A 112,958-nucleotide genomic window follows, 5' to 3' on the forward strand; every position below is an offset into this window, starting at 1 on the left:
CGGTCAGTTCATTTGTCGAGGTGCTGCTGGCGTTGCCGCTGGACAGCATCACGCCCACGCTGCTGCCCGAATCGTGACGCCACAGATCGGCACCGACGGTCAGTGCCTGGCTGTTGCCACGGATGTCGAGCTGGCGGCTGATGGCATCGAAACCGGTGCGCGAGCCATCCACGCGGGCCCAGGCGCGGTCGGCATTCTGGCCGGCGTTGCGGTCGTGGTAGCCCAGACGGAACATCGTCTGCGCGGCCTGCAGGTTGGCCAGGTAGGCGCCGGGTTCGGGACGCAGTACTGGCTCCGGATCGACCGGATGGACCGGATCCACAGGATCCACAGGGTCGACCGGCGGACATTGCGGCAAGCCGGGGTTGGCCTCGCAGGGATCAGGCACGGTCGGCAGCTGCGAACGCAGGTACCAGTTGCCGTCGGCGCCCGTGCCCTTGTGCAGGAAGTACTCGTACTGACCGCCCACCGCGCGGCCGGAGAGGTTGAACTGGCCGTTGGAGGCGCCACCGACATGGATCAGCTCGATGCCCTTGTCGGTCTGCGCACCGGCGCCGCCGACGTTGTTGACACGCACGTTGGCGCTGCCGCTGGTGTCACCGCCGATGATCAGCTTGTCGGTGGCGGCGTCGTCGCCGGCCAAGACGGTGTTGAAGATGATCATGCCATCGGCGCCGCTGAAGTTGCCGGCCACGTTGAGGGTGTGGAAGGCGGAGCCGTCGCCGAGGGCGACCGTGCCGTTGCCGAGGCTGAGCGTGCCGACCGAGGAGTTGCCGGTCAGGTTCCAGGTAGAGGAATCCAGCGCCACGCGGGTGACGTTGCTCATGGTGCCGGTGATGCTGGCGCCGTTGGACAGCGCCACATTCACCGTGCTGCCGCCGGCGTTGACAATGTTGCCGTTCATCCGCGAGTTCTCGACATTCAAGTCGATGTCCGCATCGGTTGCGTCAACGCGCAACAGGTTGCCGTCACCGCCGACCAGTTCGGCACCATTACGGAAGTTGAAACGGGCAACGACTGCAGCGTCAGCAGGATCGAATTTCTCCTCGATGTAGATACCGGACCCCGTGCGGCCCTCCACCCGGGAAGCGTCGATGTCTACAGTGACTGCTTCACCTGCAACCGGGGTGAAATCATACTGGGCCCAGATGCCGTTGCCATCGCCGGTGATCGTGCTTCCGTTACGGGCGACGATCTGCCCGGTGCCCACCAGGAACAGGCCGGTGCCGCTGTACACGCCGGTGGCTGCCTGCGCATGCCCCTCCAGATGCGTTGCATCCAGAACCAGGTCTCCACCCAACTGTACGCTGGCTCCGATTCCGCTGCCCGAAAGCGTGCTGCGCGTGAGGGTAGCGGAGGAACCCGGGAGCGCACTACCGATCTGCCCCGTCAATGCCAGCGCTCGGCCCGTCGTATTGACCACAGTGGAATCGTTCATCGTCATGGCGCTGTTGCCAAGGCGGATACCAATGGCGCTCGACGCATTGATCGCCGCGCTGTCAAAGGTCACTGTGGAGCCGTCGGAGGCATCAACAGCCTGCGTAGCGCCGCCGGCCGCGACCACAAGGGAGGCATTGTCGAGTGACCAGGACTCAACGGGGTCTCCGGCGTTGACGGTTGCGCTTTCACCCGGGTTGAGGACGCCGGCCTGGCTGGGACCGGCAACGGCAAGGCCGGCGGCAATGGCCAGCGCAAGGGGACGGCGAACAGCGATCTTCATGGTGTACTCCTGTTGGAATCAGAACCTCAGGAAAGGGGACCCCGTTCACTTCGTCGGCGTTAATGAAGCGCCGAGATGTTGTGAAGCTTGGGTGATACCCGTGCCTTTTTCCGGCCCGCACGATGCAAACTGAGCGGGAGATCACACAACGGCAGGAGATGTCGTCACTCACTTTGCCGCGCCGTTTTGGGCACGGGGACAGTCTGGTGAGGGGGGAAGGATCGATCCATGCAACTTATTGCAGTATTCACTCGCCATAGGCTGTGTGATTGGAACCGTTCAGCCGCACCGCAACATGCGATGCCAGAACACGGGTGCTAGGATCTGACCATCATCTGAATCGATCCAAATGCCGATGCCCATGCTGGACCGTCGTCTCCTGATCGCTTTCGCTGCGACCGCCGTGCTTGCGTCTGGGGCGGCGCTGGCAGCCCCGTCGAAATCCGCTGCCGAACGCGCCTATGCCTCGGTCGACCCGTTCATCGGCACCGGTGGCGAGGGCCATACCTACCCGGGTGCGACGGTGCCGTTCGGCATGGTCCAGCTCAGCCCGGACACGCGTATCCAGCCGCGTGAAAAGGCCTATGGCTGGGCGGCGGGCTACCGCTACGACGACAGCAGCATCGTCGGCTTCTCACACACGCATTTTTCCGGTACCGGTCACTCCGATCTGGGCGACATTCTGGTGATGCCGTTCACTGGCAATCCCGGCCTGGAGCGCGGTGATCCGGAAAAACCGCGCAGCGGCTATGCCTCACGCTTCCGCCACGCTGACGAGAGGGCCGAGCCGGGCTACTACGCGGTCACCCTGGACGACTACAAGGTGCGCGCCGAACTGACCACCAGTGCGCGCGTGGGCGTGCACCGCTATGCCTTCCCCAAGGGCACCGACGCCAAGGTGCTGCTGGACATGCGTACCAGCATGTACGACTACCCGGGCAAGGTGCTGTGGTCGCGGGTGCGGGTGCGCGCCGACGGTACGGTGACCGGCTTCCGCGAGACGCGCGGCTGGGCGCCGGGCCGCCAGCTGTACTTCGCGATGCGTTTCTCGCGCCCGCTGGCCGGACATGAGCTGCACAACACCGAGCAGGACATCGTCTACAAGGGCTTCCCGCCGCCGGGTGAGAAGGATCCCGCGCAGCGTGCGCAGATCGAAGGCCGGCAGCTGGTCGGCACGTTTGCATTCGGCAAGCTGGATGCACCGCTGGTGGTGAAGGTGGCGATCTCGCCGGTCAGTGAAGCCGGCGCCATCGCCAACCTCGACGCGGAAGTGGCCGACTTCGATTTCGACCGCGTGCGTGCACAGGCGAAGCAGGAGTGGGCGCAGGCACTGTCCGTGCTGGACATTGACGCGCCGGGACATGCGCGGCGCAGTGCCTATACCGCGCTGTACCACACGATGCTGGGGCCGACGCTGTTCATGGATGCCGATGGCCAGTACCGCGGTTCGGACAACGCGGTGCACAAGGTCGACGGTTTCACGAACTATTCCACGTTCTCGCTGTGGGACACCTACCGTGCGCTGCACCCGTTGCTGACGCTGGTGCAGCCGGAGAAGCGCAACAGCGACTTCGTCAATTCGATGCTGGCCCACCATGAGCACAGCCCGTACGGCATGCTGCCGGTATGGTCGTTCCATGGCCTGGAAGACTGGTGCATGATCGGCTACCACGCCGTGCCGGTGATCGCCGATGCCTACGTGAAGGGCATCCGTGGCTTCGACGCCGACAAGGCATTGAAGGCGATGGTCGAGACCGCCAATTACGGCCCTTACGACGGCATCGCGCAGTACCGTGAGCTGGGCTATGTGCCGATCGACGAGGAAGGTGAAGCGGCCAGCAAGACGCTGGAGTACGCCTTCGACGACTGGACCATCGCACGCATGGCGCAGGCCATGGGCAAGGCCGATATCGCGGCGACCTTCGACAAGCGCGCTGGCAACTGGCGCAACGCGTTCGACAAGGACACCGGCTTCATGCGCGCGCGCAAGCGCGATGGCAGCTTCCGCACGCCGTTCGACCCCAGCGCCAGCGGCTACGGCACCGACTATACCGAAGGCAACGCATGGCAGTACTCGTGGTACGTGCCGCAGGACGTCGCCGGCCTGGCGGCAGCGCACGGTGGCAGCGACAAGCTGCTCGCGCGCCTGGACGAGGTATTCAACGCCAAGGTGGATCCATCGATCTTCGAGCACATGGAAGACATCACCGGCCTGATCGGCTGGTACGCGCATGGCAACGAGCCCAGCCACCACGTGGCCTACCTGTATTCGTACGCCGGCCAGCCGTGGCGCACCCAGGCGCGGCTGAAGCAGATCATGGATACCCAGTATGCCGACCGTCCCGATGGCCTGGCTGGCAATGATGACGTCGGCCAGATGTCGGCGTGGTATGTGTTCACTGCGTTGGGGTTCTATCCGGTCGCGCCGGGCTCGGGCGAGTACATTCTTGGCCGTCCATTCCTGCCCAGGACCGCGATGCGTCTGCCGAACGGCAAGACGTTCACCATCGTGGCTGATGGGCTGGATGACAAGCACACGTATGTTGGCAACGTGAGCCTCAACGGCAAGCCGCTGCAGCGCACCTTCCTGCGCCATGACGAGATCCTGGCAGGTGGCGAGCTGCGTTTCACCATGCAGGCCGAGCCGAACAAGGACTGGCCGGGGCAGGGCGCGCAGGCGCCGTATTCGATGAGCCGATGACGCGCACTCGGTAGGTGCCGACCTTGGTCGGCACGCTTCACGGGTGACCAGGAACCTGTGGAGCCGAGCCCATGCTCGGCTCAGGCATCGTGCCAGGAGCGGCCGAGCATGGGCTCGGCTCTACAAGGGCGGTTCAACAGCGCTCATCGGAACCGCAACCCCACCCGCGCACCGCCGATCGGGGCGGTATCAATCATCAAGGTCGCGCCATGCCGTTGCGCGATCTCGGCCACGATCGCCAGTCCGAGCCCGCAGCCGTCGCCCTCGCTGCTGGCCCGGTAGAAGCGTTCTGTGACGCGCGCGCGTTCGGCTTCGGCGATGCCGGCGCCGTCATCGTCCACCCATACCTGCACGCCGTCGGTTCCCTGCCGAACGCCGAGGGTGATGACTCCGGGCGTGGCGCCGTAGCGCAGCGCGTTGTCCAGCAGGTTGCCCAGCGCCTCGCGCAGCAACTGCGGATCGCCCTGTAGCTGCACGCCGTCGTCGGGTCCGTCGTAACCCAGGTCCACGCCGGCCGCCAACGCACGGTCGGCGTAGCGCTCGACCACGCCCCGCGCCAGCGCGGCCAGGTCCAGCGGCTGCAGCGGCAGTACGCTGCCATGGAGATCTTCCGAACGGCTGAGCATCAGCAGTTGGTTGACCAGGTGCTGCAGCCGCGCCAGCCCGGCCAGCGTGCCGGACAGCGCCAGCTGCTGGGTCTGCGGATCCTGTTGCCGCAATGAACTCTCCAGCTCCACCTGCATCGCCGCCAGCGGCGTGCGCAGCTGGTGCGCGGCGTTGCTGACGAAGCGCCGTTGCGCGGCCTGCATGGCGTCCAGTCGCTGAAGCAGGGCGTTGTAGGCCTCCACCGCCGGCCACAGCTCGCGTGGCGCCTCCTGTGCGGGTTCCAGGGGCGCCAGCGGGTCCGGGCGGGGGCTGGCCAAGCGCCGCGCCACCTGGTTGGCATGGCGTGCGGCCGCGCCGGTCCCGGACCAGGCCAGCCACGCGGCCAGCGTGAGGATCGCAGCCTGGAACGGGATGCTGGTCAGCAGCAGCTTGCGCTCCAGCCGGTGGCGCTTGCGCAGCGTCTCGGCTACGCGCAGCCGGATATCGTGGCCCGGTCCGGCACTGACGAGGACTTCGACCATGCGCACCGGCTGCCCGCGCAGGCGCGCATCGTAATAAACCGCGTCGTCGCTTGAGGCGGCGGTGGCCGGGCGCGGCAGCGCTTCGGCCAAGTCGCCATACAAGCGTCCACCCGCAGCATCGACCACTTCGCCATGCACTTCGTCGGCGGTGTCCCAGGTGAACATGCGCGAGACTGCAGGGGTGATTTCGATCGAGGCGCGCCCCTCCTGCACCGTCACCAGCTCGGACAGGGACATTGCCGAGTCCAGCAGCCAGCGGTCGTAGACCTGGCCGGCATAGAAACGGGCCAGCGTGAAAGAACCCACCGCGCTGCACAGCAGCAGCACCAGCAGCGGCAGCCACAGGCGGCGCAGCAGCAGGCCCCGCAGGCTGTGCACGCGCTCAGTCACCCACGGCCTCCAACCGGTAGCCGAGGCCACGCAGCATGCGGATGCCGACGCCGGCACGCGCCTGTTCCAGCTTGCGGCGCAGGCGACTGACATGCACTTCGATCACCGACAGGTTGGCGTCGTGGTCCCAGCTGTACAAAGCGTCGAACAGGCGCTGCTTGGTGACGGTGCGGCCGGGATGCTGCATCAGTGCCTCGACCAGTGACAACTCGCGGGCGGTCAGTTCGATGCGCTGGCCGTCCACCTGCGCCTCATTGCGGATGCTGTCGAAGCACAGACGGCCCAATCGCTTCTGCGCCGGTGCGTCACTGCGGCGGCGCGACAGCGCACGCAGGCGCGCTTCCAGCTCGCCCAGTGCGAACGGTTTGGCGAGATAGTCGTCGCCACCCCGGTCGAGGCCGAGGATGCGGTCCTCCACGCCGTCGCGCGCCGTCAGGATCAGCACCGGCAGGATCACACCGTCGTTGCGCAGGCGCGAGAGCAGGTCGAGGCCATCGACGTCGGGCAATGAAAGGTCGAGCACCATCACGTCATATGGCGCGCTGGCCAGTGCAGCGGGTGCATGCAGCCCGCGCGAGAGGTGGTCGCACAGATGACCCGCGCCCTGCAGGGCACGGATCAGTCCATCGGCCAGGGCGGCGTCGTCTTCGATCAACAGGATTCGCATTGCAAGCTTCGTGCAAGGTTGGGGCAAGATTGGCGCAAGTGCGTCACCTTACCGTGACGCGCATGAATTTCTCCCCTTGCCTTGCGGCTGTGTTGGCCGCCCTCCTGTGCGCACCTGCGGCGTCGGCACTTTCCCTGCAGGAGGCGCAGCGCGCCATGGAAGCACACAACCCGGACCTGCGTGTGGCGGCACTGGCGCTGCGTGGCGTGCAGGGCGACGCGCAGACGGCGGCGCTGCGTCCAGCGACCGAGCTGTCGATCGGCACCAGCAAGCTCAGCCCCAGGCACGGCGTCGGCCCCGGACGCTGGCAGGACAAGCGGATGGACAGCACCGTGGGCCTGGGCTGGACCTGGGAACGCGGTGGCAAGCGCGCGTTGCGTATCCGCCAGGCCGATGCGCTGCTGGAGGTGGCCGGACTGGACATGCTCGACACCCGGCGGCGCCAGCAGGTGGCGCTGCACGAAGCCTACTTCGGCCTGAAGCGCGCGCAGGAGCGGGCGCAGATTGCCGAGGCCAACCGCCAGAGCTCGACCGAGCAGATGGCGGCGGCGGCCAAGCAGGTTGCTACCGGGGCGATGGCGCCGGTGGATCGCGCGCGGCTTGCGGTGGACGACCTGGCCGTCGCCGACGCGGCGCGCGAGGCGGCCCTGGATCTGCGCGATGCGCGGCATGCGCTGGGCCTGCTGCTCGGCAGCGACGACAACCACGACCTCACTGCCGATGACCCCTGGCCGGATGCCAACAGCGTGGCCGATGTGCGCGCGTTCGACCCGCAGCAGCGTGCCGATCTGCGCGCAGCGCGTTCGCGCCTGGCCGCGGCCGATGCCGGTGTAGCACTGGCGCGCAGCGAGCGCCATCGCGATGTCCAGCTGGGTGTGGAAGCCGAACGCGAGCCGACCGACATCAGCGGTGTGACCTGGGGCGTGTCGTTGACCATCCCACTCGGTGGCCCATCGCGTGCACGCGGCGCGATGCAGCGTGCCGAGGCCGACCGTGATAGTGCGGCGCTGGAACTGCAGGTGCTGCAGCGCGAAGCGCGCGCCGAACTTGACCTGCTGCAGGCCAGTGCGCAGTCCGCCGCGCAGCGCCGCAGCGACTACGAAGGACTGCAGTCCGACGCCGCGCGCAAGGCGGTGCAGGGCATCGAACTGGCCTACCGGCGCGGCGCCGCCAGCCTGACCGATCTGCTGGATGCGCGCCGCAGCTGGCGCGAATTCGAGGCCGCGTTGATCGAAGCGCGTGCCGACCATGCCATTGCCCTGGCGCGCTGGGAAGCGGCCACATCCGTTGTTGAAGGAGCGTCCCGATGAAGTCCACCGTCGCCCGTCGCCTGCGTGCGCGACATGCCGTGCTGCCGGCCCTGCTGGCGCTGGCCCTGCTGGGCGGCTGCGGCCGCGAACCGGCGTCATATACCGAGGACGCGCCGCAGGTCAGTGCCGGCCAGATCCAGTTTCCAGCCGGCAGCCGCCAGCTGGACGTGCTGCGCAGCGAGGCGGCGACCGCCGGCGCCAGCGCCAGCCTGCAGCTGCCGGGCCGGGTGGCCTGGGACGCGGCACGCTCCAGTGCACTGCGCACGCCGTTGCCGGGTCAGGTGGCGCGCATCGAGGCGCAGCCGGGGCAGAGAGTGAAGGCAGGGCAGGTCATCGCCTGGATCACCTCGCCGGAGTTCGGCCAGGCCCAGGCCGAGGGCGCGCGTGGCCGTGCCGAACTGCAGCAGGCACGCAAGGAGCTGGAGCGCACCCGCGAGCTGCACGCCGCGGGAGTGGCGTCGGGCCGCGAACTGGATGAAGCCGAAGCGAGCTTTGCCGGCAGCCAGGCCGATCATGCGCGCGCGACTGCATTCGCCCGGGCCTATGGCAATGGCCAGCGCGTGGACCAGCGCCTGCCGCTGCGCGCCCCCATCGATGGCGTGCTGGTGGAGCGGCGGATGAACCCGGGCATGTCGGTCATTCCCGACAGCGAGCAGCCATTGGCAGTGATCGGCGATCCGGACCGCCTGTGGCTGCTGCTGGATGTTCCTGAAAGCCTGGCAGGGCGATTGAAGGCCGGCATGCAGGTGAGCGTGCCCGGCGCCGATGGACAGCCGCTGCAGGCGACCCTGCAGCACGTGGATGACTTCATCGACAGTGAGCGCCGCGTGGTGCAGGCGCGTGCCGAGCTGGACAACCGCGCACGTGGCTTCAAGGCCGGGCAGTACGTGCGCGCCCAGGTGGCGTTGCCGTCCGAGGGCGGTGTCTCGCTGCCCGACGCCGCGGTGTTGCTCATCGACGGAAAGCAGGTGGTGTTCGTGGAGGAAGGCAAGGGCCGCTTCGTGCGCCACGCGGTGCACGCCGAGGAGCTGGGTGACGGCCGCCTGTGGGTGCGTGAAGGCCTGGCGCCGGGCAGCAGAGTGGTCGTCGAGGGTGGCCTGCTGCTGCAACAGCTGGTGGACAGCGCGCCGGCAGCCGTCAGCACCGGCACCGGGCGCGCCGCCCCATGATCGATCGCCTGATTGCCTATTGCCTGCGCCAACCGCTGATGGTGATGCTGGCGCTGCTGCTGTTCATCGGCGCTGGCATCGCCGCGTTCCGCGTGCTGCCGGTGGAAGCCTTCCCGGATGTGTCCGACACCCAGGTGACGGTGGTGTCGCTGCACCCGGGCCGTGCCGCCGAAGAGGTGGAGCGTGAGGTGACGACGCCGCTGGAAGTGGCGCTGTCCGGCATTCCGCATTCGGTGCGGGTGTTCTCGCATACGCAGTTCGGCCTGTCGATGATCATCCTGACCTTCGACGACAAGGCCGATGACTACTTCGCACGCCAGCAGGTGCTGGAGCGCCTGCAGGGCGTGGAGCTGCCGGAAGGGGTGACCCCGGAGCTGGAGGCGATGAGCTCGGCGGTGGGCGAGATCTACCGCTATGTGCTGAAAGGCCCGCACCTGACCCCGACCCAGCTGCGCACCGTGCAGGAATGGACGATGGAGCGTAGCCTGCGCACCGTTCCTGGAGTGGCCGATGTGATCAGCTTCGGTGGCTTTGCGCGCACCTTCCAGGTCAAACCGGATTTGGGCAAGCTGCGTGACCGCGGCATCAGCCTCAGTGAGTTCGCCGAGGCGCTGGAGAAGGGGAGTTCTAACGCGGGCGGCGGCTACGTGGAACGCGGCCAGCAGCAGTTCCTGATCCGCGGCGTGGGCCTGATGCGTTCGCCGGCCGACATCGGCAACGTGGTGGTGGCGCAGCGCGGGGGCACGCCAATCCTGGTGCGTGACCTGGCCAGCGTCGCCGACACCGGCCTGCCCCGGCAGGGCCTGGTCGGCCAGGATGACAATGACGATGCGGTGTTCGGCATGGTGCTGATGCGCAAGGGTGAGAATCCCTCCGACGTGCTCGACGCCCTGCATGCGCGCATCGCCGAGATCGAGGCGAACCAGCTGCCGGCCGGGGTCAGCATCGAGCCGTTCTATGACCGCTCGTGGCTGGTTTCGACCACACTGAAAACCGTCTTCCGCAATCTGTTGGAAGGCGCGGTGCTGGTGTTCCTGGTGCTGTGGTTGTTCCTGTACAACGCCCGCGCCGCGCTGATCGTGGCGGCGATGATGCCGCTGGCCCTGCTGTCGACCTTCCTTGGCCTGCATCTGTGGGGCGTACCGGCCAACCTGTTGTCGCTGGGTGCGATGGACTTCGGCATCATCATCGATGGCGCGGTGATCGTGACCGAACACATCGTGTCGCGGTTGTCGAAGCTGCCACCGAACGCTGACAGGAAGACGCGCTTCTCTACCGTACTCTCGGCAGCCTCCGAAGTGGGGCGCCCGACGTTCTTCTCGATGCTGATCATCATCGCCGCGCACATCCCGATCTTCACCCTGCAGCGCCAGGAGGGCCGAATGTTCGCGCCGATGGCGTACTCGGTGACCTCGGCGTTGATCGGTGCGTTGATCCTCGCACTGACCGTGGTGCCACTGTTCTGCTACTGGTGGCTGCGCCGCGACCGCATGCGCGATGGCAATCCGCTGATGGACCGCCTGACCGGCTGGTACAAGCCGATCCTGGAACGCGCACTTGCGCGTCCGCGCGCGGTGGTGCTGACTGCGGTTGTGCTGCTGGTCGGTACGCTGGCACTGGGCACGCGGCTGGGATCGGAGTTCCTGCCCGAGCTGGACGAAGGCTCGATCTGGCTGACCGCCACGCTCGACCCGAGCACCAGCCTGGCCGAGGCGCAGCAGCAGTCGCGGCGCATCCGTGAGCTGGTCGGCACTTTCCCGCAGGTGTCGACGGTGGTGGCCAAGCTGGGGCGGCCAGAAGACGGCTCCGATGCCAAGGGCGCCAACCAGATCGAGGCGCTGGTGGCGTTGAAGCCTGAGAAGCAATGGCCGAAGGGCGTGGGCAAGCGGCAGCTGGTGAGCGACCTGCAGCGCACGCTGGAGCAGCGCATTCCGGGGCCGGAGTTCTCGATCTCGCAGCCGGTGCGCGACAACATCCTGGAGAGCATCTCGCAGATCAAGGGCCAGGTGGTGATCAAGGTCAGCGGCTCGGATCTGGACGTGCTCAACCAGCAGGCGCAGGCGATCCTGGGGCAGGTGCGTGGCGTGGAGGGCGTAGAGAGTGCCTTCATTGATCGTGACGGCTCATTGCCGCAGCTGCAGATCGAGATCGACCGCGATCGTGCGGCACGCTATGGACTGAATGTGCGCGACATCGACGAGGTGATCGAGACCGCACTGGGCGGGCGCCAGGTTGGTGAACTGTGGGAAGGTGACCGCAGGTTCCCGATCACGCTGCGCCTGGACGACGCCGACCGTGACCTGCAACGGTTGCGCACGGTCCCGGTGGGCATTGGCGATGGCCACACCGTGACGCTGTCCGACGTCGCCGATTTCCGCATGGCCAGTGGCGCGATCAACATCTCGCGTGAGAACGCACAGCGGGTGAAGGCGGTGAGCATCTTCATCGCCGGCCGCGACATGGGTAGCGTGGTGGCCGACATGCGCAAGCGCGTGCACGCCAGCGTGCAGCTGCCGGACGGCTACCGGCTGGAGTGGTCTGGCGAGTTCGAGAACCAGCAGCGTGCGATGAAGCGGCTGGGCTGGGTGATTCCGCTGTCGGTGCTGATCATCTTCGTGCTGCTGTTCGATGCCTTCAAGGACATCAGCAGCGCTGCGCTGATCCTGGCCAACGTGCCACTGGCGATGATCGGCGGCATCCTCGCCCTGTGGCTCACTGGCATCCCGCTGTCAGTGTCGGCGGCGATCGGTTTCATCGCGTTGTTCGGGCAGGCAGTGCTGAACGGGGTGGTGATGCTCAGTCGCTTCGCGCAGCTGCGCGAGCAGGGCATGGACCTGCTGCAGTCGGTGGTACAGGGCTCGCTGCAGCGCCTGCGCACGGTGCTGATGACTGCACTGCTGGCGATGTTCGGCCTGCTGCCGATGGCGACCTCGCATGCGATTGGTGCCGAGACCCAGAAGCCGCTGGCGGTGGTGGTGATCGGCGGCCTGCTGTCGGCGATGCTGTTGACCCTGCTGGTACTGCCCACGCTGTACTACTGGGTACACCGGCGTCGCGAGGCCCATGGCGCCTGACCTGACTGTAGAGCCGAGCCCACGCTCGGCTGCTTCTGGCCTTCGCGCGAAGAGCAGCCGAGCATGGGCTCGGCTCTACCGACTCCCTGCGACACGCGCAGATGCAGCAGGCCAGCAGATGCGGGGCCGGGCAACCGTTGCCCGGCCCCGCCGAACCGATCAGAGGTAGTGAAGGTCGATGCCTATCATGCTGCGCAGACCTTTGGCGTTCTCAAGTTTGTCACCCTCAAGATCAACACCCAGCATCGTCACCCGCATGTTGGCAGAGACCTTTGCGAATCCTGGGTCGCGAGGATCGCCAATGCGCATGTAGTTGCCCGGATCGTCCACCCGGACCACATGGCTGCCGCTTCCTGATGAATGGAGCATTGCGAAATCGACCTGCTTTCCATCAGCGACGCCGTGAGGGATACGGAGTTCGACCATTGCCAGGTGGTCGTCATTCTCGGTGGCGAGGATGAAGCCATCCTTGGGAATTGGATTGTCGATGAGCAGGAGGTCGCGGAACTTCAAACCCACATGGGTCCTGGCAGTGCAGTCGATCGACAGCTGTGCGTTGCGGTGCTCCACAAAGGCCCATTTGCCTTCCGTGGTCGGTTGCGGGGCCAGCTCACCGAAGTCCAGCGCGCCGCCATCCGGTAGGGACAGCGTGCAGGATTCCGGCTGGATCGTCCCCGATACCGACAGCTCGCTTGCCTGTACAAGCGAAGCGGGGACACACGCACTGAGCAGTAGTGCTGCAACTGCCTTGTTCTTCATGAAGGTACTCATTTCGCCTCTTCCTTAAAGGTAGAGCAGTTCCATTACCATCTGACCAACGATATCCACCTCGTTCACTGCATCAAATTCACCTCGTGGCTTCAGGCTTGGCGTGATATTGATGTCGAACGTGGCATGACGGGCGCCAGATAGAGTGGAGCCGCCGGCCAGAACCATGACGTGATCGTGATCCTTGGAGCGGACTTTGTTGTCCAAGGTCATCGCGTTGTTGTCCAGCTTTCTGCGCGCAAATGGATAGGACTTGGCGTCAGCCTGGCCGTTTGTCAGATGCACTTCGTACCATCCGAGACTCTTCGAGCTGTCATTGCTGGGATAGATATGGAAGATGTCATCAAATCCACCATCGACCGTTGCGGTATCTGCAAACTGCAGGCCGAAGCGCGCGGGGAACGCGCAGGTGACAGTGCCCGGCAGCGTGATCGTGGAAAGCTCGGTAGACCGATCGGGTGGGAGCTTGTCCAGATCCTGCTGCGGAATGGTGAACTCATTGCCGTTGACGGACAGCTCGCAGGCACTGGGGTGGATGCTTCCGCTGACTTTCAGCTCGGTGGCATTGGCCTGCATGGCCGAGCAGCCGGCAAACGCCAATGCCAGCAGCGAGTGCGGGATAAATCGATTCTTCATGGGGAATTTCCCTTGTTGGAGGAGAAGCCCGCCACAAGCGAGGGCGGGCTCCTTCGATTACAGGTACTTCAGCTCGATGGTCGCCTTGCCGTCCAGCGACACCTCATTGGTCAGGTCCAGGTGCTCCGTGCCGACCACGGCGGCGTCGATCGTCAGGCTCGCGCGGGCGTTGGTGGCCGATGCAGCAGCGAGCGAACCGTCCTTGGCCTGCCAGGCAGTGAGCTGGTTGGGTGCGACCACGGTCGCAGCAGTCCACGTCGCGCCCAGATCAGCGGACGTCACGAAGCTGGCGTCGCCGGCGTCAGCCGTGCCTCCGTTCAGCGAAATCACGTAGGCGCCGATGTTGCTGCTACCGTTGACACCCAGGCCATAGGCTTGCTCCGCATTGGACCCCATCTTTGCCACGGCAACGGCATCATCCGCGACGGTTCCCGACCGGTCATCCGTCACCAGCAGGGCGAACTGCGCCGGCGAGGCGCAGGAAACCAGCACATCGGTGCTCTGGCGGCCGATGTGGGTCGGCTGATTCTCATTGAGCTTGCTGGCATGGAAGTTGCCCAGGTCGAGTTCGGTCTTGGTCAGGCTCAGCTGGCAGGACGGCGGGGTCACCTTGCCGGTCACGTTCAGGGTCACGCTGGCATTGGCGGTTGCGCTTGCGGCCAGGGCAGCAGCGGCCAGTGCAATCATCTTCATCTTCATGGTGCTTCACTCTCTTTGGAATCGACAGGCCGATGCGGGCACTATCGGGGGATGGAATGCCGGCAGGGCCGGCAGGCGCCGCATCGCGCCGGGGAGGTGGGTTCGCGGCCGTACTACGGCCGGCATATCGCGGTTCCCTGTTCGAAGAACGCGTCATTCGACACCGGTGTTTCCAGAGCCAGTTCGAGCGTGCAGCGCTGGCCTTCGCCCAGCTGCACTTCAATCGGCACACCCGGTTCCACGTTCGGAATGAAGATCCGGCCGCGCTCGGCGACGGCGCTGACGATCTGGCCCGCAGCCAGAACAAGCTTTCCCTTTTCCAGCGGTTGGCCGTGTTCCAGCGTGGCGTGTACGTACACGCGGCGGGTTTCCTGGGTGCGGAACTGCACCTTGGGCACCGCACCCCGCGCGACGTGCAGGGAATACACCGCGTTGTGCACATCCACCTTGGACGGCAGCGTGGTTCCGTCCACCTGCACGCGCGTGGCGACATAGGGACGGATGCGCGGAATGGCGGCAAATCCGCGGCGATTGGTCCAGACGCTGCCGGCGTCGCTTTCCAGGCGCACGCCCGGCTGGCGATCCACCTGGGCAATGCCGAAGGTGTCCTGCAGCGGTTGCGGCGAGAAGATCAGGCCGTAGCGGTGCAGCACCAGGCCGCCACTGGCGGCCAGGTTGATATGGGTGTTGCCCTGGCTGTGCGAGGCGCTGCCCGACAGGTGCGCGCGGCGTGTCATCCGCCCGGCACCGACGGAAAAACGGGGGCTGGACTCGCTCTGGCGGATATGTTCGACCGAGGTGCGCCAGGCCAGTTGCGAGTCCAGGCGACCGGACGCGTCCACGGTGAAGGTCTCGGTGCCGCGGCTTTTCCGGGCGCTGCTGCGCACCGAGGTGTTGCCCAGCGGCAACGCCCACGACAGCTGTGCGCTGCGATCGGTGCCCCTTGCTCCACCCTGCGTCGATTGCACCGAGGCGGTGAGCAGGCTGCGGCCAACGCGGTGCGACCAGCCTGCGGACAGGTGGCTGCTGCTCTGGCCATCGAAGCGGCGGCGCGGCGACCAGGATACGTTGAAGCTGCCAAGCCGTGACGTACTGAAAGCCAGGCCGGCGGAGGCCTGCCAGCGCGTGCGCGTGGGCAACCATTCGTCGTCGCGTGGTTGCAATGCCGTGTACAGGTCGGCGTAGTTCGCGCTCTGCCGTAGCATGCCAACGTAGGCGCTGATGCCGTTCATGCGCGTGTTGGCGCGCATATCCAGCGCATAGCCCACGCCCACGCGGGAGGAGGCGGCAGTGAGCCGGGCACTCAATGCCATCTCCGCATTGCCGCGCGTGATCTGGTCGAGGCCGATGGCCACCGCACGGTACTGCCCGGTCAGCAGGAATCCGGAACTGGCGACAACATCGGCCTTGGGGAGGCGCCAGGCGGTGCTGGCAGTGACCACGGCCTGTGGACCACCGGGAGCGTGGGCCACCGTATCGCGCAGCTGGCCGGCAGCAAAGGTCTTTCCGGGGCGCGCAAGCGTGGCACGGCTGAAGCTGGAGGCAGGCACCACGAAGGTACGTTCACCATCGTGCTCGTGCACGGTGACGTCCAGGTCGGTGGTGCTGTTGCGCAGCGAGAAACCAGACAGGCTGAAAGGCCCGGGCGGTACCAGCGTGGTATGCAGCAGCACACCGGCCTGGTGGATCTCGATGCGCGCTTCACTGCTGGCGATGCCTTCCACCAGAGCGCCTGCCGACGCCTCGGCCACGGCCAGTGCGGACTCGGGCACCAGCAGCACGCCATTGATCGGAATGCCGGTGAACAGCGGATTGGCCGAGGAGACATGGCCGAGCCGCAACAGCGCGCGTCGGCGCGGCAGGCTGCGTTCGATATAGCTGTCCTGGAACTGCAGCCGCTTGCCGCCTGGGTCGGCGCTCATTGACTGGCGGCTGCGGAACATCCAGCCCGCCGCATTGAAGCCCGTCTCGGTATAGGCCGAGTAGGAGGTGCGCGTGTTCCCGCCCGCGGCGATGGTGCTGGAACTGAGGGTGTAGTTCAGAAGTCCACCGATGCCGCCGCGTTCCACATCGACGGCGTCGACCGGGGAGTCGTCCAGCGCATCTTCGGGCACCACCAGGTGCAGCTGCTGCGTGCCGGGCTCCGGGCGGATCACCGCCTGCGGCCAGGCATCGCGCAGGTCGAACGTGGCCTCGTCGTCCATATGGTCGAAGCTGGCTGGCCAGCGCAGGCGTGCCCTGCGCAGCAACGCCATGTCGGCCAGCAGCTGGCCCTCCTCGCCGAAGCGCGCATGAAGCTGGGCGCCGGTCCTGCCGTTGACCGTCACCGTGACCCGATGCGTGCCTGGCGCAAAGCGCGGCTCATGCCGGAACAGTTCGGCCAGGGCGGGGTCCAGGCCACGCGCAGCCAGCGCCCTGCGATCAAACTCCATCGCCTGGGTACCGGGGTCCGCGCTGGCTACAGGCGCATGCACGAGGCTGGCCAGCGCCGCCACCAGTGTTGTGCGCGGCAGCCGGATCAGGCCAGTCTGGTGTGTGTCCTGCGTTCCCCGCCTGGCACGTGCCAGGGGGCGTGCGGTCATTGCAGGGGCAGGTCGTAGGTGTCGACGGAGAAGCCGTAGACGCTTGCCGGACTGATCCGCAGCGTGGTGTCCGCGGCCGAGGCTTCGGGCAGCGGCAACGACACGGCTTCGTTGGCGAGCAGGTAGGCGCGCTTCAGCTCCGCGGTCTTGCCCGAGGGCAGCAAGGTGACCGAGGGGGCCAGTCGCACCACATAGGGGCTGTCATTGGTGAGCGTCAGCGTGCGGCTGTCGCGCGACCAGGTCAGCAGTTTCCACGGGGCATCATTGCGTGGCAGGCCTTTGGGGTGCAGCAGCAGCGGCAGGTTCTGGCGCACGCCGATACCCACCGTGGCCTTGCCGGTCTCCTGGTTGGGCTGGCCGATACCCTCGAAGGTCACGCGCTTCAGGCGCTGGGTCTTCAGCGGTTCACCCTGCAGGATGAAGCGCACCAGCTGTTGCTGGCCTGCATCCACGCGCGCAATGGGCGGGGTGGCGATCACTACGGTGTCCGGGTCTTCGGGAATGTCCAACACCACGGTGTGCAGCAGCGCGGGGGCCTTGTCGGTATTGGTGACAGTGGTGGTCGTTTCGCCATCGGCCTCATCGAGGATGACGATGGTGGATTTGGGCTGCATGCCATCGGCCAACGCCGGGGCCGCGGCCAACGCACAGGCGGCCACAAGGACAGAGCGGTACAGGTTGGAGCGGACGAGATGCATGACGGACCACCACAGAGTGCTTCCAGCAGGCGGCGGCAACTGTGCCGCCTGCAGAGGGTTCGAAGGATGCCCCCTGACTCGGAGTCGAGGTTGGGGGCAGACTGGATTCTGTGGTGGATGCAGCGGGTGAAACATCGGACGATGACGATAGTTCGCACGCTTGACGCATGTGTCGTCCGCTTGATGATCGGTGCAGACGCGGTGCGGTGCGGACTGTGCTGTCGCTAGACCATCCCTCCGTTGGCGCGCAGCGCCTGGCCGTTGATCCATCCGCCATCCGTGCCAGCCAGGAACCCCACCGCGCCGGCTATGTCTTCCGGCGTACCCAGCCGCTCCAGCGGGTTCATCCTCGCCAGCCGCTCGATCAGTTCCGGCGATTTTCCCTCGAGGAACAAGTCGGTGGCGGTCGGGCCTGGGGCCACTGCATTCACGGTGATGTTGCGCCCGCGAAGCTCCTTGCTGAGGATCGCGCCCATCGTCTCCACCGCTGCCTTGCTGGCCGCGTACACGCTGTAGTTCTCCAGCTTGATGCCAACCACGCTGGTGGACAGGGTGATCAGGCGGCCACCGTCGCGCACCCGTCGCGCGCTCTCGCGCAGCACGTTGAAGGCGCCTTTCAGGTTGATCCCGATCACCCTCTCGAACAGGGCATCGTCGCTGTCGGCCAGCGGCGCCAACTGCAGCACGCCGGCACTGTTCACCACTACGTCGATACCGCCGAAGCGCGCCTCGATGGCATCGAACAGCTGCCGCACCGCCTGAGGATCGGCGACATCCGCCTGCAGCGCGATGGCCTGCGCGCCGGCTGCGCTGAGCTCGGCCGCCAAAGCTTCGGCGTCGTCGCGGCGCCCCGCATAGTTGATCGCGAGCGCGTGGCCATCGGCGGCCAGGCGGCGGGAGATGGCGGCGCCGATGCCACGGGAGCCGCCGGTGACCAGGGCGACAGAGCGGGCGGGGGAGAGGGTCATGGTCGGTTCCAGCGGGCGCGCCGGAGTGGCGCAGGGCCATCTTCGCGATATTGCCTTTTCGGATAATCCTGCATAATCCGTCAACATCATCCGGACAACCGAACAATGGACCGCTTCACGGCCATGCGCGCCTTCGTCCGTATCGTCGAGCGCCGCAGCTTCACCCGGGCTTCCGAGGACCTGGGCCTGCCGCGGGCCACGGTGACCGACGCGATCAAGGCACTGGAACAGCGGCTGGGCGTGCGCCTGCTGCACCGGACCACGCGGCGGGTGGTGCCAACGCTGGAAGGCGAGGCCTTCTATGGCCGTTGCCTGCGCCTGATCGCCGACATGGATGATGCCGAGGCCGCGTTCCGTGACGCGCCGCCGCGCGGCCCGTTGCGCATTGAAGTGCATGGCACGCTGGGCCGGCACCTGCTGTTCCCGCACCTGCCGCAATTCCTGCAGCGCTACCCCGAGATCGAACTGGAGGTCAGCGAAGGCGACCGCTATGTCGACCTGCTGGGCGAAGGCGTGGATGCGGCGTTGCGGGTCGGGACGCTGGCCGACAGCGATCTGGCGGCGCGCCGGTTGACGATGCTGCGCGAGGTGACGGTCGCCTCGCCTGGCTACGTGCAGGCCAGGGGCGTGCCGGGCAGCATCGACGCCCTGCAGGACGGCCACCAGATGGTCGGCTACCGCTCCAGCGCCAGCGGCCAGCTGATTCCGCTGGAGTTCCAGCAGGGCGGGCAGGTGCGCTACCTGCCGTTGCCGGCGCGGGTGCGTGTGTCCGGCGCGGATGCGTTCCTCGGTGCCGCGCTGGCAGGCCTGGGCATCATCCAGGCACCTCGCTACCGGATGGACCCGTACATCGCGCGCCGGCAGCTGGTGGAGCTGCTGCCGGAGGCGCCGCCGACGCCGAGTCCGTTGAGCCTGGTCTACCCGCGCAACCGCACGCCGTCGCCGCGCTTGCGGGTGTTCATCGACTGGGTGGCCGGGGTGTTCGAGCAGACCGGTGTTGCCGGCCAGCGGCCGGCACTACCGAAGCGGCGCTCCTGAAACGCCACGACGGGATAGCTGTGTCGGGGTAGTGCTGGCCGCTGGCCGGCAGCTGCAATGCGCTTGATGCACCGGTAGTGCCGGCCAGCGGCCGGCACTACCGGGCTGCGGCGCTCGGCAACACCAGCTCGAACACGGTGCCGGTGTCATCGGACGCAACACTCACGCTGCCGCCATGCGCCTGTGCAATCGCGCGGGTGATCGCCAGGCCCAGCCCCGCACCTTCGTGGCGGCCACGCTCGCCGCGGTAGAAACGATCGAACAGGCGCGGCAGCGCTTCGGCGGAAATCGGCGTGCCGACGTTGTGCACGCTGACCCTGCACACGCCATCGGCCTCGGCCAGCCGTACCCGCACTTCGCTACCGGCAGCGGCATGCTTCAACGCGTTGGACAGCAGGTTGGCAATCGCCCGGTGCAGCATCAAGCGGTTGCCTTCCACGCTCGCCACACCTTCGCGGCGCAGGGTCAACTGCCGGTCCTCGGCCAGCAGGTCGTAGAACTCGAGCAGCGAATCCACCACCCCATCCAGCGCCACCGGCTCGCGCGAAGGCAGCGCGCCCGGTGCTTCGGCCTGCGCCAGGTACAGCAGGTCGCCCACGGTCTGTGCCAGCTGCTGCAGTTCCTCGGCACACGACGCCAGCGTCTCGCGGTAGGCCTCGTTGCTGCGCGGGTGCGCCAGCACCACCTGCACCTGGGTGAGCATATTGGTGATGGGCGTACGCAGCTCGTGGGCGAGATCACCGGAGAACTCGGTCAGCCGCGCGAAGTCCTGCTGCAGGCGTGCCAGCATGCCGTTGAGGGTCTGCGCCAGCTGCTCCAGTTCGGCCGGTGCACTGCGCGCGCTCAGGCGGCGCTGCAGCCGGCCAGCGGTGATCTGCCTTGCCTCATCGGCCAGCGTGCGCAGCGGCCGCAGCGTGCGCCGCACCACGTAGCCGCCGAGCAGGCTGCTGGCCACTGCGGCGCCGATGATGGCGATCGCCAGCAGGTGGCGGAAGCGCTCCAGGAAGTCGGCATGGCGGTTGTCATCGATGGCCAGCAGGGTGACCAGCTGGCTGCTGTCGGCCAGCGTCTGGCGCAGGTGCAGGGCGTGCATGCAGCGACCATCGGCGAGGATCCAGTCGTGCCGCCGTGGCGTGGCATCGATGGGCTGGCTGCGTGCATGCTCGCGCAGCAGCGCCGGCGCAGTGGAGAACAGCACGGCTCCGCTCCCATCAACAATGTGGAAGGCGATATCGGGATGGTGGCCGAGCGCCTCTGCCAACCGCGGCCCGCGTGCGGTGGCGGGCCCATTGTCAGCGAGGTCGCGGATCAACGCGATCTTGTTTTCCAGTTCGATGAAGTCCTGGGCAACAAGATCATGGCGGGCGCTGACATAGATCGCCACGCCCAATGCGGCCAGCACCAGCGTGGCCACGATGGCGAACAGCAGTGTCAGCCGTACCGCAATGGAACGACGCAGGCTCATCCGTTGTGCACTGCACCGTCGTCCGGCGCCTCCAGCACATAGCCCATGCCGCGCACGGTGACGATCAGCTTGGCATCGAAGTCATCGTCGATCTTCGCGCGCAGGCGGCGGATCGCCACGTCGATCACATTGGTGTCGCTGTCGAAGTTCATGTCCCACACCTGTGATGCGATCAGTGAGCGCGGCAGAACTTCGCCCTGGCGACGCGCCAGCAGCTCCAGCAGGATGTATTCCTTCTGGCTGAGGGCGATGCGATGGCCGCCGCGTTCGACCCGGCGGCGCAGGGTATCCACCACCAGGTCGGCGATGACGATGCGCTCGGCCTGCGGCTGTGCCTGGCCGCGACGCAGCAGGGTGCGTACCCGCGCCAGCAGTTCGGCGAAGGCGAACGGCTTGGCCAGGTAGTCGTCGGCGCCCAGCTCCAGGCCCTGCACGCGGTCGGCGATGCTGCTGCGCGCGGTCAGGAACAGCACCGGCACCTGCCAGCCCGCCTCACGAAGCCGCGACAGCACGTTCCATCCATCCAGGCCGGGCAGCATCACATCGAGAATGATCAGCTGGTACTCGCCACTGCCGGCCAGATGCAGCCCGTCGATGCCGTTGCAGGCGAGATCGACCACGTAGCCGGCCTCGATCAGGCCCTGGCGCAGGTAGTTGCCGGTCTTGGGTTCGTCTTCGACGATCAGCAGTTTCATGATGCGCCCATCATCGCAGCTTGGGCACGGGTCGGTGGTGCCGGTTCACGCCAACGGATCCAGCGTGCCGAGGATCGCGACGCAGGCCAGCACCAGTATCGCCAGCAGCGATTCGCAGGCCAGGCTGTAGCGCAGGGAACGCAGCGGCGGCGGTTGCCAGCCGCCATGGATGGAAACCGCCAGTGCCGGCACCAGCCGCCAGCGGTGCAGTGCCGCCAGCCCCAGCATGCCGCCCACCAGGGCCAGCTTGAGCAGCAGCCAGCGCCCGTGTGCGGTACCGGTCAGGGTCTGTACGGAACCGCCGAGATTGACATAGGTATAGGTGCCGGTCATCGCCAGGGTGGCGACGATGACCGTGCCGGGCAGGGCGAAGCTGTGGGCGGCCTGCCACAGTGCATGGGTGCGTTCGCGCAGGGGCAGGCCTTGTGGACGCAGCGCCAGTTGCAGAATGGCGGCGATCGCGCCGACCCAGGCGCCGGCGGCCAGCAGGTGCACGATGCCGGCCAGCAGCCGCAGCGTGCCACCGAACCCATCGCCCGCAGCGGCGTGGCCGTTCCAGGACAGGCTGGCCAACGCCGTGGCAGACAATGCGAGCAGGGCCACGCGGCGCAGGCCCTGCAGCGGCGTGGCGAATGCCAGCAGGGGCAGCATCGCCAGCACCGCCACGGTACGCAGCAGGCCGGCTTTACCCACCGGCGTACCGGTGAGGAACCAGTGCGCCGTTGCAGGGTCGATGTCGGCCGGCGCGATGCCGAGGACAACGGACAACCGGGTGATGGCATCGGTGACCACCAAGGCCAACGCGATCAGGGCGAGCGCCAGGGAGACGCCGCGCGGCAGCCCCGGACGGACGAACAGCATCGGCCCGAACAGCAGCATCAGCACCAGGTACAGCGCCAGCCGCAACGCATACGGCGAGAGCTCGGCCACGTCGGCAGCCTTACTTCACGGTGAAACGGTACGTGCCAGTGATCGGGTGGCTGTCCTGGCCGACCGCGCGCCACTGCAGTGCGTAGCTGCCTGCCGGCAAGGGCTTGGCGAAGCGTGCGCGCAGTGTGTGGCCATCTTCGGAGAGCTCCTGCGCAGTGGTGGGCATGGCCATCTTCATGCGGCCATGGTCCATGCTCAGCTCGATGCGGGTGGCACGCGGCATCACCTTTTCACTGAACTGCAGCTCGATCTGGCTGGCCGGGGCCACGATCGCGTCGGCGGCCGGCGTCGAGCGCACCAGGCTGGGATGGGCCAGCGCCAGCGGCGCAAGCGCGAGGCCGGACAGGAGAAGAACAAGGGCAGTGGAGCGGAGCAGGGGGTGGGTCATGCGTGGGACACCTGTGGAAGACGTGGCCCACAGGGTGGAGGGCAGCGCCTTTCGCCGCCCTGACCCTTGCATTACCGATCTGTAATGTTCCTTCCGGCCGCTGGCCGGCATCACAGCGCTGCCAGCGGCCCCTGCATGCGATGGAAGCTGCCATCGGTGGCGGTGAACCAGGCCAGCGAACGCCCGCCCACGAAATCGTCGACATGCACGACCGTAGCGCCATCGGCTTCCTGCCACGAAATGGCATAGATCCCTTTGCTGATCCGCTGCCACTCGCAGGCGGCTTCGCCCTGCGCACCGGCATAGGCGCCGGAGACGATGGCGTACTGCACGTGGCGGCCATCGGCGCTGTAGACATTGTCGGCGGCCAGGCCGTCATAGCTGACGCGGAAGCGGCGGCCAGCGAACAGGGGAAGGTCAGCCGCGGTGTTCATCGGATCGCCACCGGGTTGATGTTGACCTGGGTCGAGCCGACGTACAGCGGCTGGCCGAGCACGAACAGGAATTCCCAGGCGCTGTCGCGCACCAGCGCACGGCTGTCGATCAACTCCAGGTTGTAGATGCCGCGCTTGGCCAGCATGTACTGGTTGATCGGGAACTCCTCGGCACCGTTCGGGTTCGGGTAGACCTCCGAGGCCCAGGTGTCGCCACCGAAGGCGACGATGCCCTGGTCGGCCAGCCACTTCGCGGCCTCCATGCCGATACCCGGTTCCACTTCCAGGAACTGCTTGTCGTCCTTGCCGATCAGTTCCAGCCAGCCGGTGTTGAACAGCACCACGTCGCCCTTGCGCAGGCTCAGTCCCTGCTTCTTCAGCACGGCCTGGATGTCGGCCACCGTGAACTCGGTGCCGCCGGGCACGATCGCCTTGCCGTAGTACGCGGTCATGTCCAGCACGACGCCGCGGGTGACCATCGGCGGTACCTTCTCGACGCCGAGCTTGCGCACACCGTCCACGGTGACGAAGTCGGCAGACTTGTTGCCGTTGTAGTAGACGTTGTCGATGCCGATATGGCCGATGCCGTTGAGCTGGGTGCCAACGCCGGTCCAGGCGTTCACCAGTTCATCGTTGAAGGTGAACTTGTTGGGGCCCAGCGACGTGCCGGCCTGCTGGCCGACCTGCACGTTGTACAGGCGGAAGCTGCGGTGGCGGAACGCAGGCAGGTTCTTGTCCACCGGCACCGCCAGCGGATAGGTCTTGCCGGTCCTGACCAGCGATACCGCGTGCTTGACCACGTCGGCGGTCAGCAGGTTGGCCGCGCCGATCTCGTCGTTGGCGCCGTAGGCAGAGGGATACCAGTCCTCGGCGGCAGCCTGGAAGGACAGCGGCAGGGTGGCCAGCGCAAGCGCGGCCAGGGTCTTCATCGTCATGGCAAAGCTCCGGTAACTGTCAGGCCGTCGCGGGGGGGGGCCAGCGGGGCATGCGGCGCGGCGGCACCGGCATGGGCCGGGAAGTGCGGCAGCACGTACTCGGCGATTTCGTGGAAGGTATCGGCCAACGGTCGTTCGTTGCGGCGGAACTGCAGGCCGATGTGGTCGACACCGGCCGCCTGCATGGCGTGCAGTTCGGCCAGCAGGGCGTCGCGGCCGCCGCGCAGGCCGAAGCGCCAGCGCTGCAGGGGGGCATCGGCGTCGGCCACCAGGTCCAGGTGGATGAAGCTGGCATACGGCTTGTTGCCGGCCACGGCGCGCCACGCTGCCACGCGTTGCCCATGGTCCTGTGGCGTGCCCGGATAGGCCAGGCAACCATCCATGTGCCGGCCGATCCAGGCCGGTTGCTGCTGGGCCAGGCCGGCCACGAACAACGGCAGGGCCGGGCCATCCGCGGGCAGCACGTCCAAACCCTGCGGGAGGTGCGCGGCGGCGCCTTCGCGCAGCAGTGCGATCTGCTCGCGGAAGCGGCTGCCCCGCGTGTCGAAGTCGCGGCCGAACAGCGGGTACTCCACCGGGCGGTCGCCACTGGCTACGCCCAGCAGCAGGCGGTCACCGCTGAGCCGCTGCACGCTGCGCGCCGACTTCAGGGTCAGCAATGGCTCACGGATCGGCAGCACCACCGCACCGGTGCCCAACAGGATGTCATTGGTGATGCCGGCCAGGTAGCCGAGGTAACTGAATACCTCGAACACCTGCGCCGCATCGCCGAAGGCCGGGTCGTACACCGGCACGTCGCGTACCCACAGCGCACGGAAGCCGAGGCGGTCGGCCAACCGTGCCAGTTCCGCATGGCGCTGCAGGTCCGGTTCGCCGGGCAGGCGTCGCGCGGCGCGTCGTGCCTGTTCGCCCAGCGGCGTCCAGTCATTGTCCAGCGGTGCCTCGATGCCGATGCTGAAGCCACCGGCCTGCAGACGCGTCAACGCACTGCCCATGGCGAGGCTCCTCAGTCCCAGTCCGGGGCCAGGCCCGGCGGATCGACTTCGCGGCCGTTGTGGTCAAGCGCGGCGATCGCGGCCATGTCATCAGCATCCAGGTGCAGGTCCTGGGCGAGCAGGTTGCTGGCCAGGTTCTCGCGCTTGGTCGAGGACGGGATGACCGAGTAACCCAGTTGCAGTGCCCACGCCAGCGCGACCTGGGCCACGGTGGCCTGGTGCTTGTCGGCGATGGCGGCCAGCACCGGGTCCTTCAGCACCTTGCCGTAGGCCAGGGTCATGTAGGAAGTGACGGTGATGCCCTGGTCCTGCAGGAAGGCGGTCAGTGCCGGGTTCTGCAGGTAGGGGCTCAGTTCGATCTGGTTGGTGGCGATCTCGCCGGCGCCGACCACCTCGATGGCCTGCCGGGTCAGCTCGATGTTGAAGTTGGACACACCGATCTGGCGGGTCAGGCCCAGCGTCTTGGCTTCAGCCAGTGCGGTCATGTATTCGCGCAGCTCAACGCCATTGCCCGGCGCCGGCCAGTGGATCAGCAGCAGGTCGACGTAGTCGGTGCGCAGCTTGGCCAGGCTGTCGCGCAGGCTCGGGATCAGTCTGTCGGCAGCGTAGTTGTCCACCCAGATCTTGGTGGTCAGGAACAACTGGTCGCGTGCTACGCCGGACTCGGCGATGGCCTGGCCGACCTCGGCTTCGTTGCCGTAGATCTGCGCGGTATCGACCGCACGGTAGCCGACTTCCAGGGCATCGCGCACCGAGTCGATGACGGTCTGGCCGGTCAGGCGGAAGGTGCCGACGCCAAAGGAAGGAACGCTCATGATGGACTCCAGGGACTTCGTTGCGAGCCGGCGGCTCGGGACAGGGCGAAGTGTGGGCGCTTTACATTTGTTGATTAAGCCGTGTATACGGGAAACGCTTTTGCGCCGAGGTAAAAAATGAAAACCACCCTGGATGAGCTGAAGGCCTTCGTGGCCGTGGTTGACAGTGGTTCGATCACGGCGGCGGCCGAGGAGCTGGAGCTGACCATCTCGGCCACCAGCCGCACGCTGGCGCGGCTGGAGGACAAGCTGCAGACCACGCTGCTGCGGCGGACCACGCGGCGGCTGGAACTGACCGAGGAAGGCACGGCGTTCCTGGAGTACGCGCGCACGATCCTGGCCACGGTGGACGAGGCCGAGGAACAGATGGCCGCGCGGCGGCTGCAGCCGGTCGGGCGCCTGCGCGTGGATGCGGCCACGCCATTCATGCTGCACGTGATCGTGCCGTTGCTGGAGGGCTTTCGCGAGCGCTACCCGCAGGTGGAGCTGGAGCTGAATTCCAACGAGGGCATCACCGACCTGATCGAAAAGCGCACCGATGTGGCGTTCCGCATCGGCGTGCTGCGCGATTCCACCCTGCATGCGCGACCGATCGGCCACAGCCGCATCCGCGTGGTGGCCAGCCCCGAGTACCTGCGACGGCACGGCACGCCGACGCGCGTGGAGCAGTTGCGCGAGCACGACCTGCTGGGCTTTACCCAGCCCAGTTCGTTGAACGAATGGCCACTACACGATGCCGATGGCGGGCCTTTCGTGATCGAGCCGGCCATCGCTTCATCCAGTGGCGAGACACTGCGGCAGATGGCGGTGGCCGGGTTGGGCATCGCCTGCCTGTCCGACTTCCTGACCCGGCAGGATCGGCGTGATGGCCGCCTGGTGCAGCTGTTCGCCAAGCAGACGCAGGACGTTCGGCAGCCGATCAACGCGGTGTACTACCGCAACACCGCGCTGGCCGCGCGCATCACCTGTTTCGTCGACCACGTGACGCAGACGCTGGGGCAGCGTCCGTTTGACGAATAAGGAGGGGTAGAGCCGGCCGCTGGCCGGCTGCCGGGAGTGCATCAGTAGATCCACGCCATGCGTGGATGGTGTTTTCCGTCCGGCCAGCGGCCGGCACTACCGTTGGCTGTGCTGCATGTTTCAGTAGATCCACGCCATGCGTGGATGGCGTGTTCCAACCGACCCGCAGCCGGTGTTAGCGGTTGTGCAGCGCCCGCCGATTGCCGATGTGTGCTGCCGCCAGCATCATGCCGCCGCACGCGGTGGTGACGCCATGCCAGAGCAGTGATTCCTTCAGCGGCAGGTACAGCGAGGCTGACAGTAGAAGGATTGCGCCGACGCACGCCAGCCGCAGGGGCCGCCCGCGCCCGTGCCGGTGCAGCCCGGCCGAGGTGCTCGCCAAGGCCAGCGACGAGGCCAGCAGCGCGAACAGCCATTCCCAGCGCGACATCACCAGCAGCACGGTCATCGCGCCATGGCCGGGGTGCTGGAACGAACGCAGCGCCATCATCGCTGCCGGCACGAAGGCCAGCAGCAGGGGCAGGGCGATGCAATGGGCGGCGCAGGCCAGGGACAGCCAGGCACCGGCAAGATCGAAGCGGGGGTGCCAGCGTGCCGAAGTTGGCGGCTGGGCCAGGGCCCTTGCGGGCGTCGTGGGGATGTGGTCCATAATGTTACATAGTAACAATTGGAACGTCCCCCATGAAGCTTTCTGCTGCTCTTTTCCTGCTGCTGGCCGCCAGCGCCGCGCAGGCCCACGATATCCGCCAGCACGCACCGCACGTGCACGGCCAGGCCACCGTCGATGTTGCGCTTGACCAGCAGACGCTGGAATTCGCCCTGCAGGCCCCTGGCATCGGTATCCTCGATTTCGAGCGGCCGCCGGCCAATGCGGCCGAGCAGTCCGCGCTGACACGGGCTACGACAGTGCTGAAGGGCGGCAGCTGGGTCGCCCTGCCCACCGCCGCGGGCTGCCGCCTTTCAGGCAACGATGCCAAGGCCGAGGGATTCGATGCGACGGCTGCAGCACCGCCATCAGGTCAGCATCGGCACGCGGGGTTCAGCGCAACGCTGCGGTACCAGTGCGCCAAGCCGGCCGAGTTGCGCGCCATCGTCGTGCGCTTGCCCGTGCTATTCCCGGGCCTGCATGAAGTGATCGTCAACAGCGCCACCGCGCACGGCCAGAACCGCAGCGTGTTGACCGCGGACAATCTGCGCGTGGTGCTGGCGCCGTGAGCATGCGACCGGTGATCGCGCTGGAGGGCGTGCAGTTCGGCTACGGCCCGCGCCTGGTGCTGGATGTGCCGCGGCTGTGGATCGAGCAGGGCAGCAGCGTGCTGCTGCGCGGGATCAGTGGCGGTGGCAAGAGCACGCTGCTGGGCCTGCTGGCGGGCGTGCTGCTGCCCGGCAAGGGCCGCATCGAAGTTGTGGGCCACGGGCTGCAGGCGATGCGTGGTGCTGCGCGGGACCGCTTCCGCGCCGATCACCTTGGCGTGATCTTCCAGCAGTTCAACCTGCTGCCGTTTCTCAGCGTGCGCGACAACATCGCGCTGGGCCTGCGCTTCTCGCGCCTGCGCAGCGCGCGCATCAGCGGCCCGCTGGATGCCGAGATCGCGCGCCTGCTGCAGGCTCTGCAGCTGGACCCGGCGCTGATGCAGCGGCGCGCGGGTACGCTGAGTGTCGGCCAGCAGCAGCGCGTGGCGGCGGCACGCGCCCTGATCGGCCGCCCGGCGTTGCTGCTGGCCGATGAGCCGACCTCGGCGCTCGACCGCGACGCGGCCACCGCGTTCCTGAAGCTGATGTCGGCGCAGTGCCAGGCGGCCGGCACTACGGTGCTGGTGGTCAGCCACGACGACAGCCTGCAGCCGTTGTTCGACCGCACGATTGCCCTGTCCCAGATCAACCAGGCAGGTGCCGGCCATGCTTGAGCTTGCCTGGACCAGCCTGCGCAGCCGCGCGTTGAGCGTGGGCCTGACCGTGCTGGTCATCACCCTCAGCGTGGTGCTGCTGCTGGGCGTCGAACGCGTGCGCACGCAGGCGCACGAAGGCTTCGCCAGCACGGTGTCGGGCACCGATCTGATCGTCGGTGCGCGTTCGGGGCCGGTGAACCTGCTGCTGTACTCGGTGTTCCATATCGGCGACCCGACCAACAACGTGTCCTGGCAGTCCTACCAGGCGCTGTCCGCGTTGCCGCAGGTGAAGTGGGCGGTGCCGCTTTCGCTGGGCGATTCCTGGCGCGGCTACCGCGTGGTCGGTACCAGCGATGGCTATTTCGAGCACTACCGCTACGGCGCCGGGCACGCGCTTGCGTTTGCGAGCGGACGGCCGTTCGATGACCTGTATGACGTGGTGATCGGTGCCGAGGTGGCACAGGCACAGAAGGTTGGTCTCGGTGACCAGATCGTGCTGGCGCATGGCACCGGCGCGGTCACCCTGGCCACGCATGCCGACAAGCCATTCCGTGTCGCCGGCATCCTGCAGCAAACCGGCACGCCGGTCGACTCGTCGCTGCTGGTCTCGTTGGCAGCGATCGAGGCGATCCATGCCGACTGGCGTTCGGGCGTGCAGCTGCGCAGCCAGAGCGTCAGCGCCGAGCAGGCGCGTCATCTGGATCTGACCCCGACCAGCATCACCGCCTTCATGCTCGGCCTGAACTCGCGCATCGCCACGTTTTCGGTGCAGCGCAGGATCAACGAGTATCCGGACGAGGCGATGCTGGCGATCCTGCCCGGCGTCACGCTGCAGCAGTTGTGGCAGTCGCTGGGGATGGCCGAACGGGCGCTGCAGCTGATCAGCGCGATGGTGGTGGCACTCGGCATGGTCTCGCTGGTGGCGCTGCTGGTCTCGACCCTGCAGGAGCGGCGGCGCGAGATGGCGATCCTGCGTGCCACCGGGGCACGGCCGGGTTACATCGCTGCCCTGCTGGTGGTGGAGGCGGTGGCGACCAGCGCGGTGGCCTGCGCGCTGGCGCTGGTGCTTCTGGTGGCCGCCAGCATTGCCGGGCGCGGCTGGGCGCTGGCCAACTTTGGCCTGTCGATCACCCATGTCTGGCCGGACGGCCGCGAGCTGGCCTGGGTGGCAGGCGTGCTGGCGATCAGCGCTGTGGCCGGGCTGGTGCCGGCGTTGCTGGCCTACCGGCGCACGCTGGCCGATGGCCTGTCGCCGGGAGGCTGAGCATGCGCTGGACGCTGTCGCTGCCGATGGTGTTGGCCCTGGCCGCCTGCGAGCGGCCGGTGGATACCGGTGTGCAGGCCTTGCCACCCTCGCCGGTTGTCGACCGCGCTGACGCTGCGGATGCGGCAGAGCAGGAACTGGATTGGTTGCAGATGATGCCGAAGGACGAGCTGGCCGCGCTGGAGCGGGGCGAGGGCCCGGAGGTCGAGCACAACGGCAACCGGCGCATGCCGCAGTTCGGTACGTTCCGTACGGTGGATACGGTGCTGCAGCGACCGGTTCGCCTGCCGGGTTACGTGGTACCGCTGGCCAACGCGCAGGACGGGCGGCTGACTGAATTCCTGTTCGTGCCGTACTACGGCGCCTGCATCCACGTGCCACCCCCGCCGCCGAACCAGATCGTGCACGTGGTGCTGCCACGCCCCATCGCGATGCCGGACATGTACTCGCCATTCTTCCTGGCCGGCACCCTGCGTGCCGAACGGCTGGATGACGATCTGGCCGGCTCCGCCTACACCATGCGCGATGCACAGCTGAGGCCTTATGAACCGTAGCCCCTTGTTGCTGGTGCTGGGATGCCTGTGGCTGGCGGGCTGTACGTCGCCGGGCGGCGATGCCGTGGCGGTCACGCCGAAGGACACACCGGCTGCAGTCGCTACGGACGCTGCCGCGATCAACCGTTGGGATGCGTTGCGGCCCGATGAAGTCACCTACCAGCGCCCGCCGCCGCAGATCGGCCTGTCACGCGGTGGCATGGATGGCGTGGGCGGACTGATCGACGACACCGGCTCCGGCACGCCGCCGGGGCAGGAGATCGACCATTCCAGCCCGGACCGCGCCAAGCAGTTCGGCTCCTCGCGCGTGGTCGACGCCGTCGACGGTCGCGCGGTCGATCTGGATGGCTACGTGGTGCCGCTCGGCACCAACGATGCAGGATTGGTGGATGAACTGCTGTTCGTACCGTTCTATGGCGCGTGCATCCACGTGCCGCCACCACCACCGAACCAGATCATCCACGTGACCCTGGCCACGCCGATCGCGCTGGGCGATCTGTGGGATCCGTACCGGCTTGCCGGCCGCCTGCAGGTGAAGCGTTTCGACGCGGATATCGCCAGCGCGTCCTACGATGCTGCGGCAGCCACGCTGACGGCGATCCACAACTGATGCCGCGGCGCTGGATCATGGCTGCCGGGGTGCTGCTGGGCGCAGTCGTGCTGCGGGTGTGGTGGCAGCGGCAGCGCGCCCCCATCGCGCCACCGGCGGTCGCGTTTCCGGCGCCTTCGTCCGACGCCAGCCAACGCATCGAACAGCGCCTGGGTGATGACCCCGCGTTTCGCAACGACGTGCTCTTCCTGCTTGCAGCAACATTGCGCGACCGCTGCCAGCCGGCGCAGGCGGGGCTGCTGGCGCGCATGGCCAATCGTGCATCGCTGCCGGTGCTGGCGGCAGTCAGCGCGGTGACCCAGCAGGACCCATCGCTGGACCGGCCGATCTACCAGTACATCCAGCATCGCGCCGATGCGACGCCGTGCGGGCAGCCGCTGCAGATGCCGTTGGCCGGTGGGCGCAGCATGGCCGTGGACATCGAACAGTATGCGCGCATGTTTCCGGACAGCTACTTCGACCCGCAACGCAGCAGCGAACCGCGGGATTTTGGTGGACTGTCGCTGCAGCAGCGCGCCGGCAATGCCTGTAACAGCGTGGTGTATTCGGTGCTGCCGCTCGGTGGCACCGACTGGCGGTGCAGCAGCCTGCGCGCGAATGCCCGTGCGCGCGTGCGCGGCCTGTGCGAGGACGAGCTGCGGCGCCAGCATGGGGGAACTGGCGGGGAACTGGACATGGCCGTGGGGAAGGGCATGCAGGCGGCGGTGGTATCGGCGATTGCCGCGCTGCCCGAAGACTGCCGGTAAACGTTCATCAGTAGAGCCAGGCCATGCCTGGCTGGCGGCGCAGTCGAGCAAGCCCGCCTCTACAAAAGCTGAATCGGTGGACTTCGAAGATCATAACTATACAGGACATCCTGTATAGTTATGGCCGTATTCCACCCCCCGATCAGGTTCTCCCATGGCTTTGTCCCAGCCCTTGGCCGGTGCGCCGGCCCTGTCGCGTGCCCGTCGCTGGGCACTGTTGTTCACCGTCGCCGCCGGCCTGCTGCTGGTCACGCTCGACAACTCGGTGCTGTACACGGCACTGCCGACGCTGACCGAGGAACTCTCTGCCAGTGCCGGCCAGGCGCTGTGGATCATCAATGCGTATCCACTGGTGATGGCCGGCTTGCTGCTGGGCGCGGGCACGCTGGGCGACCGCATCGGCCACCGCCGCATGTTCCTGATCGGCCTGGTGGTGTTCGGCGTGGCCTCGCTGGCGGCGGCGTTCGCCGACACTGCAGCGCAGCTGATTGCCGCACGCGCGTTCCTGGCGGTCGGCGCGGCCGCGATGATGCCGGCCACGCTGGCGCTGATCGGCCTGAGCTTCCACGAAGAGCGCGAACGCAACATCGCCATCGCGATCTGGGGTTCGGTGGCCATCGTCGGTGCGGCGCTCGGCCCGATCATCGGCGGCTGGCTGCTGCAGCACTTCTGGTGGGGCTCGGTATTCCTGATCAACGTGCCGGTGGTGGTGCTGGCGCTGGTGGCCACGCTGCTGCTGGCACCGGAAGGCCAGCGCGACACCTCGCGGCCGTGGGACCTGGTTTCGTCGCTGCTGGCTCTGGCTGCACTGTCCGGCCTGGTGCTGGCGATCAAGTCGCTGATCGCTACGCCGCCGTCGTATGCGCTGGGCGCAGGCGCGCTGCTGTTGGCCGTCATCAGCGGTGCGGCGTTCGCACGCCGCCAGCAGCAGTTGCCGTACCCGCTGCTGGACTTCGCGATCTTTCGCAATCCGGCATTCCTGGCTGGCACGCTGTCGGCGGTGTTCACCCTGTTCGCGATGGCCGGCCTGCAGCTGGTCACCACCCAGCGCTTCCAGCTGGTGGCAGGCTTTACGCCGCTGCAGGCGGGCCTGCTGGTGTCGGTGGCGGCGCTGGGCAGCCTGCCCAGTGCGCTGCTGGGCGGCAGCATCCTGCACCGGGTGGGCCTGCGCCCGCTGATCTGTGGCGGCCTGGCTGCGGGTGCGATGGGTGTGGGCGTGGTGGCCTTCGGCTTCCCGCACGGCCTCGGTTGGGTGGTCGCGGGCATGGCGATCACCGGCTTCGGCATGGGCTCGGCCATCTCGGTGGCGTCCACCGCCATCCTCAACAATGTGCCGGCACACCGCGCGGGCATGGCCTCGTCAGTGGAAGAGGTGTCCTATGAGTTCGGCGGCCTGCTGGCGGTGGCGACGCTGGGCAGCCTGAGCGCCGCGATGTACAGCGCGTTCCTGCCGGTCTCGGCCGATATGCCGGCGCTGGCCCGCGAGGGTTTCACCCAGGCGCTGCATGCCGCGCGCGAGAGCGGGCAGGGCGAGTGGTTCGCATTGGCTGCGGCGGCGTATGACCGTGGCTACCAGATCGTGCTGCTGGTGATCACGGCGGTGCTGGCGCTGGGCGCGACGATCCTGGCGCGCCTGCTGCGCGGCCGCGTCGGCAGCCGCGAGGGCGCGGCCGATCGCGTAAAATGACGCGATGAGAACCAGCAAGCGCGATCGCATCCTCGACGCCGCCGTCAACGTGATCAATCGTGACGGCGTGCGTGCGGTGACCTTCGAGTCGGTGGCGGCCGAGGCCAAGCTGACCCGTGGCGGCCTGCTCTACCACTTCCCGTCGCGCGAGGCGCTGCTGCGCGGCATCGACGAGCACCTGGTGCAGGCCTGGGAGTCGTCGATGGAAACGCTGCTGGGCAAGCGTGCGGACGAAGCCTCGGCGCTGGAGCGTTACCAGACCTTCGTGCGCGTCTCGGCGCAGAGCGCTACCCGTGCCGAGCTGATGTTCATGCTCGAATCGGCCGACCCGGACGCCGATGAGCGCCCGTGGGGCCCGGCGGTACGCCGCTGGGCGCCGTTGCCGCCGTCGGCCGGGCTGAATGACCCGGCCGCGCTCGACAATTTCGTAGCACGGCTGGCCGCTGATGGCCTGTGGATCTACGAGGCGATGTACGAAGGGCAGCTGGATGAAGGCGTGCGCGCCCAGGTGGCCGAGCGCATCGCCGGGCTGCTGGCGAAGTCTGACGGCACGTCCAGTTGAGCGGCCGGTCGGCGCGCAGACATTGCCCGTGGTAGAGCCGACCGCTGGTCGGCTGCCTTCGGTCAGGCCATGAAAATGCCGCTTTTGGTAGAGCCGACTGTGGGTCGACTGCTCTCCAATCAGACAGCGAAAACCCCGCGCTTCGCGCGATAGTCGACTCTATCTCTCACCCTTTACCCAGCCTGGGCGGCGCTCGCGGCCAACCAGGCCCTGGGCGACGCCCCCAACCGCTTGCGGAACGCCTTCGACAACGACGCGGTATCGGCAAACCCTACCTCGACCGCTACCTGCTTGACCGCCACGCCGGCCCGCAGCTGCGCGCAGGCCAGGCTCAGCCGCCAGTCCAGCAGATAAGCGGCCGGCGTCGCCTGCATCACCTCCTTGAACACTGCCGCGAATGCGCTGCGCGACATGCCGGCGGTCGCGGCCATCCGGGGCAGCGTCCATTCGTCCTGCGGTGCCTGGTGCATCGCCACCAGCGTGCGTGCCAGCCTCGCGTCGGACAGCCCGCGCATCAGTCCATGACTGACACCCGCTGCATCCGGGTGGTCGACCACCCAGCGCAGGATCTGGATCAGCGCCACCTCGAACAGGCGATTGGTCAGCAGCCGTGAACCGCAGCGCTGGCGATCGGCCTCGGCAAACAGCAGCTGCAGGGTGTCATCCAGTTCGCCGATGGCCGCCAGCGGCACTACCATCACCGGTGGCAGCGACTGCACGATCGGATTGCGCGCACCGCCATCGAAATCCAGCGTGGCGCAGGTGAAATCCGGGCCATCCAGCGGCGCGTTGAAGAACACATGGTGCAGCGGCTGCGGGTACAGCAGCAGGCTGGGTGTGTCGATCTTCAGCCGGGGCAGCGCGATATCGCCGTCGGGATGGCGGACTTCCATTTCACCCTGGCGCAGGATGTGCAGGAACGCACGACCGGGCTGCGGCTCGAAGACATGCTGCCCGCACAGCGGGCCACTGTGGAACAGCGCCGCCTGCACCCGGAAGCGTTCCAGCAGGCAGGAGAGTCGATCTGGCGCAGGGGCGGCGGCGGGCGTGCTCATGGATGAATGGACAACATGTGTGGCTGATTGCGCCTGAAGCGTCCAGCGAGTCTACCTAGGATGAGCGGGTCGTCCAATCCCGGGCGCTTTCCCAAGGAGATCCACCATGTCCCGTGTCCCCCTGATCGATGCCGCCAACACCACCGCCGACCGCCAGGCCCTGCTGGGTCAGGTGCACGCTGCCTTCGGCGCCACCCCCGCCATGTTCCGCGCCGTGGCCAACTCGCCAGCCGCCCTGCAGAGCATGTGGGGTTCGTTCGGCGCGCTGGGCGGCGGTCGCCTGTCGCCGCTGCTGGGCGAGCAGATCGCCGTGGCCATTGCCAACCGAAATGCCTGCGAGTATTGCCTGGCTGCACACACCGCGCTGGGCCGCAAGGCTGGTGCCAGCAGCGAGCAGATGGCCGCTGCACAGATCGGTCAGTCCAGTGACCCGGCTACTGCCGCCGCCCTGGATTTCGCGCTGAAAGTGGTCGAGCAGCGTGCGCAGATCGCCGAGGGCGATGTGCAGGCGCTGCGTGCGGCCGGCTTTGACGATGAGCAGATCGTCGAGATCCTCGCCCATGTGGCGCTCAACCTGTTCACCAACTACGTCAACGTGGCGTTCGACGTGCCGGTGGACTTCCCGAAGGTCGCGCTGCGCTGAGTGCGATTTGTCCGGGTGGCCGAGTGCTGCCCGGACCTCGGCATCCAGCTCGGCGGCTAGGCGGGCTGGAAGGTGAATCCACGTTCGCGCAGGCCTTTGATGTAGCCACTCCCGTCGAACGCGTCCTCAATATCCAGTACTGCAAGCGTGGTGGATGCGTCCCCGGTCGCGGCGTCCACCGCATTGAGCCAGGCATCCAGCCGCAATGCGTCCAGCGCGAGCGCAGCGGCGGGCGTGTCCGCCGGCGTGTCGCCACTCGTGTCGTCCCCGTACATGGCAACGGCATCGCCCTGTGCCCAGGCCTGGGCCTGCGCGACGGCGATCCGCGGCAGCTGGCGCAGTCGCTGCACCTGTGCCGCAAACCGGGTGGTGTCATCGAGTACAGCGTGTGCCGGGGCACTGTCGCCATTCAACGGAATGTCGATGGTCAACTCAGCGCGTGGCACATGGTAGCGGCCTCCGGCTGCATGGCTGGTCCGGCGCAGCTCCTTGCAGAACACCTTCGGCGATTCCAGGCCGTGGCGGGCCATGATGGCCTTGCGCAGTACCTTGAGCGCGAAAAAGGGACGCAGGTGTTCCAGCCCGACAGACGCGATTCCGCTGTGCTCCACTGCCGCCTGCCATTCGGCATGGGCCTCGGCGGGGAGAAGATCGCGCAGCGTGCGGCCGTCCGCGATGCGGTGAACGATCGAGGCATCCGCCACCACCCGGCGCAGCCGGGTCAGCGCGCGCAGCCCAGAGCCTTGCCATGCGCCGCTGATGTCGACCTTCGGTCGTGCCAGAAGCGTGTTCGCCGCCGACGCAATGCGTCCCGCGTCGCCCAGCTGCGATGGCATCGCGCCGGGAAGCGCAGCAGGGACAGGGAGGAGCCACAGGCGTGCATCCGCACGCTGCGCGAGCCAGAGTGCAGGACCTTCTGCGCGGATCGTAGGTGCGGGAAGGGTGTCCGTCCTGCCCGCACCGCTGTTCCTGGGCGACACAGATACTGTCCTCACCGTGCGATGGACGGAAACGTCAAGCGACACGGACAGCAGTGAACGGGTTGGGCGGGCAGCCGTCATGGGAATTCCTGCAGGGGAGGGGCCTCGGTTGGTGTAGCCGATGCTGGGCATCACAGCGGATGCCGGCTATCGGACAACGACGACATCGCTGGCCGTGCCTGCGCGCCCCTCGCGTGGGCGCTACCCTTCCGTACCGCTGTCGTTCTCCGTCACCTGCAAGCGCTCGGGATGGGTATACACATTGAACCCGCTCTCCCGCGCGAACCCGACCAGGCACAGGCCGGCACTGCGGGCCAGGTCGATCGCCAGCGCGGTCGGTGCTGACACTGCAGCCAGTATGCTGGCACCGGCGCGCACCGCCTTGCTGACCATTTCGTAGCTGGCCCGGCTGGAAATCACCAGCAGGCCGCCTTCGATGGCGTGTTCGTTGTGGTGCAGCGCACCGATCAGCTTGTCCAGTGCATTGTGGCGTCCGACATCCTCCCGCACCCAGCCGATGCGTCCACTGGCATCGGCCCAGGCCGCGGCGTGGGTGGAGCCGCTTGCCGCATTCATCGGCTGGTGCTGCGTCAGCGTGGCCAGCGCGCGCTGCAGAGCGGCGGGCGAGTAGCTGCGTCGCTCGCGGATCTGCGGCAGTGGGCGCAGCACTTCTTCCAGCTGGCGCGTGCCGCACAGGCCACAGCCACCACGACCGGGCAGCAGGCGTCCATTGGACGGGTCCAGGTCGGCACCGGGTGCCTCCTCAGCCACGGTCATCTGCAATTCGATGCCTTCCAGCTGCGGGCGGATCTCGATCGACAGCAGCTGCGAGGGGGTGTCGATCAGGCCTTCGCTGAGCGAGAAACCGAGCGCGAAGTCTTCCAGGTCGCACGGTGTGGCCATCATCACCGCAAAGGCGGCGCCGTTGTAGCGCAGCGCCACCGGCACTTCTTCGGCCACCACATCGACCTGCTGCTGTTGCCCCTCGTTGCGCCAGCGCTGCAGCGGGCGTTGGGCGGTGCCGGCAGGTGGGGTGTGCGGCGGGATCGAATCAGGCATGCAGCGCGTCCGGACAAGGGAGAAACGCGGGCGGGCCACCGCCTGCGGTTTCGAGGATAGCGCAGTGGTCGCGCGCAGACGCGGCGGTAACCGTTGCCATGGCAGGTTGTGCTGAAAACCGCCTGTACCCTCTGGCGAAGCCGCGCAGGCCGTGCTTGACTGTGCGGCTGGTCGTGCCATTGACTGCGCCGCCGGACCGCGTTGTGCCGATTGTTGCTGCGTTCCTTCCGTAAGGTTCCCGAACATGTCCGAGCAGAAACCGCCGCGTTACAAGCCCTACAACCAGCCTGCCGGAGGCTGGGGTGCCGCCGGTGCCACCGCCAAGGTGCTGCTGCAGCAGAGTGTGATCGGCAAGGGGTCGAAGGCGCTGCTGGCGATGAACCAGCCCGGTGGCTTCAAGTGCCCCAGCTGCGCGTTCCCCGATGCCGACGAACGCAGGAAGCTGGAGTTCTGCGAGAACGGCGCGAAGGCACTGGCCTGGGAGGCTACGGAGTTCCGGGCCGGCCGCGAGTTGTTCGCCCGGCACACCGTCACGGAGCTGATGGCGCAGACCGACTACTGGTTGGAGATGCAGGGCCGGCTGACCGAGCCGATGCGCTACGACGCAGCCACCGACCACTATGTGCCGTGCAGCTGGGACGATGCCTTTGCACTGATCGGTCGCCACCTGCAGGCGCTGGACAGCCCACACCAGGCCGAGTTCTACACCTCCGGGCGCACGCCCAACGAAGCGGCGTTCCTGTATTCAATCTTCGTGCGCGAGTTTGGTACCAACAACTTCCCGGACTGCTCGAACATGTGCCACGAGCCGACCAGCCGCGGGCTGCCGCCGGCCATCGGGGTGGGCAAGGGCACCATCGTGCTGCAGGATTTCGAGCATGCCGAGGCGATCTTCGTGATCGGCCAGAACACCGGCACCAATTCACCGCGGATGATGAGCAACCTGGTCGATGCGCGCAAACGCGGCATCCCGATCGTGGCGGTCAATCCGATGCCCGAGCGCGCGCTGATCCGCTTTGCCGAGCCGCAGGACGTGGTGCAGATGGCCACGTTCGGTTCGACCGAGATCACCAGCGAGTTCGTGCACATCCGCATCGGCGGCGACCTGGCCCTGATCAAGGGCATGATGAAGGTGATGTTCGAGCGCGAGGCGCAGGGCGAGCGCGTGCTCGACCATGATTTCCTGTCAGAACACACAGTGGGCCTGGAGGCGCTGCGCGAGGATGTGCTGGCGCAGGACTGGGACCAGATCGTGCAGGTATCCGGCATCTCGCAGGCGCAGATACGCCGCTGTGCGGAGATCTACATCCGCTCCAAGGCCACCGTGATCTGCTACGGCATGGGCCTGACCCAGCATCAGTACGGCTCGCGCCTGCTGCAGCAGGTCGCCAACCTGCTGATGCTGCGCGGCAACTTCGGCAAGCCCGGTGCTGGCATAGGGCCGATCCGTGGTCATTCCAATGTGCAGGGCGACCGCACCGTCGGCATCGACGAGAAGCCCAAGCCGGCCTACCTGGACCGCGTGCAGCAGGTGTTCGGCTTCGATCCGCCGCGTGAGCATGGCCACCATGTGGTCGAGTCCATCGAGGCGATGCTGGACGGCAGCGCCAAGGTGTTCATCGGCCTGGGGGGCAACTTCATCCATGCGGTGCCCGATACGCCTCGCGCGTATGAAGCGATGCGTGGGCTGGACCTGACCGTGGGCATCGCCACCAAGCTCAATCGAGGTCATCTGGTTCATGGCCGCGATGCGCTGATCCTGCCGGTAGTGGCGCGCTCGGAGCGCATCGTCACGCCGGCCGGCGAGCAGTTCGTCACCATCGAAGACGCGATGTCGAACGTGACCGCCTCGCGCGGCGTGCTCGAACCGGTCAGCACGGAGGTGCTGCCCGAGGTCGAGATCGTCTGCCGCATGGCGATGGCTGCGCTGCCGCACAGCAAGGTCGACTGGGCGCGCTGCATGCACGACTATGCACCTATTCGCGAACTGATCGCTGCCGTGTACCCGGAGATCTACACCGGCTTCAACGAGCGCATCCAGCAGCCGCACGGTTTCCATCTGGACATTCCGCCGCGCCGCCGCGTGTGGCCCACGCCCAATGGCAAGGCCAACATCCTGGTGATACCCGGCCTGGACGTCGACGATCCGGTGCACGATCCGGACATGTTGCGGTTGGCCACCGTGCGCTCGCACGACCAGTACAACACCACGATCTACAGCTACAACGATCGCTATCGCGGCGTGTACAACGATCGCATGGTGCTGTTCATGAACATCGAGGACCGGCTGGCGCGCGGGCTGGAGAAGGAGGCGCTGGTCAGCCTGGAGACGATCAGCCGCGATGGCGTGCAGCGGCGCATCGAGGGCCTGACCGTACTGGACTACCCGATGCCGCGCGGCGCGCTGGCCGGTTACTACCCGGAACTGAACCCGTTGTTGCCGCTGGACTACTACGACCGCATCAGCGGTACGCCAGCGGCCAAGTCGATCCCGGTGCGGATGAGCGCGATGGTGGCGGCGATTGCGTGACACGCGCATCGGCTATCATCGGCGGGTGAACCTGCCTGGCCTGCTGCTGCGATGGATGCTGCTTGTCGCCCTGGTGCTGAATGCACCGGCGCTCGCGCTTGCCTCATCTTCGTACAGCGGGTCGGCCAATCAGGATCACTGCGCTGCACCGCACTCGGCCGGCATGGCGGCAGCCGGCTGCTGCGATGATGCGGCCCCGGCGGCCTGCCAGGGTGGTGAGTGTGAATGCCCGCCGGCCTGCCTTGGCATGCTGGCCACGTTGAGCGGTATGCCCGCCTCGCCGTGGCGCGAGGCGCCGGTAGCCGCCAGTACCCGGCAACGCGCACCGCCGCCGATGCCGGACCCATTGCGGCCCCCTATCGCGTGATTCCCTGCAGGCCTCAAGCGCCTGCCGTAGCTGCTCGACTTTTCTCGACGCTGCCTGTGCCTTCGATGCGCGGGCGACGGGCCGCGTTGCCCGCCTCTGCAAAGGAATCACGCAATGAACCGTACTCTCTCCCTCGGCCTGCTGCTGGGTACCGTGTTGGCCACGACCGCCTGTGCACGTGCCGCCGAAGAATCCGCCGCCGCACCGATCGCCAGCGCAGCACCGGTGGCACCGATCCAGGCCAGCCCGGCCAAGGTCGATCCGGCCTTGCCGGTGGCCATCGTGCACAAGACCGCCAGCTGCGGCTGCTGTGGCATCTGGGTCGACCACCTGAAGGCCGCCGGCTTCCAGGTGGAGGTGCATGACACCGACGACATGAACCCGATCAAGGTTCGCCTGGGCGTGCCGGTCGGCAAGGCGTCCTGCCATACCGCCGAGATCGGCGGGTATGTGGTCGAGGGCCACATTCCGGCCGAGGACATCAAGCGCCTGCTGGCCGAACGCCCGGCCGCGCGCGGGCTGGTGCTGCCCGGCATGCCGGCCGGTTCGCCGGGCATGGAAATGCCGGATGGCTACGTGCAGCCGTATACCGTCGAGCTGGTGCGCACCGACGGCAGTACCGAGCCGTTCGCCCAGCACGGACAGGGTGGCTGATGGACGGCGGGTGCCGGTCGTTCTGACCGGCACTCTTCGACGCATCCTGTGTAGAGCCGAGCCCACGCTCGGCTGTGTTTGGCCGGCAAGCCGAGCATGGGCTCGGCTCTACGGGATCAGCGTGCTGCGGCCGTTTCCTTGGCCAACTGTGCGTCGAACTTCTTCTCGGCCGCATCCGCGTAGGCCTTGCAGTTCAGTGCCTTGTCGCTGGCCTTGCTGCCAGCGGCATAGTTCCAGTTGCTGGCGCCCGGATGCGGGGTCAGCAACAGGTCGCAGGGCAGGCCGCGCACCGTAGCGAAGCTGCGCCGGTAGTCCTCGACCAGGTGGGGATAGCGGGCGTTGCCCTGCAGCTGGTAGCCCGGCGCACTCAGGCTGTCGGCGTAGGCGATGCGCACCGGCTTGCCATCGCGGGTATCAGTCCAGGTCCAGGCGGTGCTGCCCGGGGTGTGCCCCGGCATGAAGTGTGCGGTGAACGCGATGCCACCCACCGTGACCACTTCGCCATCCATGATGATGCGGTCGGTGCTGGCCGGCGGAAAGGTGATGCTGTCGCCAAAGTGCAGGTCGTTGCTGCCGCCGCGCGCCAGCAGCACCGCTGATTCGGCGTTGGCTACCACCATCGCACCGGTACGGCGCTTCAGTTCTGCCACCGGGCCCGCATGGTCGGCATGCGCATGGCTGAGCAGGATCAAGCGCAGGTCCTGCGGCGCCACGTCGCGCACCTTCATGTTGCTGATGAGGTGGCTGGCCATCTGCGGCATGCCGCCGTCGAGCAGCACCGCGCCGTCGGCGGTCTGCACCAGGAGCGCGGTCAGGTCCTCAGTGCCGATCTGCCAGGTATGGTCGGCAATCTGCAGCGGCGCCATCGGCTGCAGCCAGGATGGGTCTACGGTGTAGGCCTGCAGCTGTGGCAGCGGTGAGTCGGCGGCAGTGACATCAAAGGCAAGTGTGGCAGTCAGGGCAAGGGTCGTCAGGCAACGGCGCATGGCGGAGAGGGGTCTGGATAGGGTCGGATGAAGCTAGCACGTACCCTGGACGGCCCGTTTCGCGAATAACTCATGGCTGCCATAAGGTTCGCCGCAGCCGATGCCGGGATTGTTCGCTTGCTCTGGACTGTGAATCCATCTGCACGGGCTGTTGCGCACGATCGGCCGGGGCTAGCCTGTTCCCAGGCTCAAGGAGGTGGACCATGCATGTGCTCATGGTGATGCTCGGCGGCGTGCTCCTGCTGGGCGTGTTCCTGCTGTTTGGCCGTCTCTGGAGCGTGGGCACCTCGCAGCTGCCCACGGCGCTGATCGCCTTCATCGCTACCTGGCTGCTGGTGGCCGTGGCCAACATGTGGGTGGGGGTCAGCAAGGCCGGTTACGCGGTACGCGAGGAGTTGCCGATCCTGTTGCTGGTGTTTGCCGCGCCGGCGCTGCTGGCCGGTTTCCTATACTGGCGCCTGGCGCGCTGAAGGAGTTCCATGCGTACCCGACTGCGCTTGCCCGCGCTGCGCCACCGCGACGGCCACCATGCCCGCGTGACCTACGAAGAACTGTTCTTCGATCTGGTTTACGTTTTCGCGGTTACCCAGCTCAGCCACCATCTGTTGCACCACCTGGACCTGGCTGGCGTGCTGCAGACCCTGGTGCTGTGGTTCGCGGTCTGGCTCGGCTGGCAGTACGCGTGCTGGGTCAGCAACTGGTTCGACCCGGAGGCGCCGCGCATCCGCGGCCTGCTGTTCGCCACCATGCTGCTGGCGTTGTTGATGTCCTCGTCCATTCCCGTGGCGTTTGCCGATCGCGCGTGGATCTTCGCCGGGGCGTACGCCACGATGCAGGTCGGACGCACCGCGTTCGTGCTGCTGGAGGTTGGCCGGAGCCATCCGTTGGCACCGAACTTCCGCCGCATGCTGGCCTGGGTCAGCGTGTCGGCCTGCTTCTGGCTGGCCGGCGCGGCGGCTGAGGGCAACCTCCGCCTGGCATTGTGGGCGGTGGCGGTGGCCTGCGAATACATCTCGCCGATGTTCGGCTTCGCGTTCCCGGGCATGGGCCGTTCGCACACCCGCGACTGGACCATTGAGGGCGGACACCTGGCCGAACGCTGCCAGCTGTTCGTCATCGTCGCACTGGGCGAGACGTTGCTGGCAACCGGGGGCGTGCTCAGCGACGTCGAGCATTGGAGCCTGGAAGTGGTTTCAGCGGTGTTGGCCACCTTCGCCGGCACGATTGCCATGTGGTGGCTGTACTTCGGCATCTCCAGCCGCGATGCCACAGAGGCCATCACCCACGCCGAAGACCCCGGGCGGATGGGCGCCAACTTCCACTACGTGCATGCATTGCTGATCGCCGGCATCATCGCCACCGCGGTGGGCAACGATCTGGTCATGGACCACCCGGCGGCGGCGGTCACCACGGTGTACGCCACCGTGATGGTGGCGGGCCCGCTGATCTACCTGCTGGGCAGCGCCCTGTACAAGCGCGTGGTCTATGGACGCGCGCCGCGCTCGCACCTGCTGGGCGCGGCGGCGCTGCTGGTGCTGGGCCTGGTGTTGCCCTGGATGCACCTGCTGGCCGCCGGATGGCTGACCAGCCTGGTGCTGCTGGGCGTGGGCGTGCTGGATGCGCGGCTGAAGCGGCGCACCCGGCCGCTGCCGGGCTAGAACCCGCCGCCGGTCTTGAAGCCACCGCCACCGCTGATGCCGCCGCCGCTGTGGAAGCTGCCGCCGCTGGAACTGGAACTGGAACTGGAACCGGAGCTCGAGCTGGAACTCGAACGCGAGCTTGACCTCGAGCTGGAACTGCTGGAACCGCCCGAAAGCAGGTCGAACAGGCTGCCAGAGGAGCGGGTGGTGCTTTGGCTGCGGGGGGTGCTGAAGAAGGATGCGGCGACGGTGGCCGGGGCTGCGGACCGGTAGCTCGGCGCCTCGTAGGCCTGGCGTTCGATGTCTGCTGCTGCCTGGTAGCTCCTGCGCGCGGCCTGCAGGCTGTCCAGGCGCTTCTTCAGCACGGCCATTTCACGGGTGTGCTCAGCCACCATGCCGTCGATCTCGTCCAGGCGCAGGCGATTGCCATGGATACGTTCAAGCACGGCATCGTCCTCGCCGGACGCTGTGGCGGCGACGCGGCCGTACAGGTCGTCCATGCTCTTGGCCGACAGTGTGCGCGCCAGCGCGGTGAGCAGGGCACCGCCTTCGGCATCGGTCCAGCTGCGGAAGCCATCGATCTGTGCCTGCTTGGCATCCACGGTCTGCCGATGCAGCTGCTCGGCCAACAGTGCCTGCGCCACTGCGCTCTGTGCCGTCTGCAGCTGCTGGCGCAGCGGGTCGCCACCGGCGCGGGCGAGGGCGGCATCGCGGGCCTGCTGAACCGGCTGGCGGGCGGCCTCCACGTCGTCGCGGGCGCGTCCGGCATGTTCCTGCAGATAGGGCGGAAGCTCGACCAGCGTGGCGTACTCGCGACGGGCACGGTCGAAGCCGCACAGCCCGGCCAGCCAGCCATCGACGGTGCGCACCAGCGGCCAGCCGCGGTACGCCGTGCTGCCGTAGTTGCGCCGGTGCAGGTACATGAAGATCGGGTCGGCCTGGTAGGCGCCGGCCTTGGCGTCATGCTCCGACTGCGCGGAGGCGGTCATGCGCTCCACCGTGTCGGCGCGTGCAACAGCCAGCTGCAGGTCGTCCTGCAGCACCCTGTAGGTGGGTTCCGCTTCCAGCGTGGTGTCCACCTGGTCCTGCAGGGCCTGCCAGCGTCCACCGGCGGCGTCGCGTGCGGCAATGGCCTCCTGCGATCGCTGCTGCAGGGACTGCTCGATGTCCAGCAGCGCCTGCAGCTCCTCGGCCAGCACCGCCGCTTTGCGGTCACGGCGCTGCAGATCGGCGCTGGACTGCTGCAGCAGGTCCCGGGCCAGCATCGGCGGCGCATCGGCGGCGGCCTCGGCCTGCAGGCGGGCCAGGGCGTTGAAGTCGTCGCGGACCCGTCCGTGCAGCGCCTCCTGTTCCTTGATCAGCTCCCGGCACTGGTCGCCACGCGCGGCCAGTTGTGCCTGCACCTGGCCGATATCGGTTTCGACATCGGCAATCGCGTCGTTCAGGTCTCTCATGTCAGTTCCTTACCCATCACCATTGGGTGATGTAGCCACCGGTGGCGGGCATGCGGAACCGCGGCGACAGGCTGCCGCGCGGCTTGCTGCCGATCTGGTCGTCTTCGATGATGCCGTTGTCCTGCTTGTCGGCGGCAACGCGGCTGTAGGTGGCCTCGGGCACACGTACGGCAAACACCGAGACCCGTTCCTCCTTGCCGGTTTCCTCGTTGCGGATCGGCAGTTCGACAGCGTTGCCGGCCTCGTCCAGCGCTTCGGTCACCAGGTAGTAGTTGCGGCCACCATTGGCCTTTTCGTTGTAGCGCCAGACGCCGGTGCGTTCATCGTCACGGTTGACGATGCGGTAGACCAGGGTCTGCGACAGCAACCCCACCAGCTGGCTGACCTCGTCCAGGGCCGGCCCGGCTTCGGACAGCGTCTCGACCCGGATCAGGCGGGCGGCCTGCTCCAGTGCACGCTCGAAGCGCTTGCGGTCTTCGCCGGCGACACCGGTGGCGAGGCCATCGGCCTTGAGCTGGGCCAGGCGCTCGTTGAGCGCGGCCAGTTTGTCGGCGCTGCCGATCAGGTCCTTCAGGGTTGCTACCGCCTGACCGGCCGCGGCGATATCGCCTGCGCGCAGTGCGACATCGCCGCCGGTGTAGGCGCGTGCGCGCACCTGCTCGGCATCCGGCGCCAGGCGTGCTGCCTTTGCAGCGGCGTTGGTGGTGTCCAGCAGCTCGCTGGCCTTGATCGCCTGGCCGAGGGTGTTCAGCCGCTCGGTCAGCGGAGGCAGGGTGTCCTTGGCCTGCGCCAGCAGTTGCGCCGCTGCCAGCCGATGCTGCTCCACCTGCGCGGCCGCCTGCTGGCCGGTGGCGCTGCCACCGCTGCTGAGCCGGGTGAGCTTGTCCTTGCGCACAAGGGTCGGCTGCGCGGCCAGTGCGGCGGGAACCTCGGCAAAGCGCCGCTGTGCCTCGACCAGCGCGGCCTGTGCGCCCTCGGTCAGCGGCTGCAGGCGCTCGCCGCTGGCGGTGGCACGTGGCAGCAGTCCCTGCAGGGCCTGTTCCTGTGCAGCCAGCAGGGCGCGCGCTGCGGCAGCCTCCTGTTGCTGTGCGGCCACCTTGTCGTTCAGCACCTGCACGTTCTTCTGCACGTTGCTCTCGTGCACGAACGCGCCGAAGCTGCGCGCCATCACCAGCAGGACACCGAGCATCAGCAGCACCAGGGCTACCATCAGCGCCCATTTCAGCAGCCGGCTGCGGTCGATCCAGCGCCGCGCCAGCCAGGCCTTCCAGCCTCGCGGCGCGGTGTAGAGGTAGCGCTGCTCACGCTGGGCCTGGATGCCGGCTTCGAGGATCTCGTCGGAGACCTCGATGCCCTGCGAGCGGTACAGCTCAAGCAGGCGCTGCTTCAGCGTCGCCTTGTCATGGCCGCTGTCGGCCAGCGCCTTCATTTCGGCATTGCGGTAACGCAGCTGGTCGACCACATCCATGGTCAGCAGCGCATCCTGCAGCTCGGCAGGGGCCATCCTCGCACTCACCTCAGCGCGACTCCGGGCTCGGCGGTGCCTGCAGCAGGGCAGCGAAACGCTGCTTGCCCTGTTCGACATACTCGGCGATCTCCGCGGAATCGCGCGTGGCCTGTCCACGCAGCTGCTCGATCTCCTGCAGCGAGGTCTCCTGGAAGCGCACCACCGCATCGACCAGCTTGCGCACCGAATCGACGCCGATGGTGGCGCCGTAGCCGGCCTTCAGACCCTCGTGCAGCACGTCGTCGCCAATGTTGGCCACCGCTTCCAGGCCCTTGGAGGTGCCCTCGGTCATCGCATTGAGCGCCTGCGTGGACTCATGCAGGCCCATCTGCGTGGTGAATGCCAGGTTCAAGGCGGTGAAACTGGTCTCATTGGTGGAGAAGAACACCACCGAGCGCTCGTTGACGCGGCGCTTGACCTCATGCGACTGGTGCACGCGCAGCATGATCGCCTCGGAGGTGGCGTAGTTCACCTGCAGGTTCTCGGCCAGGTCCTTGGCCAGCTGGTAGCGCGACTCCTCGGCCTGGTTGTTGCGCAGGGCCTCGTCGCGGGCCATGACCAGGCGGCCGGTGTCGGCGGCATCGGCGGACGGGTCGGCCGATTCCACGCGCTGCTGCGCCTGCTTCAGCGCCTCGCGCGCATCGGCCAGCGCCTGCTCCTGCAGCTTCAACAGCTCATGGGCCTGGATCTCGGCATCCTTGATCGACAGGCGGAAGTCGCCGTACATCTCCAGCACCCGCGACTCGCGCTGCAGCTGCTCGGCCGAATCGCGGCTGACGTCCAGGAACGTACGGCGGATCTTCTCGAACCGACTCGGGATGTCGCCGCGGGTGACCTTCATCCACAGGTTCTGCAGGCGCTCGCCCATGTCGATCTTGCCGTCACGCACCTGCTCGACCATGGCGCTGGCGTCATCACGGATGCTGTCGAAGGCGCGGATGATCTCGGTATAGCGGTCGGACACCTTGGCCGAGCTGATTTCATCACGCATCACGGCATTGAAATGGCCGGACTGCTGCAGCACGCGGGCAATGGCCACCACGCGGCCCTGGTCGAGGGTGGACAGCTGCGAGACCAGCGCGATGGCCGGTGCGTTGTTGTCCTGGGGGGCGGCCAGGCCCAGGCTGCGCAGCGTGGCCATGGCGCGGTCGAGGTACTTGATCGGCGCGGTGGCGGCCGGCGTGGCAAGGAGGGTGTTCTCGGGCATTTCGACGGCTCCGGTCAGGGCAAGCGATGAGGAACCTGCCATGCGGAACGGGCAGGTTGCTGCGAAACGAAGGGGAGGGGAAGCAGCAGCCGTGCGGTGCACGGCAGGCGGGCCCGGTCAAGGGACGACGGCCCGGCAAGGGCGAGGGTGGTGTCCTGTTCACGCATGGCGCATTCCCTGCAGATCGCCCCCCTGGCGATTCCTCACCCATTGTAGCGGTGGTGATGGGCAGGTGAAGCCCCACCGATGGCAGGGTGGAGTAGCGTTGGCGCACGCTCATCCGTTCCGGCAAGCGAGGGGGCCGTGCAGAACGTACCGCAGTGGTTGATATGGGCTGGACTGTCTGCCGCCTTCGCGGCGATGACCGCGCTGTTCGCCAAAGTCGGCGTCAAGGGCGTCGACTCGGACCTGGCCATGGCCATCCGCACCCTGGTGGTGGCAGCGGTAGTCCTGCCGCTGGTGGTGGTCACCGGCAAATGGTCCAACCCGTTGCTGCTGCCGGGGCGCACCCAGCTGTTCCTGGTGCTGTCGGCGCTGGCCACCGGTGCGTCGTGGCTGTTCTACTTCCGCGCATTGCAGAGCGGTGAGCTGGCCAAGGTGGCGGTGGTGGACAAGTTCAGCGTGGTACTGGTGATCGTGCTGGCCTATCTTCTGCTGGGCGAGCGGCCCAGCCTGCGGGAGTGGAGCGGCATCGGCCTGGTGCTGACCGGGGTGATCGTGCTGGCCACGAAGAAGTAGCCGCGTTCAACCGACCAGAGGGGAGAGCAGGATGCAGGGTGAAGCACACGGTACGTTTGAAGTGGATCTGCGGGCGATCGGTGGCAATGACGGCCCGATCGCGGTGATGTCGATCAACAAGACCTTTGCCGGCGACCTGCACGGCAGCAGCGTCGGCCAGATGCTGGCCTTCCGCACGCCGGTGCAGGGCTCGGCCGGCTACGTGGCGATGGAGCGGGTGACGGCCACGCTGGCCGGGCGACACGGCGCGTTCACCCTGCAGCACAATGGGTTGATGACCCGTGGCACGCCGCAGCTGAGCGTGGTGGTGGTGCCTGATTCCGGCAGTGACGGCTTGCTGGGCCTGGTCGGCACGCTGGAGATCACCATCAGCGAAGGTCGCCATGACTACCGGCTCCTGTACAGCCTGCCGGAAGAGCGCTAGCGCAGTTCCGCTGCCATCGCCGCGAGCCGGGCGACGGTGTTGAGATTGCGTGCCGTGCCCTGTGCCGAACCGGGAATACGCAAGCGCGAGTCGGCCATGCCGGCACCGTAGTGGATGAAGATCTCGCGCGTGCCGAGTGCGAGCTGTTCGTCGCGCCGGCCGGTCACGCCGTCCAGCGGATCGGCAGGCAGGCTGCCGTCGAGGAACAGCGCGACCACACGGTTGCCGGCGGCCTGCGCAAACGGGTTGCGTGCCACCACGCCGGCGATCTCGTTGGCCGAGCGCACCAGCACGCCCAGCGGCTTGCCGGCGTACGCCTGCAGCCGTTGGGCGAGGGCCTCCCGTACGGTGGATTCATCAAGCCCGCTGCGGAACACCACATTGCCGCTGGCGATGTAGGTGCGGACATCGGTGAAGCCTGCGTCCTCGCACATCGCCACCAGTTCGCGCATCGGCAGCTTGCCGGTGCCGCCGACGTTGACCGCGCGCAGCAGCGCGACGTGGACGTTCATGGCGTACCCGCCTGCAGGCGGTCGTACATGCGCACCAGGTCAACCAGGGTGCGTGCGCCCATCTTGCGCATCACCTGCGCACGGCGCACCTTCACCGTGATCTCGCTGACGCCCAGATCGCCGGCGATCTGCTTGTTGAGGCGGCCGCGCACCACGCCATCGACCACCTCGCGCTCGCCGGCATTGAGGGTGTCCCAGCGCAGCTGCAGCGCGCCGAGTGCCTCGCCCTCGCGGCGGCGCTGGCGGTCGATCTCGATGCCCTTGTGGATGGCATCGAGCAGTTCCTGGTCACGGAAGGGCTTGGTGAGGAATTCGATGGCGCCGTCCTTGATCGCGTTGACGCCCATCGCGATGTCGCCGTGGCCGGTGATGAACACCACCGGCAGCTGCAGGCCGTGGCTGCTCATCGTGCGATGGAATTCAAGACCGCTCTGGCCGGGCATGCGCACGTCCAGCACGAGGCATGCCGGTGCGTCTTCCAGCGCGTGTTCGAGGAAGGCCTGGGTGGAGGCGAAGGCCCGCACCTGCAGGCCCATCGAGGCCAGCAGGTCTTCCAGTGCCGCGCGCACCGACGGATCGTCGTCGACCACATAGACGATGGGTGCCGGATCGGGGTTGGCGGCAGTGGGCTTACGCATGGTGGGCGTCCGTGGCAATGGGCAGGTCGAACACAAAGCAGGCACCGCCGCCTGCCGGTCGTTCGGCACGGATCTGGCCGTCGTTGGCTTCGATCATCGAGCGGCTCAGGCTGAGACCCAGCCCCAGACCGTGCGACTTGGTGGTCCAGAAGGCATCGAAGACGCGTTCGGGATGATCGGCGGGCAGGCCGACACCGCGATCACGGACGCTGAGGCTGACCCGCTGGCCGTCGCGCCGGGTCAGCAGGGACAAGCGCCGGTCGGCGGTGGGCACGGTCTCCATCGCGTCCACCGCATTGAGGATCAGGTTGCCGATCACCTGCTGCACCTGCACGCGGTCGGCCTGCACCGGTGGCAGTTCGGCGTCCAGCAGCAGCGCCACGGCCACGCCATGCCGGTCCAGCTCGCTGCGCGACAGCGCCAGCATTTCCGCCACCGCCTGGTTCAGATCGAAGGCGCGTCGCTGCGGTGCCGCGCCCTGGGTCAGGCCGCGGATGCGGGCGATCACGTCGCCTGCGCGGTGTGCATCGGCCAGGATGCGGGCCACGGTCTGCCGGGCCTTGTCCACGTTCGGTGGGTCCTGCGCGAGCCAACGCTGGCAGGCTTCGGCGCTGCTGGCGATGGCCGCCAGCGGCTGGTTCACTTCATGCGCGATGGAGGTGGTGAGCTCGCCCACGGTGGAAGCGCGCGCCACGCGCAGCAGGCGGCCCTGTGCTTCCTGCACGGCGGCCTTGGCCGCTTCCATGTTCAGCGCGAGGTAGGTGGTGATGCCGATCACCAGCATGCCGATCACCGAGTTGACCAGGCCGATGCGATAGGTGCCGAAGCGGGTCAGGAAGAAGCTCAGCCCGGTCAGCGCGATGCAGGTAATGGCCAGGGTGATCAACCCGCGTGCGCCCATCACGCGCGATGCGGCCAGGATGACCGCCGCGTAGAAGCAGGCAGCGGCAACCGCGTAATCGGTGACGGTGTCGATCAGGAAGATCGCCGCCATCACGACGATCAGGGCCAGCAGCACCAGTGGGCGGCGGGGCGACAGCGATGGCATCGGGACGGCTCCCTGGCGTGGGCGGAAAGGATAGCAAAGCCGCCTTTGGATGGATGCCGACCCTGGTCGGCGTGCTCCTGCGCGGTGGGTGCCGGCTCCTGGTAGGTGCCGGCCGTTGGTCGGCACAGCACTTGAACGGCGGGGCGATGAGGGCTTGTGCCGACCAACGGTCGGCACCCACCAAAGCGATGCACGGTGCACCCGGGGGGCATGAAGTTGCCGGCCAGCGGCCGGCACTAATCCTCCAGGCTGGCGTTCCAGAACCCCTGCAGCACGCCGGGCGTGGTCGCCAGCGTCGCCAGTACCGCATCCAGTTCGCCGGCATCCACCGTGGTGGCATACAGCACCGCTTCGATTTCCACGTCGCGCTCGCCGAACGGGCGCTGGTCCACCGCGCGCACCGGGTACTGCGCCTGCTCAAGCAGCAGCAACAGCTGGTCCAGTATCTCGGCCTGCTGCTCGCGCTGGCAGACCACGTTGATCGCATAGGTTGCCTCGCTGAACGCTTCCGGCAGCGGCTGCCGCTGGATGCGGTTCACCACCGGCCGCAGCAGGGTGTTGGCGGCCAGCACGAACACCGCGGCGAGCACTGCTTCGGGCAGCAGCTTGATACCGGCGCATGCTCCCACCGCCGCCGATCCCCACAAGGTGGCGGCGGTGTTCAGGCCAGACACCTGCGCGCCGTCCTTCATGATCGCGCCGGCACCAAGGAAGCCGACGCCGGAGATCACATAGGCCACCACATGCAGCGGTGACGGTGGACCGCCGTACAGGTCATGGAAGCGCACCGCCAGATCGACGAACACCGCCGCTCCCACCGCCACCAGCGTGTTGGTACGCAGGCCGGCGGTGCGTTGCCGCAGCTGGCGTTCCAGGCCGATGACCGTGCCCAGCACGAACGCCACCGACAGGCTGATCAGCGAGCTGAGCGTGGCGCCGGCGTTGAACACCGGCAGGTTCGGATTGATGTCCATTGTGTTTCTCCCTGGACAAAGCGGCGGGCGCTTACTGCCAGCCGTAACGACGGATGTAGAACCGCTTCAGCGCAGTGGTCAGCACCGCGTAGCCGAACAGGATCGCGACCAGGAACGGCCAGTAGCCGGCCGGCAGCGCCTGCAGCTTGAAGTAGCCGGCCAGCGGGCTCATCGGCAGGGCCACGCCAATGGCCATGATCAGGCCGGTCATCAGCAGCAGTGGCGGCGCGGCGATGCTCTGCAGGAACGGCAGCTTCGGCGTGCGGATCATGTGCACGATCAGGGTCTGGGTCAGCAGGCCGACCACGAACCAGCCGGACTGGAACAGGCCCTGGTCGGACGGCGTGCGTGCATCGAACACGTACCACATCAGCGCGAAGCAGCTCAGGTCGAAGATCGAGCTGATCGGCCCGAAGAACACCATGAAGCGGCCGATGTCCGCCGGGTTCCACTTCAGCGGCTTGCGCACCAGCTCCTCGTCCACGTTGTCGAACGGAATGGCGATCTGCGAGATGTCGTACAGCAGGTTCTGCACCAGCAGCTGCAGCGGCAGCATCGGCAGGAACGGCAGGAAGGCCGAGGCCACCAGCACCGAGAACACGTTGCCGAAGTTGGAGCTGGCGGTCATGCGGATGTACTTCAGCATGTTGTTGAACGTGCGCCGGCCCTGGATGACACCTTCCTCCAGCACCATCAGGTTCTTTTCCAGCAGGATGATGTCGGCCGCCTCCTTGGCGATGTCCACCGCACTGTCCACGCTGATGCCGATGTCGGCTGCGCGCAGCGCCGGTGCATCATTGATGCCGTCGCCGAGGAAGCCGACCACCTTGCCCTGAGCACGCAGCTCGCGCACCAGGCGCTCCTTGTGCAGCGGCGTCAGCCGGGCGAACACGCGATGGTGGTGCAGCGCCCGCGACAGCGCGCCGTCGTCCATGCGCTCGATCTGCGGCCCGGTCAGGATGGTGTCGGTGTCCAGCCCCACCTGCGCGCAGACACGCGCGGTTACCAGTTCGTTGTCACCGGTGAAGACCTTGACCTCCACGCCATGCGCGGCCAGCGCCTGCAGCGCCTGCGCGGCCGATTCCTTCGGCGGGTCGAGGAACGCCACGTAGCCGATCAGGGTCAGGCCGCATTCGTCGGCCTGCGAATAGGTGGTCCGGCTGGCCGCGGTCTCCTTCATCGCTACCGCCACCACGCGCAGGCCCTGTTCGTTCAGTTCCTCGGTGGTCTGCCGCACCCGCGCCAGGCGACGCTCGTCCAGCGGCATGTCCTGGCCGTTTTCACGCACGGTGCTGCAGACTGCCAGCATCTCTTCTACCGCCCCCTTGCAGATCAGCTCATGGTGGTCCTCGCGCTCGGAGACCACCACCGACATGCGGCGGCGCTCGAAGTCGAACGGGATCTCATCCACCTTGTGGTAGTCCTGCGACAGCCGCAGCGAACTCTGCAACTCCACGTGCTCCAGTACCGCACGGTCCAGCAGGTTGATCAGGCCGGTCTGGAAGTGGCTGTTGAGGTAGGCGAACTTCAGCACATCCTCCGAATCGTGGCCGAACACATCGGTGTGGCGCTCCAGCGCGATCCTGTCCTGGGTGAGCGTACCGGTCTTGTCGGTGCACAGCACTTCCATCGCACCGAAGTTCTGGATGGCATCCAGGCGCTTGACGATCACCTTGCGCCGCGACAGCAGCACCGCGCCCTTGGCCAGGGTGGAAGTGACGATCATCGGCAGCATTTCCGGCGTCAGGCCCACCGCCACCGACAGCGCGAACAGGAACGCCTCGGTCCAGTCGCCCTTGGTCCAGCCGTTGATCAGCAGCACGAACGGCACCATCACCAGCGCGAAGCGGATCAGCAGCCAGCTGACACTGTTGACGCCGGCCTGGAATGCGGTGGGCGCACGGTCGGTGGCGGTGCTGCGCTGGGCCAGGGTGCCGAAGTAGGTGCCGTTACCGGTGGCCAGCACAATGGCGGTGGCCGTACCGGACACCACGTTGGTACCCATGAACAGCAGGTTGTGCTGTTCCAGCAGGCCGGCCAGGCCATCGCCCGGGTGCGCGAATTTCTCCACCGGCAGCGACTCGCCGGTCATCGCCGCCTGCGCCACGAACAGGTCCTTGGCGTTCAGCACGCGGCAATCGGCCGGAATCATGTCGCCTGCCGACAGCACGATGTGGTCGCCGGGCACCAGTTCACGGATCGGCAGGTCCAGCAGGCGTGCAGGGCGACGGCTGTGCAGGCGCGCGCCGAAGTACTGGTCTGCCACATACGCAGCCTCGGTGCCGGGATTGCGGCGCAGCACGCGCGCAGTGTTGCCGACCAGTGCCTTCAGCCGCTCGGCCGCTCGGTTCGAACGACCCTCCTGCACGAAGCGGATCAGCGTGGACAGCAGCACCATCGCACCGATGACGATCGTCGCCTTGATGTCCTCGGTCAGCCAGGACACCGCCGCCAGCACGGTCAGCAGCAGGTTGAACGGATTGCGGTAGCACTGCCACAGGTGGCGCCACCACGGCAGCGGCTTTTCGTGATCCACCTCATTGGGGCCGAGCGTGGCCAGTCGCTCCTCGGCCTCATGGGGACTGAGACCATCGGCATGCGAGCCCAGCGTGGCCAGCAGCTCGGCTTCGTCCCGCTGGGCGAGGGTGACCAGGCCGGTGGTGAGCGCGAACGGCGCCGCTTCGGCGCTGCCCGGACCAAACCCGGCTTCGGGCATCGCGCGGCGGCGGAACAGGTAGCCTGCGCGACGGCTGCGCAGGAAGGCGTTGAACCAGGCGTTAAGCAGGCTCATGGGACTCTCCTCGAATGTCAGAGCCGGCCGGGGCCGGAACACGAACGGAACGGTTGGATCAGGTCAGGCGTGGCGCATCGCCAGCACCGCGGGCGACCACGGCTGCATGTGCAGGCGCTGGCTGCCACCGATGCACAGCGGCTTCATCGCATCGCGCAGCGGGTAGGGCAGGTGGCGCAGCACGTTGATACGTTCGCTGATCGGCAGCAGCGACAGCGCGTCGGCCACCACGCGTGGCGAGCCGAGCGACAGCGAACGGGCGAACATGACCGGGCCGTGCTGCAGCAGCTGGCTGCGCAGCGCGGCAACATCGCGCTCACCGATCAGGCGGCGCAGGGTGATGTAGAGGATCTTGTAGGACATGGGGGCGATCTCCAGGCAGGCGGCACCTGGCGATCCCCCGTCACTCAGGCAGGCAGGGACCGGCGGGCAGGCGCCAGGAACAGGCAACAAGCGGTGATCCGGGGTGCGGCGCACCCGGCAGGGTCGGGGTCCATCTGCGTCTCCATGAGGGAAAGGTGCCAGCCAGGGTTGCCCTGGCCAGTGGTGCTATTGTCCGCCCCTGAATGGGACAGGCCTAGAGACTCGTGGGTTAGCCCGGCTATACCTTGGTATAGCCGGGCATGCACAGCGCCAATCGAGGGTTCAGTGATGGATCAATGCGAAGCGCTGGTCTGCTTGCACACGTCGTACTCGCCACGGGTCAACGTCTTGTCACGGTCGGTATCGCAGGCATGCAGGCGTTCGGCCCAGTCCGGTGCTATTGCATCGACTTCCGCCAGGGTGACGATGCCGTCCTTGTCCCTGTCCAGCGACTCGTACGGCGGTATCAACTTCACTTCGGTGACGTCCTCGGCGGCGGTGGCCTTGCTCGCCTCCTGGGTCCTGGAACAGGCACCCAGCAGCAGGGCCGCACAAAGCGAGAGTGCAATGGGAAGGTAGCGACAAGCGATCATGGCGTGCTCCTGAAGAGAAGGCGGACTACCGGTGCGGTGGTCACGGCCGGATCTTCTGCGGGAGGCTGTAAGTGGGCTGCGAAGAATGGGGCCCGTGGACCGTTGCCGGTGGGTTGCCATTCACCGGGCCACGCAGCTACGACTGCGCGGAGACGCCTGGGCGAGGTGGCTCGACGGAGACGGCTCGGTAGAGTCGACTGCCAGTCGACGATCGCGCGCGGCGCGGGGCTTTCAGCTTCCTGCCAAGAGCAGTCGACTGACAGTCGACTTTACCTTCCTACGGTGGAATGCCGGCCAGCGGCCGGCACTACCCTCCCTTCAGAAGCGGTCGGCAAAGGCGTCCGTGGCCCGCACCAGCGCATCCACCGTGGCCGGCTCGTTCGCGCTGTGGCCGGAGGTCACCATCTCCAGCCGGGCTTCCGGCCAGGCCTTGGCCAGGTCCCAGGCGCTGCGCGGCGGGCAGATGATGTCGTAGCGCCCCTGCACGATCACGCCCGGCAGGTGGCGGATGCGATCCATATCGCGCAGCAGCTGGTCCGGTTCCAGGAAGATGCCGTTGCGGAAGTAGTGCGCCTCGATGCGGGCCTTGGCCAGTGTGTCCAGCGGGTCATCGGTGGACTCGGCGTCCACATCATGCTGCAGGGTGGCCGCGTTGTCTTCCCAGCCCAGCCAGGCCTGCGCGGCTTCGATCCGGATCGCTTCATCCGGGCTTTCCATGCGGCTCCAGTAGGCTGCGATCATGTCGCCGCGCTCGGCTTCCGGAATGTAGGCCTCATAGCGGTCCCAGCGCTCCGGGAAGATCCAGCGCGCACCGCCGTTGGCCTCGGCGAACCAGCGGTTTTCCATTTCGCGGCCGAGGAATACGCCGCGCACGATCAGGCCGGTGGCGCGCTCGGGATGCGCCTGTGCGTAGGCCAGTGACAGGGTCGACCCCCAGGAGCCGCCATAAACCAGCCAACGCTCGATGCCCAGGTGCTCACGCACCTTCTCGATGTCGGCCACCAGGTCCTGCGTGGTGTTGTCGCGCAGCTCGCCGAACGGGGTGGAACGGCCGCTGCCACGCTGGTCGATCAACACAATGCGGTAGCGTGCCGGATCGAAGAAACGGCGATGGGTGGGCGAAATGCCCGCGCCTGGGCCGCCGTGCAGGTACACCACCGGAATGCCGTCCGGTGTGCCGCACTCTTCGACATGCAGCGTATGCAGATCGCTCACCGGCAGGGTGAACTCGCGGTAGGGTTCGATGGCGGGGTACAGGGTGCGCATGGCAGGTGTCTCACAAGCTGGGGCGGCCAGCATAGCGCCGACACCTGCGGGCTGCAGCGACGGGCTCCTGCTCGGCGCTGGAAATGGGCTGGCCGATGCGCATAAGCTTCCGCGATGCAAGCGACCACGACCGGGACGTCAACCTTCAACTTCACCCTCTGCAGCGGCGCGCGCGAGCTGCTGAAGTGGATCGCACTGCTGGCCATGACCGGTGATCACGTGGCCAAGGTGGCCTTTGGCGGCTACGTACCGGTGGTCAGCGAACTGGGGCGCATTGCCTTCCCGCTGTTCGCGCTGGTGATGGCCTGCAACCTGGCCCAGCCCGGGGCCGACCTGCGCAAATCGATACGCCGGCTCGCGTTGTGGGGGCTGATCGCGCAGCCATTGCACGCATTCGCGTTTGGTTCCTGGCTGCCGCTCAACATCCTGCTTACCTTCACTTTGGCGGTCGTGGCCGTTCATGCGCTGGCGAACCATCGGCCCGTTCTGCTGTTGCTGGCTGCCGGCGTGCTGCCGATGTTCGTGGATTACCAGTGGGCGGGTGTCGGCTGCGTGCTGCTGGGATGGATCGCGTTCCGGCATCGCGCGTGGTGGCTGCTGCTGGTCGGGCTCGCAGCGGTGTGCTGGGCGAACCACAACGGCTGGGCATTGCTGGCCGTACCGGTGGTGCTGCTGGCCGCGCGGGTGACATGGCCACTGCCGCGCTGGCGGTGGGCGTTCTATCTCTACTACGTCGGGCACCTGGGGGTGCTTGCTGCGTACGTGCTGCTGCGCGCCTGATTCGTCGCTGCAGGGTGGCGGCTATCGTCCCTGTCCGATGGAACGTGCTCGATCCTGCTTCCACGATGCGGCTTCCGGCCGCGTCCGCGGTCGCGCAACCACGCAAAGGAGCACTCCATGAGCATTGAACAGATCCTGTACACCGCCCAGGCCACCGCCGTCGGTGGTCGCGAGGGCCACGCCACCTCATCGGACAGGATGCTCGATATCGCGCTGTCCACGCCGGCAGAACTGGGTGGGACTGGCGGGACGGGCACCAACCCGGAGCAGTTGTTCGCCGCAGGTTACTCGGCGTGTTTCCTCGGCGCGCTGCGCCATGTCGCTGGCCACGAGGGCGTGAGCATCCCCGACAATGCTTCGGTTACCGGTCGCGTTGGCATCGGCCCGGTCAGCACCGGCTTCGCCATCGACGTCGCGCTGACCATCTCGTTGCCGGGCGTCGACAGCGAGCAGGCACGTGATCTGGTCAGCAAGGCCCACGTGGTATGCCCGTACTCGCATGCCACCCGCAACAACATCAACGTCGCGCTCATCGTAGCCTGACCCAACCGCCGCAGCGGGACGCGCCCGCTGCGGCCTTCGGGTTTACCCCGGCGCCATCCAGTCCAGTGGTGATGCCGCGAGAAATGCCTGCACCGTGCTGTACAGCGCGTCCGACTGCGCAGCGCTCCCATCCAGCCGGAACTCACCCAGCACGTGCAGGGTGCCGGCGCCGTCGTCATCGTTGCGATGCCCGGCAAGCAGCACCGGCACCCGCGCCAGTCGCGCAAGCCGCAACGGTGCGGGGTGACGATGGCCCGGCAGCGCGGAACGTACCATCAGCAGCGGATCCAGCAGCGCGATGATCGTGGCGCCACGTTGCAGCTGCCGCCAGCCCTGGCCGGGCATGGACGATGATCCGATGTCCAGGCGATGGCCCTGGCCCTGCAGTGCCGACAGGATTCGATGCTCGGCCGACCCTGGAGCGTGCGGGCAGCGGATGAAGTAGTGTGCCGGCGCACCCGGCCGGTCCAGCACGGCGGCGATGGCCAGTTCGACATCACCGGTGGGTAGCACGCAGACCACCCGGCGCCTGCCGGCTCCTGCTGCCCAGAGCGCCTGGGGGTCTTTCCAGGTGATCAGGCGCGCATGCCGTTTCACGGCGGGGAAGGGGAGTGAGCGCAGGTGGCGCAGGCGCATGCGCCGCAACCACGCATGTGCCAGCATGATGCTGCCCAGTCTGCTCGCCGTGCCGGCGGGCAGGCCGACCTGTTGCAGGGCGCTACAGGTGCGCTGGTAGCGACGGGTCTGCAGGCAGGATCCCAGCACGGCAGAGATCTGGCAGGCGACGCGCCGTTGCTGCGACGGTGACAGCAGGCGCGCGGCGAAGCCGCCCAGGCGCAGGCTGGCCTGATCGAGTGCATGCCGGCTGAGCAGCCGCAGCAGCCACCAGCGTTCGCCCATGCGTCGTGCCCACATTGCCGTCTCTCCGCGCCCTGCCGTTTCGAGATGACAGGGTTGCGGCGGGCGCAATGGACAGGAACCGGACAAGTACGAATTGTGGGTTGGCGTGAATAGTGGGGGGGAATGCGACACCCCAAACCCCGAAATTGGACATCGTCCTACATCGACGCGGGCGCCGCCGACGCATGCTGGCTCTCCTTTCGAGTTACGCGAGCGCACCGCGCCGCCTGTTGCCATGCCATCGTCCCGTCCAGCCATTGCAGCGTCCCTGTATCGCCTGCACGCCCGTGCCGGGGCGGGTCCGGCCGATGGCGGCGAGCTGCAGGCACTGCGGCGCTACCCGCGGCGGCTGATGCTGGCCTGCGGGGCGGTACTCAGTCTGTTGTCGATCAGCGTGCTGATCACGCTTATCGTGGTGCAGGTGAACGCCTACGAGGCCCGGCGCATTGCCGATTTCCGCCGGGCCCACAACGCGTTGCAGATCCAGCTGGCGCGACAGGATGCCAGCTATGCCCGCCTGGCCAACATGGCCGAGTACGCCTGGGGCCACGACGTACGGCTGGGCCAGTCCAGTTCCGATGCCATGTACCTGGCCTATCTGCAGGGTGGGCAGCGGTTGGTGGTGGTGGCTGACGACAGCAGCCGCCCGCAGATGGCGCTCGGCCTGCAGACACTGCAGTGGCAGCCGCAGGAGCTGAAGCGCTACCTGCAGCTGAGTGCCGCCGTCTCGTTGATCCAGCGCCTGACCCGAACCTCCGATGAAGGCGAGCCGGTGGGAGCGTCCTACTTCTTTGATCCCAGTGGACAGTATCTGTCACTGGACAAGGGGCTGACCGAGCGCAGCCTGGCCGACGCACTGGGCACGCGCTCGCGCGACGAGATCTTTGAGCACCTGCGGGCTCCTGCGCAGCTGCTGGCCCCCGCCTCGCTGCATGACCAGGTGCCGCTGCTGGAGAGCCTGGCACGCAGCGACGCACCGCAGCGCACCTTCGGCCGCCATCCGATCACCGGCCAAGCCTCGCTGGTGTCAGTGTTCCAGGCCAGCGCCGGAGATGCACCCATTGCCACCTTCGTTGCGTACGAACCGCTGGCGCGCTTGCAGGCGCTGCTTCGCCGCAACAGCCAGGGCCACCTGATGTTGCTGGACCGTGACGGCCTGCGCGTGCTCTCCAGCCACGAGGATGCACGTGATGTCAGCGGCGCCGACGCCGACTGGGTACTGCTCGGCAATGCCACCCGCGCACGCTTCCACAACGGGCGCTTCACCCTGGCGCTGGCGGTGAATGGCACGCCCTGGACGCTGGTGGAAACCTACCGCTGGCGCGACATCCTGCGCGGCATTGCGCCGATGCTGCTGTCGGGCGGCGCCTCGCTGATCGCCGCGCTGGCCGTGCTGTGGATCTTCCTGCTGTGGCTGCACAAGCGCATGTACATGCCGGCGCTGCGCCAGGTCAAGGCGATCTACGCACGCGACCAGCGCCTGCGCCTGCTGCTGGACTATGTTCCAGTCGGGGTCGCGCTGCTGGATGCCCGCAGTGGTGAGGTACAGGACCTCAACAGTCCCCTGCAGCGGATGGACCGCGCCAGCGGTGGCCGCTTGATTCCACAGCTGCGCGCCGCGGTCGAACAGGCTGATCTGGCCGATGGCCCGGTCATCCTCGGCGGCGAGCTGCCGCTGGCCAGCGATCCGCAGCAGCGACTGTTCCACCGTACCCATGTCCACTGCGGCGGGCACGCGTGGCCGGGAGGCGTGCTGCTGATGGTGGAAGACATCAGCGACGACATGCGCGCCCTGCTGGCCGAGCAGGAACTGACCGCCGCCGCCGAATCACGCAGCCGCGCCAAGTCGAATTTCGTGGCAGAGATGAGCCACGAGATCCGCACGCCGCTGCACGGCATCATCGGCCATCTGGAACTGCTGGCGCGCGGGCCGCTGCCGTCAGAGTCGATGGAACGGGTACTGCGCCTGCGCCAGTCGACCGATTCGCTCATGGATATCATCACCGACGTGCTGGACCTGTCGCGCATCGAGTCCGGCCAGTGGACATTGTCGCCCGAGCGGTTCTCACCGGCGGCGATGCTCGAGCGGGTGGCACTGCTGTACGCCCCGATGGCCAATGCCAAGGGCCTGCAGCTCGATTGCGTGGTGGGCGCCGACGTGCCGGAAGGTGCCGTGGCGCCGATGGCGGCGATCGAGCGGGTGCTGCGCAACCTGGCCAGCAATGCGCTGAAGTTCACCGCGTCCGGTCGCGTGCAGCTGGGTGTGTCATGCCGTCGCGAGGCTGCCCAGGCCTGGTTGCGTTTGGAGGCGACCGATTCCGGCATCGGCCTGAGCCAGGCAGAGTGCGACCGCCTGTTCCAACCCTTCGTGCAGGCAGACACCACCATCCTGTCGCGATTTGGCGGCTCCGGGCTGGGCCTGGCGTTATGCCAGCAGCTCTGTGAACGCATGGGCGGCCGGATCTGGGTGGAAAGCACGCCTGGGGTCGGCAGCCGTTTCGCGTTCGAAACCCCGCTGGCGACCTCGGTCACGCAGGTCGCGGCCGTACCACTGGCAGGCCGGGTGGTGGGCCTGTTGGCCGCTGCCGGGCCGTGGCGCACCGAACTTGAGCGGCGGCTGCGCGGCTTCGGCGCACAAGTGGTCACACCGCAAGTGCTGGCACAGGCCCCATGGCTGGAACTTCCCGAGGAGGCGACGGTGGTGATGTTCGAGCCTGGCCCGGGTGAATGGGAGGGGGTGTTGCGCTCTGGCCGTGCGTGGGTGCGGGTCTGCCGCGAAGGTCCGCTGCGTCCGCAGTGGCAAGGGGAGGGGCAGGTGGTGTCCTGCTATGCCAGCGAATCGCTGTATCAGGCTCTGGTTCAAAGCGAGCCAGAACCGCCAGCCAATGTCGCAATCGGATAAATTGCATGGGCACCCACGTCAGGATCAATGTCATGGCAGGTTCCGGAACCGCGCCCACCGCAGGAAGCTCGGCTGCCGCAGCGCGCCTGGACGACCTGCGCCGCCTGCGCAAGCGTCTCCTCATCGGCGGCGGCGTCCTGATCACCGTGCTGGTGTTGTTGGCGGCTATCGTCAGCTCCATCGCCGACGTGGAAGAGTTCCATGGCCGTGAACGCCAGTCGTTCATGGAAGCCCGGGCCGCGATGGACTACTTCCTGTTCCAGCGTGACCGCGCGTATGCCACGGTGGTCAACGGCAACGACGTGCTCTGGCGCGACCAGCGCCCGGTCCTGCAGCACGCCGGCGCCGCGCTTGCAGAACGCTTCCATGCGCAGGGCGAGGAACTCCTGGTGCGTGCCGAGGGCCGCACGGCCGTGCCGTGGCTGGTGCTCGGGCTGCAGGACAACCCGCTGCCAGCGCACGAGCTCAGTGCCTATCTGGGCATGATCGAGGTCTATTCGGCCTATACCGCCGATTCGATCACCTCGCAGGAGGCGCCGGGCTCGGTGACGGTCTATGCCTACGAGCCGCAAGGGCGGTTGCTGGCCGTATCCAATCTGCGCGATGAGGCGCAGCTGCTGCAGACCCTCGGCGTGGCCACGCGCCAGCAGGCGTTTGCGCGGCTGCTGCGCGACGAGCCCGACGTGCGGCGGCTGGCGCCGCGGCCCGGCCCGATCCGCTCGGCATCGCGCGAGGGGCGGCTGCGCTCGCACTTCGCGGTGAACCCCTTCAACGGCCAGGCCTCGCTGGTCGGCACGGTGACCATGGCCGAAGGCACCACGCCGTACTTCCGGCGTGTCGTGTTCGAATCCACCGATACCATCAGGGCACGCCTGGAGGCGCGTGAAGAGGGCCGCTACCTGGTGGCCACCGGCGACCATCGCGTCGTGCTCAGCAGTGGCGGGCTGACCGGCGACGAGCAGGCGCTGGCATTGGCCGCCGTGGCCAGCGGCCTGGGCACCCGGCCGGTGCGCCACTATGCGAACGGCCGCTTCATCCTGGCCTGCGCGCTGCCCGGCGTGGACTGGACGCTCAGCCATGTCTACGACTGGTCCGATATCTGGCAGGCGCAGGGCAACTACCTGTTGATCCGCTGGATCAGCGCGCTGCTGATCATCGCCCTGCTGTGGTGGCTGTTGCGCCGTATTGACCGGCGCGTGTTCGCGCCGGCGCTGGCCGATGCGTCGCGGGTCTACGAAAGCGAGGCGCTCAGCCGCGCCATCATCAGCACCGCGCCGATCGGCTTGGCGCTGCTCGCGCGCGACAATGGTCGTCCGCTGCTGGAGAACGACACCGCACGGCAACTCGTGCAGGTCATCCAGCATGACAGTACGGCGGAGGGCGAGGTGGCGCCGCTGTACGCGCGCCTGGCCGAGGCCGGGCGCGGCGTACAGGGCGACGAGGCACTGGACCTGCACTGGGCGGCCGATGAAGGCAATGCCACCCAGCTGCAGATCAGCCTGGCGCTGGCCAGGTATCACGATCAGGCGGTGTGGGTGTGTGCGCTGCGCGATGTCACCGCGCAGGTGGAGCTGGAAGAGAACCTGCGTCGCGCACGCGAAGACTCCGAAGCGGCGCGGCAGTCGGCGGAAGCCGCCACCCGTGCCAAGTCCGCCTTCGTGGCCACCATGAGCCACGAGATCCGCACGCCGCTCAATGGCGTGCTGGGCCACCTGGAGCTGCTCGGCCGGTCGCCGCTGCAGCCGGGCCAGCGCGAGCGGCTGGACCGCATCCGTTTCTCGGCCGATGCGCTGATGCGGATCATCAGCGACGTGCTGGATTTCTCCAAGATCGAAGCCGGGCAGCTGGATGTCGAGCTGGCGCCGTTCCCGCTGCGGCCGCTGATCGAGAGCGTGGCGCTGCTGTACGCGCCCGACGCACTGCGCAAGGGCGTGCGCCTGTACTTCGCGGTGGAGGCGCCGGCGGGCCAGGACTGCATCGGTGATGTGCACCGGTTGCGCCAGATCCTCAACAACCTGGTCAGCAACGCGGTGAAGTTCACCGCCTCCGGCCGCATCCTGCTGCGTGCGGAGCTGCTGATCGACGGCGCCGCCCCGCAGCTGCGGGTGCAGGTGGTGGATTCGGGCATCGGCATGACCGACGAACAGGCCCGGCAGCTGTTCCAGCCCTTCCAGCAGGCCGATGCCAGCGTTTCGCGCCGCTACGGCGGCAGCGGCCTGGGCCTGGCCCTGTGCCAGCAGCTGGCACAGGCGATGGGCGGCCAGGTGTCGGTGCAGAGCACGGTAGGCGTAGGCAGCAGCTTCACCCTGCAGTTGCCGGTGCGCACGCAGGCTGCCACGGCGCCGCTGCCGCAGCCACTGCGTGGGCGTCGTAGTACCCTGCTGTCATCGTCGCCGGAATGGCGCAGCGAGTTCGAGCGACTGTTGGTGCAGTGGGGTGCGGCAGTCACCGTACTCGATCATCCGCAGGCCGGGACCGGCGGCGACGTGCTGCTGATCATCGGCGATCACCGCCCGTGGGATCGCGAGGAAGAACGGCAGCTGGCCAGCGCCCATCACCATGCCGTGCTTGCGCACGCACAAGGCCCGTTGAATCCCGAGCAGCGTGGTGACTATACCGAGGTGACCTGCTACGCCAGCGACGCCCTGCTGCTGGCGATCGGCGCCGACGAACCCATCATGCCGGCACCGCAACCGACGCGTGCCACGGCGGTGGACGCGCGCGGGCGGGTGCTGCTGGTGGAAGACAATGCGGTGAATCGCGAGCTGATCCAGCAGCAGCTGGAAGAGCTGGGGTTTGCCGTCGATGCGGCCGAGGACGGCCGCGCAGCACTGGCGATGTGGCAGGACGATACCTACCTGGCGGTGCTGACCGACATCAACATGCCGGTGATGGATGGCTACGCGCTGGCGCGCGAGCTGCGCAGCCGGGGCCACTCGCTGCCGATCCTGGCGATCACCGCCACCGCGCTGGCCAGTGAGCGCGAGCGCTGCCTGGCGGCCGGCATCGACGACCTGCTGCTGAAGCCATTAAACCTGGACCGGCTGGAAGCCGGGTTGAGCAAGGTGCATGCGCGCACGCCGCGCCCGGTGGCATCGGGCATTGCCGCCGGTGGCCGCAGGGTCTCCGCCGCGATCCGGCGCATCTTCGTCGAGACCGGCGACAAGGATCTGCAGGCCATTGCCGAGGCGCGCGCAGCGAACGACCCGCAGCGCCTGCTGGAGCGCGTGCACGCGTTCAAGGGGGCACTGCAGATGCTGGGCGAAACACTGTTGGCCGAGCAGTGCGGGGCGGTGGAAGCGGCATTGCGTGACGGCGTGCCGGTGGCAGACGCCACGTTGGATGAACTGCAGCAGGCGCTGCACGTCCGGCTGGAGGAGTACCGCCAGGCTCTGGAGGCGCAGCCATGAGCGGCCGCCCATGCCGCCGCGCGGCGGCGTGCTCAGCCTGCCGGCGCATCCAGGCCCAGGTCCGAGGCGAACTTCAGCAGTTCCGCATCGCGCTCCACGCCCAGCTTGCGCATGGCGTTGATCTTCTGGGTGCTGACCGTCTGCTTCTTGCGGCCCAAGCGCTCGGCGATCTCGGCCACGCTCAGCCCCGAAATGAACAGCGCCACCACTTCCTGCTCGCGCTCGGACAGCGCGGTCACGCGGCGCACTTCCTTGCGCTGCAGCAGCTCGGCCACGCTGGGCGAGAGATAACGGCGATGCGCGTACACCGCCATCACCGCTGCCTGCACGTGGTGCAGGTCGTCGCCCTTGCTGAGGATGCCGGGCACGCCCAGCGCATCCAGGCGGTTGAGCAGGCTGGGCTGTTCCAGGCCGGTCATCACCACAACGCGCAACTGCGGGAAGTGCGTGCGCAGGTACGCCAGCAGCTCCAAACCATCGCCGTGGATGCCGCCCGGCATCGCATAGTCGGTCACCAGCACGTCGCAGGGCTCGCGTTCCAGCAGGGCCACCAGGCCGGTGGAATCGGTCGCCGCGCCAATGCAGTGGATCGCAGGCGCCTCGTCCAGCGCCGACTTCACGCCAAGGCGGATGACCGGATGGTCGTCGGCAAGTGCAACGCGGATGGCGAGCTGGATCATGGAATGGGAGGTCCGGTCGTTCGGGAAATGGCTGGCCGTACAGCAGGAAAACATACGAACCGCTTCAAGGAGCATGCAGCATGAGCATCCGCATTGTCATCGCCGATGACCATCCCGTCATCCTGGCCGGTGTGCGGGAGGCGCTGGGCGAAGTGCCGGACATCGACGTCGTGGCAGGCGTCGAGGATTCTACGGCATTGGTCGAAGCGCTGGGCAGGTTTCCCGTGGATGTCGCCGTGACCGACTACTCGATGCCCGGTGGCCAGTATGGCGATGGCGTGGCGCTGGTCGGCTTCCTGCGCCGCCGCTTCTCGGCCGTGCCGCTGGTGGTACTGACCAGCGTGGGTGGCGCACAGGTGTTGGCCAGCATCCGCAGGGCAGGGGTGTCGTGCATCGTGTCCAAGGCTGACCCTATTCCAGAGCTGGCCGAGGCCATTCGTGCGGCGAAAGAGGGACGGCCCTATCTGTCGCCGGAGATCGAGCGCCAGTTGGGCAGCGCGACCATTGAACAGGCGGTGCTGACGCGCCGTGAGGCCGAAGTAGTGCGCCTGATCGCCGAGGGCAAGACCCAGAAGGAGATCGCCCAGCAGCTGCAGCGCAGCCGGCAGACCATCAGCACGCAGAAGCATTCGGCGATGCGCAAGCTGGGCCTGCAGCGCAGCGCGGAAATCTTCGAATACGCGCTCAACGAAGGCATGGTGTCGGCATCACAGGGGGCGCGTCTGGCACGTGGGCCGCGCAGGAACGACGATGACTGAGCATGCGGAAATCAGGCGTTGTCCGATGGAAACGGCCGATCAGGCGGCTAGGGTGGAAGGGCCAAACCCACCTGCCGACGGAGCCGCCGTGTCGCGCCTGCTCGATGTACGCATCGCCGCATTGATGTCCAGCTTTTCCAGATTGTCGCCGCATGGCCAGAAGCGGTTCCTGGATCTGTTGAATGTCTACATCTATGCATCGCCGGCGCAGCGCAGGCAGCTGCGCAGCACCTGGCCGGACGTGGTGATCGAGCCATGCGGCTGCCTCGAAGACGCGCCGCAACCGCAAGCCCGCAACTCCACCCGCTGACGATTCGAACTGGATCGAGGGCGACCTCGATCGCGTCCACCTCACATCGGGAGCGAAGTAGCTGGCGAGCGTGTGGATAGTCGGGACCCTGTACGAAGATCTTGCCTCTCTGCCGGTTGCCGACGCCCCGCAGACGTCCTTCCTCAGGCGGAGGAACTACGATTGATCCTCGTACTCTGATCGTTGGACGGTCAGCACTGGTGGGTTGGTCAGGAGGTGGGGTCTGTTCGACAACCCGCAACGGGCGCCCAGTACGGATGACGCCGTCATGTAGTTGCCAGTGCACGGCATCGATGGCGATATCTATCAGATCAGCAATCCAAGCCGTGATCGCTGCGCCCACATTCGGCCGATCAACATCACTCTCTTCATCCCGGCACCCGTCCGCGGAAAGTCACTGGCCTTCCGCTATGGAGCCACTCGGCGTCGCTGGGTCTATCAGGCCTGCTGATCGATCAAGGACGGGGAGGCGAGGCCTGGCAGGTCTCGCTTCGCTTCCGGCGAGCGGAGCATGAGCGCGTGGTCAAAATCGTACTCGTCAGGCAGCAGCAATGCGCTGCCCGGCGCATGGTTGTGGTCGCCGCTCCGTACGTGCCCGCTGGGCACGGAGCGGCGTCCCTCAACTGAAACCACGAGACCTCATGATTTCCCGCAAGCTCCTGTGTGCTGCCACCCTGCTGTGCCTGGCACCGTTCGCCGCCAGTGCCGCCGAAGCCCATCTGACCCCGAAGTCCAACGGTGGTAGCGGCGCCATGCCGTCGGGCTATTCCAAGCTGTTCTTCGAGATCGCCGACAATGACTTCGCGCCGATGCTGACGTTGCCGGCCAATCCGCGCGATCTCGATGACGTTGTGCTGACCTCGATGGCTGATCGCCGCGCCAGCATGCTCGATGCGGCGGGCACCAGCGTAGCCGATCTGGTCTATATCCCGGTGTCGCCGTTGAGCAGCTACAATCTCTGGAAGTCCAACTCGCTGGGCCGCTGGATGACTACCCCCTACGGTGCGGATGCGACGCGCATCGTGCTCAACAAGGGGGCTCACGCGCAGGCACCGGCCATCACGCAGACTTTCGTGGATCTGCATGTGACCCGGAACGTTTCCAGCGTCGGCCTGCCGCCGCATGCACCGGCGCGTGCGGTGCTTGGCCTGGTGAACTACACCCAGAACGACGTGACCATCAGTGGCCCGGAACTGGCCGGTGGCATTCAGACCTGCGCCGTCGCACAGACCTGCGCCTTTGTTTTCGATGGGGGCGATGGCCGGTGGCATCCGCGCCGCGGGCGTGCCCACTTCCAGCCGACCACCGAGCAGCTGCCCAAGCTGGCGCAGCGCTGGACCGACATCGTCCTGCAGGGACCTGCCGAAGACGTGAACACCCCGTTGTCGATGATGCTGCCGGTTGAGGCCGTCGACGGCGACGTGCTGCAGATCCGTGACGTGTCGGACTCGCGCGCGTATCGCATCAATGGCACCACGGTGAAGTCGACACCGTTGACTTATCGCTACAACGCCAGCGAGGGCCGCTGGGGTAGCCCGGAGCGCTGAATCACCAGCAGTGCAGGGCGCCAGCCCTGCACTGCCAGATCGCCGGACCGCGCGCCTGGCGGCGCGTGCGGTCCGCGCAGCAAGGTGGATCTGGTGTGATGTGAAGGCTGAGTGAAAATCGTACTCGTCAGACAGATGTACCTGTCTACGGTCGGCATCGTTGCATGTACCGCATCACCTGCTTCGGGCAAGGGCAGCGTGCGGCAACCCTCAACTGCAACCGCGAGACATCATGATTTCACGCAAGCTCCTGTGCAGCGCCGTGCTGGCCTGCATTACCCCGCTGGCCGCTTCGGCTGCCGAGGCCTACCTGACCCCAAGCAAGAACGGCGGCACGGGTGATCTTCCGTCCGGCTACACGAAGGTGTACTTCGAGCTGTCGAACGACGACTGGACCCAGGAGATCAAGCTGCCAAGCAATCCGCGCAGCGGCGATACCGTTGTGCTGAGTTCGCTGGCCACAGCGGGAAGCCGCCTGCTCGCTTCCGACACTGCGTTCTCCCATCTGGCCTATGTTCCGGTGCAGCCGCTGAGCAACATCGAGCTGGCCTGGAGCAGCGCCAGCAAGCGCTGGGAAGTGACCGGGGGCTTGTCTGCGCGCACGCTGCTTGGCCAGAACGTTCCGGACTTCCAGATCCCGAGCACCGACCACGTCGTCACCCAGATGGACCTCTGGGACGGCTATCACGTGGGCACGCTGTCGTTGCCGGACACCGCCGAACGTGGCGCCGTCCTTTCCATCAGCAACCGGGCCACCTGGGGCACGACCCTCACCGGCGCACAGCTGGCCGAGGGCCACGATCAGGTCTGCCCGGGCAGCAGCGAGTGCAGCTTCGTCTTCAACGCCGATGGAAAGTGGCATGCGCGCCATGGGCGCAGGCATTTCCAGCCGACCCAACCGCAGTTGCCGGTGCCGGCGCAGCGCTGGACTGACATCGTCATCAGCGGCCCAGCGGAAGACGTCATCACGCCGATGCTCATGAGCCTGCCGACGGGTGGCATCCACGGCGACATCATCCAGTTTACCGATGTGTCCAACTCCAGGGCCTACCGTGTTGGCGGGTACGGCATCGATGGCAAGGCGAAGACCTTCCGCTACAACGCACGTCTCGGCACCTGGGTGCAGCAGCCGCGCTGAGTAGATGCGCAGTGCGTGTTGCGCACTGCGCATTGACCGGAGTACTGGAGAACCCTATGCCCAATCCCTTCATGGTCGTTGGCGCCGCCATCGGCATGTGCATTCCTGCCTTGGCAATGGCCGGCGACCCACACAACTACGAGACCGTCCGGGTCATTGATGCGCACCACCAGGCCCGCAACATGGACGCGAGTGCCCGGCCCGGAATCGGCCGCTTCGTAGCGGGTGACCAGAAGCAGAATTTCGTGACCGGTTCGCTCGCGTTTGGCCGCGCCTATGGCAATGGCTGGCGCAGTGAAGGCGAGTTCGTCGCCCGGCGCACGGACACCTACACCAGCGGTTCCAGCGCCTTCACCACCAGCAGCAACCATCACGACGTGCGTTCGCAGCGGCTGATGCTCAATGTCTACCGCGATCTTGCGATCAACCAGGCATGGTCGCTGTACGCCACCGCCGGTGCGGGTCTGTCGCACATCCAGTCAGGCGGCTGGCAGGGTACGCCAAACCGCCGGTACGGCAAGGCAACGCGTACCGGCCTGGCCTGGTCGATGGGGGCCGGTGTTTCGATTGCCGCCGGGACCAACATGACGGTCGATCTGGGATACCGCTATGCGGACCTGGGCCGCACCGAAAGTGGCTGGAACACGTTCGCCAACGCACGTGGCCTGCAGGACGAGAAGCTGCAGCTGGATCTGGTGTCGCGCGAAGCGACGCTGGGGTTGCGGTACGCGTTCTGAATCAATCCTCCGACGCCGCGCGTCTCGTCATTTCTCGTCGTTGTCCTATGCCTGCGCATCGGTGACATCCCTAACATTTCCTCTCGAAGGGAATGCCCTTCGCTCAAGCCCAGGCATAGCGCGGCTTGAACGCAGTACACCTACCAAACACTGGATATTCAACATCATGAACAAGCTTGCAATTGCTCTTTCGGCCGCGCTCTCGTTGGGCGCCGCTGCCTCGGCTCACGCCGCTGACGCCACCATCACCTTCACCGGCAAGGTCGTTGCATCGACCTGTGCGGTCGACGTCAGCACGGGCTCCAACACCGTCGCTCTGCGCCAGATCAATGCAGGTGCATTCAAGGGCGATCCCACCGTGGGCAGCACGCCGTTCACGATGACGCTGAAGGCCGGCGCCGGTACCGCAACCTGCGCCAAGGACAAAGCACGCCTGGTTGTAGACAAGACTGCCAGCGCCATCAACGCGGACGGCATGATCACTGATACCGCGGGCGGTTCGGGGACCCGGACCAACGCTATCGTCAAGTTTCTGGACGCTGACAACGGCGACGCAGCGATTGACCTGACCAAGCTCGACGACCCCGCCCTGCAGCGTGACAAGGATACTGGTGGCGAGTTCAAGTACAACTGGATCGCGCGCTATCACGCACCGGGCGGGGCTGATCTGACCGAGGGTGATTTCAGCGGCAGGCTGGTCTTCGACATCGATAACTACTGATCCGTACTGCCGGGGGCACTAGGCCCCCGGCAACCACCTGATTGCTGAGGATGTCTTCATGCCTTTCATCCATCGAACACTGATGTGCTGCGCGCTTGCGGCGCCGACACTCCTGGCTAGTGTCGGGGTCGAAGCCAAGGTCGTGGTTGAATCCAATCGCGTGATTTACGCGGAAGGCACCAAAGAGCTGAGCGTTCGGACGCAGAACGCAGGCAGCGGTCCGGTGCTGGTACAGGCCTGGGTGAGCGAATATGGCGCCCGAACGCCGCCTTCGGAGAGCAACGCTCCGTTTGTCGTACTGCCGCCGGTTGCGCGCGTGGATGAGGGAAAGCACCAGGCGTTCAGGCTGCGCGCGATTGGTGGAGACTTGCCGGCGGACCGCGAGAGCGTGTTCACCTTCAGCCTTGCTGAAATACCCGCTAGTCCGGTAGGCGAAGCAGCCTCCAGTGCGGTTGTAAACGTAATATTCCGCAATCGGCTCAAGCTGTTCTACCGCCCGCAGTCGATCAGCAAGCTTGACTCTGCCTCTGCCATCGACAGCCTCCGCTGGTCTGTAGTGCCTCAGGGTCACGGTTGGGCACTGCAGGCAGACAACAACAGCCCCTTCCATGTCAGCACGGTCAGGGCTTCGATAACCGTGAATGGTCGCAAGACCGAAGCCGCCAATGTTGACATGCTTCGCCCCTATTCCAAGCAGTCGTTCCCGTTGCCAGGTGCCGCGTCGGCTTCATCGGGCACGGTCACTTTCAAGTACATCAATGACCACGGCGGCGATGTTGAACGCACGATGCCCCTGACCACGAACTGATCCCCCATACCCTCGCTGACTTGCACCACCTGGGCCTGGCCCGGGGCGGCAGCGCCTTGCCCAAACACTGGACCATGACCATGACCCGACATGCCAAGCACAACTCGCTCTGCCGTCGCCCGTTGGCGGCCGCAGTGGTGGCCGCGCTGCTGCCGATGTCGGCATGGGCCGCGCCGAAGGTGGAGTTCAACCCGGATCTGCTGTTCGGCATGGGTGGCGAGCACGTGGACCTCAGCCGCTTCGAGCGTGGCGAGCTGCTGCCGGGCACCTACAACGCGGATATCAGCATCAACGGCCAGGTCGTTGACCGACGGGATATCGTGGCCCGGGTTGCCCAGGACGATGAGGTGCGCATCTGCTTCGATGCCGCGCTCTTCGAGCTGATGGGCCTGGACGAGAAGCGGCTGGAGGCCGAGCGCACCTCTGATGAGGGTGCCGCCGGCACCTTGCTGCCGCTGCCGGCCGAGTCCAGCTGCGAACGCCTGGACGCCTTCATTCCGGGCGCAACGAGCGAGTTCGACGTTGGCGAGCAGGCGCTGCTGATCAGCATTCCGCAGATCTATCTGGCCCGTACCCCGCGCGGCTGGGTGGACCCGGCCCGATGGGACCCGGGCATCACCGCTGTCACGCTGGGCTACAGCCTCAGCCACGATCGCTATCGCTACGAGGGCCGGGAAAGCCAGAACACCAGCATGACCGTGGATGCCGGCCTGAACCTGGGGCAATGGCGGCTGCGCCACAGTGGCTATCTGCACCACAGCAACGACGATGGCATGCGCTACGCAGCGGGGCGCAGCTACCTGCAGCGCAACGTGCCGTCGCTGAATGCGCAGTTGACCGTGGGTGAGTCCTCCACCAGCGGCGACATGCTGCAGGGCGTTAACTACCGTGGCGCGAACATCACCACCGACCCGCGCATGCTGCCGGACGGTGCCAGCAATTTCGCACCCGTGGTGCGCGGTGTCGCGCAGACCAATGCGCGGGTAACCATTCGCCAGCGCGGCTTCGTGATTCACGAGACCAGCGTCGCGCCGGGGCCCTTTGAGATTGACGACCTGCAGATCTATGGTTCCAGTGGCGACATCGAGGTGGAGGTTACCGAGGCCGATGGCCGCATCGAGCGCTTCGTGGTGCCGTTCACCGCCATGCCGCAGCTGCTGCGCCCTGGCCAGCAGCGCTACAGCATCACCGCCGGTGAACTGCGTGACGACCAGTTCGCGCAGAAGCCGCGCTTCATTGAAGCGACGCTGCGCCGGGGCGTGAGCAACAGGTTCACTGGCTATGCGGGTGCCACCGCAGCGTCGGGCTATACCGGGCTGGTGCTGGGCGGTGCCTGGTCGACGCCCATCGGTGCGTTCTCCGGCGATGTCACCTTCAGCGACGCGCGGATTCCGGGCATCAACGGCGGCGTCGAGCGTCGCCGTGGCCAATCCTACCGTGTTGCATACAACAAGGCGCTGTTCGACGACAACACCAACATCACGATGGCGGCCTACCGCTATTCGACCAGCGACTTCCTCACCCTGGCCGACGCCATGCGCCTGCGTGGCAATGTAGGCCAGGAGGCTGGCTATGACATCGTGGGGCGCCAACGCAGCCGCCTGGACCTGACCATCAACCAGCGCCTGCAGGACGGCAAGGGCCAGCTGACGTTCACCGGCAGCACCAGTGACTACTGGGACCAGAACCGACGCCAGACCAGCTTCTCGCTGGGCTATGGCAGCCGCATCGGGCGCGCCAGCTATACGATCAGCGCGCGTCGCACGCTGGAATCGTCGCTGTTCTCCAGCGACGCGGCGAAGGCCACCAACAGCGTGTACCTCAGCGTCAGCGTGCCGCTGGGCGTGCCGGCCAGCGCGCCGCGCCTGGATGTGAATGCAAGCCGCGACAGCAGCGGGCGCAACGGCTACGGCGTGGGCGTGATCGGATCACTCGGCGACACCGGCCTGGGCAGCTACAGCGCCTCACTCAATCGCGACGGCGACCGTTCCAGCTACGGCGTCAGTGCCAACTATCAGTTGCCGGTGGCACACGTCACCGGTTCCTTCAACCGCTCAACGCAGAGCAGCAGGCTCTCGCTGGGCGCCAGCGGCGGCCTGGTGGTGCACGGTGGCGGCATCACGCTGGCCCAGCGCCTGGGTGAGACCGTTGGCCTGGTGCATGTGCCGGGTGCTGCGGGCGCAAAGGTCGACAGCGCCACCGGCGTGAAGACCGACTCGCGTGGCTATGCCGTGGTGCCGCACCTGAGCCCGTTCCGTCGCAACGAGTTGGGCGTGGACCCCAGTGACCTGCCACTGGACGTCGAACTCAGCGCCGGTTCCGTGTCTGCCATCCCCAACGCGGGTGCGGTGGTGAAGATGGTGCTGCCGACGGCCGTGGGCCGTAACGCACTTATCGAAGCGCGGCTGCCGGATGGCACTGCGTTGCCCTTCGGCACCGATGTGCTCAATGCACAGGGCGACGTGGTGGGCGTGGTGGGGCAGGGCAGCCGGCTCTGGGTGCGCGGCCTGGATGAGCAGGGTGAGCTCTTTGTTGCACATGGGGCAGGTGAGGGGGCGCAGTGCCGAATTCCTTATGACCTGCGCGACAGCCCGAGCGCCGATCTTCTGGTTGCGGACTGTGCGCCGTCGCTGGCTGATCAGGCGCAGCTTGCGGCTGATTGAATCACTTTCGGTGTAGAGGAACACGGATCATGAAATCTCACGTACGAAAATGGGCCAGACAAGGACTGCTGCCAATGATGGCGGTGGTTGCCATGGGTATCGCTGCTCCTGCCATGGCGCGTTGCGACTTCGGGGAGCCTGGTCGCGCGACCCTCACCGGCGCTCGGCTCACAGTCAATGGAACTCAGGTCGGCAGGCCGGTTTCGCCGTGGTACAACCTGTCGTCCGTCGATGATGTTGGCGGCTGCACCGACTCTGGGACGATGTATGTCACCGGCCGTGCCACCACCCAGGGGAGCTACACAGAGGGCCGGTCTACCTATTCCATCTATGAGACAGGCGTCCCAGGGCTCGGCTTCATCATGGCATTCCGGAGCGAGGCGCGGGAGAACGGCATCGACTATCAGCCGGTTGTTGCAGGCACGACCAACTCAAAGGTCTTCTTCCGGCATTGGCTGACGCTGGATCTGAGAATCCGCTTCATCAAGATTGGCGATATTCCAGAAGGCACCCTGATTATTCCGGAAGTGGCTGCGGCGGACTTCATTCTGCGCGACTTCAGCAGCGTGACCACCGGCAATAGGCTTCTGCTGGGCGCAACCTCAATCGAGGGAATTTACAGAAAGCTCTGCTACCCCAGGAACACTTCGGTGAACATGGGCCGTGCGCTGCAGACGGAGTTCTCCACGCGTTACAGCCACAGTGCGCCGCGTACCTTTGATATCGTGCTCGACTGTGAGGAGAAGGTCGGTGATGTCCTGTTCTACCTGGAGGAAAATGCGGCCAGCCCGCTGCTTGATCGTGATCGGGGATTGGTTGAAGTCAGCGGTGGTGCAAAGGGCATCGCCCTTCAGATGACGGACGTGGGCGGGGCGGCGATCCCGTTCGATTCGATCAGGTCCTTCGGCCACAGCGGCGATGCGGCCGGCGAGCTGCGGCGCACGTTCGAGGCGCGCTATGTGCAGACCGTCGGTGATGCCGATGACATCGTGCCAGGCAACGCGAATGCCTCCATTTCCATCGTGATGGCCTACCCATGACCCGTCGACTGGCAGCCTGCGGCATGACGGTGGCAAGGGTGCTCGTGGCCTGCCTGCTGCTGATCAGCGTGGGTGACGCCGCAGCGCAGGTTGCACTGCCCAGCACCAGGGTCGTCATCCGGGCCGAACAGGGCGCGGTAACCGTACCGCTTCGCAACATGGGGGAGGTGCCGGTGCTGGTACAGGCGTGGATTGCCGAAGGCGACCCGAATCAACCGCCGGAGCAGTCAGCGGCACCGTTTGCAATGGCGCCACCGTTGATGCGGCTTGACCCCGGCAAGGACAAGCCGCTGCGCATCAGAACTCTGGCAACGCTCGCGCCCGCCGATGCGCGCGAGCACCTGTACTGGTTGAATGTGCACACCATTTCATCACGTTCGGAACTCGCGCAAGGCGATCGGCTGGAATTGCCGGTGCGCAGCATCTACAAGCTGCTGTACCGGCCCGCAGGCCTTCCGGCGCCAAGCGTGAAGCGGGCAGAGGCGGTCGCGGTGCAGTTGCAGCGCGAGGGCGCGGCGCGATCTCTGGTCGTGACCAATCCGACGCCGTACTACCTGAACCTGGGCGACGTAACGTTGCTGCACGCGTCGGGCGATACCCGCCTGGGCAACCCGCATGTGGCACCGTTCGGCAGCGTCGCGATTCCGATACCCGGCGATGCCCCGGACGGACGTTTGAGTGCACGCTTGAACTGGATCGATGATGACGGCCGCCTGCTGCCCATCGTTCGCGAGCTGGGCCACGGGGGGTAGTGGACCTGCAGACGGGCGGCAACCGGGGCTGTCAACGCGCCGGGCCGCGCCAGACTTGCGCAGCCGGCCTGCAGGAGGGTATACCGTTCGGCATCACGGTTTGAGGCGGCACGTTCCTGGCTATGGACCCATCCGCTGGCGAGGTTCTGAACGAGACGCCTGCGCGGCGGCCAGTCGTGCGTCTTGGGCTTTTGCTGGCCCCCTGTGTGCTCGCGCCTGGCATCGCCATGGCAGCCTCCTGCAGTGGCGGTGGCGGCCACACGGACTTCCAACCACCCGCGCTGGTGGAGTTCACCGCGCGCGACGTTCCTGTGGGCGCCGGCCTGACCCCGTGGCTGCCCGTCAATGGCGGCGCGTCCACCAACGAGTTCCGCTGCGATGCGGACGCCCCCATCGACTATAGGATGGAGACGCACGGTGGGTTCATCCGTGAGCGCTATCACGAAAGCGGCGCAGAGTATGTAGTGTATGAGACCGGCGTTGCGGGGGTCGGCATGGCGTTCCTGGCGGAATTCGAACGCAGCACCCGCGGACGCCCATCAGCAATGGGCTACGACGAGGTGGTGCTGCATGCCGGCGACAGCGGCACCGGGCCGGTGGGGGCGCGGCTGAAGGTGAAGTACATCCGCACCGGCAACATCGCCTACGGCACCGCCACCAGCACGCGGGAAATGGTGATCGAGTCACGCCTGTATGAAGGTGGCGCCGGTCCACTGCGGCATCAGCTGTGGGTAGGTGCAACGACCCTGAAGGTGCAGGACCGCCCCAGCTGCCGCATGCGCACGCAGGAGGTCAACATGGGGTTCGTGCCGGTGGCGGCGTTCACCGGCGTGGGATCCATCGCCGGCGAACGCAGCTATGAGCTGGTGCTCGACTGCGAAGCCGGTGTCGGGCGTGTGGACTATCAGGTGGTTCCCACCACGGCGGTGCTGGATGCCGCACAGGGCATCGCCGAGGCCAGCGGCGGGGTGGTCGGGGTGGGCTATCAGTTCCTCAACGGCGATGGTTCGCCGATGCGCTTCTATGGGTCCGATGAGTTTGGCCGGGGCTCGGCCAACGCCGAGATCCTGCGCAAGACCTTTGGTGTGCGCTATCGGCAGACCCTTCCGGCCATCACGCCCGGCCCCGCCAACGCGGGGTTGACCTTCAGCCTGACCTTCCCCTGAGGCCGCATGCCCTATCACGTGCAAGCAAAGACAGGATTGCGCGCGGCCTGCTGGAGCAGTGCCTTGTGGCTGCTGTTCCTCGCGCCGGCCGCGCAGGCCGACGTGACCGTGGAAGGCACGCGGGTGATCTATGCGGCAGGCCAGCGTGAGGCGGCGCTGCGATTGAAGAATGACGGCGAACGCGCGTCGCTGGTGCAGGCGTGGGTGGCCGACGGCAACCTTCAGCAGGCTCCGGAAGCCTCCGCAGCGCCGTTCGTGCTTGATCGCCCGATGCTGCGGCTGGACCCCGGTGCATCCCACGCACTGCGGATAAGAGGCATCGCCCCGCAGCTGCCGACGGGCGACCACGAGCACCTGTACTGGCTGAACGTGGTGGATGTGCCCGCACGCGAGGCCAAGGCGGATGACAACGTAGTGCAGGTGGCCATCCGCTTCCGCATGAAGCTGTTGTACCGCCCGCAGGGGCTCGGGGCGCCGGTGAATCCTGACGGCCAGGTGAGCATGGCAGCAGGCGCGGGCGGGCTGGCGCTGCGCAATGCCGCACGGCACTACTTCAACCTGGCGGGCATGACATTGGTCTCCGCCACCGGCGAGCGGGCGGTGGACGCGTTCTACCTGGCCCCCGGTGAGAGCCGGACATTGGCGCTGCCCGAGGGGTTTGCCGGTCCGCTGACAGCGGTGCGCTATGAGTGGGTGGACGATGATGGCGTGCTGCATGCGGTGACGCGAGCGCTCTGACGGCACCAGGGTGTGCGCATGTCGGCATCGGCGTGCGCGTGGCGCTGTTGCCGGTGCGGGGCGCTGGCAGTTGGGGATGTGCCGGGCCTGGTTGGGAAGCGCGTCAGCGGCGCGCACGAGCCCTGAAACACGGGCGTCTGCGGGTATGCGACAATGCCGCCCGCTGCATGAATGTCTCCGTCTGTGTACCGCAGTGCTTGCTGATGGCAAGCCGGTTGTGCGCATGATGGGTTGCCACCGGAAAAGGGTGGCCGGGTGTGGAAACCCGTTTGGTCGATTGATGTTTGATGTCTGCGCTTGCCAGTCGGCGTCGCCTCGTGTGACGCCGGCTGGCAATCCGCTCGCGTTCCATGGCGGGCGGTACGTGGGGTGTACGCAAGTGCGCCCACCGGCCGATTAATCGACCACCGGTTTCCACACACGTACCGTCCCGCCGCCTTTGTTAAGGGCGGTGGCACCGTAGCCTTGTACGGAGACCCGCCGTGAATCCTTCGGACATTCCCCCTCTGCGCACCCAGTACGCCCCGGCCAACGCCGATGAGGGCGAGGAAGCGAGCGCAACGCCCGACCCCAGCAACCTGATCGCGCTGCTGCACCAGATCGGCCGCGGCGTAGCTGCCGACGGCCAGCCCTGGCCCGAGCGCCACCAGCTGCCAGGCCGCTGCCTGGCGCTGGCCGACAGCGACGGCGCGTTGGCCGGCCTGCGCATCGTCAACGAGATCCTGCTGGCCGCCGAGCGCGCCCGCCAGAACGGCGGCCCGGAGCACTACGTGGGCGACCGTGTGATGGAAGGGCTGAAGCTGGCCGCGCTGGCGCTGACCAACCACGCCATTTTTCGTCTGCACCCCGAGTAGACCTATGCCGAGCGTGGATGCTGTCGGTGTAGAGCCGGGCCTGCGCTCGGCTCACCGGGCAAAACGCAGCCGAGCGTGGGCTCGGCTCTACAGGATATTCGCATCCTGCCTGGATGCCGTTGGCGGATGGCCCCGCGTTCTGTAGAGCCGAGCCTGCGCTCGGCTCATCGGGCAAAACGCAGCCGAGCGTGGGCTCGGATCTACAGGATATTCGCATCCTGCCTGGATGCCGTTGGCGGATGGCCCCGCGTTCTGTAGAGCCGAGCCTGCGCTCGGCTCATCGGACGAAACGGAGCCGAGCGTGGGCTCGGCTCTACAGGATATTCGCATCCTGCCTGGATGCCGTTGGCGGATGGCCCCGCGTTCTGTAGAGCCGAGCCTGCGCTCGGCTCATCGGGCAAAACGCAGCCGAGCGTGGGCTCGGCTCAACAGGATAGTCGCATCCTGCCTGGATGCCGTTGGCGGATGGCCCCGCGTTCTGTAGAGCCGAGCCTGCGCTCGGCTCACCGGACGAAACGGAGCCGAGCATGGGCTCGGCTCTACAAGGGGTCCATGCCAGCTCAGAAATCCAGGGTGGCCGACAACAACACCGTCCTCGGCGCACCCAATGCCAGGCTCGACAACAACGGCATGCCCCAATACGCCTTGTTGGTCACGTTGTTCACCGTGGCGCGCAGCGCCAGCGGCCTGCCGGCCAGTGTGGTGCTGTAGCGCGCGCCGACATCGAAAAGCGTGCGCCCAGGCACCGAAAGGTGGTTGTCGGCACTGATGTACTGCTTCGACATCGCCGTGGCAGTGCCGGTCAGGGTCAGGCCTTCCAGCGCGGGCACATCCCATTCCACGCCCAGCTTGGCCTGCCGCTGCGCAACCGCTGTGGCCATGCGGCCTTCATTCACGCCGCCCGCCGTGCGGGTCAGTTTCGGCTGCACATAGGCCACGCCGCCCAGCAGGCGCACGCCGTCCAATGGCGCACCGAAGAAGCCCCATTCCACACCGCGGTTCCGCTGTTCGCCGCCGAACGAGAAGATATTCGTGACCGGATCGGTGTAGCTGCTCGGTCGCTTGATCTCGTACACGCTGAAGGTGTGCGCGAAGCGGCCCAGGTCCAGCTTCAGGCCCAGCTCCTTCTGCTTGGTGCGGAACGGTGCGAACACATCACCGGCATTGGCGGCGGTCATCGGCGCGGTGGCGCCCTGGCTGAGGCCTTCGATGTAGTTGGTGTAGAGGGAGACCGTGTCGGTCGCCTTCACCAGCAGCGCCGCTGCCGGGGTGGTGGCGCTCTCGTCGTAGCGCGAGGTGCGTGCACCCGTGGCCACGTTGAAGGTCTCGCTGACCACCTGCTGGCGGCGCACGCCCAGCGTCAACTGCACGCGCTCACCGGCGAAGGACAAGGTGTCGGCGAAGCCGATGCTGTCCAGCCGCAGTTCGGTATGCGAGATGTGCGGCGCTACGAACGGCGCGGCCGGGCCCCACACCGGGTTGTAGAGGTTGGTGATCCAGTCCCAGCCCGGCACGCTGCGGCGGCCGTAGTCGTTCTGGGTGTGCTGGTAGTGGGTCACGTTGGCAGCCCACTGGTGGCCGACGCTGCCGGTGTGGAACGAACCGCGCAGGCCGGCATCGGCGGACTGCTTCCTGATATCGAAGGCGAGCTGGCCGATTACCGTGGTGAAGTCACCGGCCGGGTTGAGGATCTGCGCGCTGATCGAACCGTTGTAGCGGTAGTCGGTCCTGCTGGTGCCGTAGGCCAGGTAGGCCAGCAGGCTATCGTTGATGTCCAGCTCGCCGCGCAGCATCGCGCCCTTGTCCTGGCTGTCCACGTAGGCCCAGTCCGGGTTGATCAGCGTATCGCCACGCGGCGGCCGCGGAATGGCGACGCCGGGTGCCAGGCCGACGCCACGTGCGGGGCCGTCAACACGGTCATCGGTGCTGTAAAGATCGGCCGACAGCCGCGCACGTTCGCCGCGCCAGTCCAGTGCCAGCGAACCGAGCTGCACCTTCTTGCGCTGCTTGTCCACGGCGCCATCGCCATCACGGTACGCGCCGTTGAAGCGGATGCCGAACTGCTTGTCCGCTCCGAGCCGACGGCCCATGTCCACATGGGTGCCGAACTGCGCATCGGAGGCGAAGTTGGCGCTGACCCGCAACAGCGGCTGCTCGCCAGCGCGCTTGGGCACCAGGTTCACCGCGCCGCCCACCGAGCCGCCCGGCGGCATGCCGTTGAGCAGCGCGGAGGGGCCCTTCAGTACCTCGATGCGTTCGAACATTTCCGGCGAGGTGCGGTAGTAGGGCGCCATGCCACTCAGCCCGTTGAAGGTGGTGTCGCTGGTGCTGGAGGCGAAGCCTCGGATTGCGTAGTTCTCGCTCCAGGAACCGGTGACGCCGTTGCTGAACACCGTGGGGTCGGTGGCGGCGATGACGTCGGTCAGGTCCTTGGCCTGGCGGTCGCGGATGAAGGACTCGGTGTAGCTGACCGTACTGAACGGCGTATCCATGAAGTCCTTGTCGCCGAGCAGGCCGATGCGACCGCCGGCCGCGACCTGGCCGCCGGCATAGTCGCCGGTCACGCGGCGCTGTTCCTGCACCTGCACCGAGGGCAGGGTGGACGGCGCGGTGTCGGCCAGCGCGGCACACGATGCCATCAGGCCAAGCGCGAGCGCCGATGCGCGGTAGCGGCGGGCCACCCTGTGTGGATGTCGCTGGCTGCAGCACGCGGCGGCTGCTTGGTTTTGTGGAGAGGAGAAGGGGTACACGGTCATGCCTGGGTCCTGTGAATCGCGAGGGCGAGCGCGCCTGGCGCGCGGCCATCGGCAAGCACGGGGGAGGGCGCAGCGCGGGGTTGTCGGCTGGGTGGGGACCTGGCGGGAAGTGAGCCACGGGCTCGATCCGGACGGCGCCATGATTGCGAACCAGACGCATTCCGAATTAGTTGAGTAAATTAAACTAAATCAACCGAAGCGGACAAGAGGGTCCCTTTGCTGGCACCCTCGGCAGGGTATGAACACGCAACGCGAAACCACGGTGCCGCCGCGCGGCCGCCCGCCGACCATTACTCCCGAGCGCCTGGCCGACATCGGCATCCGCCTGGGCCTGCCCAACCTGACCATGGCCAACGTGGCCGCCGAGCTCGCGGTCACCCAGGCCGCGCTGTACAAGCGCGTGGCCAACCTGGAGGCGCTGAAGCGCCTGGTGGCCCAGGCCGTGTTCCAGCGCTGGCAGATTCCCCGCGCCTCGGCCGATGCGGCGGGTGGCCTTCAGAGCTACCTGATGGTGTTCGTGGAATCGTTGTGCGAGGTGGTGAAGGCGCATCCCGGGTTGCCGCCCTACCTGCTGCGGCGCACGGTGGCGACCGCGCCGATGCTGGAGAAGATTGCCTCGCACCAGGCGCATGTGGCCGAGGTCTTCGGCCTGCCGATGGACAAGGCACGCTGGCTGCTGGCCACGATCGCGTTCTACTGCATCGCCGGCGCCGACACCATCTACGCGATTGCGGATGACGAAGAGGGCCAGGTGATCTCCGAGTTCAAGCAGGGCATGCGGGCGCTGGTGATCGGGTCGTTGCAGTTGTTGGAAGCGGAGCACGCGGACGGATCACCGTGATCCCATCCACGCATGGCGTGGATCTACAATGCGGCCATGCCAGCCACGCCTACCCTTGAAGATATGCGCCGCTATGCGGTGGCGCGCACCCTGTTCAAGCCGACCACGCTGCTGACCGCGATCCGGAAGCTGGGCTTCGTGCAGGCCGACCCGATCCGGGCGCCGGCACGCGCGCAGGACCTGACCCTGCGGCATCGGGTGAAGGACTATCGCGCAGGTGATCTTGAACGTCGTTATGCGCGCCTGCCGGTGGAAGAGGACTGCCTGGTGAACTACGGCTTCCTGCCGCGCGAGCATCTGGCACTGATGCATCCGCGCGTGTCCAAGCGCGAGTGGGATGCCGAGACCCACCGCCGCGCGGCCGAGGTGCTGGCGTTCGTGCGCGAGCGCGGCAGCGTGCACCCCCGCGAGGTCGACCAGGCGTTTGCGCATGGGCGGGTGACCAACTACTGGGGCGGCACCAGCAATGCCAGCACGCACCTGCTGGATGGCATGCACTACCGCGGCCTGCTGCGCGTACAGCGGCGCGACAGTGGCACCCGCATCTATGCAGTGGCCGCGCATGCCGAGCTGGATGCCAGCGAGCAGGCACAGATCGAACGCGCCGCTGCCCTGATTGATCTGGTGGTGCGCAAGTACGCGCCGCTGCCGTCGGCCAGCCTGACCTATCTGGTGCGCCTGCTGGGCTATGGTGCACCGCATCTGGCCGAGCAGACCCGCAAGGCATTGGCGCTGGCCAAGCAGCAGCTGGCCAGCTGCACGCTGGAAGGCACCACCTGGTACTGGCCGGCAGACGAGAATCCACGCTCGCGCAGGCACGCGCCAGACGAGCAGGTGCGCCTGCTGGCGCCGTTCGACCCGGTGGTGTGGGACCGCCGCCGTTTCGAGTTGCTGTGGGAATGGGTCTACAAGTTCGAAGCGTACACGCCTGCGGCGAAACGCCAGTACGGCTACTACGCGCTGCCGGTGTTGTGGCACGACCAGGTGGTGGGCTGGGCCAATCTCAGCGTGCGCGAGGGTGAGTTGGTGTCCAGCGTGGGCTATGCCGGCAAGTCGCTGGCCCGCGACAAGGTGTTTCGTGGCGCGCTTGAAGACGAACTGCAGCGCATGGCCGCTTTTCTGTAGAGCCGAGCCATGCTCGGCTGCGCGTTGCGCTGAGCCGCGTTTCGGTATCCATGAGACCCACCTATTGCGCGCGGGGCGCACGAATGGCAGCCGAGCATGGGCTCGGCTCTACAAGGCGATGATCGAGGCGGACCCTTGAGCAATCTCAACGACGCGCATGCACTGGCCAGCGGATCTCGAACGCGCTGCCGCCGCGTTCGGTCGGGCGGCACTGCGCCGTTCCGTGATGGGCCACGGCAATCGCCCGCACCACGGCCAGGCCCAGCCCGGAGCCTCCGCTCTGCCGCGATCGCGAGACATCGGTGCGCTGGAACGCCTCGAAGATGCTGTCGCGAAGCTCGTCGGGCACGCCGGGGCCGCCGTCTTCCACTGTCACGGTGCAATGGCCTTCGGCCAGCGTGACACGAACCCGCAGTGGGCAGGGGACGGCATGGCGTCGTGCGTTTTCCAGCAGCGCCAGCACCGCCTGGCGGATGCGGGCCGGATCGCAGTCCGCCAGTGACGGCCGTGCCTCCAGGGTCACCGAAAACCCGCTTTCGGCCAGTGCTTCGGACATTGCTTCCACCACCGCGGCCACCTGCACGCTGACGTCGCTGCGCTGCAGGCGCAGATCGAGGTGACCGCTCTCGGCCAGGCTGACCACGCGCAGGTCTTCGATGATGCGGGTGAGTCCTTCGAGCTGGGTGAGCATGCTGTTGAACTGCTCGGGGCCCGGCTCGAACACACCCTCGGCAATACCCTGCAAGCGGCCGCGCAGGATGGTCATCGGCGTGCGCAGTTCGTGCGCGATCGCCGCGTTCCAGAACACGCGGTTCTCGGACATCCGGCTGAGCCGTTCGGCCATCGAGTTGAAATCACTGACCAGCGTGGCCGCTTCGGCCATCGTGGTGTCGCCGCCACGTGCACGTGCGTCCAGATCCCCGCTGGCCACCCGGCGCAGGCTCTCGGCCACCGAGTTCAACGGGGTGATGATGCGCCGGGTCAGGCGCGAGGCGACCAGCGTGGCGAAGATGACCACTACGGTGGCGGTCAAGCCGATCCACAGCCATTCCAGCCCGGACGGCATGATCGTTTCCGGCGCGTCGTACCAGCGCGGATAGAACACCTCCAGCAGGTAATAGAACAGGTAGAAGCCACTGATCGACAGCACCGTCGAACACAGCGAGGCGACCGTGATGGAGAGGGTGATCTGGCGGCCGATGCTCTTGCCTTTGGGATTCATCGATCAGTCCAGGAAACGGTAGCCGACGCCACGGATGGTGGCGGGAATGCCGATCACGCCCACCTCTTCAAGCTTGCGCCGCAGCTTGCTGACGTGGCTGTCGACGGTACGTTCCTGCGCATCACCTTCGGGCAGGCAGGCATGCAGCAGGTCCGCGCGCGTATGCACTTGGCGCGGCGCGCGCGCCATATGCACCAGCAGCCGGAACTCGGTGAGGGTGACGTTCAGTGCGTGCACCTGCTCGCCGTGGCCCACCGTCACCTCGTGGCTGCGCAGGTCGATCTCGAACGGCCCCTGGCGGATCAACCCGTTGGGTTCTTCGGCGGCGGTGGGGGCACTGCGGCGCAGCACGGCCTGGATGCGTGCAACGATCTCAGCGGGATTGAATGGTTTGGCCACGTAGTCGTCGGCACCCACGCGCAGGCCGGTCAGCCTGTCCACGTCCTGGTCGAGCGCGGTGAGCATGATCACTGGCGTGTTGCCGCGCCGCCGCAGTTCGCTTAATACCTGCCAGCCATCGAGCTTGGGCATCTGCACGTCCAGCAGCACCAGGTCCGGGCGCAGCTGGCGATGGCTGGCGAGCGCCGCCTCGCCGTCGGCGGCGCGTGCGCTGCGCAGGCCGGAACGGGCCAGGTAGGCACCGAGGATATCGGCGATTTCGCCTTCATCTTCGGCAATCAGGACCAGGGGCGCGGGTCGGCTACGGAGTTCATGTCTCGTTGCGTGCTGCGGGTTCGAGGGCAGGGCGGGAAGGGACTGGGTCATCGGCCGCGCTCCATGGCCTGTGCTTCCTCGTCGGCTGCCCAGGCCAGTGTGGCCAGCACCAGCGTGCGCTGCAGGCTGGGTTCCACCGCAGCCGCGCCGCGCAGCTGCTGCAGCATCAGGGTGGACACCGCCGAGGGTAGCTTGCTCCAGCGCGAGGCCATGGGGGTGGCGTCCACCCGGGCCTGCAGCCGTGCAGCCATGCCCGCGATGGTGTGCAGGCGGACTGCCAGCAGGGCGGCCACCACGGTGGCCACAAGGGCAAGCAGCAGATGCAGGTTGACGTTGGCGGCCGGGTGCGTCGCCGCCCAGACCGCCAGGCCGATCAAGGCCAGCGATGCGAGAGACCCGGTGCGGCGGGTGCGGCCGGGCCCATCACTGCCGAACCCCACCAGGGCGGCGGCCCCGAAGCCGGCCAGCAATGGCAGGCCCGGATACGGCGCGACCCACATCCACGTGCTGGTCGATGCCAGCACCAGTGCTATCAACCATGGCGAAGGCGCACACCAAGCCAGGTAGGCACGGCGCACATCGATGGGTGGCAGGTCCGGGTAGGAAAGGGACACGGCAGGCAGGCAGTCGGCGAGGCCGACGAGGCTAGCGACCGTTGATGGAGATTCGGTCGAGATTGTGTCGAGATTGCGTGGACGCGGAGCTATCGCGTTCAGGCGTGGCGCTGGTGCCTGAACGGCCGCGACGCCTCCATGCAATCTCCACGGTGGCTCCAAGAAACGTCCATCAGTGTCTTCCAGACTGCGGCTCCGGCGGTCGCATTGGGCGACTGCCCGCAACCGGGCGTTTCGATGAGCAACCGCAGGACCTGGATCATTGCCGCCGCCGTGGCCACGCTGGCCGCCGGTGCTGGATGGTGGACGTTTGCAGGCGGCGATGATGCCGCGCTGATCACCGCGCCGGCAAGGGTGGCGGATCTGGAGAAGACCGTACAGGCGGTCGGCCGGGTCCATCCGAAGGAGCTGGTGGCGGTGGGCGCGCAGGTGTCCGGCCAAGTCAAGCGCCTGCATGTGGTGCTGGGCCAGCGCGTGCGGGCCGGCGATCTGATCGCCGAGGTCGATTCACAACCGCAGCGGATCGCGCTGCGAAGCGCCGAGGCGGCCACCAATGCGCTGCATGCCCAGCATGCGGCCAGCCAGGCGCGCTATGTGCAGGCCAGCCATGCCTACGAGCGGCAGTCGCAGCTGGTGGTGTCGCGGCTGGTTTCCCAGGAAGGTTTCGAAGCCGCGCGCGTGGCACGCGACGCAGCACGTTCGGAGGTGGCTGCGCTGCAGGCGCAGATCGACCAGGCGGTGACCCAGGTCGAAACTGCACGGATCAATCTGGGCTATACCCGCATCGTCTCGCCCAGCGACGGCTACATCGTGGCCATCGTCACCAAGGCCGGGCAGACGTTGAACTCCATGCAGACCACGCCGACCATCGTGATGCTGGCGCAGATGGATACGATGACCGTGCGTGCCGAGATCGCCGAGGCGGATGTGGAACTGGTCGCACCCGGCCAGCCGTTGTGGTTCTCGACGCTGGGGCCGAGCGGGCGCCGTTATGAATCCCATCTGCAGCAGCTGGAGCCAGCGCCGACCTCGATTGCCGAGGCCGCTTCCGGCAATGTGGGCGGCTCTGCGCAGACGCCGAAAGCGGTGTACTACGCCGGGCTGTTCGATGTAGCCAATCCTGGCCTGAAGCTGAAGCCTTCGATGACGGTGAAAGTGACCCTGCAGCTGGCGCGGGTCGCCAACGCGCTGCAGGTGCCATTGACGGCACTGGCCGAGCCGGATGACAAGGATGGCAACCGCGGCACCGTGCGCGTGGTCGATGCCAAGGGCCGCGCTGAGGAACGTGCGGTGACGACCGGCCTGCGCACCGCCACCGCCGTGCAGATCCTGTCTGGCCTGAAAGCGGGCGAGAACGTGGTGGTTGGCCAGGCGCCCAGCGGTGGCGACGCCGAACCCGCCAGCCTGCTGGGGATGTGAGCATGGCCCATGCACTGCTGGAACTGGAGGGCGTATCGCGCGCCTATCGCTCGGCCGCCGGCGAGGTGGTGGTGCTGAAGGAGGTCTCGCTGCGCATCAACGCCGGCGAGTTCATCGCCATCATTGGCCCCTCGGGTTCGGGCAAGTCCACGCTGATGAACATCCTGGGCTGCCTGGACCGGCCGACCGAGGGCAGCTATCGCGTGAACGGCGAGGCCACCGAACAGATGGCGCCGGACGCGCTGGCACGCCTGCGCCGTGAGCATTTCGGCTTCATCTTCCAGCGCTACAACCTGATGGAGAACCTGAGTGCCACCGAGAACGTAGCGCTGCCGGCAGTCTATGCGGGCGTGGACGCACAGACGCGCACTGCGCGCGCACGCACGCTGCTGGAAGCGCTGGGGCTGGGCGAACGCACCGGGAACCGGCCGGGTCAGCTGTCCGGTGGCCAGCAGCAGCGCGTGTCCATTGCCCGCTCGCTGATGAACGGCGGCGCGATCGTGCTGGCCGACGAGCCGACCGGTGCGCTCGATCACGCCAGTGGCCAGCAGGTGATGGCCGAGCTGAAGCGCCTGCACGCGCAGGGCCACACGGTGATCCTGGTGACGCATGATGCGGCGATCGCCGCCAACGCGGCGCGGGTGATCGAGATCGCCGACGGCCGGGTGGTGGCCGACCGCGCCGAGCCGGGATTGCTGGCTGCGGGCGCAGGATGCGGGACCGAGCGTGCCGCGTCGCCGGTCGCCGAGCGCCGCGCACGCAGGGACGCGGTCCGCGAAGCGGCACGCATGGCCGTGCGTTCGATGCTGGCCCATCGCCTGCGCACGCTGCTGACCATGCTCGGCATCATCATCGGCGTGGCGGCGGTGGTGACTGTGGTTGCGCTGGGCAAGGGCGCACAAGCGCAGGTCGAATCCCAGATCAACGCGCTGGGCGCCAGCACCCTGGAGATCTTCCCGGGCGCAGATTTCGGTGACCCGCGCTCGGCGGAAGTCGAAACGCTGGTGGTGGCCGACGCGGACCATCTTGCGGCGTTGAGTTATGTGGACAGCGTCAGTCCGAACCTGACGGGATCGGTGGCGGCACTGCAGGGCAACCGTCGTGCCAACACCCAGGTGCTGGGCGTAGGGGCCGACATGCCGCGCGTGCGGGGGCTGCGGCTGAAGGCCGGTCGCTTCTTCACCGACGCCGAAGTCGATGCGCACCGCGCAGTGGGCGTGGTCGACCAGAAGGCGGCGAAGGCGCTGTTCACTGGCAATCCCATCGGCAGCACGGTGCTGCTGGGTGGCATGCCGGTCGAGGTGATCGGCGTGGTCGGCCCCAATGCGTTCGCCGGTGGTGCAACCCCCACGGTCTACGTGCCGTACACCTCGGCGGCTTCCCGGCTGCTGGGCAGCCAACGCCTGGAGAGCATCACCGTGCGCGTACGCGACAACGTACCCACCAATGCTGCCGAAGCCTCGCTGGGCGCCGAGCTCGAGCGCCTGCATGGCCGTCGTGACTTCTTCATCTACAACGCCGACCAGATCCGCAAGGCGGTGATGAAGTCCAGCCAGACCATGGCCGCGTTGGTTTCGGCGATCGCGGCGGTGGCGCTGGTGGTGGGCGGCGTAGGCGTGATGAACATCATGCTGGTGTCGGTGAAGGAGCGCGTGCGCGAGATTGGCGTGCGGCTGGCGGTGGGGGCGCGGCAGAACGACATCCTGCGCCAGTTCCTGATCGAGGCGGTGCTGATCTGCCTGTTCGGCGGTGTGCTGGGGGTGTTGCTCGCGTTCGCTGTGGGTGCGCTGTCGAGCCTGTTGTCGCTGGGCGTGCCGTTCCTGTTCTCGCCGGGGCCGGTGCTCGCCGCACTGGCGTGCTCTTCGGCCATCGGGCTGGGCTTTGGCTACTTTCCGGCACGCACTGCCGCGCAGCTGGACCCGATCCAGGCATTGGCGGCGGAGTAGGGGCGCACCCGGTGACATCGTAGCCGCCATCACGGCCGGCGTTGCGGTAGAACGGCAGCAGCCACAGGTGGCTGATGCCGGGTTCACGGTGACCAGCCTGCTGCGCGGCATGGCAGCGGTCGGTGAACCGGATGGCACCGCATCATTACGCGGCATCCACGGTCCCTGCATGCCTGGGCGCGCACAGTGAACCCTCACCCGATGCGCCGAGGAGACTTCCTGCATGGCCCGTCGCAAGATGCTTCGCATTGCCACGTTCAACGTCAACGGCATCGGCACACGCCTGCCGCAGCTGCTGGACTGGCTGCACAGGGAATCGCCGGATGTGGTTGCCCTGCAGGAACTGAAGGCGACCGACGCCGCGTTTCCGGCTTCGGCATTGGAAGAGGCTGGCTACGGCGCGCTCTGGCAGGGCGAGGCGCGGTGGAACGGCGTGGCGCTGCTGGCACGAGGGACCACGCCGGTCGAGAGCCGCCGCCGATTGCCGGGCGAGCCCAAGGACACCCAGAGCCGCTACCTGGAGGCGGCGGCGCATGGCATTGTGGTGGGTGCACTCTACCTGCCCAACGGCAATCCGCAGCCCGGGCCCAGGTTCGACTACAAGCTGCGCTGGATGGAGCGCCTGATCCGGCATGCGCGCAGCCTGGTCGAGCTGCCGCACCCTGCGCTGCTGCTGGGTGATTTCAATGTGATTCCCACCGACGCCGATGTCTATGACCCCAAAGCCTGGCGCCGCGACGCGCTGCTCCAGCCGGAGGTGCGCGAGGCCTTCGAACGACTGCTGGCGCAGGGCTGGACCGATGCGGTGCGGAAGGTGCACGGCGACGCCACGATCTACACCTTCTGGGACTATTTCCGCCAACATGCCGAGCGCGACCGTGGGTTGCGCATCGATCATCTGCTGTTGAATCCCGTACTGGCCGAGCGACTGAAGGACGCTGGCGTCGACCGCTGGGTACGCCTGCAGGAAAAGGCCAGCGACCACGCGCCGGCCTGGGTGACGGTAAGCGCGTGATCAACGCGCGGCTGGGTCTTCGCGACGCTCGCGGCGTACCCGTGCGCGGGTGCGGTACAGGCGGCTGTCCGCTTTCTGGATGGTGTCGGCCACCGGTTCGCCAGGCGTGTTGATGGCCGCACCCATCGAGAACGCGCTGGGCGAGAGCGCGGCGTGGTCCTGGTACCAATGCTCCAGTTCGCTCAGCCGGCCGTCCGCAGGCGCGACCAGTACCACCATGAATTCGTCGCCGCCCAGTCGCACCACCGTCTCATCCCTGCCCAGCGGTGAGCGCAGGAACGTGGCGAACTCGACCAGGACGGCGTCGCCACGCCGGTGGCCCTGGGTGTCGTTGATGTGCTTGAAATGGTCCAGATCGAACATCACGCAGGCCCAGCGCTCGTCAATCAGTTCATCCAGCCGGTGCAGGTAGCGCCGGTTGTAGCACTGGGTGAGCGGATCCTTGAAGGACATTTCGCGCAGCTGCTGCTCCTGCATCCGCAGCGCGGTGACGTCCTGAGCATGTCCCAGCACGTAGGGCGGGCTGGCTTCGTTGTCGAGCACGTTGTGATACGCCCAGTAGTGGCGCGTTCCGTCCGCGGCGATCAGCTCGATCACACCCGCGTCGGTGTGGTTTGCCTGGATCCGAGCGAGGTAGGCATTGAAGCCCGCGCGTTTTTCCGGCGGCATCAGGTCACACAGGCTGCGCCCGATCATCTGGCTTTCCTCGAAACCCAGTGATTGCACGGCCGCCGGATTCACCGAGGTCAATGTTCCGTCCAGCGTGTGCGTGCAGATCAGGCCCAGGCTGTAGTGGAACAGTCGCCGATAGCGGGTTTCGCTCGCTTCCAGCGCATCGAGCGCGGCTCGCTCGTCCGTGATGTCCTGGATCGCTCCGACCAGGCGCGGATGCCCGTCGATCTGTTGCCGGCTGCCAACGACGCGCGTCCAGATCGAGCGACCGTCGGCCGTGGTCATCGGTAGCTGCACTTCCCAGGACGTGCCTTCGTCGATGCAACGCTGCACTGCTGCCCGGATGATGTTGCGGCTGTCTTCGCGATAGAACGACAGCGCGGTGTCGAGCGTCGGTTCAAAGTTGCTGCGCACGCCGTGCAACTGCTTGGTCTCGCGGGTCCAGCGCACTTCGTTGGTCACAAGATCCATCTCCCAGCCGCCCACCCGCGCGGCGCGGTTGGTGCGCTCCAGGAAGTCTTCGCTGCGTTTCAGCTCACGATGCAGCGCTTTGGCCTGACCCACCTGCGCCATCAGCGTGCTGCGCTGCTCCAGCACCTGGGTGGTTACCCGGGCAAGGTGCACCATCAGCTCGCGCTGGGACGGAGACAGCACGCCGGGCATCGGATCGAGCAGGCACAATGTGCCGATGCGTGCGCCGTGCGCGGAGCCCAGAGGGATGCCAGCGTAGTGACGGATGCGCGGCCCGCCCGTCACCAGTGGATTGGTGGAAAAACGCGGATCCTGGCGTGCATCGGCTATCTCGAGCAGCTCGTCCTGGCGTATGGCATGGGTGCAGAAGGAAATTTCGCGGGCCGTTTCACTGACGCCCTCAAGGCCGATGTTGGCCTTGAACCACTGGCGGTCTTCGGCCACCACGCTGATCAGGCCCATGGTCATGCCGGTCGCGGCGCGGGCGGCGGCGACAATGGCATCGAACACCGGCTCCGGCGGCGTGTCCAGCAGGTGCAGTCGTTCGATTTCGAGCAGTCGTTCGGCTTCGTCCATGGTGCTTTTCAGGGCAGGGTGGCGAGGGCGGCTTCGGCGGCTGTCGGGCACTACGCTAGTGCGTACCGCGTTATGTATCGCCATGACGGGGTGATGCCGACGTGACGCATCGCGGTCAGGGTTTGCGGGGCCCGCGCGAGGGCCGCACTGAAACGTGACGGTGGTCGCGAACATGCCAGCGCCAAGGGAAGTCCACCGCGCGGGTGATGCCGATGCGGGGCCCGACCACCGGATCTGCCGGAGGCGGCACGCCATCGCTGGCGATGACAATGCCGTGGCTGCCTGTCACCAGATCGGCGCCGTCGAAACTGCGGTCCAGCCCGAAGGCCTGCGAGAGCTTGCCGGGGCCGCTGGCCAGATCGTGGTCGCGGCGTGCGGCGGGACGCCGCGCCCGCATCTGGTCCAGCCCCTCGAGAGGTTCGATGGCGCGAAGCAGTACGGCGACGCCTTCGCCGATCTCTCCGCAGACAACGTTGCTGCCCCAGTGCATACCGTACGTGAAGTAGACATAGAGGTGTCCCGCCTCACCGAACATGCTGACCGTGCGCGGCGTTGGCCCGCGATAAGAGTGCGCGGCCGGATCGTCGCTGCCGGCATAGGCTTCAACCTCGACGATGCGGCCGACGCGACCATCGTTGCGCACCAGCAGCTTGTTGAGCAGCTCCGGGGCGAGCTCGGTTGGCGGGCGCCGGTAGAAGCCGCGCGGGAGGCTCTGCAGGGAAACGGGCAACCAGTCCGGCACGAGAGTGGCAGGTTCGGGCGAGAGACCCTGGCACTGTGGCACTGGCGAGGTGAAACGTGCGCAGACGCCACGTCATTCCGGTGCAGGCGGAGCGGCCAGTGCCGCGCGGCGGGCGGCATAGACCTCGGGCGTCTGCGGCTTGATGAACAGTGCCACCAGTTCCGGGTATTCCCGCTTCACCGCGGTTTCGATGCGGGTGATGCAGGCTTCGATCTGCGGGGTCCGCCGGTCATCCTCGAACTCGGCGCTGAGCATGGCCACGACCTGTTCCGGCCCCATCTGCATGGTGGTCACGCCATTGGCGCGGCGCAGGTCCGGATCGGTTTCGGCCACCGCCATGATCCGCTCGGCCACCGCAGGATGGGCAGGCTCTCCAACCAGCAGGCCCTTGGTTTCACGGGCCAGAAGGAAGGCGGTCGCGGCCAGCACGCCGGCGATGCACAGTGACGCGACCCCATCAAGCACCGGCATGTCCAGCACCTGCGCGGCCAGCAGGCCGATCAACGCGAAGCCCAGGCCCAGAAGGGCGGCACTGTCCTCCAGCAATACAGTGAAGGTGGACGGGTCCTTGCTGCGGCGGAAGGCTTCGAAGTAGCCGAGTCTGCCCTTGGTACGCCGGAACTCCCGCAGCGCCACCCACCAGGAAGCACCCTCGAACAGGATGGAAATGCCCAGTACGCTGTAGCTCAGCGCGTGGTTGCTGGCGGGCTCCGGCCGGCGGATGTGCTGGATGCCCTCGTAGGCCGAGACGCCGGCACCAGCGGCGAACACCAGCAGGGCGACGATGAAGCTCCAGAAGTACAGCTCGCGGCCATAGCCGAAGGGATGGACCGGGTCCGGCGCCTTGCCGGCACGGCGCAGGCCGTACAGCAGCAGTACCTCATTGAGGGTGTCGACCAGTGAATGCACGCCCTCGCTGAGCATGGCCGAGCTGCCGGAGATGCCGGCTGCGATGAACTTGGCCACGGCAATGGCCAGATTGCCTGCGAGGGCTGCATAGATGACGAGACGGGAGCCGGTGGGAGCGGACATTTCGGCGGCGGGGCGGGGCGGACGCCTATTCTTCCCGATCAGCGCGTGCCCACTGCGTGCACGGTGCGATCAGCGGCCCTTGGGATTGAGATACAAACGCGCCCCATCCGATTCACGGTACCCCGTCCAGCGTCCGCCGCCCGACGCGCGGAACCGCCCGAACACCGTGTTGCTGGTGTCGGTCAGCTGCAGCTGGTTGCCTGACAGCACCCAGCGGTTGGCCGAGAAGAAGCCATCCGGACAGCCGGCAGGCACATAGGCACTGTAGCCGCCGAACCACTCGATGTTCTTCAGCTCGATGGTGCAGGTGCCGCCGTTCTCCTGGCCCAGTGTCCAGCTGCCGACCAGGTCGCTGTCGCGTACATCGCGGTCATCGCGCCGACGGTCATGGCCCCAGTCGTCGTTGTTGTCGTGGAAGCCGAAGCCCACGTCGATGCCTTTGCTTTCGCTGCGCGACTCGGACTGTGAGCTGCCACTGGTGGTGGTCTGCGTGGTCATCGAACCACTGTTCTGGATCTCGGTGCTGCTCGAATGGGTGGTCTGGTCGGTGCGGGTAGTCTGTTCGCCGATGCCGAACGAGGCGTCCTGGGCCAGGGCGGGCAGGGCCAGGACGCACAGCACCGACAGGCAGCTACGGGGAAGCAGGGCAGCCATCGCAGGATCCTCGGAAGGTGGATCGCGCGAGTATCGAACCGGTGGGGTGGGAGACGGTGTGAGGACGCGCGCTGAGGCAGCCCAGCGAAGGGTAGTGCCGGCCGCTGGCCGGCTCCCACTTGGCGCCCAGAAACCGAAGGAATGCCGGCCAGCGGCCGGCACTACCCGCAGCCAGGCATGGCCTGGCGCTACTGATCCGGCTTCACCCTTGCCACCCGTTTCCGGTACTCATACACGTTGTCACCGCGGATACGCTTGTCCTCGGTGCCGGTGATCCGGCCGACCTGCTGGTCCGAGCCGGTGACCGGTTTGGCCTCGATCTCGGTCTCGTGTTCGAAGGAGTGCGATTTGTCGGTGTTGCGGTAATAGCGGTACAGCGCCCAGTACAGCGCGGTTGCGCCGGCCGGACCTGCCGCCAACAGCCAGAGGCCACTGTCGTCGCTCATGTCGATGCCACCAGGAAGGCAATTGCGAGGGCTTCAATGACGGTGCCGGTGGCCAGGGCCGCCAGCAGCATCTTCCATTGCTGCACGGGCACGCTGCCCATGGTTTCGCCGGTACGGCCGTTCACTGCGATGTAGTGCAGCATGCCGCCGTTCTTTCCGGGCTGGTGATACGAGTACAGCCACACCGGCAGGTACATCGACACCCAGCGCGTTCCATGCACCTCCAGCTGCTCCTGTTCCCAACGCACGCCACGGTTGTAGCGCCTCACCGAACCTTCCACCTGCGCGCGGGCGATCGACAGCAGCTGGTCTTCCAGCCGCGGCCGCAGCTTCTCCACGTCGAGGTTGCGCTTCTCAGAGGTGAAGCCGGCCAGGTATGAGGCGTTCCATTTCACCGCGTTCTTGGTGTCGAACGGCAGGATGGTGTTGATGATGTTGTTGGTGTTGGCGCGGGTATCCAGATTGCCGCGCTCGGCCGAGGATTCCAGGGGCAGGTCATCAACCGTGAAATCCACCTGGCGTTCGACCTGGTAGACATCTGCGTCGTACAGGGTGCGTTTGTTCTTCTCGCTGCCGACCGTGTATTGCCGGGTCTGGATCTCGCCCTTGCCGGCCACGGCCGCGCTGACATTGCTGTCCACGATCATGTAGGGCAGGAACACGCCCACCACGTTTTCCGGGGTGAACTGCTCCTTGAACGCCTTCAGCGCGAACATGCGGCGCTTGTCGACGAACTGGCGGATGCGCGCGACCGCATCATCCTTCTTGATGTGGAAGGGCAGCACCGCATCGGGCACCGCACCATTGCTGATCTGTTCGTTGACGCCGAAGACGTGGCGGCACCAGTGGCAGCGCGCCGTCATCGTGCTTTCGGTATTGACCGTGACTTCGGCACCGCAGCCCGTGCACTTGAACGTCATCAGCGCCGAGGTGTCGGCGTCGATGTCACGCGCGCCGGAGGCGATGACCGTACCGCGCAGCTGGTCGATGGCCTCGCCCAGCCCGAATTCCTCCTCGACGCGCGCGCCATGCCATTCGTGACGGCAGTACAGGCAGACCAGGATATCGGTGCCGGCCTTGGGCCGGATGTCGGTGGCGCCGCACTTCGGGCAGCGGTTGAGGCCGTCCTTCAGCTCGCTGGCCGAGGTATCGATGGCTACAGGATCGGGCGCTTCCACTTCATCGCGGATGGCCTGGGGCAGCTTCGAGGTGTCCAGCGGGAAGCTGCCGGGCAGGGGAGGGACGTCCTGCGGCGAACCGGGCCCATCCAACGACGCCGCCGGCAAGGGCGGCGGCGTCGCGGGCGCGGATCCGGGCAGCGGCGGTGGGCCGTTTCGGGGATCGGACATGTTCGTTGTGCGTCCTGGTGTTACAGGCCCAGTGCCTTGGCTTTCAGGGCGTCGTAGTCGCCCTGGGTGATCAGGCCCAGGTCCAGCATTTCCTTGGCCTTCTTCAGCTGGGCCACCGGATCGTCGGCAGCCGGCGTGGCCGGCTGCTGCATGCCGCCGACACCGAACATGCCCGAGGCCATGCCGACACCGACCAGGCCAGCCGCACCGCCGTTCTCGCCGGCCGACTGGATGCCCTGGGCGACGCTGGCCTGCAGGTTGGAATTACCGCGCGAGCCGGACAGCGCATCTGCGCGCTGGACGGTCTTCAGCAGTTCGCGGGTGTTGGCGTCGTACTCGATCGAGACAATGGCGGTCTTGACGATGGCCAGGCCGCGATCGGACTTCCACTGGTAGCCCTGCTCGACGGCGGCCGACAGGCTCTGTGCAAAGCCCAGCGAGTCCTGCTGCAGCTTGGTGATGCGGTTGCCCTTGCCCGGATCGTTCGTGTACAGGCTGAAGGCGGGGGCCAGCGAACCGACCACTTCATTGAACAGCTGGCTGGCGGCGGCGTTGTCCAGGTCGGTGAAGTCGAACACCTGGCCCGGCTGCAGGTAACTGGCCGGCACGAAGTTCTTCACGAACAGGATCGGGTCGACGATCTTCAGCGTGTACGAGCCGCGCGTGACCGCACCGACCTGGGTGTTGAGGAAGCCATCGTCCCAGTAGATTTCCGACTGGGTGCCGAAGCGGTTGTCCGGCAGTTCCTTCAGCGACACGAAATACGCCGCCTGCTGCGAGCCCGGCTGGCCGCCGAACTTGAAGCGCTCCCAGCTCTGCTTGATGAAGGTGCTGACCAGTCCGTCACCGGCGAAGATCGACTGCGAGTTCAGATCGTCCGAGCGCCACTCGTAGCCACCTGGTTCGGCGACGAACGCGGTGATCGCGCCGTCCTGGAACAGCAGCAGGCCGTAGCCTTCCGGCACGATGATCTTCGAGCCGTTGGTGATGATGTTGGACGAGCCACTGGTGTTGGAGCCGCGGCCGGCGTTGGTGCCGCGCGGCACCGCGGCGAACAGGGCCGCCGTCGAGGGCAGGCCTGTGGGCACGGTGTAGAAGTCCTTCCACTGGTCGGCCAGCACACCACCGACTGCACCCTTCACCGCCTGTACCAGACCCATATCCAACTCCCTGTGATTCGAGGGCAGGCACCGTGCCTGCCGAGCTGGACTGAATATAGCAGCGGGCAGGGGCCGCTGTGGTGCCGGAACATGAATCCGGATCAGTGCCGGCCCGTGCCGCTTGGCCCGGCCCGTACAGCCTGCAGCACGGCCGCCATGTCCAGCGCCCCCGACCCGGACGCCAGTGCCTGTGCGAACAGCGCGTCGCTGGCGTCGATCAAGGGCGCATGCATGCCGACCTCATGGGCGGCAGCGGCTACCAGCCCACTGTTCTTGCGCACGTCGGTGATCGACGCCTGCACGCTGAAGTCACCACGGACCATCTTGTCCAGCTTGATGCGTGATACTTCGCTGGCCATCGGCCCTGCGTTGAGCACCTGCGCGAAGCGGTCCAGCTCGATGCCGTGGGCTTCGGCGAAGTGCACCGCTTCGGCCAGGCCGGTGACCAGGGTGATCAGGTACAGGTTCACCGCCAGCTTCATGCGCAGCGCGGACGGCACTGCACCACAGCACACCGTTTGCCTGCCCATCGGTGCAACCAGTGGGGCGGCTGCCGCGAGGTCGGCATCCGCACCGGCCAGCAGGATCACCAGCTGCGCCGCTTCGGCCTGTACGCGTGAGCCGGACACCGGCGCCTCGACGTAGCGGCCGCCCGCGGCACGGATCTGCTCGGCCAGCGCCTGCGAGTACGCTGCCGAGCTGGTGCCCATGTTGATCAGCAGGCGGCCCTCGACCCGCTCGCCGAACGCCGCGCTATGGCGGTCGAGCACGCTGTCGATGGCATCGTCATTGGCCAGCATCAGGATGAGGTTGTCGCAGGCCGCGAATACTCCGTCCACTGCCTCGCAGACGTCGATGCCGGCGGCGCGAGCGGCAGCATGGTTGCGGTCTGAGCGCGACCAGCCGCGTACCTCGTAACCTGCGCGAGCCAGATGGGCCGCCATGGGCGTTCCCATCACTCCAAGTCCCAGGAATCCGATGCGCATGATGGACGTCCGCTGGCCGCAGAGCGCCCATCATGCCATGGGCAGTGGCCGCTAGAGCATGTAAGGAATCTTGAACGCCAGCGTGAAGTCCGGTGCGTCCGGGGTCAGTCCGATGCCCAGCAACGTCACCAGCGTGGTGTGCTGGTTGAGCGCATAGGTCACGCCCAGATTCAGTGATGCCGCATTGGCGTCACTGCCGATCACCTTCATCCACTTGCCACCCTGGAAGCGGGTGGAGGCGCGGGCGCTGATGCGGTCGCTGAAGGACAGGCTCAGGCTGGTCCGCTCGTTGAATGCGAAGGCCACGCCAGCACCGAAGTACACCGAGCCTCCCAGCTTCACGTCGCCTGGGTTGACCGTATCCGGATTGCTGTCGATGTCGCTGAAGCCGCGAGGGATGGAGTGCACGTACCCGATGTTGGCGAACAGGATGGCCGGATCGGCGGTCTTGACCATCGACAGGCCCACATTGGCCTGCCACACGCCATTGCCGGTGGGCTGTTCCCTGGGTACGGCGAAGCGGATGTAGTCATCGTCGTCGCGCTCGATCACCTTCCAGTCCAGACCGTAGGGTGCGCGCCCGGTAGGGGCGGTCACGCCGGCAGTGAGAACGGTCTCCGGGCGCCAGCCGCGTTCGCCGAACAAGCGGTAATTCGCACTCAGGCCGATATCGCCCAGCCCGTTGCCATTGGTTTCTTCCTGCGCGATCGCGGCCGCCGCACCGCCGGCGCCGCCCTTCTGGTAGACGGTGCGCCGCGCCAGGTAAGGCACGTCCAGGTTGAGCGTCAGGTTCGGGCTGACACCCCAACGCGCGGCCAGGTTGTAGGTGAGCGAATCGGATTCAACGTTCTCGATGGCGATGTTGCCGAGGAAGATCGCGTCCAGCGCCAGGAAACCATTGAGGGTGAGCTGCTTGCGGTCGTAGCGGGCGTAGGTGAGGCTGTTCTCGACGGTGAAACGGCGCGAGAACAGCGCCGACTGCTGCTGTTTCACATCATCCACGCTGCGCCGCGATTCCTGCTTCGCCTGCTGTGCCTCGGCGGCGGTACTGGCGTAGCCTTCGCCACCCGACGAAGTCTGTAGCGTCGCGCCACGCTCGACTGCCGTAGCCGTAGCCGTAGACGGGGCCATCGGGCCAACCTTCCCACTCAGCCGCGCCTGCATCGCCTGCACCTGCATGTCCAGTTCGCGCAGCCGCCGCACTTCCTGCGCATAGTTGGATTTGAGCTGCTCCAGCTGGTTGGCCAGTGCCTGCACGTCGGCGCCATCGTCCGCCGCGGGTGGCGCGGAGAAGGCGGTGCCCGCCAGCGCCGCCAGCGCCAACGGGGTGATCCTCATCAGGGTGTGCATGTTCGTGTCCTGCGTTGTGGAACGCTTCCCCCAACGCCGTGCCGTGGTGCTACCGGCCCGGCCCCATGCCGCGGTTCATCGCAATCGCCTGGGCCACGTTCTGGCTCAACGGCAGGTTGCCGCCCGCGGTATCCCGCACCAGTTCCAGCCGCAGCTGGTTACTGGCGATCTGGCCGTCACCGTTCAGGGCGATGCCCTGGCCGACGCTGCCGTTGCGTATCCATTGCTGGACCAGGCCCTGGCCATCCACCTGCAACTGCAGGCGTGCCTGGTTGCCGTCCAGCACCGCGGAGGCCGAGACGCCTGCACCCTGCGCACTGAGCGAACGGGCACCGTCATCCGAAGGGGCCGGCACCGTGCCGTTGCGCACCACCAGCGTGGTCGCATTGCGGGCGACGTTGCCATCGCCGGCCACCTGCACGCTCTGCACCAGGCCGCTGGCGTTGGCCAGGCCACTGCTGTCGATGTGGCGACCCTGCGTGTCAGGCAGCGGCGCATCTGCGGCGGTCACGTGCACGCTGGGCTGGAAGCTCAATTTCGGGCTGCCGCCGCTGCGGAAGTCCATGCCCAGGGTCAACGCACCCTGCAGCACGCTTCCGTTGCTGGCCTGCCACTGCGAGACCATCGTCACTCCGAACCAGGCCACGGTATTGCCGCCTACGGTGTAGCGGCCGCGCATCAGGTTCAGTTCGGGATCCGGAATTTCCTTCAGGCCACGCCCGGGCACCGCGTCCGCCGCCTGCAGGGGCAGGGCGGGGCAGGCCAGCAGCAGGACCATCAACAGTCGGTGGCGGAACATGGCGGAACCTCCTTCAGAACAGGTCGGCGTGGCTGAAGCCGAAGTCGACCAGTTCGGCATCGGTGATCGGCCCCTGTCGCGCGTAGAGCGCGCGGGCACTGGGCCGTTCGCTGGGTTGCAGCAGGACCGTGTTGCGATCGAAATCACTGCCGATCACCACGAATACGGCATGCGATGGCCACGCAGCGAGGAACTCAGGCAGCGACAGGCTGCGGTTGCCAAGGATGGGGTCAGCCACCTCGACCACACCGCCGCGCACCTGCTTGAGCACCACGAAGTGGCGGAAGCCGCGCACGTCCATCAGCACAAGGCCGGGAACGCGAAGCGTGCGCAGGCGTGCCTCATCGATGCGATAGCCGCGACCGCGCATGCCCAGCGATTCCACGTAGCGCTTGATGTCGAGCAACGAAAAGCCACGCTCGGCCACCAGCGCCGGGTCGGACACCCCCATCATCCCTTCGATCACCGTCGCCTCGTCGGTATCGAGGTGGTAGGCATGGCGCAGGAGGGTCGCCAGTGCGGCCGCCCCGCAGCTGTAATCGGTGTGCTGGCGTACCACGTTGCGGTAGCGCCGTTCCTGCATGCTCTCCACCTTCTGCTGCAGCAGCGCGCCATTGGGCAGCACGCCGGCGAAGCCGACGTCGCCCGCCCGCGCAGACGCGCTGCCCAGCAACAGCAGGCAGGCCAGCAGGCGTATCGAGAGACGGTGGCCGATCATCGCGTTCTCCGGCAGCAAGGGGGAGCCCCTGTCCCAAGGGGGAGGAGGAACAGGGGCTCCCGGGGACCCGGCCATTGGCGGACGGCCGGGGTGTTGCGCTTACTCGCCGTTGCCGCCACCACCGCCGGTGCTGGGCTGGGCGACTGCCAGGGCCAGGCTGTTGGCCTGCAGGTTGCCGGTGCCCGCGGCCACGTTCACGCCGATGTTGCCGGAGGCGCCCGAGAAGGCACTGCCGGACAACGCCGAGGTGTTGGTCGCATCTACATTCACCCAGCGCGTGGTGCTGACTGTGCCGCTCAGGCTGGCATACAGGTCGGCCACGCCCAGTTCGACGAACTGGCTGGTGCCACTCTCACGCGTATCGAAGCCCAGGCCGCCCACCCCCGGCCGGTTGGGGTTCATCGTGGCGTTCTGGATCTGGTTGTCCAGATCGATATGGCCGGTGCTGTTGCCACCCGGGTGCGGCAGCTCGCCACTCCACGTATCCAGGTAGTAGTTGGCCATCTGGTAGGCGTTGCCGGTGCCGCGGTAGGTTCCCGCGCCATAGGCCAGTGTCAGGCCGCTGACGCCGCCACGCATGCCGACCTGCACGGTATCGGTGTAGGACTGCACGAAGCCGGCGTTGCTGACCGTGTTGCCGGTGGAGACCTGGTTGGAGCTGATGCTCGACTGCGCCACTGCGGTAGTCGCGACCGAGGCGGCGAGCGCATTCTTCTGCTCGTTGTTGTTGCCCGAGGCGACGTTCACGCCGATGTTGCCGGACGCACCGCCGAAGGCATTGCCACCGAGACCCGCGGCATTGGTGACGCCGGAGTTCATGGTGGCGTTGCCGAAGCCGGCCTGGTTGACGAACACCTCGGCGTCGGCCATGCCGAAGCTGAAGGACGCGTCGGCGGCGGACAACGAGGCGGCATTGTCCTGGGCGTTGTTGTCGCCCGATACCACGTTGAAGCCCAGGTTACCGGAGGCACCTGCACCCACGCTGTCAGCGATGGAGGCACTGTTGGTGACCAGGCTGTTGCTGGTGGCGTTGTTGCTGATCGACTGGCGGTTGTCGATCACGGCAATGGCCGCCGAGTCGAGGTCGATGTCGCCGGTGATGTTCGGGTCGCCGGAGAAATTGATGTCGGTGCTCAGGCGCAGGTCCTTCTCCAGGTTTACGTCGACGCCGTGGTTGTTCTTTTCCTTGCGTTCGTCGGCCTGGATGTTGCTGTGCTTCTGCACATTGACGTTGACGGTGCGGTTGCGCACGTCGTTGTCGGTGTGGTTGTGCGTGTCGTTGCGGGTCTCGCTGACGGTGTGGTTGTGGTTGATGTTCGCGTTGGCGTTCTGGTTGTCCCAGCCATTGGCCGCAGCGGCGGTCGAGGCAGTGGCAATCGCCATGGCGAGCATGGTCTTTTTGACGGTCGCTTTCATGGTGCCCTCTCTCTCATCAGGTGGTGCATCGGTTGGGTGGTTGTCACGGGCGGTCCTGCACGACCAGGCCCAGTACATTGGCCGTGTCGTTGCCGTTGCCCGCGATCTGATTGAGTTGCAGGACCCCGTCGAATCCCCGCAGCGCCGTGCTGGTGACACCAGCACTGCGGGTGCCCGTCGCGACGCCGCGACCGGCGTCGTCCCGCCCCCCTGCCAACACGGAACCTTCGGCGGCCAACGCCGTATCGTCGGTTTCGCGTATGCCCTGTCGGGCCAGCGTCGCGCTGACGACGTTGAGCGTCGTGTTGGCGATGCCGCTGGCCTGGTTGATGGATGCGATGCCGCTGGCACCGGCCAGCGCCTTGCCATCGATGACGGCAGTGGCGTGCAGCGGTGCACCCAGCACGCGGTTGCCACCGCGGAGTTGCCGGTTGCTGATCGAGACGTCGGCATGTTCGCCCGTGGCGATGCCGCGCAGGTTGGCCTGCAGATTGAGGTCGCCGGCCACCTGGTTGACCGCGATGGCACCGTTCGCGCCGGCCAGTGCATGGCCGTCGATGCGGGCAACGTCGAGGTAGGCGAGCATGCCGCTATATTCATCGGCCTGCGCGATCAACGGCGTGGCGAACAGGACCAGCAGCAGCCAACGTACCCGCTTCACTTGCCACCTGCCGGGGCCATGCCCTGCAGCGGGAACTGGCCGATTGCGCCGCGCACGGTATCGCCGATGCCGCGGGTGCTGTTTCCGACCGCACCGAGCGGCCCGCTCATGGCGCTCCCCAGGCTGCTGCCGACCATGCCGTCACTGCTGCGGCCCAGCGTGCCGCCCAGGGCCTGCTGGGTAACCCGTTCAACCGTTGTGCCACGCGGCGAAGTGGCGGCCGCTGCCTGGCCGGCCCCCATGCCGGCATAGTCCTCATCGCTCAGTTCGTCCATGCCGGTCGAGGCGCCACCGGTGCCCAATGCACTGGCAATTTCGCGCTGGGGTTTCGGGTCGGCGATCAGCGCCATGCCAGGGGGCGCCATGCGATAGGCCGGCCGCGCGGCCACGTCACGCAGCAGGACAATCTCGCCTGGTTGTGCCTTCACGCCCTGGCGTGCACCGGAGGCAGAGGCGCTCGCGGCAACCGACAGCAGGGCCACGGCCAGCGTCGCCAGCAGGCCGCGAATGGGGGTGGTGCCGTCCATGCCGATCTCCCGTGGTGGGTGCGGCGGAACCACGCATCAACCGTGCCAACCCTGCAAGGCTTGGCCGCCCTGGCGCCAGGCGCTGGCAGGCGTGGGGTGCTGCTGCTGCGCTGTTACAGCGGCGTCGGAAAAATGTTGGGATTGCGCTGTACCAAGCGCCGCAGGGCAAGGCGGGCGCCCGACTGTCACACTGGCGTTACAGGTGCCGTCGCGGACTGCAACGGTGCCGCTTCAGCCGGTGCTTTCTTGACGCGGCGCTCATTGCGCCGCCGTTTAGCGCAGCGCTAGGATCCGCCCATCAAAGGCCGCTGCGGTGGCCGTAAAGGGTCCCGGCGGAGGGCGGCACGCCGGTGATTGCCTGACAGTCCGCCGACGGTGTCCGGATGCTGGGGGAAGCATGGCGGCGGTCCCGGAGGCTTCTACATCACGTTGCGTGCTCTGGTTCGGCGAGCCGCTGGCGAACGAGCGCAGCGCGCTGGCGGCCGCAGGCTGGTACGTGCGCCGCATCCATCCCGACCCGGCGATGGCGATCGGGCTGCGCGGGCGTGATCGGCTGCTCGCTGTGCTGGATCTTCGCCATCTGGATACGCCCGCGCTGCAGTTGCTGGCGCCATGGATCGAACAGCACGTGCATCTGCCCTGGCTTGCGGTGCTGCCACCCGGCGCAGGGCCCACGCCTGCAGCGTGGCTGCCCTTGCTGCAGCGTTGCATCTCGCGGTTCACGCTGCCTTTCGGCCTGCAGGACCTGGTGGCTGCGATGCGCAAGCAGTTCGACGCGGATGATCCTTCTGCCAGCGAGGTATGCGGTGGCCAGGGGCCACGCGCACTGATCGGCGAGAGTCCTGCGTTGCATGCGGTGCGCACCGTGCTGCACAAGTTCGCGCCGGTCGAACTGCCGGTACTGGTCACCGGCGAAACCGGTACCGGAAAGGAGCTGGCGGCTCACGCGCTGCATGCGTTGTCCGGCCGTGCGGGCAAGCCGTTCATCGCGGTCAACTGCGGTGCCATTCCGGCCAACCTGGTGCAGTCGGAGCTGTTTGGCCACGAGCGCGGCTCGTTCACCGGCGCCGACAAGCGCCAGATAGGCGTATTCGAAGCCGCACACGGCGGCACCGTGTTCCTCGACGAGGTGGGCGACCTGCCGGCGGAGGCGCAGACCAGCCTGCTGCGCGTGCTGCAGGAAGGCACCTTCGAGCGCGTCGGCAGCAGCCAGCCGCTGCGGGCCGACGTGCGCGTACTCGCGGCCACCCACGTCGAACTGGAGCACGCGGTGGCGCAGGGGCGGTTCCGCAGCGATCTCTACTATCGGCTCAATGTGCTGCGCCTGCTGATGCCGCCCTTGCGCGAGCGTGGCGCCGATGTGCAGCTGCTGGCCGAGCACTTCCTGCGCTGCTTCCGTCTGCGCCACAGCGTGCGTGCACGTGGCTTTGCGCCCGCCGCGCTGCAGGCGATGCGACGCTTCGGTTGGCCCGGCAACGTGCGTGAACTGCTCAACCGGGTGCAGCGGGCGGCGATCATGGCCGAAGGCGAGCTGATCAGCGAGCGTGACCTCGAACTGGGGGGGAGCGAGCATGCGCCGCCGGGCGCGATGCTGCAGGATGCCCGCGGCCAGGCCGAGCGCGATGTGCTGCTGCAGACCCTGCGCCAGACCGGCTACAACGTCTCCGAGTGCGCACGGCAGATGCAGATCTCGCGGGTGACCGTGTACCGGCTGTGCCGCAAGCATCGGCTGGAACTGCCGGCGCAGCGCTGAGCGCGGATCATGGTTCGCCCGAACGGTAGCGGATGCGGTACAGGTCCAACCCCGCACCGTCTGCGCGCCGCGCCGAATAGGTCAAAGTGTCAGGTTGCGAGCCATCCAGCATCGCGCCGTAGCTGTCGCCGGAGGCTTGGTTCACCGGAGAGGGCAACGCATGGCCTGCGTCATAACGGCCTCCACGCTCGTAGCCAATGAACTGGCGCACCGGTGCACTGCCGAAGTCCAGGGCACGGGCAAACACCACCGTTCGGCCGTCGCCGAGGAAAGTGGCATCGAACTCCTGCGCGGCGGTATTGATGCCACCGGCCAGCGGCCGCGCCAGCTGCGCCACGCCGCCGATCATCGTGGCGCTGTAGAGGTCATGGCCGCCGGCACCGCCCGCGTGATCACTGGAGAACAACAGCGTACGACCGTCCGGGGAGAGCATCGGTGCGAACTCGTCGGCCGCACTGTTCACCGCGGGGCCCAGATTCTCCGGTTCGCCGAATCGACCGTCGCGTCCAATGCTGACCCGGTACAGATCGTCGCCGCCCTGGCCGCCTGCGCGGTCCGAGCAGAAATACACGACGCGCCCATCTGCGGAGAACGCGGGATCGAAGTCGCGCCCGGCCGTGTTGAACGGTACCGGCGTCGCCGGCCGCCAGTGCTGCCCATCGTGGCGGGAGACCCAGATGTCATACCCGCCCGGACCGCCGGGACGGTTGCGGCTGAACCACAGTGCGGTGTTTCCGTCCGGGCTCAAGGTCAGTCGAATCTCGTCGTACTGCGTGGATGCAACGCCCGGCGCAAAGCGTTCGGCGGGGCCGACGATCTGCAGCACCCTTGAGGGAGTCGCGGGGGGCGACGCAGAAACCAGCAGCATCACGGCCAGCAGCGCTTTCATGCCTGCCGCTCGAAGTCGCTGACCCAGTTGGTTTCCCAACTGCGTCCCCCATCGGTCGAAGCCGCCTGTTCCCAGCGCGCCGAGCGCGGGGTAATGCGTGACCAGATCACCCGCGTCTGGATCGCCTGTCCGTCGTGCTGGTCATCGCCGAAGAAGCGCCCGACGCCGGCCTCGAAACCACCGCGCAGCGGCGCGCCGATCCGGGTCGGCTCCCGGCCATCCAGCCACCAACTCAGCCAGTGCCGCTCAGCCGCACTCCAGGCGCGGATACCCATGCCGCGCAGTGGTGCTCCCGGCACGTCCATCAGGTTGTCGCCCACGTTGCCGAATCCTCCCAGTACCGGCCAGTTGTGCAGGGTGCCGTTGAACGCGTCCCACGCATCACTGCCTGCCAGCCGAGCGCGCAGGCGACGATGGCGCACCTTCCAATGGCCCACCAGGAAATCGAAATCGCGCGGTGCATCTGGCAGCTTCGGAAGCGGAGAGGGGGCTGCCGCAGTGCGGCGGAACCAGTTGCGCCAGTTCACTTCCCAGTGCGCGCCGGCATCGTCGGAGAACGCCTGCTCCCACCACGGCTCCTCGCCATGGATGTCATGCCAGCGGAACCAGACGTCGATGGGGCGTCCCTTGAAGTGATCACGACCACGGAAGCTGCCTCCATCGCCTTCGAAGACGCCGCGCACGGGCGCTTCGATATGGGCAGGGTTGCGTCCATCGATCCACCAGATCGACCACGTGGAAGACACCGGATCAAACGCACGCACGCCCAGGCCCCTGTAGGGACCCGAAGGCAGCGCCATGACGTTGTCATCGATGGTGCCGAGTCCGCCCAGGGTGAGCCAGACCGCGCTGGCGCCGCTGAAGGCTTCCCAGCGGGTATCGCCCAGCAGGCGCTCCTTCAGCCGTTGGTGCCGGACCCGCCAGTTGCCCTGTAACCATTTCCAGTCTTCGCTGTGGCTGGCCAGGGGCCGCCCCGAGGGCAGGGCGCTTGAGGCCGCCGCCGCGGCCAAGGTGGCCAGGAACTGCCGTCGATCCATGTGCGTGACCCCTTGCCGGACGTGCCTCCATCGTTGCGGGTGCGAGGGGGATTGACCACGCAGATATCGGGGCTCAGGCTAAGCCATACTTATGGTGACCCAACGCCAGCTTCCATCGCTTGTCGCCATCCGCGCCTTCGAAGCGGCGGCGCGGCTGGGCAGTTTCGCCCGTGCCGCCGAGGAGCTCGACACCAGTGCGGCATCGGTGAGTTACCACGTGCGCCGGCTGGAGGCCCAGACCGGTACCTGCCTGTTCCTGCGCCATGCACAGCATGTGGAACTGACGGCAGCGGGTGCCAGCGTCGCGCAGGAGGCCACCCGGGCCTTCGACGCGCTTCGTGCCAGTTTCATGCGTGCCGCTGACATGGATGCGGCGCGATTGCGCCTGTCCGTATTGCCCACGCTGGGCACCAGCTGGTTGACGCCTCGCCTGGGCAGCTTCCGTGCCCGCCATCGGAACATCGTGCTTGAACTGGACCTGTCGGCAGAGCCCCACGACCTGGCCGCCGGGCGTTTCGATGCCGCCATCCGCAATGGGCATGGCGGGTGGCCCGGGCTGCAGGCCACGCCCCTGTTCCCCAGCATTTTCACCCCGTTGTGCGCGCCAGCGCTGCTGCCGGCGGCAGACGGGCTCGGTCGCCGGGCGTTGGACGTTCCGCTGCTCGGCAGGCCCGACTGGTGGGCACTGTGGTTCTCCGCACATGGTGCCGTCCCGCCGCCGGCCGCAGAGAGCTTCATCACCCCCTTTGCGGTAGAGCATCTGGACGCCGGCGCGGCCATTGCCGGGCAGGGCATCGCCATTGCTTCGCCAATCCTGTTCCAGGCCGAACTGGACAGCGGGCGCCTGGTGCAGGCACATCCCGGTGTGGCCAGCGACGGGCGGGGTTTCTGGTTCGTGGCACCGACGGCGCGCAGCCGGAGCGCCAAGGTCATTGCGTTCGGTGACTGGCTGGGCGAGCAGGCCGCGCAGGCCAGGCATGCGGCGCGACATCATCTGGCGCGCACGGTGGCGGCATGAACCAGAGCCCCGAACTGCTGCGACGCCTGCTGCGTGCCAAGGACCGGATGGACCATGCCAGCCACGAGGACTGGCCGGTGGCCCGCCTGGCCGAAGTGAGTGCCGTATCCGCGGCGCATTTCGCGCGTTCGTTCAAGCAGGCATTCGGGCTGCCGCCGCACCGCTACCTGCTCAGCCGCCGCATCGAACGGGCCGTGGCGATGTTGCGTGACACCGACCTGCCGGTCACCGAGATCGCCGCGCAGACCGGGTGGAGCAGCCTGGGCACCTTCGGCCGCATCTTCCGTGACATCACCGGCGACAGCCCGGGCAACGTGCGCGAGCGCGAGCGCGCTGGCCAGGTGACCCCGGCCAGCGTGCCGGAATGCCATGCGCGTGCCGCGCAGCGACCGGACCTGAACATCGCAGTTTTGGAGAAGCGCCGTCGTCAGGCGGTTGCTAACGTGGACCCCACCTGAGGGAGGTCCCATGACAAACACTGTGAACACGGTCGGCCTGTATGTGCGCGACCAGGATGAGGCACTCGCGTTCTACGTCGGCATGCTCGGTTTCGAAGTGCACACCGATGTGCGCAATGGCAGCTACCGTTGGCTGACGGTACGCAGCCCCGGCCAGGACGGATTCCAGCTGGGGCTGTTCGTTCCGGGCCCGCCCACCCACGATGCGGCCACCGCGCAGGCGCTGCAGCAGCTGGTGGCCAAGGGCGCCATGCCGCCGCTGGTACTGGCCGTGGACGATTGCCAGGCGTGCTATACGCGATGGCGGGCGCGGGGCGTGGAGTTCACCCAGGAGCCGGTCGAACGCTATGGCGCCATCGATGCCGGATTCCGTGACCCGTCCGGCAATGGCTGGAAGATGATCCAAGCCCGCTCTGAAGCGAGGCGCCGTCAATGAGCCGGGGGGGCTGGGCGCGGCCCGTGCATCGCTGGACCTCGATCGTCTTCACCCTGGCGGTGATCGCCAATTTCGCCGCTCGCGGGCTGGGGCAGGGCGAGCCGGCAGCGTGGATCACCTATTCGCCGCTGCCGCCATTGTTCCTGCAGCTGTTCACTGGCCTGTACCTGTTCGTGCTGCATTACACCGGGAAACGCCGCAGCGCCGCATTGGGCGCTGCAGGCTGAGGCCGCCTCAGGCGGCAGCGTCGGCGGCGTAGGCCGCCAGCAATGCCGGCAGCTGGTCCATGCGCTGGAAGATCACCTTCGCACCCGCAGCGCGCAGGGCCTCCGGCGTGCTGTGGTGCGGGCCGCCCTCGCTGAAGCCAAAAACGGTCGCACCCGCCGCGACGCCGGCGGTCGCGCCGGTCACGGTGTCTTCAATGACCGCGCAGCGCTTCGGATCCACACCCAGCGCGGCAGCGGCCGCCAGGTAGACGTCCGGGTGCGGCTTGGTGTTCGGCATGTCCTGGCCGCTGTAGACGTGGTCACCGAAGGCATCGAGGATGCCGACCTTGCTCAACTGCAGCTTCACCTTGAACAGATCGGCACCGGACGCGCAGGCAATGCGGCCACCGGTCGCTATGGCGATCGCACGCACGGCCTCGGGCGCCCCCTGGATCGCCTCAAGGTCCTGCTCCAGCGCACGATTGCGCTGCTGGCGGAATTCCTCCAGCCACTGCTCGGTGAACGGCTTGCCGGTGCGCTCTGCGATCAGCCCGGCCAGATGGGCCACGGATTGGCCCAGGAAGACCTCGCCCGCCTGCGCAGGCGTCAGCGGCCAGCCGCGTGCGGTCAGCATTTCCGAGAGCACGCGGGCCACCAGCGGCTCGGAATCGACCAGTACGCCGTCGCAGTCGAACAGCACGGCGTCGAAGGGGAAACGGGACATCTACTACTCCGGGAACAGCCAAAAGGGCGAAGCGCCCGCCATTTTCCCATAGCGGGACGGGCAGGGCACGCCGGCCACAGGAACGCTAGACTGCCGGGCCACCCCACCCAGCGCCTGCACGGGAATACCCCTTGAACCGAGTGCGATCCCAGGCCCGGCACCATCACCTCATCAGTGCCGGCATCGCCGGCGCGGTGACGCTGGCCGGCAGCTGCCTGCTCCCCGTCCTGGTGTTGCTGCTGCCTGCGGGATTCTCGCCAGGCGAGTTCATCATGCCCGTTGCCGACGGCGCCGCGCAGTTGCGGAGTGCGGGGCTGCTCCTGCTGGCGGCCTGCGCACTGGCCACGTTTGCCGGCCTATGGGCCAGCGCGCCGTCGCCAGAACCCGCATCGACGGCGCGCAGGATGGTGGTGTCGCTGATCCTGCTTGCCACGACGCTGCTGATCAGCCTGGCCAGCATGGCCTACCTGATGCGAACGCTGTCCAGTGGGACGCCAACGACAGGGCACGGGCTTGTCGCTGCTACCGTCGTCGGCGCCGTAGTGCAGTTCCTGTTTGCCAGAGTGCTGGCGTCACGATGGCTGCGTGTACAGGCATCGTGACGTTCCTCTGTCCGCCGCTCAGCCCAGGTCACACCCTGCAGGCTGTGGCCAGGTGGTGGCCGGCAGCATGTTCTTCAGCGAGGCCGGTGCGTTGATCGCCACATAGCTGGCGCCCAGCAGCTCCTCCAGATCGGCAATCGTCACCAGGTAGTTGTCCAGGCTGCCGAGGTTGGCCTCGTTGGGAATGATCCAGCTGATCGCCTTGGCGGTTC

106 protein-coding genes and 1 pseudogene (1 of these 107 running past the window's edge) are annotated in these 112,958 nt (G+C 67.0%); 49 read left to right on the forward strand and 58 right to left on the reverse strand.

Going from position 1 to position 112,958, the window contains the following annotated elements; genetic code table 11:
* The coding region (locus AC5P74_RS08855; RefSeq protein ID WP_495222483.1) for an autotransporter outer membrane beta-barrel domain-containing protein at nt 1-1,720 on the reverse strand (1,720 nt) is incomplete at its 3' end.
* 349 nt (nt 1,721-2,069) lie between these two features.
* Here AC5P74_RS08855 and AC5P74_RS08860 point away from each other — a divergent pair.
* On the forward strand, nt 2,070-4,421 hold the full coding sequence (locus tag AC5P74_RS08860; protein WP_346608031.1) for a GH92 family glycosyl hydrolase: 2,352 nt from the start codon (nt 2,070-2,072) through the stop codon (nt 4,419-4,421).
* Nucleotides 4,422-4,564: 143 nt separating this feature from the next.
* Here the strand turns inward: AC5P74_RS08860 and AC5P74_RS08865 are convergent, their stop codons facing one another.
* Both AC5P74_RS08865 and AC5P74_RS08870 read right to left on the reverse strand, forming a co-directional pair.
* Complete coding sequence (locus AC5P74_RS08865) at nt 4,565-5,938, reverse strand: sensor histidine kinase (protein ID WP_346608189.1); 1,374 nt, start codon at nt 5,936-5,938, stop codon at nt 4,565-4,567.
* A complete protein-coding gene (locus AC5P74_RS08870; RefSeq protein ID WP_346608190.1) occupies nt 5,931-6,605 on the reverse strand; it encodes a response regulator in 675 nt (224 codons plus the stop codon). The genes AC5P74_RS08865 and AC5P74_RS08870 overlap by 8 nt, the downstream gene beginning before the upstream one ends.
* Before the next feature lie 62 nt (nt 6,606-6,667).
* Here AC5P74_RS08870 and AC5P74_RS08875 point away from each other — a divergent pair, with 62 nt between their 5' ends.
* The 3 genes from AC5P74_RS08875 to AC5P74_RS08885 are packed head-to-tail and all read left to right on the forward strand — an operon-like array spanning nt 6,668 to nt 12,158.
* Nucleotides 6,668-7,915, forward strand: coding sequence for a TolC family protein (locus tag AC5P74_RS08875; RefSeq protein WP_053500941.1), 1,248 nt, complete (start codon nt 6,668-6,670; stop codon nt 7,913-7,915).
* Nucleotides 7,912-9,084, forward strand: a complete 1,173-nt coding sequence (locus tag AC5P74_RS08880; RefSeq protein WP_346608191.1) for an efflux RND transporter periplasmic adaptor subunit — start codon at nt 7,912-7,914, stop codon at nt 9,082-9,084. The genes AC5P74_RS08875 and AC5P74_RS08880 overlap by 4 nt, the downstream gene beginning before the upstream one ends.
* Nucleotides 9,081-12,158: an efflux RND transporter permease subunit gene (locus tag AC5P74_RS08885; RefSeq protein ID WP_346608192.1), complete on the forward strand. Its 3,078-nt coding sequence runs from the start codon at nt 9,081-9,083 to the stop codon at nt 12,156-12,158. The genes AC5P74_RS08880 and AC5P74_RS08885 overlap by 4 nt, the downstream gene beginning before the upstream one ends.
* A gap of 159 nt (nt 12,159-12,317) precedes the next feature.
* On the opposite strand, the gene AC5P74_RS08890 is transcribed toward AC5P74_RS08885, so the two are convergent.
* The 6 genes from AC5P74_RS08890 to AC5P74_RS08915 form a co-directional block, all read right to left on the reverse strand.
* On the reverse strand, nt 12,318-12,929 hold the full coding sequence (locus AC5P74_RS08890) for a DUF1120 domain-containing protein (protein ID WP_346608199.1): 612 nt from the start codon (nt 12,927-12,929) through the stop codon (nt 12,318-12,320).
* Nucleotides 12,930-12,941: 12 nt separating this feature from the next.
* Entirely contained in the window at nt 12,942-13,562 is a 621-nt protein-coding gene (locus AC5P74_RS08895) for a hypothetical protein (RefSeq protein ID WP_346608198.1), read from the reverse strand.
* A 57-nt stretch (nt 13,563-13,619) separates the two neighbouring features.
* Nucleotides 13,620-14,255 (reverse strand): DUF1120 domain-containing protein, encoded by a 636-nt coding sequence (locus AC5P74_RS08900; RefSeq protein WP_346608197.1) that lies wholly within the window; start codon nt 14,253-14,255, stop codon nt 13,620-13,622.
* 119 nt (nt 14,256-14,374) lie between these two features.
* Nucleotides 14,375-16,843 carry a fimbria/pilus outer membrane usher protein gene (locus AC5P74_RS08905; protein WP_495204882.1) on the reverse strand — a complete coding sequence of 823 codons (2,469 nt, stop codon included), beginning with the start codon at nt 16,841-16,843 and terminating at the stop codon, nt 14,375-14,377.
* Nucleotides 16,840-17,541, reverse strand: coding sequence for a fimbria/pilus chaperone family protein (locus AC5P74_RS08910; protein ID WP_053498847.1), 702 nt, complete (start codon nt 17,539-17,541; stop codon nt 16,840-16,842). The genes AC5P74_RS08905 and AC5P74_RS08910 overlap by 4 nt, the downstream gene beginning before the upstream one ends.
* 224 nt (nt 17,542-17,765) lie before the next feature.
* The gene (locus tag AC5P74_RS08915; protein WP_053498848.1) at nt 17,766-18,509 is read right to left on the reverse strand and encodes an SDR family oxidoreductase; all 744 of its coding nucleotides are present in this window, start codon (nt 18,507-18,509) and stop codon (nt 17,766-17,768) included.
* 105 nt (nt 18,510-18,614) lie between these two features.
* On the opposite strand from AC5P74_RS08915, the gene AC5P74_RS08920 reads away from it, so the two are divergent.
* Nucleotides 18,615-19,547, forward strand: coding sequence for a LysR family transcriptional regulator (locus AC5P74_RS08920; RefSeq protein WP_495204883.1), 933 nt, complete (start codon nt 18,615-18,617; stop codon nt 19,545-19,547).
* 97 nt (nt 19,548-19,644) lie between these two features.
* Here AC5P74_RS08920 and AC5P74_RS08925 read toward each other — a convergent pair whose 3' ends face one another.
* The 8 genes from AC5P74_RS08925 to dkgB form a co-directional block, all read right to left on the reverse strand.
* Entirely contained in the window at nt 19,645-21,012 is a 1,368-nt protein-coding gene (locus AC5P74_RS08925) for a heavy metal sensor histidine kinase (RefSeq protein WP_346608053.1), read from the reverse strand.
* On the reverse strand, nt 21,009-21,707 hold the full coding sequence (locus AC5P74_RS08930) for a heavy metal response regulator transcription factor (protein ID WP_346608052.1): 699 nt from the start codon (nt 21,705-21,707) through the stop codon (nt 21,009-21,011). Before AC5P74_RS08930 ends, AC5P74_RS08925 begins: the two co-directional genes overlap by 4 nt.
* Before the next feature lie 45 nt (nt 21,708-21,752).
* Nucleotides 21,753-22,637 carry a copper homeostasis membrane protein CopD gene (copD, locus tag AC5P74_RS08935; RefSeq protein WP_346608051.1) on the reverse strand — a complete coding sequence of 295 codons (885 nt, stop codon included), beginning with the start codon at nt 22,635-22,637 and terminating at the stop codon, nt 21,753-21,755.
* Between the two features lie 10 nt (nt 22,638-22,647).
* Nucleotides 22,648-23,025 carry a copper homeostasis periplasmic binding protein CopC gene (gene copC / locus AC5P74_RS08940; RefSeq protein WP_053498857.1) on the reverse strand — a complete coding sequence of 126 codons (378 nt, stop codon included), beginning with the start codon at nt 23,023-23,025 and terminating at the stop codon, nt 22,648-22,650.
* 110 nt (nt 23,026-23,135) lie between these two features.
* On the reverse strand, nt 23,136-23,459 hold the full coding sequence (locus AC5P74_RS08945) for a MoaF-related domain-containing protein (protein ID WP_053498859.1): 324 nt from the start codon (nt 23,457-23,459) through the stop codon (nt 23,136-23,138).
* On the reverse strand, nt 23,456-24,394 hold the full coding sequence (locus AC5P74_RS08950) for a cyclase family protein (protein WP_346608050.1): 939 nt from the start codon (nt 24,392-24,394) through the stop codon (nt 23,456-23,458). The genes AC5P74_RS08945 and AC5P74_RS08950 overlap by 4 nt, the downstream gene beginning before the upstream one ends.
* On the reverse strand, nt 24,391-25,389 hold the full coding sequence (locus AC5P74_RS08955; RefSeq protein WP_070489612.1) for a TIGR03571 family LLM class oxidoreductase: 999 nt from the start codon (nt 25,387-25,389) through the stop codon (nt 24,391-24,393). The genes AC5P74_RS08950 and AC5P74_RS08955 overlap by 4 nt, the downstream gene beginning before the upstream one ends.
* 11 nt (nt 25,390-25,400) lie before the next feature.
* A complete protein-coding gene (gene dkgB / locus AC5P74_RS08960; RefSeq protein WP_053498863.1) occupies nt 25,401-26,204 on the reverse strand; it encodes a 2,5-didehydrogluconate reductase DkgB in 804 nt (267 codons plus the stop codon).
* Nucleotides 26,205-26,321: 117 nt separating this feature from the next.
* On the opposite strand from dkgB, the gene AC5P74_RS08965 reads away from it, so the two are divergent.
* Complete coding sequence (locus AC5P74_RS08965; protein WP_053498865.1) at nt 26,322-27,224, forward strand: LysR family transcriptional regulator; 903 nt, start codon at nt 26,322-26,324, stop codon at nt 27,222-27,224.
* Nucleotides 27,225-27,399: 175 nt separating this feature from the next.
* On the opposite strand, the gene AC5P74_RS08970 is transcribed toward AC5P74_RS08965, so the two are convergent.
* Complete coding sequence (locus tag AC5P74_RS08970) at nt 27,400-27,873, reverse strand: MerC domain-containing protein (protein WP_053498867.1); 474 nt, start codon at nt 27,871-27,873, stop codon at nt 27,400-27,402.
* Nucleotides 27,874-27,905: 32 nt separating this feature from the next.
* On the opposite strand from AC5P74_RS08970, the gene AC5P74_RS08975 reads away from it, so the two are divergent.
* The 8 genes from AC5P74_RS08975 to AC5P74_RS09010 all read left to right on the forward strand — a co-directional run bounded on the left by AC5P74_RS08975 (nt 27,906) and on the right by AC5P74_RS09010 (nt 34,536).
* Entirely contained in the window at nt 27,906-28,439 is a 534-nt protein-coding gene (locus AC5P74_RS08975) for a ZrgA family zinc uptake protein (protein WP_053498869.1), read from the forward strand.
* Nucleotides 28,436-29,131: an ATP-binding cassette domain-containing protein gene (locus tag AC5P74_RS08980; protein ID WP_053498871.1), complete on the forward strand. Its 696-nt coding sequence runs from the start codon at nt 28,436-28,438 to the stop codon at nt 29,129-29,131. The genes AC5P74_RS08975 and AC5P74_RS08980 overlap by 4 nt, the downstream gene beginning before the upstream one ends.
* Complete coding sequence (locus tag AC5P74_RS08985) at nt 29,124-30,377, forward strand: ABC transporter permease (RefSeq protein WP_053498873.1); 1,254 nt, start codon at nt 29,124-29,126, stop codon at nt 30,375-30,377. The genes AC5P74_RS08980 and AC5P74_RS08985 overlap by 8 nt, the downstream gene beginning before the upstream one ends.
* 2 nt (nt 30,378-30,379) lie before the next feature.
* Nucleotides 30,380-30,931, forward strand: a complete 552-nt coding sequence (locus tag AC5P74_RS08990; protein ID WP_346608049.1) for a DUF3299 domain-containing protein — start codon at nt 30,380-30,382, stop codon at nt 30,929-30,931.
* Nucleotides 30,921-31,541: a DUF3299 domain-containing protein gene (locus AC5P74_RS08995; protein WP_032954192.1), complete on the forward strand. Its 621-nt coding sequence runs from the start codon at nt 30,921-30,923 to the stop codon at nt 31,539-31,541. Before AC5P74_RS08990 ends, AC5P74_RS08995 begins: the two co-directional genes overlap by 11 nt.
* Nucleotides 31,541-32,287 (forward strand): hypothetical protein, encoded by a 747-nt coding sequence (locus AC5P74_RS09000; RefSeq protein ID WP_206620331.1) that lies wholly within the window; start codon nt 31,541-31,543, stop codon nt 32,285-32,287. The genes AC5P74_RS08995 and AC5P74_RS09000 overlap by 1 nt, the downstream gene beginning before the upstream one ends.
* Before the next feature lie 154 nt (nt 32,288-32,441).
* A complete protein-coding gene (locus AC5P74_RS09005) occupies nt 32,442-33,974 on the forward strand; it encodes an MFS transporter (RefSeq protein ID WP_346608048.1) in 1,533 nt (510 codons plus the stop codon).
* 4 nt (nt 33,975-33,978) lie between these two features.
* Nucleotides 33,979-34,536 carry a TetR/AcrR family transcriptional regulator gene (locus tag AC5P74_RS09010; protein WP_188247510.1) on the forward strand — a complete coding sequence of 186 codons (558 nt, stop codon included), beginning with the start codon at nt 33,979-33,981 and terminating at the stop codon, nt 34,534-34,536.
* Nucleotides 34,537-34,709: 173 nt separating this feature from the next.
* Here AC5P74_RS09010 and AC5P74_RS09015 read toward each other — a convergent pair whose 3' ends face one another.
* Complete coding sequence (locus AC5P74_RS09015; RefSeq protein WP_253135614.1) at nt 34,710-35,591, reverse strand: AraC family transcriptional regulator; 882 nt, start codon at nt 35,589-35,591, stop codon at nt 34,710-34,712.
* Between the two features lie 106 nt (nt 35,592-35,697).
* Between AC5P74_RS09015 and AC5P74_RS09020 the strand changes: the two genes are divergently transcribed.
* Complete coding sequence (locus tag AC5P74_RS09020; protein WP_053498885.1) at nt 35,698-36,234, forward strand: carboxymuconolactone decarboxylase family protein; 537 nt, start codon at nt 35,698-35,700, stop codon at nt 36,232-36,234.
* A gap of 56 nt (nt 36,235-36,290) precedes the next feature.
* On the opposite strand, the gene AC5P74_RS09025 is transcribed toward AC5P74_RS09020, so the two are convergent.
* Together AC5P74_RS09025 and fdhD are read right to left on the reverse strand one after the other, a co-directional pair.
* Complete coding sequence (locus AC5P74_RS09025) at nt 36,291-37,070, reverse strand: TraB/GumN family protein (RefSeq protein WP_070489603.1); 780 nt, start codon at nt 37,068-37,070, stop codon at nt 36,291-36,293.
* A gap of 345 nt (nt 37,071-37,415) precedes the next feature.
* Nucleotides 37,416-38,273 (reverse strand): formate dehydrogenase accessory sulfurtransferase FdhD, encoded by an 858-nt coding sequence (gene fdhD / locus AC5P74_RS09030; RefSeq protein ID WP_329842173.1) that lies wholly within the window; start codon nt 38,271-38,273, stop codon nt 37,416-37,418.
* A gap of 244 nt (nt 38,274-38,517) precedes the next feature.
* Here fdhD and AC5P74_RS09035 point away from each other — a divergent pair, with 244 nt between their 5' ends.
* A complete protein-coding gene (locus AC5P74_RS09035) occupies nt 38,518-40,803 on the forward strand; it encodes an FdhF/YdeP family oxidoreductase (protein ID WP_346608047.1) in 2,286 nt (761 codons plus the stop codon).
* Nucleotides 40,804-41,284: 481 nt separating this feature from the next.
* A complete protein-coding gene (locus tag AC5P74_RS09040) occupies nt 41,285-41,824 on the forward strand; it encodes a DUF411 domain-containing protein (protein ID WP_080375090.1) in 540 nt (179 codons plus the stop codon).
* Between the two features lie 116 nt (nt 41,825-41,940).
* Here the strand turns inward: AC5P74_RS09040 and blaL1 are convergent, their stop codons facing one another.
* Nucleotides 41,941-42,810 (reverse strand): L1 family subclass B3 metallo-beta-lactamase, encoded by an 870-nt coding sequence (gene blaL1 / locus AC5P74_RS09045; RefSeq protein WP_053498889.1) that lies wholly within the window; start codon nt 42,808-42,810, stop codon nt 41,941-41,943.
* A 203-nt stretch (nt 42,811-43,013) separates the two neighbouring features.
* Between blaL1 and AC5P74_RS09050 the strand changes: the two genes are divergently transcribed.
* Both AC5P74_RS09050 and AC5P74_RS09055 read left to right on the forward strand, forming a co-directional pair.
* Nucleotides 43,014-43,280, forward strand: a complete 267-nt coding sequence (locus AC5P74_RS09050; RefSeq protein WP_005416705.1) for a hypothetical protein — start codon at nt 43,014-43,016, stop codon at nt 43,278-43,280.
* 9 nt (nt 43,281-43,289) lie between these two features.
* Nucleotides 43,290-44,468 carry a low temperature requirement protein A gene (locus AC5P74_RS09055; RefSeq protein ID WP_346607289.1) on the forward strand — a complete coding sequence of 393 codons (1,179 nt, stop codon included), beginning with the start codon at nt 43,290-43,292 and terminating at the stop codon, nt 44,466-44,468.
* On the opposite strand, the gene AC5P74_RS09060 is transcribed toward AC5P74_RS09055, so the two are convergent.
* The 3 genes from AC5P74_RS09060 to AC5P74_RS09070 are packed head-to-tail and all read right to left on the reverse strand — an operon-like array spanning nt 44,465 to nt 48,618.
* The gene (locus AC5P74_RS09060) at nt 44,465-45,904 is read right to left on the reverse strand and encodes a coiled-coil domain-containing protein (RefSeq protein ID WP_346607288.1); all 1,440 of its coding nucleotides are present in this window, start codon (nt 45,902-45,904) and stop codon (nt 44,465-44,467) included. The two genes, AC5P74_RS09055 and AC5P74_RS09060, sit on opposite strands and share 4 nt — an antisense overlap.
* Before the next feature lie 16 nt (nt 45,905-45,920).
* Entirely contained in the window at nt 45,921-47,408 is a 1,488-nt protein-coding gene (locus AC5P74_RS09065; protein WP_346607287.1) for a DUF6384 family protein, read from the reverse strand.
* Between the two features lie 13 nt (nt 47,409-47,421).
* Nucleotides 47,422-48,618 carry a cell surface protein gene (locus AC5P74_RS09070; RefSeq protein ID WP_346607286.1) on the reverse strand — a complete coding sequence of 399 codons (1,197 nt, stop codon included), beginning with the start codon at nt 48,616-48,618 and terminating at the stop codon, nt 47,422-47,424.
* 303 nt (nt 48,619-48,921) lie between these two features.
* Here AC5P74_RS09070 and AC5P74_RS09075 point away from each other — a divergent pair, with 303 nt between their 5' ends.
* Together AC5P74_RS09075 and AC5P74_RS09080 are read left to right on the forward strand one after the other, a co-directional pair.
* Nucleotides 48,922-49,356: an EamA family transporter gene (locus AC5P74_RS09075; protein WP_070489588.1), complete on the forward strand. Its 435-nt coding sequence runs from the start codon at nt 48,922-48,924 to the stop codon at nt 49,354-49,356.
* Between the two features lie 31 nt (nt 49,357-49,387).
* Nucleotides 49,388-49,780, forward strand: coding sequence for a DUF3224 domain-containing protein (locus AC5P74_RS09080; RefSeq protein WP_065177726.1), 393 nt, complete (start codon nt 49,388-49,390; stop codon nt 49,778-49,780).
* Here the strand turns inward: AC5P74_RS09080 and AC5P74_RS09085 are convergent.
* The 8 genes from AC5P74_RS09085 to pip form a co-directional block, all read right to left on the reverse strand.
* Complete coding sequence (locus AC5P74_RS09085) at nt 49,777-50,292, reverse strand: DUF1697 domain-containing protein (RefSeq protein WP_070489586.1); 516 nt, start codon at nt 50,290-50,292, stop codon at nt 49,777-49,779. The two genes, AC5P74_RS09080 and AC5P74_RS09085, sit on opposite strands and share 4 nt — an antisense overlap.
* The gene (locus AC5P74_RS09090) at nt 50,289-50,930 is read right to left on the reverse strand and encodes a response regulator transcription factor (RefSeq protein ID WP_070489584.1); all 642 of its coding nucleotides are present in this window, start codon (nt 50,928-50,930) and stop codon (nt 50,289-50,291) included. The genes AC5P74_RS09085 and AC5P74_RS09090 overlap by 4 nt, the downstream gene beginning before the upstream one ends.
* Nucleotides 50,923-51,978: a sensor histidine kinase gene (locus AC5P74_RS09095; protein WP_346607285.1), complete on the reverse strand. Its 1,056-nt coding sequence runs from the start codon at nt 51,976-51,978 to the stop codon at nt 50,923-50,925. Before AC5P74_RS09095 ends, AC5P74_RS09090 begins: the two co-directional genes overlap by 8 nt.
* Nucleotides 51,979-52,214: 236 nt before the next feature.
* On the reverse strand, nt 52,215-52,952 hold the full coding sequence (locus AC5P74_RS09100; RefSeq protein WP_346607284.1) for an MgtC/SapB family protein: 738 nt from the start codon (nt 52,950-52,952) through the stop codon (nt 52,215-52,217).
* Nucleotides 52,953-52,983: 31 nt separating this feature from the next.
* Nucleotides 52,984-55,743, reverse strand: a complete 2,760-nt coding sequence (gene mgtA / locus AC5P74_RS09105; RefSeq protein ID WP_495204884.1) for a magnesium-translocating P-type ATPase — start codon at nt 55,741-55,743, stop codon at nt 52,984-52,986.
* 63 nt (nt 55,744-55,806) lie between these two features.
* Nucleotides 55,807-56,106 (reverse strand): hypothetical protein, encoded by a 300-nt coding sequence (locus tag AC5P74_RS09110; protein ID WP_006447714.1) that lies wholly within the window; start codon nt 56,104-56,106, stop codon nt 55,807-55,809.
* A 293-nt stretch (nt 56,107-56,399) separates the two neighbouring features.
* The gene (locus tag AC5P74_RS09115) at nt 56,400-56,699 is read right to left on the reverse strand and encodes an EF-hand domain-containing protein (RefSeq protein WP_053500233.1); all 300 of its coding nucleotides are present in this window, start codon (nt 56,697-56,699) and stop codon (nt 56,400-56,402) included.
* 318 nt (nt 56,700-57,017) lie between these two features.
* A complete protein-coding gene (gene pip, locus AC5P74_RS09120; RefSeq protein ID WP_346607282.1) occupies nt 57,018-57,965 on the reverse strand; it encodes a prolyl aminopeptidase in 948 nt (315 codons plus the stop codon).
* Nucleotides 57,966-58,079: 114 nt separating this feature from the next.
* Between pip and AC5P74_RS09125 the strand changes: the two genes are divergently transcribed.
* Nucleotides 58,080-58,745 (forward strand): TraX family protein, encoded by a 666-nt coding sequence (locus tag AC5P74_RS09125; protein WP_346607281.1) that lies wholly within the window; start codon nt 58,080-58,082, stop codon nt 58,743-58,745.
* Nucleotides 58,746-58,862: 117 nt separating this feature from the next.
* Entirely contained in the window at nt 58,863-59,288 is a 426-nt protein-coding gene (locus tag AC5P74_RS09130) for an organic hydroperoxide resistance protein (protein WP_005416694.1), read from the forward strand.
* Between the two features lie 42 nt (nt 59,289-59,330).
* Here AC5P74_RS09130 and AC5P74_RS09135 read toward each other — a convergent pair whose 3' ends face one another.
* The gene (locus AC5P74_RS09135; protein ID WP_171957048.1) at nt 59,331-60,203 is read right to left on the reverse strand and encodes a hypothetical protein; all 873 of its coding nucleotides are present in this window, start codon (nt 60,201-60,203) and stop codon (nt 59,331-59,333) included.
* Nucleotides 60,204-60,423: 220 nt separating this feature from the next.
* On the opposite strand from AC5P74_RS09135, the gene AC5P74_RS09140 reads away from it, so the two are divergent.
* Both AC5P74_RS09140 and AC5P74_RS09145 read left to right on the forward strand, forming a co-directional pair.
* A complete protein-coding gene (locus AC5P74_RS09140; protein WP_495222484.1) occupies nt 60,424-63,090 on the forward strand; it encodes a sensor histidine kinase in 2,667 nt (888 codons plus the stop codon).
* Between the two features lie 32 nt (nt 63,091-63,122).
* Nucleotides 63,123-66,500 (forward strand): hybrid sensor histidine kinase/response regulator, encoded by a 3,378-nt coding sequence (locus AC5P74_RS09145; RefSeq protein ID WP_346607279.1) that lies wholly within the window; start codon nt 63,123-63,125, stop codon nt 66,498-66,500.
* 32 nt (nt 66,501-66,532) lie between these two features.
* Here the strand turns inward: AC5P74_RS09145 and AC5P74_RS09150 are convergent, their stop codons facing one another.
* A complete protein-coding gene (locus tag AC5P74_RS09150; protein ID WP_053500238.1) occupies nt 66,533-67,180 on the reverse strand; it encodes a response regulator in 648 nt (215 codons plus the stop codon).
* Between the two features lie 80 nt (nt 67,181-67,260).
* On the opposite strand from AC5P74_RS09150, the gene AC5P74_RS09155 reads away from it, so the two are divergent.
* From AC5P74_RS09155 to AC5P74_RS09215, 13 genes are all read left to right on the forward strand, one after another.
* Nucleotides 67,261-67,938, forward strand: a complete 678-nt coding sequence (locus tag AC5P74_RS09155; protein ID WP_070489829.1) for a response regulator — start codon at nt 67,261-67,263, stop codon at nt 67,936-67,938.
* On the forward strand, nt 67,931-68,248 hold the full coding sequence (locus AC5P74_RS09160) for a hypothetical protein (protein WP_141750812.1): 318 nt from the start codon (nt 67,931-67,933) through the stop codon (nt 68,246-68,248). Before AC5P74_RS09155 ends, AC5P74_RS09160 begins: the two co-directional genes overlap by 8 nt.
* Before the next feature lie 641 nt (nt 68,249-68,889).
* Nucleotides 68,890-69,795: a hypothetical protein gene (locus AC5P74_RS09165; RefSeq protein ID WP_346607278.1), complete on the forward strand. Its 906-nt coding sequence runs from the start codon at nt 68,890-68,892 to the stop codon at nt 69,793-69,795.
* A 232-nt stretch (nt 69,796-70,027) separates the two neighbouring features.
* Nucleotides 70,028-70,933 (forward strand): hypothetical protein, encoded by a 906-nt coding sequence (locus AC5P74_RS09170; RefSeq protein ID WP_206620319.1) that lies wholly within the window; start codon nt 70,028-70,030, stop codon nt 70,931-70,933.
* 56 nt (nt 70,934-70,989) lie between these two features.
* On the forward strand, nt 70,990-71,670 hold the full coding sequence (locus AC5P74_RS09175) for an outer membrane protein (protein ID WP_346607277.1): 681 nt from the start codon (nt 70,990-70,992) through the stop codon (nt 71,668-71,670).
* Between the two features lie 166 nt (nt 71,671-71,836).
* Nucleotides 71,837-72,391, forward strand: a complete 555-nt coding sequence (locus AC5P74_RS09180) for a fimbrial protein (protein WP_070489831.1) — start codon at nt 71,837-71,839, stop codon at nt 72,389-72,391.
* 58 nt (nt 72,392-72,449) lie between these two features.
* Nucleotides 72,450-73,199: a fimbrial biogenesis chaperone gene (locus tag AC5P74_RS09185; RefSeq protein WP_053500910.1), complete on the forward strand. Its 750-nt coding sequence runs from the start codon at nt 72,450-72,452 to the stop codon at nt 73,197-73,199.
* 80 nt (nt 73,200-73,279) lie between these two features.
* Nucleotides 73,280-75,862: a fimbria/pilus outer membrane usher protein gene (locus AC5P74_RS09190; protein ID WP_346607276.1), complete on the forward strand. Its 2,583-nt coding sequence runs from the start codon at nt 73,280-73,282 to the stop codon at nt 75,860-75,862.
* Between the two features lie 29 nt (nt 75,863-75,891).
* Nucleotides 75,892-76,902, forward strand: a complete 1,011-nt coding sequence (locus AC5P74_RS09195) for a fimbrial protein (RefSeq protein ID WP_329842205.1) — start codon at nt 75,892-75,894, stop codon at nt 76,900-76,902.
* Nucleotides 76,899-77,654 carry a fimbrial biogenesis chaperone gene (locus AC5P74_RS09200; RefSeq protein ID WP_080375117.1) on the forward strand — a complete coding sequence of 252 codons (756 nt, stop codon included), beginning with the start codon at nt 76,899-76,901 and terminating at the stop codon, nt 77,652-77,654. Before AC5P74_RS09195 ends, AC5P74_RS09200 begins: the two co-directional genes overlap by 4 nt.
* A gap of 227 nt (nt 77,655-77,881) precedes the next feature.
* On the forward strand, nt 77,882-78,820 hold the full coding sequence (locus tag AC5P74_RS09205) for a fimbrial protein (protein ID WP_346607275.1): 939 nt from the start codon (nt 77,882-77,884) through the stop codon (nt 78,818-78,820).
* 63 nt (nt 78,821-78,883) lie between these two features.
* A complete protein-coding gene (locus AC5P74_RS09210) occupies nt 78,884-79,558 on the forward strand; it encodes a fimbrial biogenesis chaperone (protein ID WP_229766064.1) in 675 nt (224 codons plus the stop codon).
* Nucleotides 79,559-80,040: 482 nt separating this feature from the next.
* Complete coding sequence (locus tag AC5P74_RS09215) at nt 80,041-80,412, forward strand: hypothetical protein (RefSeq protein ID WP_053501317.1); 372 nt, start codon at nt 80,041-80,043, stop codon at nt 80,410-80,412.
* Nucleotides 80,413-80,972: 560 nt separating this feature from the next.
* Here the strand turns inward: AC5P74_RS09215 and AC5P74_RS09220 are convergent.
* Complete coding sequence (locus AC5P74_RS09220) at nt 80,973-83,168, reverse strand: TonB-dependent receptor (protein ID WP_346607274.1); 2,196 nt, start codon at nt 83,166-83,168, stop codon at nt 80,973-80,975.
* Between the two features lie 238 nt (nt 83,169-83,406).
* Between AC5P74_RS09220 and AC5P74_RS09225 the strand changes: the two genes are divergently transcribed.
* Together AC5P74_RS09225 and AC5P74_RS09230 are read left to right on the forward strand one after the other, a co-directional pair.
* A complete protein-coding gene (locus AC5P74_RS09225; RefSeq protein WP_171957033.1) occupies nt 83,407-84,009 on the forward strand; it encodes a TetR/AcrR family transcriptional regulator in 603 nt (200 codons plus the stop codon).
* A 12-nt stretch (nt 84,010-84,021) separates the two neighbouring features.
* Nucleotides 84,022-85,134, forward strand: a complete 1,113-nt coding sequence (locus AC5P74_RS09230; protein WP_346607273.1) for a DNA glycosylase AlkZ-like family protein — start codon at nt 84,022-84,024, stop codon at nt 85,132-85,134.
* A 145-nt stretch (nt 85,135-85,279) separates the two neighbouring features.
* Here the strand turns inward: AC5P74_RS09230 and AC5P74_RS09235 are convergent, their stop codons facing one another.
* Genes AC5P74_RS09235 through AC5P74_RS09245 form a run of 3 tightly spaced genes read right to left on the reverse strand, consistent with a single transcriptional unit; the run spans nt 85,280 to nt 87,684 of the window.
* Nucleotides 85,280-86,356 (reverse strand): ATP-binding protein, encoded by a 1,077-nt coding sequence (locus AC5P74_RS09235; RefSeq protein ID WP_346607272.1) that lies wholly within the window; start codon nt 86,354-86,356, stop codon nt 85,280-85,282.
* A 3-nt stretch (nt 86,357-86,359) separates the two neighbouring features.
* Complete coding sequence (locus AC5P74_RS09240) at nt 86,360-87,121, reverse strand: response regulator (protein ID WP_346607271.1); 762 nt, start codon at nt 87,119-87,121, stop codon at nt 86,360-86,362.
* Nucleotides 87,118-87,684, reverse strand: coding sequence for a hypothetical protein (locus AC5P74_RS09245; RefSeq protein WP_346607270.1), 567 nt, complete (start codon nt 87,682-87,684; stop codon nt 87,118-87,120). Before AC5P74_RS09245 ends, AC5P74_RS09240 begins: the two co-directional genes overlap by 4 nt.
* 237 nt (nt 87,685-87,921) lie before the next feature.
* Between AC5P74_RS09245 and AC5P74_RS09250 the strand changes: the two genes are divergently transcribed.
* From AC5P74_RS09250 to xth, 3 genes are all read left to right on the forward strand, one after another.
* Entirely contained in the window at nt 87,922-89,103 is a 1,182-nt protein-coding gene (locus AC5P74_RS09250; RefSeq protein WP_346607269.1) for an efflux RND transporter periplasmic adaptor subunit, read from the forward strand.
* Between the two features lie 2 nt (nt 89,104-89,105).
* Nucleotides 89,106-91,049 carry a MacB family efflux pump subunit gene (locus AC5P74_RS09255; RefSeq protein ID WP_070489112.1) on the forward strand — a complete coding sequence of 648 codons (1,944 nt, stop codon included), beginning with the start codon at nt 89,106-89,108 and terminating at the stop codon, nt 91,047-91,049.
* Between the two features lie 223 nt (nt 91,050-91,272).
* On the forward strand, nt 91,273-92,064 hold the full coding sequence (gene xth, locus AC5P74_RS09260) for an exodeoxyribonuclease III (RefSeq protein ID WP_005416667.1): 792 nt from the start codon (nt 91,273-91,275) through the stop codon (nt 92,062-92,064).
* Here xth and AC5P74_RS09265 read toward each other — a convergent pair whose 3' ends face one another.
* The 15 genes and pseudogenes from AC5P74_RS09265 to AC5P74_RS09335 form a co-directional block, all read right to left on the reverse strand.
* Complete coding sequence (locus AC5P74_RS09265; protein WP_053500277.1) at nt 92,065-93,783, reverse strand: sensor domain-containing diguanylate cyclase; 1,719 nt, start codon at nt 93,781-93,783, stop codon at nt 92,065-92,067.
* A gap of 115 nt (nt 93,784-93,898) precedes the next feature.
* Nucleotides 93,899-94,525 carry a DNA-3-methyladenine glycosylase gene (locus tag AC5P74_RS09270; protein WP_053500279.1) on the reverse strand — a complete coding sequence of 209 codons (627 nt, stop codon included), beginning with the start codon at nt 94,523-94,525 and terminating at the stop codon, nt 93,899-93,901.
* A 72-nt stretch (nt 94,526-94,597) separates the two neighbouring features.
* Nucleotides 94,598-95,557, reverse strand: coding sequence for a cation diffusion facilitator family transporter (locus tag AC5P74_RS09275; protein ID WP_053500280.1), 960 nt, complete (start codon nt 95,555-95,557; stop codon nt 94,598-94,600).
* Between the two features lie 69 nt (nt 95,558-95,626).
* Complete coding sequence (locus tag AC5P74_RS09280) at nt 95,627-96,211, reverse strand: AprI/Inh family metalloprotease inhibitor (protein ID WP_346607268.1); 585 nt, start codon at nt 96,209-96,211, stop codon at nt 95,627-95,629.
* A 188-nt stretch (nt 96,212-96,399) separates the two neighbouring features.
* On the reverse strand, nt 96,400-96,657 hold the full coding sequence (locus tag AC5P74_RS09285) for a hypothetical protein (protein ID WP_005416661.1): 258 nt from the start codon (nt 96,655-96,657) through the stop codon (nt 96,400-96,402).
* Complete coding sequence (locus AC5P74_RS09290) at nt 96,654-98,006, reverse strand: membrane protein (protein WP_032954186.1); 1,353 nt, start codon at nt 98,004-98,006, stop codon at nt 96,654-96,656. Before AC5P74_RS09290 ends, AC5P74_RS09285 begins: the two co-directional genes overlap by 4 nt.
* A 20-nt stretch (nt 98,007-98,026) precedes the next feature.
* Nucleotides 98,027-99,166: an SPFH domain-containing protein gene (locus tag AC5P74_RS09295; protein ID WP_346607267.1), complete on the reverse strand. Its 1,140-nt coding sequence runs from the start codon at nt 99,164-99,166 to the stop codon at nt 98,027-98,029.
* A gap of 101 nt (nt 99,167-99,267) precedes the next feature.
* Nucleotides 99,268-99,696 carry an NAD-binding protein gene (locus AC5P74_RS09300; RefSeq protein ID WP_315970758.1) on the reverse strand — a complete coding sequence of 143 codons (429 nt, stop codon included), beginning with the start codon at nt 99,694-99,696 and terminating at the stop codon, nt 99,268-99,270.
* Nucleotides 99,682-100,158: pseudogene (locus AC5P74_RS09305) on the reverse strand (NAD(P)-dependent oxidoreductase); the annotation flags it as partial. The pseudogene AC5P74_RS09305 and the gene AC5P74_RS09300, both read right to left, overlap by 15 nt.
* Nucleotides 100,159-100,203: 45 nt before the next feature.
* The gene (locus AC5P74_RS09310; protein ID WP_346607266.1) at nt 100,204-101,502 is read right to left on the reverse strand and encodes a transporter; all 1,299 of its coding nucleotides are present in this window, start codon (nt 101,500-101,502) and stop codon (nt 100,204-100,206) included.
* Nucleotides 101,503-101,551: 49 nt separating this feature from the next.
* Entirely contained in the window at nt 101,552-102,301 is a 750-nt protein-coding gene (locus tag AC5P74_RS09315) for a hypothetical protein (protein WP_346607265.1), read from the reverse strand.
* Between the two features lie 13 nt (nt 102,302-102,314).
* Entirely contained in the window at nt 102,315-103,019 is a 705-nt protein-coding gene (locus AC5P74_RS09320; RefSeq protein WP_346607264.1) for a C39 family peptidase, read from the reverse strand.
* Nucleotides 103,020-103,118: 99 nt separating this feature from the next.
* Nucleotides 103,119-104,435 (reverse strand): FapB/FapC family functional amyloid domain-containing protein, encoded by a 1,317-nt coding sequence (locus AC5P74_RS09325; RefSeq protein ID WP_346607263.1) that lies wholly within the window; start codon nt 104,433-104,435, stop codon nt 103,119-103,121.
* Between the two features lie 43 nt (nt 104,436-104,478).
* Nucleotides 104,479-105,096, reverse strand: coding sequence for a FapB/FapC family functional amyloid domain-containing protein (locus AC5P74_RS09330; protein ID WP_206620300.1), 618 nt, complete (start codon nt 105,094-105,096; stop codon nt 104,479-104,481).
* Nucleotides 105,093-105,623, reverse strand: coding sequence for a FapA family amyloid fibril periplasmic chaperone (locus AC5P74_RS09335; protein WP_171957018.1), 531 nt, complete (start codon nt 105,621-105,623; stop codon nt 105,093-105,095). The genes AC5P74_RS09330 and AC5P74_RS09335 overlap by 4 nt, the downstream gene beginning before the upstream one ends.
* Before the next feature lie 397 nt (nt 105,624-106,020).
* On the opposite strand from AC5P74_RS09335, the gene AC5P74_RS09340 reads away from it, so the two are divergent.
* Nucleotides 106,021-107,376, forward strand: coding sequence for a sigma-54 interaction domain-containing protein (locus AC5P74_RS09340; protein WP_346607262.1), 1,356 nt, complete (start codon nt 106,021-106,023; stop codon nt 107,374-107,376).
* Nucleotides 107,377-107,383: 7 nt separating this feature from the next.
* Here the strand turns inward: AC5P74_RS09340 and AC5P74_RS09345 are convergent, their stop codons facing one another.
* Both AC5P74_RS09345 and AC5P74_RS09350 read right to left on the reverse strand, forming a co-directional pair.
* Nucleotides 107,384-108,265, reverse strand: coding sequence for a TolB family protein (locus tag AC5P74_RS09345; RefSeq protein WP_346607261.1), 882 nt, complete (start codon nt 108,263-108,265; stop codon nt 107,384-107,386).
* A complete protein-coding gene (locus tag AC5P74_RS09350) occupies nt 108,262-109,302 on the reverse strand; it encodes a hypothetical protein (RefSeq protein ID WP_346607260.1) in 1,041 nt (346 codons plus the stop codon). The genes AC5P74_RS09345 and AC5P74_RS09350 overlap by 4 nt, the downstream gene beginning before the upstream one ends.
* A 91-nt stretch (nt 109,303-109,393) precedes the next feature.
* On the opposite strand from AC5P74_RS09350, the gene AC5P74_RS09355 reads away from it, so the two are divergent.
* From AC5P74_RS09355 to AC5P74_RS09370, 4 genes are read left to right on the forward strand one after another with little or no spacing between them, the layout of a single operon-like run.
* Complete coding sequence (locus tag AC5P74_RS09355) at nt 109,394-110,320, forward strand: LysR substrate-binding domain-containing protein (RefSeq protein WP_346607259.1); 927 nt, start codon at nt 109,394-109,396, stop codon at nt 110,318-110,320.
* Nucleotides 110,317-110,778, forward strand: coding sequence for a helix-turn-helix domain-containing protein (locus AC5P74_RS09360; RefSeq protein ID WP_171957011.1), 462 nt, complete (start codon nt 110,317-110,319; stop codon nt 110,776-110,778). The genes AC5P74_RS09355 and AC5P74_RS09360 overlap by 4 nt, the downstream gene beginning before the upstream one ends.
* Nucleotides 110,779-110,788: 10 nt before the next feature.
* Nucleotides 110,789-111,214, forward strand: a complete 426-nt coding sequence (locus AC5P74_RS09365) for a VOC family protein (protein WP_053496550.1) — start codon at nt 110,789-110,791, stop codon at nt 111,212-111,214.
* Entirely contained in the window at nt 111,211-111,441 is a 231-nt protein-coding gene (locus AC5P74_RS09370; protein WP_134955412.1) for a hypothetical protein, read from the forward strand. Before AC5P74_RS09365 ends, AC5P74_RS09370 begins: the two co-directional genes overlap by 4 nt.
* Nucleotides 111,442-111,448: 7 nt before the next feature.
* Here AC5P74_RS09370 and AC5P74_RS09375 read toward each other — a convergent pair whose 3' ends face one another.
* Nucleotides 111,449-112,144 (reverse strand): HAD family hydrolase, encoded by a 696-nt coding sequence (locus tag AC5P74_RS09375; RefSeq protein ID WP_346607258.1) that lies wholly within the window; start codon nt 112,142-112,144, stop codon nt 111,449-111,451.
* Between the two features lie 140 nt (nt 112,145-112,284).
* Here AC5P74_RS09375 and AC5P74_RS09380 point away from each other — a divergent pair, with 140 nt between their 5' ends.
* Nucleotides 112,285-112,746, forward strand: a complete 462-nt coding sequence (locus AC5P74_RS09380; protein WP_231109113.1) for a hypothetical protein — start codon at nt 112,285-112,287, stop codon at nt 112,744-112,746.
* An 18-nt stretch (nt 112,747-112,764) separates the two neighbouring features.
* Here the strand turns inward: AC5P74_RS09380 and AC5P74_RS09385 are convergent, their stop codons facing one another.
* On the reverse strand, nt 112,765-112,958 hold the 3' end of the coding sequence (locus AC5P74_RS09385; RefSeq protein ID WP_053496552.1) for a DNA/RNA non-specific endonuclease. Its footprint extends 547 nt past the window's final position; only the last 194 of its 741 coding nucleotides appear in the window; its start codon lies beyond the right edge, outside the window; it ends in the stop codon at nt 112,765-112,767.

Source organism: Stenotrophomonas sp. YJH_SMC_94-11, from assembly GCF_059370435.1.

Coding starts and splice junctions, on each gene's coding strand:
- AC5P74_RS08970 (WP_053498867.1), bottom strand. CDS start 27,873: ATGGACCACATCCCCACGACGCCCGCAAGGGCCCTGGCCCAGCCGCCA.
- AC5P74_RS09135 (WP_171957048.1), bottom strand. CDS start 60,203: ATGTGGGCACGACGCATGGGCGAACGCTGGTGGCTGCTGCGGCTGCTC.
- AC5P74_RS09345 (WP_346607261.1), bottom strand. CDS start 108,265: ATGAAAGCGCTGCTGGCCGTGATGCTGCTGGTTTCTGCGTCGCCCCCC.
- dkgB (WP_053498863.1), bottom strand. CDS start 26,204: ATGAGCGTTCCTTCCTTTGGCGTCGGCACCTTCCGCCTGACCGGCCAG.
- AC5P74_RS08895 (WP_346608198.1), bottom strand. CDS start 13,562: ATGAAGAATCGATTTATCCCGCACTCGCTGCTGGCATTGGCGTTTGCC.
- AC5P74_RS09375 (WP_346607258.1), bottom strand. CDS start 112,144: ATGTCCCGTTTCCCCTTCGACGCCGTGCTGTTCGACTGCGACGGCGTA.
- AC5P74_RS08885 (WP_346608192.1), top strand. CDS start 9,081: ATGATCGATCGCCTGATTGCCTATTGCCTGCGCCAACCGCTGATGGTG.
- AC5P74_RS09335 (WP_171957018.1), bottom strand. CDS start 105,623: ATGGACGGCACCACCCCCATTCGCGGCCTGCTGGCGACGCTGGCCGTG.
- AC5P74_RS09065 (WP_346607287.1), bottom strand. CDS start 47,408: ATGGCCCCTGCCGAGCTGCAGGATGCGCTGCTGACCATGGATGTGGTC.
- AC5P74_RS08985 (WP_053498873.1), top strand. CDS start 29,124: ATGCTTGAGCTTGCCTGGACCAGCCTGCGCAGCCGCGCGTTGAGCGTG.
- AC5P74_RS09040 (WP_080375090.1), top strand. CDS start 41,285: ATGAACCGTACTCTCTCCCTCGGCCTGCTGCTGGGTACCGTGTTGGCC.
- AC5P74_RS09315 (WP_346607265.1), bottom strand. CDS start 102,301: ATGTTCCGCCACCGACTGTTGATGGTCCTGCTGCTGGCCTGCCCCGCC.
- AC5P74_RS08925 (WP_346608053.1), bottom strand. CDS start 21,012: ATGAGCCTGCGTCGTTCCATTGCGGTACGGCTGACACTGCTGTTCGCC.
- AC5P74_RS09005 (WP_346608048.1), top strand. CDS start 32,442: ATGGCTTTGTCCCAGCCCTTGGCCGGTGCGCCGGCCCTGTCGCGTGCC.
- AC5P74_RS09020 (WP_053498885.1), top strand. CDS start 35,698: ATGTCCCGTGTCCCCCTGATCGATGCCGCCAACACCACCGCCGACCGC.
- AC5P74_RS09225 (WP_171957033.1), top strand. CDS start 83,407: ATGAACACGCAACGCGAAACCACGGTGCCGCCGCGCGGCCGCCCGCCG.
- AC5P74_RS09160 (WP_141750812.1), top strand. CDS start 67,931: ATGACTGAGCATGCGGAAATCAGGCGTTGTCCGATGGAAACGGCCGAT.
- AC5P74_RS09180 (WP_070489831.1), top strand. CDS start 71,837: ATGAACAAGCTTGCAATTGCTCTTTCGGCCGCGCTCTCGTTGGGCGCC.
- AC5P74_RS09250 (WP_346607269.1), top strand. CDS start 87,922: ATGAGCAACCGCAGGACCTGGATCATTGCCGCCGCCGTGGCCACGCTG.
- AC5P74_RS09025 (WP_070489603.1), bottom strand. CDS start 37,070: ATGCCATCGCAGCTGGGCGACGCGGGACGCATTGCGTCGGCGGCGAAC.
- AC5P74_RS09095 (WP_346607285.1), bottom strand. CDS start 51,978: ATGCCATCGCTGTCGCCCCGCCGCCCACTGGTGCTGCTGGCCCTGATC.
- AC5P74_RS08990 (WP_346608049.1), top strand. CDS start 30,380: ATGCGCTGGACGCTGTCGCTGCCGATGGTGTTGGCCCTGGCCGCCTGC.
- mgtA (WP_495204884.1), bottom strand. CDS start 55,743: ATGAGCCTGCTTAACGCCTGGTTCAACGCCTTCCTGCGCAGCCGTCGC.
- AC5P74_RS09060 (WP_346607288.1), bottom strand. CDS start 45,904: ATGAGAGACCTGAACGACGCGATTGCCGATGTCGAAACCGATATCGGC.
- AC5P74_RS09320 (WP_346607264.1), bottom strand. CDS start 103,019: ATGATCGGCCACCGTCTCTCGATACGCCTGCTGGCCTGCCTGCTGTTG.
- AC5P74_RS09370 (WP_134955412.1), top strand. CDS start 111,211: ATGAGCCGGGGGGGCTGGGCGCGGCCCGTGCATCGCTGGACCTCGATC.
- AC5P74_RS09110 (WP_006447714.1), bottom strand. CDS start 56,106: ATGTCCTACAAGATCCTCTACATCACCCTGCGCCGCCTGATCGGTGAG.
- AC5P74_RS08945 (WP_053498859.1), bottom strand. CDS start 23,459: ATGAACACCGCGGCTGACCTTCCCCTGTTCGCTGGCCGCCGCTTCCGC.
- AC5P74_RS09220 (WP_346607274.1), bottom strand. CDS start 83,168: ATGACCGTGTACCCCTTCTCCTCTCCACAAAACCAAGCAGCCGCCGCG.
- AC5P74_RS09360 (WP_171957011.1), top strand. CDS start 110,317: ATGAACCAGAGCCCCGAACTGCTGCGACGCCTGCTGCGTGCCAAGGAC.
- AC5P74_RS08875 (WP_053500941.1), top strand. CDS start 6,668: ATGAATTTCTCCCCTTGCCTTGCGGCTGTGTTGGCCGCCCTCCTGTGC.
- AC5P74_RS09115 (WP_053500233.1), bottom strand. CDS start 56,699: ATGATCGCTTGTCGCTACCTTCCCATTGCACTCTCGCTTTGTGCGGCC.
- AC5P74_RS09010 (WP_188247510.1), top strand. CDS start 33,979: ATGAGAACCAGCAAGCGCGATCGCATCCTCGACGCCGCCGTCAACGTG.
- AC5P74_RS08915 (WP_053498848.1), bottom strand. CDS start 18,509: ATGACCCTCTCCCCCGCCCGCTCTGTCGCCCTGGTCACCGGCGGCTCC.
- AC5P74_RS08910 (WP_053498847.1), bottom strand. CDS start 17,541: ATGCATCTCGTCCGCTCCAACCTGTACCGCTCTGTCCTTGTGGCCGCC.
- AC5P74_RS08860 (WP_346608031.1), top strand. CDS start 2,070: ATGCCGATGCCCATGCTGGACCGTCGTCTCCTGATCGCTTTCGCTGCG.
- AC5P74_RS09295 (WP_346607267.1), bottom strand. CDS start 99,166: ATGGGTCTGGTACAGGCGGTGAAGGGTGCAGTCGGTGGTGTGCTGGCC.
- AC5P74_RS08880 (WP_346608191.1), top strand. CDS start 7,912: ATGAAGTCCACCGTCGCCCGTCGCCTGCGTGCGCGACATGCCGTGCTG.
- AC5P74_RS09050 (WP_005416705.1), top strand. CDS start 43,014: ATGCATGTGCTCATGGTGATGCTCGGCGGCGTGCTCCTGCTGGGCGTG.
- AC5P74_RS09035 (WP_346608047.1), top strand. CDS start 38,518: ATGTCCGAGCAGAAACCGCCGCGTTACAAGCCCTACAACCAGCCTGCC.
- AC5P74_RS09085 (WP_070489586.1), bottom strand. CDS start 50,292: ATGAACGTCCACGTCGCGCTGCTGCGCGCGGTCAACGTCGGCGGCACC.
- AC5P74_RS09155 (WP_070489829.1), top strand. CDS start 67,261: ATGAGCATCCGCATTGTCATCGCCGATGACCATCCCGTCATCCTGGCC.
- AC5P74_RS09200 (WP_080375117.1), top strand. CDS start 76,899: ATGACCCGTCGACTGGCAGCCTGCGGCATGACGGTGGCAAGGGTGCTC.
- AC5P74_RS09285 (WP_005416661.1), bottom strand. CDS start 96,657: ATGAGCGACGACAGTGGCCTCTGGCTGTTGGCGGCAGGTCCGGCCGGC.
- xth (WP_005416667.1), top strand. CDS start 91,273: ATGGCCCGTCGCAAGATGCTTCGCATTGCCACGTTCAACGTCAACGGC.
- AC5P74_RS09265 (WP_053500277.1), bottom strand. CDS start 93,783: ATGGACGAAGCCGAACGACTGCTCGAAATCGAACGACTGCACCTGCTG.
- AC5P74_RS09235 (WP_346607272.1), bottom strand. CDS start 86,356: ATGAATCCCAAAGGCAAGAGCATCGGCCGCCAGATCACCCTCTCCATC.
- AC5P74_RS09355 (WP_346607259.1), top strand. CDS start 109,394: ATGGTGACCCAACGCCAGCTTCCATCGCTTGTCGCCATCCGCGCCTTC.
- AC5P74_RS09140 (WP_495222484.1), top strand. CDS start 60,424: ATGCCATCGTCCCGTCCAGCCATTGCAGCGTCCCTGTATCGCCTGCAC.
- AC5P74_RS09325 (WP_346607263.1), bottom strand. CDS start 104,435: ATGAAAGCGACCGTCAAAAAGACCATGCTCGCCATGGCGATTGCCACT.
- AC5P74_RS09290 (WP_032954186.1), bottom strand. CDS start 98,006: ATGTCCGATCCCCGAAACGGCCCACCGCCGCTGCCCGGATCCGCGCCC.
- AC5P74_RS09015 (WP_253135614.1), bottom strand. CDS start 35,591: ATGAGCACGCCCGCCGCCGCCCCTGCGCCAGATCGACTCTCCTGCCTG.
- AC5P74_RS09280 (WP_346607268.1), bottom strand. CDS start 96,211: ATGGCTGCCCTGCTTCCCCGTAGCTGCCTGTCGGTGCTGTGCGTCCTG.
- AC5P74_RS09230 (WP_346607273.1), top strand. CDS start 84,022: ATGGCGTGGATCTACAATGCGGCCATGCCAGCCACGCCTACCCTTGAA.
- copC (WP_053498857.1), bottom strand. CDS start 23,025: ATGACCCACCCCCTGCTCCGCTCCACTGCCCTTGTTCTTCTCCTGTCC.
- AC5P74_RS09125 (WP_346607281.1), top strand. CDS start 58,080: ATGCAAGCGACCACGACCGGGACGTCAACCTTCAACTTCACCCTCTGC.
- AC5P74_RS09070 (WP_346607286.1), bottom strand. CDS start 48,618: ATGCCCGAGAACACCCTCCTTGCCACGCCGGCCGCCACCGCGCCGATC.
- AC5P74_RS09205 (WP_346607275.1), top strand. CDS start 77,882: ATGGCAGCCTCCTGCAGTGGCGGTGGCGGCCACACGGACTTCCAACCA.
- AC5P74_RS09165 (WP_346607278.1), top strand. CDS start 68,890: ATGATTTCCCGCAAGCTCCTGTGTGCTGCCACCCTGCTGTGCCTGGCA.
- AC5P74_RS08995 (WP_032954192.1), top strand. CDS start 30,921: ATGAACCGTAGCCCCTTGTTGCTGGTGCTGGGATGCCTGTGGCTGGCG.
- AC5P74_RS09340 (WP_346607262.1), top strand. CDS start 106,021: ATGGCGGCGGTCCCGGAGGCTTCTACATCACGTTGCGTGCTCTGGTTC.
- AC5P74_RS09195 (WP_329842205.1), top strand. CDS start 75,892: ATGAAATCTCACGTACGAAAATGGGCCAGACAAGGACTGCTGCCAATG.
- pip (WP_346607282.1), bottom strand. CDS start 57,965: ATGCGCACCCTGTACCCCGCCATCGAACCCTACCGCGAGTTCACCCTG.
- AC5P74_RS08975 (WP_053498869.1), top strand. CDS start 27,906: ATGAAGCTTTCTGCTGCTCTTTTCCTGCTGCTGGCCGCCAGCGCCGCG.
- blaL1 (WP_053498889.1), bottom strand. CDS start 42,810: ATGCGCCGTTGCCTGACGACCCTTGCCCTGACTGCCACACTTGCCTTT.
- AC5P74_RS09150 (WP_053500238.1), bottom strand. CDS start 67,180: ATGATCCAGCTCGCCATCCGCGTTGCACTTGCCGACGACCATCCGGTC.
- AC5P74_RS09090 (WP_070489584.1), bottom strand. CDS start 50,930: ATGCGTAAGCCCACTGCCGCCAACCCCGATCCGGCACCCATCGTCTAT.
- AC5P74_RS08905 (WP_495204882.1), bottom strand. CDS start 16,843: ATGACCGCACGCCCCCTGGCACGTGCCAGGCGGGGAACGCAGGACACA.
- AC5P74_RS08870 (WP_346608190.1), bottom strand. CDS start 6,605: ATGCGAATCCTGTTGATCGAAGACGACGCCGCCCTGGCCGATGGACTG.
- AC5P74_RS09080 (WP_065177726.1), top strand. CDS start 49,388: ATGCAGGGTGAAGCACACGGTACGTTTGAAGTGGATCTGCGGGCGATC.
- AC5P74_RS08890 (WP_346608199.1), bottom strand. CDS start 12,929: ATGAGTACCTTCATGAAGAACAAGGCAGTTGCAGCACTACTGCTCAGT.
- AC5P74_RS09365 (WP_053496550.1), top strand. CDS start 110,789: ATGACAAACACTGTGAACACGGTCGGCCTGTATGTGCGCGACCAGGAT.
- AC5P74_RS08900 (WP_346608197.1), bottom strand. CDS start 14,255: ATGAAGATGATTGCACTGGCCGCTGCTGCCCTGGCCGCAAGCGCAACC.
- AC5P74_RS08965 (WP_053498865.1), top strand. CDS start 26,322: ATGAAAACCACCCTGGATGAGCTGAAGGCCTTCGTGGCCGTGGTTGAC.
- AC5P74_RS09100 (WP_346607284.1), bottom strand. CDS start 52,952: ATGGACATCAATCCGAACCTGCCGGTGTTCAACGCCGGCGCCACGCTC.
- AC5P74_RS08920 (WP_495204883.1), top strand. CDS start 18,615: ATGGACCGCTTCACGGCCATGCGCGCCTTCGTCCGTATCGTCGAGCGC.
- AC5P74_RS08930 (WP_346608052.1), bottom strand. CDS start 21,707: ATGAAACTGCTGATCGTCGAAGACGAACCCAAGACCGGCAACTACCTG.
- AC5P74_RS09190 (WP_346607276.1), top strand. CDS start 73,280: ATGACCCGACATGCCAAGCACAACTCGCTCTGCCGTCGCCCGTTGGCG.
- AC5P74_RS09240 (WP_346607271.1), bottom strand. CDS start 87,121: ATGACCCAGTCCCTTCCCGCCCTGCCCTCGAACCCGCAGCACGCAACG.
- AC5P74_RS09350 (WP_346607260.1), bottom strand. CDS start 109,302: ATGGATCGACGGCAGTTCCTGGCCACCTTGGCCGCGGCGGCGGCCTCA.
- AC5P74_RS08950 (WP_346608050.1), bottom strand. CDS start 24,394: ATGACGATGAAGACCCTGGCCGCGCTTGCGCTGGCCACCCTGCCGCTG.
- AC5P74_RS09300 (WP_315970758.1), bottom strand. CDS start 99,696: ATGGGCAGGCAAACGGTGTGCTGTGGTGCAGTGCCGTCCGCGCTGCGC.
- AC5P74_RS09055 (WP_346607289.1), top strand. CDS start 43,290: ATGCGTACCCGACTGCGCTTGCCCGCGCTGCGCCACCGCGACGGCCAC.
- AC5P74_RS09255 (WP_070489112.1), top strand. CDS start 89,106: ATGGCCCATGCACTGCTGGAACTGGAGGGCGTATCGCGCGCCTATCGC.
- AC5P74_RS09175 (WP_346607277.1), top strand. CDS start 70,990: ATGCCCAATCCCTTCATGGTCGTTGGCGCCGCCATCGGCATGTGCATT.
- AC5P74_RS09130 (WP_005416694.1), top strand. CDS start 58,863: ATGAGCATTGAACAGATCCTGTACACCGCCCAGGCCACCGCCGTCGGT.
- AC5P74_RS08955 (WP_070489612.1), bottom strand. CDS start 25,389: ATGGGCAGTGCGTTGACGCGTCTGCAGGCCGGTGGCTTCAGCATCGGC.
- AC5P74_RS09145 (WP_346607279.1), top strand. CDS start 63,123: ATGGCAGGTTCCGGAACCGCGCCCACCGCAGGAAGCTCGGCTGCCGCA.
- AC5P74_RS09310 (WP_346607266.1), bottom strand. CDS start 101,502: ATGCACACCCTGATGAGGATCACCCCGTTGGCGCTGGCGGCGCTGGCG.
- AC5P74_RS09185 (WP_053500910.1), top strand. CDS start 72,450: ATGCCTTTCATCCATCGAACACTGATGTGCTGCGCGCTTGCGGCGCCG.
- AC5P74_RS09275 (WP_053500280.1), bottom strand. CDS start 95,557: ATGTCCGCTCCCACCGGCTCCCGTCTCGTCATCTATGCAGCCCTCGCA.
- AC5P74_RS09000 (WP_206620331.1), top strand. CDS start 31,541: ATGCCGCGGCGCTGGATCATGGCTGCCGGGGTGCTGCTGGGCGCAGTC.
- AC5P74_RS09170 (WP_206620319.1), top strand. CDS start 70,028: ATGATTTCACGCAAGCTCCTGTGCAGCGCCGTGCTGGCCTGCATTACC.
- fdhD (WP_329842173.1), bottom strand. CDS start 38,273: ATGCCTGATTCGATCCCGCCGCACACCCCACCTGCCGGCACCGCCCAA.